Raw genomic sequence first — 112461 nt, 5'->3', positions numbered from 1 at the left:
GAACCAGTGGATTTGTGGCCTTGGGAGATCAGTCGCGCACGCCCTGCGGCTGTCGCGAGCGCACTCCCCGCTGATCAAGAGACCGCCGGTAGATTGCCGGAGGTGATCGAAAAGGTGCAGCCGTCATGATCGGTCAGTGGGTTCAAATCGGCTGTTTTGACGAACAACGCGACCAACACTCCGCATAGCTGGACCTGAACGCTCAATCCGAGCGTTCGAACCCCGATTCCAAGGCACCATCGCAGGCTTCTGTTAGGGGGCGTCCTGCGCGAGAAGCAATGGTGCTGGCGATTTCGACTCGCGTCCCCGCCCTGCGCACAAATTCGGCGCATAACCGCGGACCGAGTGCGCCGTTTGCCTGTTGCAAAAAAATATGTCTGCTCATTGCAGCCATTCGCTTGGCGAGCGAAGCCATCGCGACGATTGTCGGCTGAACTATGAAGGGACGAAGTTGGAGCCAGCGCTCCTTCGGCGCCGTCCGCCCGATAACAGCGCGATGCTCGCGACACGAACGGCATCGTCGCTGACAGATGGCATAGCCGCATAAGCAGCAGCAGCGCTCCCGGAGAGAAGCAACCAACGCGCATTTGAACCTGCTTGTCCACTGGCAGGCCAACTTTTTTCGTCCGAAGCTGGATTATTTAATCTCGCAGTTATTTGGTTGATAATTGGATAAAATTGAATACATTTGAATAGAGATATTAATCGCGCGGTTCTGGCCATGGCCTCGCTGCGGCTGGATCCGAGCCTCAGTGGTGTTCGCAAAGGGGATCGGCAGATGTATCGAGTCTCCGGCTCCGTGTTGGTTCTAGCGGTCGCCATGATGACCGGAGGTACTCCATGGGCGGGCGCAGGACGCCTGGCGATGCCCATGACTTCTCAAGCAGCACTAGGGCGCATCGAACTCGGACGGCCCACGCTCCCGCCTTTGACGTACACGATGTTCTGCCTGCGCTATGAGGCCGAATGCCGCTCGCGGCGTGGCTTCCGGGGCGGCCCGGTCCGGCTGACCGAGGAGCGGTGGGCGGATCTCTTGGAGGTCAACCGTGCGGTCAATCTGGCCATTATGCCGGTCCCCAACGACCTCGGCTTGGCCGGCGAGGCGTGGAGCGTCAATCCCGATCGCGGGGACTGCAACGACTACGCTGTAAGCAAACGTCACGAACTCCTTCGGCGTGGCTGGCCGGCGCGGGCCCTGCTACTGAGCGAGGTCATCGTCAGTTCCGGAGAACATCATTTGGTGCTGCTCGTCCGCACCCGGAGCGGCGATCTCGTCCTCGACAATCTCGCCCCAGAGATCAAGCTCTGGTCGCGAGTCCCCTATCGTTGGCTTCGCGTACAAATGCCGAGCAGTCACCAGCTGTGGGCGACGATCGAAGGGAAAGGGGCGTAATCGTTACCGGGCGAGCGCGATGCGGATCGCCATTTCCTTTCCCTTGGCGCCGCGCTCCCGTGGATCGGGCTTACTGCTCATCGGTGGACCGGCAGCGGCGAGATCCGAAAGCTGCCCACCATGGCCGTCGTTGCCGGCCCCGTGCAGTTCGGCATTGCGGTCAATGGGCTGCGCCTCCTGGTGGCAAGGACGGCCCGAACCGCGGAGTAAGCCGCCCGCGGCAAAGGGCATCGTCTCGGCGCGCGGCGTCGAGACACGGCCGTGGCGCTCAGCCGGTCCGGCGGCGGCTTTGTCCGGATGGGCGGTTGATCAGTAGATCGGTCAGCTTCTTGCCGGCTCGAAGCTGCGCTTTCAGCCATCGAGGCTGCTTACCGCGACCGGACCAGGTTTCGGATGGGTCCTTCGGGTTCCGGTACTTCGGCAGCACTGGGGGGTAGGGACGGCGCGCACGCTCCGCGTTCGGGGCCCCGGCAGTTCCCTCAATCCTGCGAAGCCGTTCTTCGAGCTTGGCTTTTTCCGCGATCATTCTCCGACTGAGAACAGTCGTCACCTCATCGTAAAGCCGCCACAGCTCGGCTGTGGTCGCGGATGCCCAGTCGTCCTTCTCCATGGAAGCCGTCCCCACTACTTCCGATTTGAAATAGGAGGGGGACTTATCAGGTCGAACCCGGGTCGGGCAAGCACGATCGGCTCACGCGCAGCCCAGTGTGCAACGCGGTCCTTCTTGATGCTACCGGCCGGGTCCGTGCCTCCGACCGACCGGCCGCCTCTCGGCCGCTCTCCGCCGACGGCCCCTTCGCATTGGACCAAGCAAGCGCTGCTCGGCCATCAACACGCGACTACGTAAATTCTGCAATTCGGTGAATTGAACGATCAGTGCCTCATGCGTTTGACGCAAGATAGCCGAAGAATACATGTGACCACCTACTCATGACCAGCGATGAGCCCGTGACTGCAGATTAGAGGTTGCGGGTTGACGAAAAGCCGCCCCAACTTTGCTGACAAGGTTTTCATCGGTGCTACTACTGAAGCAGTACAGTTATCGTTCGAGATCCCTGATCAATGGTTGGAAATAAATTCGTGCCCCTCATTTGAGCCTCGCGGCTGGCACACGACTGAGATCGGAATGATTCCAGCCGTTGTCGCGCTTGATGACCAGTCCTCGCATTATCTTAATGAATAGTATTACTTTTTTGTGCCTCCTCTTTCTGGGCTCCCTGAGGAGCCGAGTCTTTTCAGATTGCCTCGCTCCGGTGAAACTTTGTTGAATGTTAGATTTGAATCCTGAATGTCCCTATATATCGTTCGTAATAAGTGGCCGGTGACGAGTTAGATGATGTTAACCAACACTGACGAAGCGGCCAAATTACTGCATCAATACATTCTGTGGGAGGATTTTCATGTAATTACAACCCATAATTGCAGTAGAAATCGCGGTTTAGTCGATGAATATGCGGTTTCGGGTTTCCTTGAGGAGACCCGCATTCTTACGGTACTGCACGCATTCTCTAAGCGAGTTACGTTGATGCGGCCATCAAGCGTTGCCGATACGTGGCGTGGCGAAGTTGGCACTGCGACGTTTTGGCAGAACGGATTGGTTATGCCTCCTGCGCGTCTCTATAGAGGGAATGGTGGATTAAACGGCTGCATGCGAAGTTGTTAGCGATAGGCAAGGGAAGCATGCGCCGCATCAGAGTCGTCATCGCGGATCGGCACCCGATCGTTTTGCAGGGCATCAGCAGCGTCCTTGCGACGCAGCACGATTTTGCGATCGTGGCCTCCTGCGACGATGCTGCGAGCTGCATCGAGGCGATCCGACTCCTCGTGCCGGACATTGTGCTGGTCGATAACGCAATGCCCGACGTCAGCCGACCGGATCTTCTTGCTCTGGCAAACACCGCTGGACGAGGAGCCCGGGTCATTTTCTTCGCCGGTAAGGCCGGCGATCGCGAGTTGCAAAGGCTGGCCGCGGACGGCGCGTGCGTCGTTCTCACGAAGTATGCCAAGCCGGAGATGCTGGTCGCGACTCTGCGGAAAGTTGCACAGAACCAAGGACTTGCGTCGGGGTCGACGGGCCCTGGGGGGGAGATCAGTGAGGCGCCTCGCGCAGGTGAGGAGAAGTCCCTGACACAACTGACCGACCGGGAGCGGCAGATCATGAGGCTCGTATCGGAGGGGTTGTCGAACAAGGAGATTGGGCGCCGCCTGAACATTGCCGACGGTACGATCAAGGTCCACCTTCACCACATCTTCCAGAAGCTGGATATCAGCAATCGTACAGTTCTCGCGGCATTGGCGATTTCGCAAAACGAGCAGCATGCAGCTCCGCGTGAGTTCGCCCCCTCCGCTGCTCCAGCCGGATCCGGTGGTTCGAGATGACGAGGACGCCAAGTGCAACGGTGTCCTTCCGGAACGTTCGCGTTAGCTGCAAATCGCACTTGATTGGATATTGTTGCCGTTAACCTCGCTGCACCATCGGTGTAGGCCTTTGCTGTCGCGGGGGTGCAACGGGGCCGGTGCACGCAAGCAGGACAGGACGATTTTACCCGCGGCCTGCCGGCCCCAGCAGCACTAAAGAGGGAGTTTGATGCCGAAGCCGGCGGCTGCCTCAGAGACCTGCGAACAATCGTCGATTGTTTTCGGGCATCCTGTCCGAGATGCGTCGTTCATTACGTTAAGTGGGGGAGGTCGGTTGTCGCAGCCAAGATGCTCAGCCATGTTGCGGCAGGCCCCCTCGGCCTCGGCCAGCGTTCGGAAGGGTGAGCCGCTGATCTTGATCGCGCCATTGTTCTGGTAGAGCGGTCGCCAACTCGCCAGGTAGCCGGAACGTCCGTGAAAGCCCGGACCCGTGGGGCTTTCGAAGCTGATCACGAACGAGAAGCCATCGCAGCTCGCGCTCCATATCTCCATGCGCTCAAGGGATCGATGAAACTGCAGTGGCATGGCAAATCCTGCGGTGTCTTGGTGGTCGCTCGATTAATACAAATTAGAAATAAATACATTAAATCCTCAATTTGCAAGCCCGAAATTCGACGGCCGCCGCCGCGGAGAGCCGCAAGTTCAAGAGGCTGCGGAAAATGGCGAGAGCTGCCGGCTCGACACACGCTTAACAGTTGCCCATTTTCAAACAAAAGTCTTGGTTGAATGCATATTTAATATATAATAGGAGGAAATAAATATTTAACTCGAGGAGAGCGCATTGTGTCCCGTGACTGCACTGAAGACGATGATCGGCGGGCATTCCTCAAAACCTGCGGAAGATTCGCTGCCGTAACACCCCCCGTCATGACGCTGCTTCTGTCGACCTCCCTGACCTCGACCGCGATCGCACGTTCGGGCGGAAAGACCGGTGTAACCCGAGATGACGACGGGGGCCGGTCATTCTTCGACGACGATCGTCCGTCCGGAGCAGGGTCGAGAGCCTCTGGTAGCGGGTCACCTGGAGGTGGTGGAGGTGGAGCATCAGGCGGTGGCGGTGGTGGTGGGGCACCCGGAGGTGGCGGAGCATCTGGCGGTCGCCGTGGTGCGTCATCAAGTGCCGGAGGGACCTCCGGCGGTGGCGGATCCGGTGGAGGGGGATCCGCTGGTAAAGGGCCGTTCGCGACCGGTGGGAGTTCCGAAAGCCCGATCGCAGCTGGCGGCGTCGATTGTGCAGATGAAGATGACGAGGCGCGGAGACGCAATCCCGATTGCGAGCGACCCGCCACTCGAGTTTCGACTGCAACGGGACCTGAGCATTAGTGCATGCAGCTTGGTCTATCGAGCAGGAGACCTGCCATGCCTATCCGCGCTCAAGCGGACGACCCTGCTGCCGTTCTTCGCCAGCGTCTCGAAGCGCTTGCCTCCGAACTCGCAGAACTTGAGAGTCTCAGAGGCCGGGTAGATCGGGCAGAGCGCCGTCAGCGCAACCTGCGCAACCGGGCTGACCTGGGAAAGCGAGCGAGCTCAGAAGGCAAGCAGGCGGTCGTTGCAACCTGGCAGATTTAAATTTCATCCCTGCGCCGCCTGATCGCAATCCGTCGAATTCTTGCAACGAGTGTCCGAAAGCGAACGGATGGTTCGACCTTAATCGATCATAGTTGGCCTCGGTGGGGGAGCGGTTCATCCGCAGCCGCATCCCCACCACGCCGAGAACAGGGCACTGGTCTTCCGGCGCAGCACGTGCCGGGAGCCGTTGGGGGTCTTCAATCCATCACCTAGTTTCGCTTGAAAGGATGAATGCTCGTGAATGATGCCAATGTGAAAGTCGAAACGCATGCCGATCCGGTGACTGAGAACGCGAACGGAGCCAAGCTAAGGTTCGAGTTGCCGCTTTTAAATTTCCAGGAACTCTTCCGCGGCTTTGCCGAGCAGGGCGCCGCGCAGGCCAGGAAAAATATTGAGAGCATGAAATCCACTTCCGAGGAGATCAGCGACGTTCTCCGTGAAGCCTGTTCTATGAACGTCAAGGGAACCATCGACTACGGCGCCAGGGTGATCGAGATCTCCAAAAACAATACCAGTGCCACCCTGGAATTTTTTTCCCGGCTCGCTGAGACCAGATCGCTGCTGGATATCGTACATCTTTCGACCGCCCAAAGCCGCGAGGCTTTCGAAGCCGCTTCCGTACAGAACCGGGAGCTTTGGGCGCTCGCGCAGAAAGTCGCGATCGATACGACCGAGCCCATCAAGACTGGCTTCAACCGGGTATTGCAAAGGACCGTCGCATAAGACCGTCTGAATCGAGGCTACAGGCCGCGCGGATCGGCTGGACAAGCCTCTCCCCGACAAGGAGAGGCGCGATCCAGCCGATGGCGGGCGAGCGTGCTCAGAGCCGGCAATAGATTGCAGGAAATCAAGATGGGTATCGTAATGATTAAGTGCCCGGAAACGGGGAGCGCCATTTCGACGGGGATCGAGACCGATCGCGAAAGATTCCGGTGCAGCGCGGTATTCTTCTCGCGCACCTATTGCCGGATCTGCGCGGCCACACACGAGTGGTTCGCGAGGGAGGCCTGGGTCTACGAGCCTGCCTTGGATAGTCGGTTACCGGTCGGCTGGCAGGCTCGCGCCGGCGTGGCGTGAAGAACCTCGGCTGCGCCCTGCGAAACGATCCGATCGATCCTGCGGCTCATCACCTTGTAGCACTCGCAAGCCACGGCTTCGAGCCGCGGCCGATCAATCTCGAGCTGACCGCGCCGGTTCGATTTCAACGCTCTTGACGCGCGCAACGCGCTCACGACGTGCGTGACGGTGGTGCGGCGGACCCCCAGCAACTCCGACATGGTCTCTTGCGTCAAAGGGAGGAGATTGCCGCCATCCGCTCGGTCGTGAATGTGAAGCAGCCAGCGCGCCATCCGGGCCTCGACGGAGTGGAGGGCATTGCAAGCCGCGACGTGCTGGAATTGCGTCAACAGCGATCTCGTGAAAATCTGCACCATGGATGTGATCGCAGGGCTGCGACGCAGAGCCGGCATGAATTGCGCCGCCGGAATCTGCAGCACTGACCCTGGGACGCGGACGACCGCCGTCACGGGTGAGCGGGATGCGCCAAGCGCCGACGTCAGACCGACGGCACCCTCATGACCGATCACCCCCGTGGCGGCCGTCTGCCCGTTCGGCAAGTCCACGATAAAGGCGATCGCGCCACCGCAGGGGAAGTGAAGGTGTTCGATCCGATCGCCTGATCGGACCAGTACGGCGTCGCGCTCGAGCGCGACTTTCCGCAAATGAGGTGCAAGCAAAGCAAAATCCGCCGGCGGCAACGCTGCTAACAAACGATTACCAACTCTGGTCGCGTGGTCCATCACGGGATTCACCCCCGACGGATAACCGGCGCTGAGACTCGTGCCGGTCGTGCCAAGCTGCTCTGCAGAGTGACAGCTCAACAGCAAGCCAACCGGCCACCTCAGATATGGTTCCAGTGATGGATGGGCATGCATGCGCTGGCCGGACAGCCGCCCCCTGCGGCCGAGATCCTGTCGCGGCTCCAGTGGCGTCCGGCAGGGCCACCGCGGCATCACAATTGATCGCATCAACCTTGTGCTCACCAGGCCTACGCGGGAGCCGAAAGAGGGTTGTGCCAGCGACCACTCTCCGAACAAGCACGTCGGCCGCGATCAGTGACGCGCAAGGTGCGGACTGCAAGCGCGCTCTGAGATTATTCGGGGGCGAGCTAATTCCCGCAAGAATGTTCTGACCCGGACCAGCACTGGTGCAATGACGAGAGCGCCGAATTGAATCTTACGATCTACTCAGGGCGAGGGAGAGGGAGGTCAACGATCCGCTTCATCAAATCGCGCAGATCGGCGGCTTCCTGTTCGCCCATGGCCTCTTCAAAGGCTGTCTGCGCGCGCCGCCATGCAGCCAGGGCTCGCCCATGCGTCTTATGACCCTGCCTTGTGATCGTAACGATACGCTCCCGCCGGTCATTCTTGCCGACTGAAATCTCGACGAAGCCGTCACGCACGAGCGGCCTCAGGTTATGCCCCGTGGTCGCACGGTCCATGGACATCAGCTTGGCGAGCTGGGCCATGGTCATCGGCCCTGACGTTACGAGATAACCCAACAAACTGTATTGCGTCGATTTGAGCCCGCTCGAGGCTAGCGCGAGGTCATAGTACCGGGAGAGACGTCTGGCTGCGCGGCGGACTTGATTGCAGTTACAGCGCGCCGGGTCATCGACCAGATTGGATGCTTTTGCTGCTGCTCTCGGCATCAATACCCCTCTCAGCGTCCAACATATCACATGGCTCCTATTTGTTGTCGATAGTTCCAGAACCGCAGCGCGCGAGAGAGCGTTGCGCGCTGACGCTTCATGCTGTATATCCAAATATAATTTGATATGCCCCTATTTTGGATCGGACTCTCAGCGCGTTCGCTCGGCGCGCCGGGCGCGGCCGGAGGAGCAAGACACGGAATCTCCAGTCTTGATCACGGGTGGCGCAGGAACCGTTGGTCATTTACGACGTCGTCTTGCGATAGGTCGATGTGTACACGGCTAGAAACCAGGGCTACCCGCCATGAAGCGCATCGTGTGGTCACTGGCCCTCATCATGCTGGCAACGTCTGCGCCGGCGCGTGACGATGGCCGCTACGCCAATTCACCGCTGAAGGAATGGTTCGAGAGCTTGTCCAGCGATCTCGGACCATGTTGCTCGGACGCTGATGGATATTTTGTCGCCGATATCGATTGGGAATCCGACCACGGCCACTACCGTGTGCGCATCGATGGCGAATGGGTGATGGTGCCGGACGGCGCCGTGGTCACACGGCCAAACAAGACTGGGCGGACCATGGTCTGGAAATACTATATCGACGGTCATCCGCAGGTCCGCTGCTTCATGCGGGGCACGATGATCTGACATGGGAGAGCTGGCTTCAGGGCTTGTCCGACTTGAGGGCCCGATAGAGCCGCGTAGCCAGATCGCAGGCGCACCCAAATAAGTACAATAAAAGAACTTATAATCTCGACGACGGGGCGCTCCGCTTCCCCGCGCGGCATTCCGATTGAAGGCGCTTCGCCTACGCGGGGGGTTTTGCGCGGAGATTGGCACACCTCACCGAACGCAGCATGCGCGCTCCACCCCAAAGCGATGATCATCAAAACCGCTTGACGAGTTCAAAAAAAGAACTGTAGATTTTGTGGCAAGACGGCCGAGCTGAACGGCCGCAGGGCCTGCCGCGCTGGCCAACCACGCTTGGACGGCGCGGCGCGCAATTCGCTTGCCACGGTGCCGGCGGGGCGGTCGGGTGATGCCGCAAAACACAATGACGTGCCCGGATGGGTGCGCATCAGGGAGGACGGGTCATGTTGGCGCAATGGAAGAGTCTTGCGGCTCTGGCTTTGCTTTTGAGCAGCCCAGCGTTCGCAGCCGATGAGCCGGGAGTTACCGCGACCGAGATCAAGATTGGCGGGGTGTTTCCGTTCAGCGGACCTGCATCATCGATCGGTCTCGTGGGCAAGGGCCTCATCGCCTACATTCAATCGGTGAATGACCGCGGCGGCATCAATGGCCGCAAGATCAACTACATCGCTTATGACGACGCCTACAGTCCTCCGAAAGCGGTGGAGCACGTCCGCAAGCTCGTCGAGAGCGATGAAGTGGCGTTCATGTTCAGCCAGCTCGGCACGCCCGGCCTTTCGGCCACAGCAAAATACCTGAGGGCGAAAGCGGTGCCCAGCATCGCAATCATCAGCGGCTCGTCGAAATTCACGGACGTTGGCAGTCATCCGCTGACGACGACAGGCCTTGTCAGCTACGACACCGAAGGAAAAATCTACGCCAAATATCTGACCCGGACACTGCCGAACGCCAAATACGCGATCCTCTATCAGAACGACGATCTCGGCAAAGATTACGTTAATGCCTTCAAGAGCTTTCTCGGCAAGGACTACGACCGAAAGGTCGTCAGCGCGTCCTATGAGGTCACGGAGCCAACCGTCGATTCGCAGATCACAACCCTGAAAAGCTCCGGTGCCGATGCCTTGATGATCGCGGGAACGCCGAAATTCGCAGCGCAGGCGATCCGGCAAGCTTCTGTGATCGGCTGGAAAGCGACCGTGATTATCAACTTTCCGTCCGGTTCGGTCGGAGGCACGCTCGCGCCGGCTGGCCTCGACAAATCAGTCGGTGTGATCGTTGGGACGATCAACAAGGACGTCGTGGATCCGACATGGAAAGACGATCCCGCCATGCGGGCCTATCGGGTGTTTCTCGACAAGTACTTGGCCGGCGTCGATATCACCAACGGCAGCTACCTGACCGGCTATCAGCAAGGCATCCTGCTCGAGCAAATCCTGAAGCAATGCGGCAATGACCTGTCCCGCAAGAACATTCTGGCGCAGGCCAAGAACCTCAGGGATTTCGTCGTCCCGACCGCGCTGCCCGGAATCAAGGTGAACACGAGCGAATCCGAGAACATGATCTGGACGCAGATGCGTTTGCAACGATGGACCGGATCGACCTGGGAAGCCTTCGGCGAGGTGTTGGACGCCAGGTCCGAATGATTTCGCACCAGCCAGCGTGACGGACGCGGCATTAGTTGCGTCCGAGCTTGCTCTGCGCCGGCCAAGGCCGCCGCTGGGCATGACAGGACTGCAACGCCTGCGGTCGCCTTTCAGCAATTCGGGAGATCATTTTCGATGTCGACGACCGCACTGACGTTTGCACCACGAGAGGTTTCCATCGAGCGTCGAACCGACGGCACGCTTATCTTGAGCTCGCCACTTGAATGGACGCCGTGCGACTGGCGCATCACCGATTGTCTGCCGCGCTGGGCCAATGCCGTTCCGGATCGGGTTTTCCTTGCGCAACGCAATGCGAAGGGAGGGTGGGACGAGATCACCTATGGTGAGGCATGGTCGCAGGTTCAGGCGGTCGGCCAAAGCTTGATCGATATGGGCGCTGAGCCTGCCGACAAGCTTGCGGTCCTTTCCGGAAACTCCATCGAGAACGCGGTGATCTCGTTTGCGGCGATGTCGATCGGGGTCGTTCTGGCGCCGATATCGCCAAACTACACGCTGATGCCGGGGGGCCTCGCACGTCTCAAGGACATCGCGGAAGTGCTGCGCCCGAGCTTCGTGTTCGTTCAAAGCGGACGCGACTTTTCCGCCGGCCGCGTCATTCCCGAATTGGCGGCCGCGACCTGGATCAGCGTCGATGGCGCGCCGGATACGGTGCCTTTTCAGGCTCTGGCGGCTCGAACCGGGAGCGAGGGATTCGAGCGCGCATCGCGTGAGGTGCCTTGCGACGCCGTCGCAAAGATTCTCTTCACGTCCGGTTCGACCGGCTTCCCCAAAGGGGTGCTCAACACCCATCGCATGATGGCAAGCTCCCTGCAAATGGGCAGCCTGCTCGTGTCACCTCCGGCCGTGCCGGTGCAGGTCGAATGGCTGCCCTGGCACCATACGATGGGCAGCAATGTCATCCTTCATGGCATCCTGAAGAATGGCGGGACGCTCTATATCGATGATGGCCGGCCGCTGCCGCAGCTCTTTCACAAGACGGTCGCAAATCTCAGGGAGATTTCACCAACCGCCATGTTCAACGTGCCTGCCGGCTATAACCTCTTATGTGATGCGATCGAGAACGACCTCGACCTTGGCGCCAGCGTGTTCAAGCGGATGGACCGATTGAGTTATGCCGGCGCCGCAATTTCACGGGGCACTCTGGAAAAACTCTATCGATTGACATTCGCGGCCACCGGCCGACGAATTCCTGTCATGTCGGGCTATGGCACGACCGAAACGGCGCCGACAATCAGCTCGACGCATTGGGCAACGGATCAGCCCGGGGAGATCGGTCTTCCCGCGCCGGGGCTGCAGCTCAAGCTCATCCCGGTCTCCGATACCTACGAGGCCAGGGTCAAGGGCCCTAACGTCACGCCCGGCTATCTCGAAAGGCCGGATTTGACGGAAAGGGCCTTCGATGAGGAAGGATTCTACCGCATCGGCGACACTGTCTCGTTTCTGGATCCACAGAAGCCGGAGCTTGGGCTGCGCTTTACGGGAAGAATTTCCGAGAACTTCAAGCTTGCGAATGGCACCTGGGTCTCGATCGGAAACATGCGCGCGGCAATCCTGGCCGCGACGCGCGGCGTCTTGCTCGACATCGTCGTTGCGGGCGAAAATCGCGAGGCGTGCGCGCTGCTGTGCTGGTTGAACCCGACCGAGGCAGCGCGAGTTTCAAAGAGCCCAGCCGCAGATCTGACCTGCGATCCCTTCGTGATTCAATTTCTTAGAGATCGTTTTCAGGAATATAACGAGACCGTCGGAAGCAGCGAAAGAGTTTGTTCCTTCTCTCTGCTGAAGGATCCGCCATCAATGGCTGCCGGAGAGATCACGGACAAGGCCTACGTCAACCAACGCGCAGTGCTGAAAGTTCGCTCCGAACAGGTTGAGCGTCTCTACACCAACGAACCGGGCCGCGATGTGGTCCGAGTGTAAGGGCGAGTTGAGCGACATCGCGTGTCGGCCTGACGGCGCCCGCATGCGCTTCCTCGTGTTGCTATCCGATCCGCGGTCCCTCGAGCAGCATTCCGTGGGCGGCCATCTCAAGCGGCGCGCGAGCGCGTCTTTGTCTTCCGGACCTCCGGCGCCGCCGTCGCGGGGGTGCCGCGGGCACCTGGTCCAGGGTGAGTATGAACCTCCTTGGCTGACAGCGGCTCGCCGCATTCAGAGCACACCATGACCGGATCGAAGTCCTTTCCGCACTTGCGGTGCTGGTGCAGCAGCGGTCGGCCGCGCTCGTCGACCATGTGGGTATCGCCCCAATGCACGATCGCCATCATGATCGGATAGAGGTCGAGCCCCTTCTGGGTCAGGATATATTCGTGGCGCTTCGGGGATTCCTGGTAGGGAATGCGGCGCAGGATGCCCTGCCGAACCAGCTTTTTCAGCCGTTCGGCGAGCAAGTGTCGTGTGATTCCGAGCGCCGACTGAAATCCCTCGAAGCGGCGCGTGCGCAGGAAGCATTCACGCAGGATCAGAAGAGTCCAGCGATCGCCGATCACGCCGATGGTTCGGGCCATCGAACATGGCTCTTCCTCGAGTTCTTTCCACTTCATTCACCCACTCCAATCGTCCAGCATGGGCTGTCTCCAATCGTCACGGAGGCTGGCACGAATTCTTGCATTCTAGATAGGTACTTGATTCCAAACAATACCCCTCCTGGTAGGCCAAATCAGCGGATTGTAGGTGCATTTGACAGTTCTATTTTAGAACTGTATGGTTGCCGAAAGTCGCGCTGGCGATCGGAGCGCCAGTGACCGCCATTCGCTCTCCGGGAGAAGCCGAGATGACCCTGAAGGTTGAATTCCAGTTCGATTTCGGTAGCCCGAACGCCTACCTGGCGGAAGTGGCCATCCCCGGCATTGAGCAGCGGACCGGCGTGAAATTCGCGTACATCCCGGTTCTGCTTGGCGGCATCTACAAGGCGACCGGCAACATGTCGCCGTTCGACTCGCTGCGCGGCATCAAGAACAAGCCGGAATATCAGGCGCTGGAGACCCAGCGGTTTATCCGACGTCACAACATCACGAAATTTCGCCAAAATCCCTTCTTTCCGGTCAACACGCTGATGCTGATGCGCGGTGCTGTCGCCGCCCAGTTCGAGGGCATGTTCGAGCCCTATTTCCGCGCCGCCTATCATCATATGTGGGAAGAGCCGAAGAAAATGGACGACCTCGAAATCTTCCGTCGCGCGTTTGTCTCCTCGGGTATCGATGTCGATCGGCTGTTGGCGCGTGCGCAGCAGGATGACGTCAAGAAGAGGCTGATTGATCTGACCAACGACGCCGTCAACCGGGGAGCATTCGGCTCTCCGACCTTTTTCGTCGGAAAGGAAATGTTCTTCGGCAAGGATCAGATCCGTGACGTCGAGGAATCGATCGTCGAGCAGACCAGGCAACCTGTTCCCAAGACGGCCTGACGGCGCCGACTGTCCGGGCTGAGTGGCGAAGCCGCTCTCGGACCCACAGCAAACGTAAATTCAGGGAGAATGCCCATGCCCGGCCCACTTCACGGCGTTCGAGTGCTCGATTTGACCGGCGTGGTGTCGGGCCCGTTCGCGACCATGTTTCTGGCGGATCAGGGCGCCGACGTGCTGAAGATCGAGCCGATCGGCGGCGACATTACCCGCCGCAGCCGCGCCACTATCGACAAGGAGGGCGAGTTCTCCGCGCTATTCATCTCTTCAAACCGCGGCAAGCGCTCGCTGTCGATCGACGTCAAGAGTGTGTCGGGGCGCGAGGTGCTCACCCGGCTGGTCGCGCAGGCCGATGTCCTGGTGCAGAATTTTCGGCCAGGCACCATGGAACGTCTCGGCCTCGGCGTCGGCGAATTGCGCCAGCGCCATCCGCGCCTGATCTACGTCTCCATCAGCGGGGTCGGCGATACCGGCCCCTATGTAAAGAAGCGCGTCTATGATCCGATCGTTCAGGGATTGTCGGGCTTCGCCGATATCCAGTCGCAGCCGGTCACGAACCGGCCGCAGATGATCCGCACCATCGTATGTGACAAGACCACCGCAGTGTTCACCGCTCAGGCGGTGGCGGCGGCGCTCTATGCGCGTGAGAAGACGGGGCAGGGCGACCACATCCAGGTGGCGATGCTGGATGCGATGATCTCCTACCTCTGGCCTGAAGGCATGATGCAGTACACGGTGGTCGGCGCCGAGGCGGCCACTGTCGATCCGAATGATCGGCCGGACCTGGTGTTCAAGACCAGCGACGGCTTCATCACCGCGGGCACCATCTCCGACTCCGAATGGCAGGGCTTTTGCCGCGCTTCCGGCGATCCGGAGCTTGCCAAGGATCCTCGGTTCGCGACCCCGGCGGCGCGCTCGGTCAATGCCACCGCGCGGATCAACAGGATGGCGGAATACATCAGTCAGCATACGACAGCCGAGTGGCTGGAGCGTCTCGACGCCGCGGACGTGCCCTGCGCACCAATCCTGCGCCGGAGTGAGATCATTCACAATGAACAGGTGGTGGCGCGCGGCATCATCGCCGAATTCGATCAGCCGAAGGTCGGTCGTGTCCGGCAGCCGAAGCCGGCAGCCCGTTTCGAGATCAACCAGACCGCGATCGGCGGGCCGGCCCCCCGGGTCGGCGAGCACTCGCGCGAGGTGCTGCGCGATCTCGGATACGACGACGGCGCCATCGACAAAATGATCGCCGAGCGCGCCCTGCGCGTGGCCGTGTAGGCAGAAGCGTTAGCGCTGCCAGCGATCGCTTAGAGCTTTGCCGGACCTACCGCGACGGGGGCCGCAGGAGCATTAGCCGCGACCGCTCGCTGATAGGCCGCCCGTCGCTGGATACGTTCGAGGTAGGGCAGCGCATTCTCGCAAATGCCGACGCCGTAAGCGATGGCCCAGTCGAGGCATGTCGTAAGAAGGATATCTGCGCTGCTGAAGCGCTCGCCCATGAGAAACGGCCGGCCGTCAGCCAAGGCGACTTCAACGTGGCGCAACTGGCTGCGAAAGTACTCCGCGGCTTGAGCGACGACTTCAGGTGCGACGCCATAGATGTGTCCCAGCGCATCCGCCCGGTGGCGGCGCATGACGTAAAGGCTGGTGGAATCGAGCTCGGCCACGACAAAGAAGCACCATTCGAGCCACGCGGCATGGTCGCGGATGGCCTCCGGAATCAGCGAGCGTTCCGGCGTGGAATACATGCGCGACAAATAGGCAACGATCGCGGCGCTCTCGCCGATGCAGAAGTCGCCATCCTGCAACAGCGGGATCTTCTGGCGGGGATTGAGCCGGGTATATTCAGCGGTTTTGGTTTCGCCCGTCCGTGGTCCGATCGGCTTGACCTTATAGGATAGGCCAAGTTCATGCATTGCCCAGTGTGCACGAATGGTACGGCTTGTGCCGGCGCCCCACAGCGTGAGATCGGGTGTCGCGTTCATCACCACTTCTCCACCGACGGACGAAGATCGAGTTCATGGGTCCAGCCGTCGCGGCTCTGCTGGTGCGTGAACCAATAGGCTTCTGCGATAGAGGAGGTCTTCGTCAGGCTGTCCGGCGGGATCGCGCTTGCCTCGATCCCCTTTGCCGCTTTCATGCGCTGGTGGATGGCTTCGCTATCGACGCCGGCATCGATGATGAGATGAACGACATGGATATTCTTCGGCCCAAGCTCGCGCGCCATCGCCTGGGCCACCGCGCGAAGGCCGAACTTCGCCGATGAAAACGCCGCAAAGCCCTGACCACCGCGAAGGCTGGCGGTCGCCCCGGTAAAGAAGATGGTGCCGTGCCCGCGCGGCAGCATGACGCGCGCGGCTTCACGGCCGACGAGGAATCCGGCGTAGCAGGCCAGCTCCCAGGCCTTGAAGAAGAGCTTCTCCGTGGTGTCCGCGAGCGGCTTGTTGACGTTCGATCCGGCATTGAAAAGGCAGACCTCGATCGGTCCGATGTTGCTTTCGACGTCGGAAAAGAGCTTCTGCACCTCGGCTTCCTGCCGCGCATCGACACTGAAGGCGTGGATACGACAGCCGGCAGCCGTCAGCTCGTCCACGAGCCCTTGGGATTTGGTTGCGTCGCGCCGGCAGATACAAACTGTGTATCCGCCTTTGGCAAAGCGCCGGGCGACGGCGGCCCCGATCGCATCGCCCGCGCCCACCAGGATTGCCACGCCCGGATCTTCCATCATGATCGCTCCTCCAGTAAGTTCTTATTTGATACTTATAGCTAGCTGTTCGCCGCAGCGTTGTAAACGACGTTCTGCAAAGGCCATGCAAAGCGACAGCTACTCTGCCACTCTGCCGATAAGTTGCCAGACGGCGATTTAGCGATTGACGAGTTCTAAAAAAGAACGTTAACTCCAATTCGAATAGGCCGGCCAAGCCGGGCTCGTCGTTTCGGGAGGTTGGCAGTGGCGGGATTTTTCAGGCGCGGCCGATATCGCGGGCGACCGGGTGATCACGGTGCGCGAACAGCGCATTGGGCTGGACGCTCCGGCACGGCAGAACAGCTTCAACAGGTCTAATTTAACCGGGAGACGACCCTTGCAAAAGAGAAACGCAACCGTGGCCGTGATCGGTGCCGGCGACTATATCGGCGCCGAGATCGCAAAGAAGTTTGCCTCGGAGGGCTTCACGGTGTTTGCCGGGCGCCGGAACGGCGCCAAGCTCGAGCCGCTCGTCAAGGAGATCGAGGCGGCCGGCGGCGAGATTCACGCGCGCACGCTCGATGCGCGCAAGGAGGAGGAGATCATCTCCTTCCTGGGAGACGCCGACAAGCACGCACCGCTCGAGGTCTGCATTTTCAACATCGGCGCCAACGTCAATTTCCCGATTCTGGAAACGACCGAGCGCGTCTTCCGCAAGGTCTGGGAGATGGCCTGCTATTCCGGCTTTCTCGCTGGCCGCGAAGCCGCGCGGCTGATGCTGCCTCGCGGCAAGGGCAACATCTTCTTCACCGGCGCAACGGCGAGCCTGCGCGGCGGAATTGGCTATGCAGCCTTCGCCAGTGCCAAGTTCGGTCTGCGGGCCGTTGCCCAGGCCGCGGCGCGCGAGCTGGGGCCGAAGAACATTCACGTGGCGCATCTCATCATCGACTCTGGGGTCGACACCGAATGGGTGCGCCAACGACGGATCGAGGCGCTCGGTCCGAACGCCCTCGATAATCCTGATCTGTTGATGCCGCCGGCGTCCGTCGCGGAATCCTATTGGCTGCTGTATCAGCAGCCGCGCAGCGCCTGGACCTTCGAGCTCGAGATCCGCCCCTTCGGTGAGAAGTGGTAGCGGAGACTGTTGCGATGGAGCTCAATCTTTCCAGCGAGGATGCTGCCTTTCGTGATGAGGTTCGCACATTCATTGCGGAAAACTATCCGCAGGAAATGCGCGTTCCAAATCCCGAGACCGATTTGACCAAGGAGCAGTCGCTGCTCTGGCATCGAATTCTCTACAAGAAGGGCTGGATCGCGCCGCTCTGGCCCGAGGAGTACGGCGGTCCGGGCTGGTCGATCACGCAACGCTTCATTTTTGAGCAGGAAACCTCTCGGGCCGGAACGCTGCCGCCGCTCGCGTTCAGCGTGACCATGGTCGGGCCGGTGATCTACACGTTCGGCAGCGAGGCGCAGAAGAAGAAGTTTCTGCCGCGAATCCTGTCGGGCGAAGATTGGTGGTGCCAGGGCTATTCGGAGCCGGGCTCCGGCTCGGACCTCGCGACCGTCAGAACCAAGGCGGTGCGCGAGGGTGACCATTACATCGTCAACGGGCACAAGACCTGGACCACGCTGGCGCAGCACGCCGACTGGATTTTTTGCCTGGTGCGGACGGATCCGAGCGCGAAGCCGCAATCCGGCATCTCCTTCCTGCTGATCGACATGAGGTCGCCCGGGGTGACGGTGCGGCCGATCATCACGATCGACGGCAGCCATGAAGTCAACGACGTCTTCCTCGAGAACGTCCGCGTGCCGGTGGAGAACCTTGTCGGCGAGGAGAATAAGGGCTGGACTTACGCCAAGTTCCTGCTCGGCAACGAGCGGACCAGCATGGCGGGCATCGGCCGGTCGACCCGTTACATCGGGAAGCTGAAGCAGATCGTGAAGGCCGAGATACCGGCGGACGATCCGGCACATCTCGAGTTTCTGCGGAACATTGCCCGTATTGAGCTCGATGTGCTGGCTCTGGAGGCGACCGAACTGCGCGTCGTCGCCCAGATGGCGCGCGGCATCGACCCGGGGCCGGCGGCGTCGCTGTTCAAGATCCGCGGCACCGAGATCTTCCAGAACATCACCGAACTTACTCACCGCGCGATGGGCAATTACGGCCTTGCGATCCGCGAGCATCCGGCCAGCGCCAACCATTTCATGCCGGGCCCCGACTACGGACATACCGCGTCGGAGAAATACCTGAACGCGCGCAAGCTCAGCATCTACGGCGGATCGAACGAGATCCAGCGCAACATCATCGCCAAAGCAGTGCTCGGCCTTTAGGCGCGGCGCATCGGGAGGATCGGATGGACATCCAGTTCACGGAAGAGCAGGACATGCTGCGATCCAGCGTCCAGCGTCTGCTGCGCGATCAATACGATTTCGACACGCGCCGAAAGATCGTGGCGAGCGAGCAGGGCTTCAGCCGGAAGCAGTGGGAGGCCTTCGCGGAGCTCGGCCTGCTCGCTGCGCCGTTCTCCGAGGACGCTGGCGGTCTCGGCGGCGGCGCGCTGTCGACCATGATCATCATGCAGGAGTTCGGCCGGCACCTCGTCGTCGAGCCTTTCGTCGAGACGGTCGTGCTGGCCGGGGGCCTGATCGAGCAGGCGGGCACGTCCGAGCAGAAGCAGAGCTTCATTCCCGGCATCATCGACGGCAGCAAGATCTGGGCGCTGGCCTGGACGGAGAAGGCATCCCGGTTCGATTTCGCTAACGTCGCGACCAGGGCGCGGCGTGAGGGGAGCGACTACGTTCTGAGCGGTCAGAAGACCATGGTGATCGCCGCGCCCTGGGCGGATCATCTGATCGTCTCGGCACGGACCTCTGGCGACGATCGCGACGGCGGCGTCAGCCTGTTCGTGGTCGATCGCCGCGCCGTCGGCGTCGATCTTCGGAGCTTCAAGACGATCGACGGGCGCCGGGCCGCCGAGGTCGACCTGCGTGAGGTCCACGCGCAATTGCTGGGCAGGGAAGGCGAGGGCGTCGCCGCGCTGGAGGCTTGCCGCGAGCGTGCCATCGGCGCCCTCTGCGCGGAGGCCGTCGGCGCCATCGGCGAGCTGAATTCCGCCACACTGGAATATTCCAAGACCCGCAAGCAGTTCGGCGCCACCATTGGCTCCTTCCAGGTGCTGCAACATCGGATGGTCGAAATGTTCATCGCGCATCAGGAGGCGCTCTCCCTGATGCAGCATCTCAACCTCAGCCTCTCGACGGGCGGTGCGGGACTTCCGCGGCTCGCCTCGGGCGCCAAGTCGAAGATTGGTTATGCCGGCAAGTTCGTCGCCGACCAGGCGGTGCAGCTTCATGGCGGCATGGGAATGACCGACGAGCTCAACGTCGGACACTATTTCAAGCGAATCTCCTCCATCAACATCCAGTTCGGAGATCCCGCGTTCCACCTGCTGCGCTACGCGCAGCTGGACGCGGCCGCGTAAAGAGAAGAGGCCAGCATGACGACTGAAGCAGTCATCGTTTCCACCGCAAGGACGGCCGTCGGCAAGGCCTATCGCGGCGCGCTCAACAACTCGGACGGCCCGACCATGGCCGGGCACGTGATGGGCGAAGCCGTGAAGCGCGCAGGCATCGAGCCGGGCGAGGTGGAAGACGTGGTGATGGGCTGCGCGATGCAGCAAGGCACTATGGTGATGAACGTCGCGCGCAAGGGCGCGATCCGCGCTGGCCTGCCGGTCACCGTGGCTGGCACCACCATCGACCGCCAATGTGCCTCCGGCCTGCAGGCCATCGCCGTTGCCGCGCGCTCGGTGATATCGGATGGGGTCGAGGTCGCGATCGGCGGGGGCATCGAGTCGATCAGCCTCGTGCAGAACGACCACATGAACCGGTTTCATGCCGTCGACGATGAATTGATGGCGATGAAGCCTGAAATGTACATGTCGATGCTCGAGACCGCCGAGGTCGTCGCCGAACGCTACAAGATCGGTCGCGACAAGCAGGACGAATACAGTCTCGAATGCCAACGCCGCGTCGGCGCTGCCATGCAGGCCGGCCGCTTCAACGACGAGATCGTGCCATTCACGACCAGAATGGCGCTCGTCAACAAGGACACGAAGGAGGTCACCTACGAGCAGGTGACGCTGGCAAAGGACGAAGGCCCGCGCCCGGAAACGACCGCCGAGGGCCTGGCCAGGATCAAGCCGGTGTTCGAGGGCAAGACGATCAGCGCGGGCAACGCCAGCCAGCTTTCCGACGGTGCTTCGGCCTGTGTGATCATGAGCGATAAGATTGCAGCCAGGAAGGGCCTCAAGCCGCTCGGCATCTTCCGCGGCTTCGTCGCTGTCGGCGTCGAACCCGACGAGATGGGCGTTGGTCCGGTCGCCGCGATCCCGCGGCTGCTCAAGCGCCATGGCCTGAAGATCGACGACGTCGATCTCTGGGAGCTGAACGAGGCCTACGCGGTCCAGGTGATCTATTGCCGCGACAAGCTCGGCATTGACCCTGACAAGCTCAACGTCAATGGCGGCTCGATTGCGATCGGCCATCCCTACGGCATGACAGGGGCGCGGCTCACCGGTCACCTCCTGATCGAGGGGCGGCGGCGCAAGGCGAAATACGGTGTGGTGACCATGTGCATCGGTGGTGGCATGGGCGCGGCGGGACTGTTTGAAATCATCCACTGAGCGGAAACGCGGGAGATCATTCGTGAAGACAGCGATCACTGAACTGTTCGGCATCGAGCATCCGATCATCCAGGGTGGCATGCACTATGTGGGGTTCGCCGAACTTGCCGCCGCGGTATCGAATGCCGGCGGCCTGGGGATCATCACGGGCCTGACGCAACGGACGCCGGAACTGCTGGCCAAGGAGATCGCGCGCTGCCGCGACATGACGGATAAGCCAATCGGGGTGAACCTGACCTTTCTGCCCACCTTCAGCGCGCCGCCCTATCCGGAGTACATTGCAGCGATCAGAGAGGGTGGCGTCAAGATCGTCGAAACAGCCGGGCGCAGCCCCGAACAATACATGCCGGCCCTGAAGGCAGGCGGCATCAAGGTGATCCACAAATGCACCTCCGTCCGTCATTCGCTGAAGGCCGAGCAGATCGGCTGCGATGCAGTCAGCGTCGACGGTTTTGAATGCGGCGGCCATCCGGGCGAGGATGACATGCCAAACATGATCCTGTTGCCGCGTGCGGCCGAGGAACTGAAGATCCCGTTTGTTGCTTCCGGCGGCATGGCAGATGCGCGCAGCCTGGTTGCAGCGCTGGCGATGGGGGCCGCCGGCATGAACATGGGCACCCGCTTCATCGCCACCAAGGAGGCTCCGGTGCATGAGAACGTCAAGAATGCGCTGGTCCAGGCCTCGGAGCTCGATACCCGGCTCGTCATGCGCGCGCTCCGCAACACCGAGCGGGTCCTCAACAACAAGGGCGTCGAAGATTTGCTCGAGATCGAGCGAGAGAAAGGTAAAAGCCTCAAGATCGACGACATCCATGACCAGGTGGCGGGCGTCTATCCGAAGGTGATGATCGACGGCGATATGGACGCGGGCGCTTGGAGCTGCGGCATGGTCGTGGGACTCATCCGCGACATTCCGACCGTGAAGGAACTGGTCGACCGCATCATGGCGGATGCCGAGCGACTGATCAGGGGCAGGCTTACGGGATTCCTGGACGCCGACAGCACGGCAGCCCTGAAGGTCGCATGAAGCGACGGCGAGCGGATTGGCACCTCGTAGGGCTTGCCAAGCGCGAAATGCATCCCTCCAAAGCGGTTGCAAGACCCAGGAGAACGCCGCTTCATCTGATTGCTAAAGCGCCGGCTGCGACGGCGCGTTCACGTCAGCTGGTGGAGCTTCTTCAGCGGATTGAGTTCGCTCGGCTGGCCCTGTTCCTCGCGGCCGCGCTCCGCCTCGGCCTTGCCGTCCTCGTGGAGTTCCTGATCCCCGACGATCTCGCCGACGGCCTGTTTCGCCTTGCCGGCGATCCGCCGCTTAAGACCTTTCACCTTGCCCATGGCAGCCTCCAAGCTCACGCCGCTGCCCCGGTGCCAAACGGGGAATAAGCGCCGGGGCCTGCGGTTTCGTCCAAAGTGCGTCCGACAGCAGGGGGCAGTTGCCGGAGGCGTGGGTCAGACTCCTTGGCGCGCCGATGGTTCCTCCGATCATCGCCGCGCGAGCTCGATGATCACGCCTTCGTTGCCCCGAAGCAGGATCGATGCGTCCGGCAATGGCTCGCGCGGCCGGTCCAGATGTGTTGACATCAGCAGGCGGCCACGGCCGTGCCAGTGCCATCTCCGCGGCTCGGCGGCGATGTTGAGGGCGACCAGCACTTCGCCCGTGCCTGTCACGCGCTTGAAGGCGAGGACGTCGTTTTGCGATCGCAGCGGCGCGTGGCTGCCTTCGCGAAGACAGGCATGCTCGCGCCGCAGCGCGATCAGCGCGCGAAACAATGCCAGGATGGAATGTTCGTCCCGTCTCTGCTGCGCCACGTTGGGCGCATCGCCCGGCCCCAGCGGTAGCCATGGGCTGCCTGTGGTGAATCCACCGCTCTCGCTGTCATCCCAGCGCATCGGCGCGCGCTCGGGATCGCGGCAAAGTTCATATCCCGGCACGAGCTTCTCGAAGGGATCGCGTATGCGATCGGCTGGAATGGGGACCCGTTTACGGCCGATCTCGTCGCCCATGAAGAAAAACGGCGTTCCCCGCAGCGTCATCAACAGCATCGCGAGCACGCGCATCTGCGCCGCACCGATCTTGCTCGCGATCCGCTGCTTGTCGTGCCCGCCGATCACCCATACCGGCCAAGCGTCCTTGGGAATGGCGTTGAGATAGGCATCGATGGTCGCCTGTAGCGACAGCGCGTCCCATTGCGAGTCCAGCAGCGCGAAATTCAGCGGCAGGTGCAGGCGCGGTCGATCGTTGCCGTAGAAGTGCCCGATCCGGTCGGTCTTGCCCTGAACTTCGCCGCACAATAGCCGGTCCGGATAGCCATCGATCACCTCACGGATGAATTCGATGCACGACATCGTCTCCGGACGGTCGTCGGTAAACACGGACGTATGGCGTTGCGGCGGCGGCTTGTCCTTGGCTTGCGGGTTTGGTGGATTGTCGCGCAACAGATCGTCCTTGATCAGCACGGCGCTGGCATCGACACGAAAGCCGTCGACTCCGCGGTCGAGCCAGAAATGCATGACATCGGCGATCGCAGCCCTTACGTCCGGATTGCGCCAGTTCAGGTCAGGCTGCTCGACCAGAAAGGAGTGGTAGTAATATTGCCGCCGCGCGTCACACCACTCCCAGGCGCTACCGCCGAAACGACTCAGCCAGTTGTTCGGCGGTCCGCCATTCTCGGCCGGATCGGCCCAGATGTACCAATCGGACTTTGCGCTGTGGCGCGAACTGCTGCTCTCGACGAACCAGGCGTGGTCGTCGGCAGTGTGATTGGGGACGAGGTCGAGAATGAGCCGGATCCCTTCCGCGTGCAGGGCGCTGACGAGGCGATCGAATTCGTCGAGCGTGCCGAAGCCCGGGTCGATTGAACAATAATCGGAGATATCATAGCCGAGATCGCGAAAGGGACTGCGGTAGATCGGCGTGAGCCACACCGCATCGATGCCGAGCCATCTCAAATAGTCTAGCCGCGACATTAAGCCGGCGAGGTCGCCTTTGCCGTCGCCATTGGAATCCTGGAACGAGATCGGCGCGATTTCATAGATGACCGCGGATTGCCACCACGCGCGTTCGTCACGGGATTTGGTCATTGCCTCGATTTCACCTCGTTGCAGGTGGCCTCTCGATAAAGCTCTGGAAACGGACAGCGATGGCGCAGCTCGTGAGCTTGATGATGGCGTCGCGCGGGTCCTGGATTTCCGGGTCGGTGACGGTGTCGCACCGGATGTCCGCCTTGCCATGCCAAACGAGCGCCTTGATCTCGGTCCTCCGCCATCAATCATGTGGCATCTAAGTTCAGGCATGAACGATGGTTGCTATGCGGCGCGAAATTCTTCGCACTGCACGGGCCCCGTGCGGGAATAGGAACAGCTGGCCGGTCGAGCGATTGGGCATCATCATCCCAACCCGCGAGGATACGCCCTATGGCCGCCAATCAATTCGCCGTCGTCACCGGCGCCTCAACCGGTATCGGCCTGGAACTTGCTAGGTGCTGCGCCCAAGCAGGTTTCAATCTTGTCATCGCCGCGGACGAGGCCGCGATCGAGGGGGTGGCCGTCGACCTCCGTAGGTTCGGCGGCAGCGTGGAGCCGGTCGAGACCGATCTCGCCACCATTGAGGGCGTCGACAAGCTCTGCGCCGCGGTCGCCGACCGTCCGATCGACGCGCTGCTGGCCAATGCCGGCATAGGCCTTGGCAGGGCCTTCCTCGACCAAGACTTCCAGCGCATCAGGCACGTCATCGATACCAACATCACCGGCACGCTCTATCTGATCCATCGCGCCGGCAATGCGATGCTGCGACGCAACTCCGGGCGCATTCTCATCACGGGCTCGATCGCCGGCTTCATGCCCGGCAGCTTCGAGGCGGTGTACAACGCCTCCAAAGCTTTTCTCGACTCGTTCTCCTTCGCTCTGCGCGAAGAGCTGCGCGATAGCGGCGTCACCGTCACTTGCCTGATGCCTGGCGCCACTGACACCGAATTCTTCCGCCGCGCCGACATGATGGACACGAAGGTTGGCACCGAGCAGAAGGATGGCGCCTACGAGGTCGCCAAGGCCGGCTTCGATGCAATGCTGCGAGGTGAGGCCGACGTCGTCACCGGGCTGAAGAACAAGATCCAAGCGACGGTCGCCTCCATCACGCCGAACGAGATGCTGGCCAAGCAGCATCGGAAGTTGGCCGAGCCCGGCACGGCGAAATCGTAGCGCGAGAGTGCACCAACTCTCGCGGCACGCCGTAGACGGTGTCTGCTGTGATGGCGCTGACCTTCTGTGCGTAACGACGGGCCCGCCGACCGCAGAGGAGGACTGGCCTTGGTAAACATGGCCGCTGCATCATCATCGAAGACCACGGTCTATGCCGCACTTGCCGGCAATGTGCTCGTCGCGGTCACCAAGATCGGCGCCGCCATCTGGACGGGAAGCTCGGCGATGATGAGCGAGGCCGTGCACTCTGCGGTCGACACCTCCAACGAGGTGCTGCTGCTCTATGGCTACCGTCGTGCCAGCCGCCCAGCGGACGAATCCCATCCACTCGGCTACGGGCGCGAGCTGTATTTCTGGAGCTTCATCGTCGCCCTGGTGATCTTTGCGCTCGGTTCGGGCGTCTCGCTCTATCAGGGGGTCGTGCATGTTGCCGCGCCTGAGCGGATCGAGGATCCCATCGTCAGCTTCATCGTGCTCGGGCTGTCGTTCCTGTTCGAGGGCGCATCGTGGCTGGTCGCCCTGCGACGTTTCCGCTTCGACGCGGCGCGGTTCGGCTACTATCGGGCCTTTGTCCGCAGCAAGGACCCGCCTGCATTCATGGTGCTGCTCGAGGATAGTGCGGCGCTGGTCGGCATCGTCATTGCGGCAGCGGCCACGGCGGCGGCGGTGTGGCTGGAGCAACCGGTGTGGGACGGCGTCGGCTCGATCCTGATAGGGATTCTGCTGGGGATCACGTCCGTCGGGCTCGCCCGCGAGAGCAAGAGTCTGCTGATCGGTGAGCCGGCGCACCCTGAGCTTGCGCGGTCGATCCTCGAGATCGCCCGGCGCTCGCCGGGGGTGCTGCAGGCCAATGGGCTCCTGACGGTCCAACTATCCCCGGACGAGATTGTCGCCGCCCTCAGCGTCGAGTTCACCGACGAGAAGCGCGCCGACGATATTGAGCAATGCGTGATCTCGCTCGAAAGAGAAATCCGCAAGCATCATCCGAGCGTCGCAGCCCTGTTCATCAAGCCGCAGACGAACGCGCGCTTTCACGCCGTTCGGGCGAAACGCAGGGGTGGAAGAGCCCAGAGCCATCAATGACCCGAGAGGCGCTCGCCCCGGTGCGCTCCCTCTGCGGAGCGGACCGTTCAAGCCTTCCGTATCAACTCCCCTGGCCGGCCTTGGCCGAATAGAGCTCTGCAAAGCGCTCCCGCAATAGGTTTTTCTGTACCTTGCCCATGGTGTTGCGCGGAAGCGTCTCGACGAAGATGATGCCCTTAGGCTGCTTGAATTTCGCCAGCCGTCCGGACAGCGCTGCGAGAATGGTGCGTTCGTCCACGGACGAGCCCGGCGACCGGACGACGGCAGCCGTGACGCCCTCGCCGAAATCGGCATGCGGCACGCCGACGACGGCACTTTCGGAGACCCCCGGGACGGCGTCGATCTCCGTCTCGATCTCCTTCGGATAGACGTTGAAGCCGCCGGTGATGATGAGATCCTTGCCGCGGCCGACGATGTGCAGATAGCCATTTGCATCGAGCTTGCCGAGGTCGCCGGTGATGAAGAAGCCGTCGCTGCGGAATTCGGCCGCGGTCTTGTCCGGCATGTTCCAGTAGCCCGCAAACACGTTCGGCCCCTTCACTTCGATCATGCCGACCTCGTTCGTGGGCAGCGCCGCACCGCTCTCGGGATCGGCGATCCGAACTTCGACCGCGGGCAGGGGGCGACCCACGGAGCCCGGAATGCGCTGGCCGTCATAGGGATTGGAGGCGATCATTCCGGTCTCCGTCATGCCGTAGCGCTCCAGGATCGCGTGTCCGGTCCTCGCCTGCCAGGCGCGGTGAGTCTCGGCAAGGAGCGGCGCCGAGCCGGCGACGAACAGCCTCATGTTGGCGGTCGTGCGCTCGTTCAGGTTCGTGCTCTCGAGCAGGCGTACATAGAAGGTCGGCACGCCCATCAGCACGGTGCTGCGCGCCATCGTCGCCAGAATGCGCTCTGCGTCGAACTTCTGCATGAACAGGATGCGCCCGCGCGCGGCAAACGTGACGTTGCAGGCCACGAAGAGCCCGTGAACGTGGTAGATCGGCAGCGCGTGGATCAGCACGTCCTTGCTGGAATAGCGCCACTCTTCAACCAGCGTCAGGGCGTTCGAGGCCAGATTGCCGTGCGTCAGCATGGCGCCCTTCGAGCGGCCGGTCGTGCCGGAGGTGTAGAGAATGGCGGCGAGGTCGTCATTCCCCCTGGCCACGGTGTCGAATGCAATCGGGAAGTCCGCCGCGGCATCGGCGAGCGAGCCCTTGCCGTGGTGATCGAGCGTCTCGACCCGGCCGCCTGCCTTGGCAGCAATGGCGCGCAGGTCGGCTTCTTCCTTTGGATCGCACACGATCAATGTCGGCTGCGCGTCGCGGACAAAGTACTCGGTTTCGGCCGGTGTATAGGCGGTGTTCAGCGGCAGATAGACGGCACCGGAGCGGAGCGTTGCGAGATAGAGGGCGATGGCCTCGACGGATTTCTCGACCTTGGCAGCGACACGGTGGTCCGGACCGATGCCAATCCTGGCGAGGAAGTTCGCAAACTTGCCGCTGAGGGCGGCGAGTTCGGCGTAGTTCAACGTCGCGCCGTCCTCCTTCTCAATGCAGATGGACTGATCGGACTCCGCAGAGCCAAGCAGGCGGTCGTACAGGTTCCAGGTCATGACGAGATCTTCCGTTGAGAGTTGGATTGGGGACTCGGAACGAGGTCGCGCGATGACAATTTCGCGCGGAGCGCCTTCTTCACCTTGTCGGACGCCACCACGGTGCCGGCTTCCGCAAAAGCTTCGTGGTTCGCCTCGATGTGCTCGAGCGCGTAAAGATAGTTCACCATCAGCCCGTAGGACTGCTTCATGCCCTTGGCCGAAGCATCCCCCAGGAAATTCAGCCGCTCCAGGCGCGCGCCGTTGCCGAGATGGAAGCGGGCGACCGGATCGACCGGCTTGCCTGACGGCAGCTTCGCCTTCAGGAAGTAGTAGGCCGCAAGCGCGGTGATGGCCTCTTTCGCCTGCGCGATGTCGCCGCCGTCATCGAGCGCGGCCAAAGCGCGTCTCGTCTCCTCATCGATCGCGCCGGAGGCCTCTGTCTTGAGCTCGCGTCGCACCCAGCCGGCAAAGCCGGGAGCGGGCGACAGCGTGACGAAGGTCTTCAGGTTCGGCAGCTCGCGGGCGAGGTCCTGCACCACCTGCTTGATCAGGAAATTGCCGAACGAGACGCCTGCTAGGCCCTTCTGCGTATTCGAGATCGAGTAGAACACGGCAGTTGTCGCCTCACGCGCGGCAATCGCCTGGCGCGATTTGTCGAGCAATGGGCCGATCGCGCCGGGAATCTCCTTGGTGAGCGCGACCTCGACGAAGATCAGCGGCTCGTCGACGAGCTGCGGATGAAAGAACGCGTAGCAGCGGCGATCCGGCGGCTCGAGCCGGTTGCGTAAGTCCTCCCAGTCCTGGATGGCATGGACGGCCTCATACTTGATGATCTTCTCGAGGATGTTGGCGGACGTCGTCCAATCGATCGGCCGCAGCACGAGGAAGCCCCTGTTGAACCAGGACGAGAACAGATGGACGAAATCGTCGTCGACCGGCTGGAGCTCGGGATGCTCGCGCAGCAGCGAGAGCAGCACCTCCCGCATGCGAACCAGCGACGAAGTCCCGCCGGGCGCCAGATTGAGGCGCCGGATCAACTCCTGCCGGCGCGGCTCGGCGGCGGCATGGAGCGCCTCGAGCTTGCTTCCGTCGCCGCCCTCCTTGCGTTGGTAGGCCGCGATCGCGAGCTCGATCGCGCGACGGTCGGGCCCGAACCGGTCGGCGAGCGAGGCGAGGAATTTCAGCCGCTGCGGCTCGCCGGCCTGCTCGAAAGCCGCAAGCAGCGATTGCGCGATCGCAACGCCGGAGGCTTCGCCGCGCCTGGAGAGCAGCGCTTCACCCAGAAGGGCGAGATCGCGATCCTCGCCTGGCTCACGATCCGGTTTGATGCCCAGAACCGCGCGGCCACGTTGCGTCAAGGTATCGATGAGCCCTTGCAGGAATTCGGGCGCCGTGATGCGTCCGGATCTCGTGTCGTTCAGCATCGTTCATGCCTCCTCGGTTAACGCGACGGGGCGCCCATCACCAGGTTCGGCAGCCAGGTGGAGATCGAGGGCGCCAGGCAAAGCAGGACGACCGCGAACGCCATCAGGAGCACGAAGGGCAGCGTCCCCCAGATCACGTCCCGCAACGGGATGTCCGGCGCGATGTTCCTGATGACGAAGATGTTGAGTCCGACCGGTGGATGAATGAGGCCCATCTCCATCACGATCGTCATCACTACGCCGAACCAGATCAGGTCGAAGCCGGCGTCCTTGAGCGGCGGCAGGATGATCGGCGCAGTCATCAGAATGATCGAGACCGGAGGCAGGAAGAAGCCGAGCACGACCACCAGCACCAGGATTGCGGCCAGTAGCACCCAGCGCGAGAGCTGCATCGCGACGATCGCCTGCGCCGCCGCCTGGCTGATGTGGAGATAGCTCATCACGTAGGAGTAGAGCAGCGACATGCCGATGATCAGCATCAGCATGGTCGATTCCTTCAGCGTCGATTCCAGGATCGGGCCGAGATCCCGCGGGCGCCACACGCCATAGATCGAGGCGATCAGGACCAGCGCCAGGATGCCGCCGAGGCCTGCGGTTTCCGACGGCGTGGCATAGCCGCCATAGAGTGCGATCATGACGCCGCTGAGCAGCACGACGAAGGGGAGCACCCGCGGCAGCGCACCGAACCGCATCGCCATGGTGAAGCGCTCATTCGAAAGGATCGGATGCTGCGCAGGGTCCGCGGCATAAGCGCGCTCTGCCGCGGCGTATTCGGACTTGAATCTCAACACCGCATACGTCGCAAACAGCAGCACCAGGAGAAGGCCCGGGCCGATGCCGGCGAGGAAGAGACGCCCGAGCGACTGCTCCGCTGCGACCGCGTACAGGATCATGGTGATCGAGGGCGGCAGCAGGATGCCCAGCGTGCCGCCGGCTGCGATGACGCCCGCAGCAAAGCCGCCGGAGTAGCCGCGCTTGCGCATTTCGGGAATGCCGGCCGAACCGATGGCCGAGCACGTCGCCGGAGATGATCCGGCCATCGCAGCGAACAGCGCGCACGCGAACACATTGGCGATGCCGAGCCCACCCGGGATGCGGCCCATCCAGACGTGCAACGCGCTGTAGAGGTCCTGTCCCGCCTTCGACTTGCCGATCGCGGCGCCCTTCAGGATGAAGAGCGGGATCGCCAGCAGCGTGATCGAAGCCATCTCCTCGTACACGTTCTGCGTCACCGTATCGAGCGATGCAGCGGGCATGAAGAAATACATGAAGATAACGGCGACGGCACCGAGCGCCAGCGCGATCGGCATGCCCGAGGCCATGACGGCGAGCGTGGCCCCGCCATACATCAGTCCGACGGCAAACGTGCTCACTTGCTCCTCCATCCGTCGACGCGCGAGGCGAGCTGAAGCGCGATCTGCACCGTCATCAGCGTCATCCCGAGTGACATCATGCTGTAGGGAATCCACAGCGGCGGGGCCCAGGTCGATCCGGACACCTGTCCGTCGACCCATGCCTCGTGGAATAGCGTCCAGGATTTCCAGGCGAAGAAGCAGCAGAACAGCAGGCTCACGGTGTCGACCACGAGCATGCGGATCGCATTGCCGCGCTTCGACAGATAGCCGGTGAGAGCCTCGATGCCGATGTGGCCGCGTCCGGCTTGTACGAACGCGGTCGACAGGAACGTGGCGCCGACCAGCAGGAACACCGCGGCCTCGTCCTGCCAATAGGTCGCCGCGTTGAAGAAATAGCGCGCGGCCACGCTGTAGCTCAGGATCGTGCTCGCGACGATGAGTGCGATCGAGCAGAGGACGACGATCGTCCTGTTGAGCAGGGTCATCGCGCGATTCATCCGTCCCACCGTGGAGCCGGGTCGCGCTGCCGTCATGACGACGGAGTGGCCGAGATCGACGCCGTGCGCGCTCATGATCCGGCCTCCATGGCGAGCTTGATCAGGCGGGCGCAGTTCTCGTTCTTTTTGGCGTAATCCTTCCAGGCCGTGTCGCGCGCAAGCTCCCGCCACGCCTGAACCGTCTTGTCGTCGAGATCATGCACGGTCGCGCCGGCGGCCTGGTAGACCTTGGCCACGCGGACGTCGTCTTCCATCGCCGCGGTGCGGCCGAACGCTTCCAGCTCGGCGCCGACCGAGACGATGATGTCGCGCTCCTCGCTCGAAAGCCGATCGAACACCGCCTTCGACATCACGAGCGGCTCGAGCATGAACCAGTAGCTCTTGGCGCGGCCGGTCGTCAGATGCTTGGCGAGCTCTTCCAGTCGGAACGAGGTCAGGCTGGTGGAGGAGGTGAGGGCGGCATCGCAGGCGCCGGTCTGCATTGCCGCATAGAGTTCATTGGAAGGGAGCGACAGCACCGAGGCGCCGGCGGCCTGGAGCACGAGATCCATCTCGCGCGAGCCGCCGCGGATTTTCATGCCCTTGGCATCCGCGACCTCGACCAGCGGTCGCGCACGGCTGGCGACGCCGCCGGCCTGCCAGATCCAGGTGATGATGACGAGGCCCTTGGCGGCGAGAAACTTGCTGAACTCCTGGCCGATCGGCTTGTTCTTCCAGCCGAGGCCTTCGTCGTAACCGGTGACGAGGCTCGGCATCAGGCCGATGTTCAGTTCGGGAAGATCGCCGCCGGCGTAGGAGATCGGAATGAGGCTCATGTCGAGCGCGCCTTTGCGCATCGCCGAGACCTGCGCGTTGGTCTTCATCAGCGACGAGCCCGGATAGGTCTCGGCGGTCATCGCGCCCTTGCTGCGCTCCTGGATCAGGGCCGCGAAACGCCGGCAGAGCCGGTCGCGAAAATCGCCCTCGGTCGCCGTGCCACCCGGAAATTGGTGCGAGATCTTCAGGGTCGTGGCCGCGCGCGCTTCTCCGAACCGGAGCAGCGCCGGGGCTGCGATTCCCAAGGCCAGGGCTCGGCGTCTTGAAATCCTCATTCCATACCTCCCGGAGTTGAATTGCATTTTTTATTTCTAATATTGCATACAATCAACACATGAACTGCATGCTGTTCGTCTTGTCAAGTATATGGTATGGAATTGTGGGATCAGGTGTATGCAATGAGCCAGGCCTTCAGACTTAAGCAGTCGATCGAAGACGCTGTGATTGCAGGAGAATTCCTGCCGGGTGATCGCCTGGACGAGGCCTCGCTGGCGGAGCGATTCGGGGTGTCGCGCACCCCTATCCGGGAGGCGCTGCTCCAGCTCGGCGCCGAGGGCTTCATCGATGTTCGCCCGCGCCGCGGCGCGATCGTCAGCGTCCCGTCACCGACCAGGCTGTTCGAGATGTTCGAAACGATGGCGGAGATCGAAAGCGCCTGCGGACGCCTGGCGGCGCGTCGGCTGACCCCGGAGAACGATGCGGCAATGGAGACTGCTCATCGCGCGTGCGAGATAGCCGCGCGCGAAGGCGACAGCGAGCAGTACTACGCCGACAACCGCAATTTTCATGAAGCGATCTACCGCGCGAGCCGCAACAGTTTTCTCGCTGATCAAGCCTTTGCTCTGCACAAGCGGCTGAGCGCCTATCGCCGTATCCAGCTACGTGCGCGCAACCGCCTGCTGCAATCGCTCCAGGAGCACGCGGGGATTCTCGAAGCGATCCGCGCCGGCGATGAGCAACTCGCGGCAACGCGACTTCACGATCATGTTCTGGTCCAGGGTGAGCGGTTCTCGGACATGGTGCTTGGCCTTGCCGCGGATCGACGATCCGACGCGACCGGAAGCAAGAGCGGAACGTCGAGGTAGAGGCTGCGTCAGCGCCGGCTAGAGCATGATCCGGAAAAGTGTGCAGCGGTTTTCCGAAAAGATCATGCTAAAACAATAGCCTAAAGCGCGATGACGATTCATCCCAATCTCATCGCGCTTTAGCGTTGCCTCTCGCCGCAGCCATTCGTCACTCTATTCAGGGTGTCCGCGCCGTGCTGCCGGTCGTGCCGCCAGCGAAGAATGCCAGGAGATGTTGAGAGACATAGGTCGGATTCTCATCCGGCAACCAATGCCCGGTGCGTGGTGCAACATCTCCGCGCACATTCGTGGCGAGCTCCTTCGCCATCTCCGTTTCGGCCCAGCCGTTGCTCTTCTCGCCGGCCAAGGCGAGGACGGGCATCGGGAGCTTCTTCTGCATGAATTGCTTGAAGCGCCGTTCATCCTCGGGAAAAGCCCGATAGAGCTCAAACCCCGCGCGAAGGCCTCCGGGGGCCGCATAGGCACGCGCATAGATCGCGATGTCTTCGTCCGCAACAGGCGCTGCGAGTCTCTTCTTGTAGAAATCCGAGATGTAGGCTTGCTCGTGACCGCTCACGAGGAGCTCAGCGATATCGCGCTGCTGATGCAGGCCGAAATGCCAGAGCTCGGGGTCCGGCTTGTGCTTGGCTTCATCCCAGATCCGCGTGGCCGGCACGGGAACGTCTAGCATCGCCAGCTTGACGACCTCATCCGGCCATTGCGCGGCATAGGCATAGGCGACCATCACGCCGATGTCGCGTCCGACGAGGTTAACATGGCTTCCGCCCAGTTCGCGGACCAGTGCGCGAATGTCGGCAGCCATCGTCGCCTTGTCGTAGCCGCCCTGCGGCTTCTCCGACTCGCCAGCGCCGCGATAGTCCACCGCAACGACACGGTACCCCGCGCCCGCGAGCGCAGGCATGACATTCCGCCACGTGTACCAGGTCTGCGGCCAGCCGTGCAGCAGAACGATCAGGTCGCCATTGGCCGGACCGCCGATGACATAGTGCAGTCGAACTCCATTGGCTTCGGCAAAGCCGTGCGTGAAGATTCGTTCGAAGTTGGCCGGCAGGCCAGTGCGCGAGGCAAGAGGGGATGGAGTCTCCTGTGCCAGTGCGCCGGTGACCATCAGAATGAATGTTGCTTCCAGCACAGGCAGGAATCTGAGCAAGCGTCTCATTGAGCGGGTCCATCTTGTTGAGAGACGAGGATATCCCTGAGCACCGCGACTTGTTGTTGTTGCGGAGGGCCCCAACCCAATCTGCCCCCAACTGAGCTCGGCTTCGATGGTTCCGAGGAAACTGCTTCGCCGGAACTCTCCGCTTCAGATCCTTATCAGCGAATGTCGGCGGCACGCCGCTCGCCAGTCGCTCTTCGCATGTAGGCGTGCGGACTGGATCCCATTTCCGTCCGGAATGCGTAGACGAACGCGGATGCGGATCCGTAGCCCAGTTGCAGCGCGGTCTCCGTGACTCCCGTGCCGCTGCTCAACAGCTCGATGGCGCGCAGCAGCCGCACCCGTCGCCGCCATGATCGCAGGCTCGAACCCATTTCCGCTTCGAACTGGCGCGTCAGCGTGCGCGACGACATGCCGAGCGCCTTGGCCCAATCATCCGAAGTTCGGGAATCGGCCGGATCGACGTAGAGCGCTTCGCAAAGGCGCAGCAGGCGTTCGCCGCGCGGCCACGGCAATCCCACCGTCAGCGCGCGGGCCCTGCCGAGCTGATCGAGAATGAGTGTCGCGACACGATCGGGGTAGCCGTCGGTATCCTGGCTTCCTTCGATGGCTGCGGCCTCCACGATCAACTCCTTCAGCAGGGGAGATACGGCGAGCACTGTCGGAGCCGATGGCAGATTGCTCCCGGCGTCGACGGCAATCCACAGGCTGCGAAACTCGGCGCCGAGAAGGGAGCCCACCCGATGGCGAACGCCGCGCGGCAGCCAGACGGCCTGTTCGGGCGAGATGACGAAGGAACGATTCTCCGCGGTCACCATGAGCACGCCGTCGATGGCGTAGACCACTTGGTGCCAGTCGTGCGCGTGCTCCGGAAATTCGTGCCGCGCCGGGATCGACTGGGCGCGCATGGTGATGGGGCGCGGCGGCAAGGCATCCGGCGGAGCCGATAGTGGGGTCCAGGTCATGTCGTTTCCGATTGGCCGATATTCTATATAAATTGGCAAAACGTCGAAAGACAGCCGCTTTTCGCTCTGCTAGCGCTCCGGGTTCAAGGCCGGCCACACCGCGGACTTCGTTGGCCGGACCCGTCTCGTCCCTCGTATCAGGAGCGGAGCATGGCCGAGTGCGACAGCCGGGGCCTGCCGATTTCGACAGATTCACCGCAAGCGGCCGGTCAATATCGGATCGGCATCGATCTGCTTCTGTCAGCGTGGCCGGGCGCGGATGACACGCTGCGGCAGGCCGCGGAACTCGATCCACATTTCGCGCTGGCGCACGCCGCCCTCGCACGTCTGCACGCGATCAAGGCCGAGCCCGCGGAAGCGCGCGCAAGGATCGCGACTGCACAGGAAATCGTCGCGCGAAACGGCTCGCCGCGTGAGATCAGTCATGTGGCGGTCCTCGCGCTCGCGGTGACCGGCCAGTCCACCCAGGCGTTGGAGAGCGCGCTCGCGCATCTGGACGCGTGGCCGCGCGACGTCCTGATCCTCTCTCTGCCGCTCGGCGCGTTCGGCCTGTTCGCGTTCTCGGGGATGATCGGTCACGACCAGGCGCGCGTGGATCTCTGCGAACGCGTGGCGGGTCGCTACGACGCGGACGACTGGTGGTTCCTGACCTATCGCGGCTGGTCACATGCCGAGAACGGATCGGTCTCGAGAGGTCGCGACCTCGCGCAACGTGGTCTCGAACGGCGCCGCGCCAACGCGAACGCCGCGCATGCGGTCGCGCATGCGATGTTCGAGCAGGGCGCCAAGGACGAAGCCGAAACGCTGCTCGAAGGCTGGTTGCCTGAGTATGATCGGGCAGGGATGCTTCACGGTCATCTGGCCTGGCACGCGGCGCTCTCGGCGCTGGAGCGCGACGATCCGCAACACGCCCTGGCGATCTATTCCAAATACGTTCGGCCTTCGGCCTCGCTCGGTCTGCCGATCAATGTCTTGAGCGACACGGTCTCCTTGTTGTGGAGACTTCAGGCGTATGGCCACGAGGTGCCGTCCGGCATGTGGGAGGAGGTCGAGAGCTACGCCGGATCCCGCTATCCGACTCCCGGTCTCGCATTCGTCGAACTGCACACGGCCTTGTTGGCCGCCGCGACCGGAAAACACGCCGCTGCCGTCGACCACATCAAGGCGAATGCGCAACGTGTCGCGGACGGCGTGCTGCCGGCTGGTCCCGTCGTGCCAGCCATCGGCCGGGCCGCGCTCGCGTTCGCGAACACCGACTACGCCGAATGCATGCGGATTCTCGAGCCGGTGGCCGCAGACGTCGCGCGGGTCGGCGGCAGCGGCGCCCAGAGGGAAATCATCGAAGACATGTTGTTGCTCGCTTTCATGCGAAGCGGCGATTCCGCCAAGGCACGCGATCTGCTCGATCGCCGCCTTCACCGCCGTCCGTCGCAGCGCGATGCGCGCTGGCGCGGCCAAATCGAGGTCTGAATGTCAGAAGTTGCCGTGCAAGGGCGGGTGGAGGCTCCGCCCGCGTTCCGTTTTGAGCGCAGCAATGTCGCAAGGCTCGCCGTCGCGCAGGCATTGGCCGGCGCGAATTCGACGATCGTCTACGCCACCGGCGCAGTGATCGGTGACATGCTGGCGCCCACCAAGGCGCTGGCAACTCTCCCGATCTCGATCTTCGTGGTCGGGATGGCCGCCTGCACCTTGCCCGCCGGAGCGGTCGCGCAACGTTACGGGCGACGCGCGACCTTCATGATCGGCACCGGCTGCGGTGTCCTCTCCGGCCTGATCGCATCGCTCGCGATTCTACACGCCTCGTTCGGCCTGTTCTGTGCGGCGACGTTTCTCGGCGGTGTCTACGCCGCGGTGGTGCTGTCCTTTCGCTTCGCGGCCGCCGATTGCGCGGCGCCAGAGCGGCGGCCGCGCGCGCTGTCGGCGGTGATGGCAGGCGGTGTCTTTGCCGGCGTGATCGGGCCGCAACTCGTCACGTATACGATGGGTCTGTGGCCGCCCCATCTCTTCGCGGCCACCTATCTGGCACAAGGCGCGGTCGCTGCGATCTCCTTATCGGTTCTCGCCGGGGTCCGTCTGCCGATGTCGATCGCGGCCGACAGGGGCAGAGGCCGTCCTCTTTCCGTGATCGCGCGCCAGCCGCGTTTCATTGCGGCGGTGGTCTGCGGAGTCGTCTCTTATCTGCTGATGAACTTCCTGATGACGGCGGCGCCGCTCGCGATGAAGTTCTGCAATCTGCCGCAGGAGGCTGCCAATCTTGGTCTGCAATGGCATGTGATCGCCATGTATGGACCGAGCTTCTGGACCGGCAGGTTGATCACCCGGTTCGGCGCATCGAGAGTGGTGGCGACCGGGCTGCTGCTCACAGCCGCCTCTTCGGCCATCGGTCTGTTCGGTATTCAGGTCGGGCACTTCTGGGCGACGCTGATCCTGCTCGGCGTCGGCTGGAATTTTGGCTTCGTCGGAGCTTCCGCGATGGTCCTGGAGTGTCATCGCCCGGAGGAGAAGGCGCGCGTCCAGTCGCTGAACGACTTCATCGTGTTCGGCACGATGACCTTCGGCTCGTTCCTGTCGGGTGGGCTGCTCTCCGCCTACGGTTGGAATACGGTCCTGTGGGTCTCGTTTCCGCCTCTGTTCCTGGCCGTCGCCGCGCTGGCGCTGGCATCACCACGAGCGCGCCGCGGCGATGCGGCGTCGTGATATGCTGGAGCGCGCCGCGGAGGCCGTCGCACGGATGCGGTCCGGCCAGGCTAATTTCAGAATGGTGTTGACCATGAGGGAGAAGAGCCATGCGCATCAATGACAACCTGACAGTTCCGGTGATCGTTCAGGCCGGGCAGCTGCCGTGGATCCAAAGCCCGGCGGCAGGTGTCGACCGGCGCATGCTGTTCCGCATCGGCGACGAGGTCGCGCGCGCCACCTCGATCGTGCGATACGCGCCGCACAGCGCGTTTCCGCGCCATACGCATGGCGGCGGCGAAGAGATCGTCGTTCTCGATGGCGTCTTTCAGGACGAGCATGGCGATTACCCCGCGGGCAGCTACTTCCGCAATCCGCCCGGGACCTCGCACGTTCCCGCATCGGAGGCTGGCTGCACGATCTTCGTGCGCCTTTGGCAGTTCCGGGATGGCGATCGCGACCAGATCGTACGACGGCCCGCGGAAGGTCGTCAGCGCGAGCCGCGATCGGGGGCGGCGAGCGCGCTCGAACTGTTCGACGATGGATTTGAGAACGTGCGTTTCGAGAGCTGGATGCCTGGCAGTTCCGTCACGGTCGAGAATGCACGCGGGCTCGAAATGCTCGTTCTCGCCGGGAGCCTGTCGATTGGTGATCAGACGCTGCTCCCGCAAGGCTGGGTCCGCTTGCCCGCCGGACAGCCTCTGCGCGCCGTCTGCGGTGCGGACGGCGCGAGCGTCTGGCTGAAGGACGCTCCCTTGCTGCATCCGGACGTCTGCCAAATGCCGTGAAATGCGGGGCGACCCGCACGTCGTTGAGGGCTCATCGACAGACGCCGGGCCTCGATGACGACGCGGGATTGATTTTGCAAGACGATCGGTCTAATAAATCGCCATGAGAGCGATTTTGCCGTCAGCCGAACCGCGTCGCCGTGGCCGTCCGCCCAAGGACCAGACACGGCCAGACGCGCCGCGCGCACGGCTGCTGCGCACCGGCGTTGCGATCCTGACCGAGAAGGGCTTCAGTGCCGTGGGCGTCGAGGAGATCCTGGACGCCGCGGAGGTACCAAAAGGTTCATTTTACCATTACTTCGACAGCAAGGAGGCCTTCGGTCTCGCACTGATCGACGCCTATGCCAACTATTTCGCGCGGAAGCTGGACCGATGGTTCGACGACACCGAGCGTGCTCCGCTCGACCGTCTGCGTGATTTCATCGCGGATGCTCGCTCGGGCATGGCGAGACATCGCTACCGGCGCGGCTGCCTCGTCGGCAATCTCGGACAGGAGATGGGTGTTCTGCCCGAGCCGTTCCGGAAGCGCCTCGCTGCTGTGTTCCGGGATTGGGAAGCGCGGACGTCCCGTTGCCTGCGGTCGGCGCAAGAGGCGGGCGAGATGTCCAGCGAGCTCGACTGCGAGGATCTCGCGCAGTTCTTCTGGATGGGCTGGGAGGGCGCGGTGTTGCGCGCCAAGCTCGAACGGCGCCCGGATGCGCTCGACGTCTTCGCCGAACGCTTTCTTGCGATGATCCGGGCGAAAGGTGAGGGGCGATGACCGTCATGCCAATCTTCAACGAGGAGCCAAGCTCATGACCGAAACACGCGCCGTCAGTCGCTTCCCTGTTCCCGATCTCGCCGATATGCCGGACGATATCCGTAGCCGCATCCTGGCCGTGCAGGAGAAGTCTGGCTTCATTCCGAATGTCTTTCTCGTGCTCGCGCACCGGCCGGAGGAGTTTCGCGCATTCTTTGCCTATCACGACGCGCTGATGGACAAGCCCGGCAATCTGACCAAGGCCGAGCGCGAGATGATCGTCGTTGCGACCAGCAACCTCAATCAGTGCCAGTATTGCGTAGTGGCGCATGGCGCGATCTTGCGGATTCGCGCCAAGGACCCGCTGATTGCCGATCAGGTCGCCGTCAACTACCGCAAGGCCGACATCACCGATCGTCAGAAGGCGATGCTGGATTTCGCCGTTCGGGTCTCGACCGAGGCGCACAAGACGTCTGAAAGCGACTTCGCCACGCTGACGGCGCACGGATTCACCGAAGAGGACATCTGGGACATCGCGGCGATCTCGGCCTTTTTCGGCCTGTCGAACCGGCTCGCGAACGTGACGAGCATGCGTCCGAATGCCGAATTCTATACCATGGGCCGCTGAGAGAAGGAGCGACGCCATGGAGCTGTCATCCCGGCAATTGGCTTTGAAGGAAAGAGCCGCCGCCTTCTCGAATGGGCTGCTGCGCAAGCGCGGCGCCGAGATCGATCAATCGCGCGAATATCCCTTCGACGTTGTCGAGGCGCTGAAAGCCGAGCGCTTCATGGGCATGACCATCCCAAAGGGATATGGCGGGCAGGGCCAGAGCTTCCTCGACACGGTGCTGGTGATCGAGGAGATGGCGCGCGCGTGCACGGTCTCGGCGCGTATCGTCGTCGAGGCCAATATGGGCGCGATCTCCACCGTCATGGCCTACGGCACCGATGCACAGCGCAGGCGCGCTGCCGATCTCGTCCTGGCGGGCGATAAGCCGGCCATCTGCATTACCGAGCCCGAGGCGGGTAGCGACGCGAGCGGCATGAAGACCCGGGCCGACAAGCGCGGCAATCGCTTCGTGCTCAACGGCAGGAAGCATTGGATCACCGGTGCCGGCGTGTCGCGCCTGCACCTGATCTTCGCTCGGGTCTTCGATGAGAGCGGTGAGGAGCTTGGCGTCGGCGGCTTCCTGGCCGTGCGCGGCGAGGCCGAAGGGCTGCGTATCGGCAAGCGCGAAACGACGATGGGACTGTGCGGCATGCCCGAGGGTGAGCTCGTGTTCGAGGATCTGGAGATCACGCCGGACATGGTGCTGCTGCCTCCGTCGGGTTTCAAGCGCGGCTTTGCCGACCTCATCAATGCCTACAACAGTCAGCGTGTCGGCGCAGGCACTGTCGCGATGGGAATCGCTGCGGGTGCGCTGGAGCACGCCATCGAATGGGTCAAGACGCGCGAGCAGTTCGGGCGCCCGATCGGCGAATTCCAGGGGCTGCAATGGATGCTCGCCGACATGCAGACGCAGCTCACCGCATCGCGCTTGATGCTGCATGCGGCCGCCGCGTCGCGAGGCCCGGGCGGCAGCGCATTTCCCGATCCGACCCTCGCGGCGCAGGCGAAGATCTTCGCGTCCGAGGCGGCGATCAAGATCGTCAACGATGCACTTCAGATGTTCGGGGCCCGCGGCTATTCGCGCGACTTCCCGCTCGAGCGCATGGCGCGCGACGTCCGCATGTTCACGATCGGCGGCGGCACGGCGCAGGTGCTGCGCACGCTCGTCGCGAGCAAGGTTCTGGGCTGGAAGCTGCCGCAGACCCGTCATTGAGCGGGGGTCATCCAGACTGCTTCAGCCAGTTCTGGGCTCGGCTCGCGGTCGGCTTGCGGCTGCGATCACTAGCTCGCGTCATCATGGCCGCTTCAGCGGCCCTGACGCGCCGACGCAGCTCTAACAGTTCGCAATATGCGGCACGAAGCGGATCGTCAGAATCGAGCGTCGGCGATTGCTTTGAAGAATTCGTCGTGCCGTAGGATGAGTATCTGATCATCTTGAACACGCTGCGTTTGATATGCGCAGAGCGTATCAGGGCATTCTCTTCGCGCAACGAAAGTCGCTCGTTAACATTGATGTCGGCGCAAAAAGTTAAGACCGGTACAAGGATGCCGTGGCACGACTAGTGTCGCGCAGCGATGGCGGTCATCTCAAGCTTGACGCCCGGACCGAGATCGGCGCCGCCGATTGCGGCGCGCGCCGGCAGATGAGCTTCCGCAAAGCGTGCCTTCCAGGCCGTGTTGAACTCGGCCTTCTCCTTCAGGTCGGTCATGTAGATGGTCACCTGCAAGACGTTGGCCAAATCGGATCCGAGGGTCTTCAGCAACTGCGCCAGCTGCCGGAGGACATCGTTTGCCTGGCCCGACATGTCGAGGCTCGTGTCTTCAGGGACAATTCCGCCGATGTAAAGCACGCCATTATGCTCGACCACTTCGTGGAGCAGACCTTCGTAAGGCAAGATGCGCTTGATCATGATGAGACCGATGTTGCTGGTGAGGAAGGGGAGGCGTATCGCACATCTGCACCACCAATACGAGACCCTGTGGCGTACCGAGTGGCACCGTCGACATCGGCGTGAGTCTTGACCTCGCTATTCGGCGGCGTCGGCTGCAACAGAGTGCACGGGAGCCCAGCGTAGACGTCAGCTCTGATCTCGATGACATCACAGTGTGGATCGGTATACTGCCACCACGTACTGGAACAAGGATCAGGCGATGGACGATACGATTGGCTTTCCCGACCCCGGCCTCGACCTGTCCGACGGCTTCAAGCCGCACACGTCGCATTGGGGCGTGTTCTCGGCGCGCCAAGGCGCGGCCGCACTCGAGGTCAGGGCCTATGCGGGGGATCCCGATCCGAACGGCATCATCGACAATTTCCCCGGCGCGCTGCGCCACCGGGCGCGCATCGCCCAGCCGGCGATCCGCCGCGGCTGGCTCGAGCGCGGTCCCGGCCCGGACGATCGCCGCGGCCGCGACGAATTCGTCTCCGTGAGCTGGGAGAAGGCGCTCGATCTGCTCGGGGACGAACTGGCGCGCATCCGCGACACGCGCGGCCCCGGCGCTGTGTTCGGCGGTTCCTATGGCTGGTCGAGCGCGGGCCGCTTTCATCACGCCCAGAGCCAGGTGCATCGCTTCCTCAACATCGCGATGGGCGGCTATGTGCGTTCGGTCAACACCTACTCCTCCGGCGCGTCCTCGGTGTTGCTGCCCCAGATCCTCTGCGGATACGAGGACATCACCAAGCGCAACGTCACCTGGGAGCAGATCGCGGCGGATACCGAGATCGTGCTGGCGTTCGGCGGCATGGCGCTGAAGAACTCCATGGTCGCCGGTGGCTCTATCAGCAAGCATGTCGAGCGCGGTGCCTTGGCGGCGGCGCGCCGGCGCGGCTGCGAGTTCGTCCTGGTCAGCCCGCTGCGCGACGATCTGCCGGTCGAAGCTGGCGCCGAATGGATGAGCTGCGTGCCCGGCACCGACACCGCGCTGATGCTCGGCATCGTCCACACGCTGGTGAGCGAAGGTCTACACGACCAGGCCTTCCTCGATCGCTACACGGAAGGCTGGCCCGTCTTCCTGCGTTATCTCACCGGCGAGAGCGATGGGCAAGCAAAGCATGCTGGATGGGCCGCCGCGATCTCAGGCGTCGACGCGGACACCATCCGCGCGCTGGCGCGCCGGCTCGCCGGGAAAAGGGCGCTGATCACCGTCTCGCATTCGCTCCAGCGCGCCGAGCATGGTGAGCAGCCGGTGTGGATGGGCCTGGTATTGGCGGCAGCGCTCGGCCAGGTCGGTCTTTCCGGTGGAGGCTATGCTTATTCGCTGGGGGCGATCGGCTATTACGGCCGCCGCGTCAACGACGTGCCGGGCCCGACGCTGGGGCAGGGCCGCAACGGCGTTGCCGATTTCATTCCGGTGGCGCGCATCGCCGACATGCTGCTCAACCCTGGAAGCACCTATCGCTACAATGGCGAGACGCGCACCTATCCGGACATTCGCCTCGTCTACTGGGCCGGCGGCAATCCCTTCCATCATCACCAGGACATCAACCGCCTGCGCAAGGCGTTCGCGAAAGTCGACACGCTGGTCGTGCACGAGCTCGGCTGGACCGCGACGGCCCGGCACGCCGACATCGTGCTGCCCGCAACGATGACGCTGGAGCGCGAGGACATCGGCTATTCCACCAACGACCCCTTGATGGTCGCGATGCACCGGATCGCCGAGCCGTTTGGGCTCGCGCGCGACGACTATGATATCTTCGCCGATCTCGCCGAACGTGTCGGCGCGCGCGAACCCTTCACGGAAGGCCGCACCTCTCGGGAGTGGCTCGAACATCTGTATGAGCCCACCCGCGCCTCGCTCGCCAAGCGTGGCGTGGAGGCGCCCAGCTTCGACGAATTCTGGCAGCGTGGCAGCCTGGTCGTGCCGCAGCAGCCCGATGACGGCGGCCGGCTGCGCCGCTTCCGTGAGGATCCCGCAGGTCACGCCCTGCCGACGCCGAGCGGCCGCATCGAGATCTTCTCGGCGAAGATCGCGGGCCATGGCGATGCGGATTGTCCGGGCCATCCGGTCTGGCTCGACAAGTCCGATATGCCGAGGCCTGGAGCACCGTGCTTCCTCGTCGCCAACCAGCCGGTGACGCGCCTGCACAGTCAGCTCGATTTCGGTGGCCATTCGCTTGCCGCAAAACATCGCGGCCGCGAGGTCGCGCGCATGAACCCGCGCGATGCGGCCGCACGCAGCATCAAGGATGGCGACATCATCCGCCTGTTCAACGACCGCGGCGCCTGCCTTGCCGCCGTCCACGTCACCGACGGCATCGCGCCCGGCGTCGTGCAGCTTCCGACCGGAGCCTGGTATGACCCGATGGATCCCGAGGACGACGCGCCGCTCTGCGTTCACGGCAACCCGAACGTGCTCACCCGCGACGTCGGCACCTCATCCCTGGCGCAGGGCTGCACGGGGCAGTTGACGACGGTCGAGGTGGAGAAGTTCACGGGCAATCTGCCCCCGATCCGGGCGTTCGATCCGGTGTAGGGCTTTTATCGTAGCCCGGATGGAGCGTAGCGCAATCCGGGACCGCTCTCTTCATCGGCACCTTCCCGGATTACGCTTTCGCTCCATCCGGGCCACGGCATCTCGCAATGATGAAGTAGAGACCGCGTGCGCGTCGCTACGCGGCCACGCTGGCGATCCAGTCCCTCTCCCGAGCAGCACGCCGCTGCGGAGGCGCTTCTGCCTCAGCTCGCTCACCCTTGCTGGCGAGGCGCCAGCGTGCCGGAGACTGGCCGCTGATGCGCTTGAAGACGGTGGAAAAATGCGCCTGCGTGCTGAAGCCGACGGCAAGCGCGATCTCCGCCAAGGGCCGCTCGGTGGTCGTGAGCAGCGCCTTCGCACGTTCGATCCGGTGATTGAGAAGATATTCGCGGGGGCGGTAACCGGTCGCGGCGCGGAATTGGGCCGCAAAGTGCATTCTGGACAAGCCGGCGACATGGGCGAGCTCGGCCAGGCTGATGCAGCGGTCGAAATGATCGGCGATGTATTGTTCGACCCGCCGCAGCCGCCATTTCGGCAAGGCATTGACCCTGACGCGCGGCGGCTCCAACCGGGCGAGATGCATCGCAAGAGTCTGGCCGAGGCAGCGCATGAACTGGTGGTCCGCGGCGTGACCCCGTTCGATCAGCGCCTTGGCAAGCTCCGCAGCGAGCGGGTCGCGCAACAGGACGAGGTCATTCAGTCCTTGGGTCGCGGGGAATTGCGCTGGAAAATGATCCGTGGAGATATGAAAGTGCAGGAAAGCGCATGGCGACTGGAATTGCGCGCGGAGAGGCTTCGACGGTGCTGTGACATAGAGCGTGCCTGCGGGCATGGTACCGTCGAAAACGATTTGACGGTCCCGGGTCAGCCTTGCGCGCGTGGTCTTCAGGGCGATGCCAACGAAATAGCGATCCTCGGGGGTCGTCGCTTCGTGCGACGAAGCGCCACGGGAATCTTCCCATCGCGAGATCGTGATGTCCTCGCTTGACGTCTCCGCGCTGCGGTCGATTTGACGCCATCGGCTTTCCCGGGCGAATGCCTGCGTCGCTCGAATGGCTTCGCGATTCCGGTTGACGGCTCGAAGATCGGCCCAGGCGTGTGCCTGCATGTCGGTGAACATCGTTCGTTCTCTCTCGTCTCATCGGCGGCTTGCGGTGCGCAAGTTCGCTATGGTCCGAGAGTACGCGTGTGCGCGCCAGGGCGCCCGTTAGTGGTGATTAGGAGTTGTTAGTTGTTGTGTGAGTGCGAGCGCTGTGACAGCTCGCCGCAGGAGGCTGTATGAACGTCCCAATTCGTCGCATCGGTTGACGTCGTCGGCGCAGGTTCGAGCACGTGACGTCGTTTGCGCGCGCATGCGCCGCTACTCGAAGACGGCGTCGAAGATCTCGACGTCCATCAGCACAGGCTTGGCGATCACGGCTCCATCGGACTGCAGCGTCTGCGCCCGTCGAAGCGTCGGCACCACGATGCCGCCGAAGCTGTCATGGGCCCAGGAGGAATGTGCGACCTTCATCCCGAAGAGATCGTGATCCGTCCGCCGTTGCAGAGCGCTCTCGTCGAAATAGAAGATCTGCTCGGAAGCGAGCGTGACCAGGCGCGGGGGGAATTGCGCCCGCAGCCGCCGCCAGGTCTGGGTGCTCTCGCGCCACGGCGTCAGCTCTTCCACCACGACATCGGGGTCGGCGAGCAGGAATGGAGTCGTCAGATAATTCCAGATCGCGACGCCGCAGAAGAAGACGAGGTGCAGTTCGTCCGCGAGCGCAGGAGAGCCAGCCTCGGCAGACGCGAAGCTCGGGTTGCGCCAGGTCCGCAGGACCTCACCATCCAGGCTCTCGATCGTGATCGCGTCCGGTTGAAACGACCCGGAATGTTCGCCTCCCGTGATGCCGGTGAAGCGGATGGATTGGGTCCGGGTCGAGCCTTCTGCGGTCACGTCCTTGAATTCCCGGGCGTGTCCAGCGCTGGAGAACAGCGTCCCGCCGACGGAGAGGTGGAGCGTGAACCCCTTCAAGCTGTTCCAACGGGCCATACCGCCATTGGCATCGATTACGTCGTCAAGAAGCGCCATGTCCCGCCATATCCACCGTGAAGTGCCTCCACCATGGCGGGGCGTGTGCGGCTTGGCGTGTTAGAAGTTGTTAGGACTTGCGAGCGCGCGGGATGGCGGTATCTCGTTGAAGATGCTCTCAATTCAGGGCGGCAAGGAGGCCTCTTGCGGCAACCAGATCGCGGGTCTGGAGGCCCTCCTGATACTGCGCGACGAGTGGGGTGAGCAGGTCGCGCGCGTCGGCGGCCTTGCCGGTGCGCTCCCAGATGCGGCCAAGGCTGATCGCGCCGCGGAGTTCCCAGCCGACCGCGCATTGGCGCCGCGACAGATCGAGCGATCTGCGCAAGACGCTCTCGGCCTCCGCAATGTTGCCAGACCGTACGAGGATGTCGCCCTTGACCCTGAGCATCTCCGGCATGTCGAAGGACTCGCCATGATCGGGGATTTCCGCGATGGCCTCATCGATGGTCCGCAGGGCCTCGTCGGGCTGGTTCTGGGTCAGCAGCCCCTCCGCGAGCGCGGTCGCAAACACCGTCGTCATGATCCGGTGCCGCGTGGCGTACAGCGTGGCCTGGCTGCGCCGAAGATGCTCCATGCCGGCGGCGACGTCGCCGCGGCGCAGCAGCAGCTCGCCTTTCTGGCCGATGCCGACCGCATGATAGGGGCCGAGGAAGTGACGCGCGGAATGTTCGATCAGCCGCTCGATCAGGATTTCGGCATTGGCCCAATCTCCGACCCAGAGGAACACGTAGATCGTCCAGATCAAGGAAATACCGAGGGTCAGCGGCTGCTCCAGCAGCTCGGCCTCGCGAACGGTGTACCTGGCCGCCTCAATTGCACGATCGGGCCGGCCGGTGAGCCAAAGCCCGCGCGCCAGTGCCACCAGCGCCACGATGCGGTCGTCATAACCGAGATGCCCGATGTTCAGCCGCTGCGAGCCGGGATTATGCATCATCGCGCTCTGGCAAAACTGCACGGCCTTGTCCTGATTGCCGATCAGATGATGCGCAACGCCCAGCATCCATTCCACGTTCAGCGCGGCGGCGGGATCGTTCAGCCTGCGCGCAACGCTTTCGCCCTGTTCGCCCGTGCCGAGCGCGCCGTGAAAATCTCCAACCCTGGTGAGATAGATGTGCAATCCGCGCAGCAGCCAGAGCTGCCAGTGCAAATCCTCCAGTTCCCCTGCAAGCTGGAGACTGCGCGTGAACGCCGCCCGGACCGCTTCCGTATTGCCCTGCGTGAACATCACGGAGACGCCGAGCGCGGCCTGCAACGTCATCTCCTGGCGGCTGTCGATCGAATCCGTGAGCGAGGCCAGCGCCTGCCGGGTCCAACGGTAGCATTCCGTCAGCAATGTCAGCTCGAGGAAGAACTGGGCTGCCGAGGCCGCCAGATCCACGCCGATTGTCCGGTCGCCGCCATCCGAAAAGCTCCAGGTCAGCGCGGCCCTGACATTGGGCAGGTAGTCGGCATAAGGAAGGAAGCCGCCGGCGCTCTGCATGCCCGCTGATTTGACAGCAATGTCGCGCAGGACATCGCGGAAATATTCGGCATGGGCGCGCGCAGCGCGGGCCGCTTCTCCGTTCTCGACGAGCTTGTCCGCGACGAAGGCGCGTGTCGTGTCGAGCAGGCGATAGCGCAGCCGCCGCTCCGCGGGCGACGTTGCAATCAGCGATTTGGAGAGCAGGTTCGAGATCGTCTCGACAGCTTCGGACTCGCTGATGCCCTGGCTGGACGCGACAGCAATTGCGGCTTCCAGCGTGAACGGGCCGACGAACACCGACAATCCGCGCAGTGTCGCGCTTTCGGCCGGCGGCAGCAGATCGTAACTCCAGGCGAGTGCCGCGCTCAGGGTCTGGTGTCGCGGAATCGCAGTGCGTCGTCCTCGCCACAACAGCGAGAAGCGGCTGTCCAGCAGCGAGGCGGTCCCGGCAATGCCATAGGCGTTCACACGCCCGGCGGCGAGCTCGATCGCAAGCGCAATGCCGTCGAGACGCCGGCAGATCTCGGCGACGAGCGGGGCATCCTCCTCGCTGAGCTCGAACTCGCTCAGGCTCTCGGCAATGCGTTCCACGAAGAGTTGGCTTGCGGGATAGGCAAGGATGTCGGCGATGCTGAGGCCGTCGCGCTGCGGCGGGCAATCCAGTGGAAACAGCCGGTGGACGCGCTCGCCTTCGGTGCGAAAGGATTCGCGGCTGGTGGCGAGAATGTGCAGCTCTGGCGCCTCCTGGACGATGCGTTCGGCCAGAGGGGCGAGCTCGTCGAGGAGATGCTCGCAACTGTCGAACACCAGCAGCATCCGCTGGCTGCGCAGGAACGTCAGCAGGCCCGGCATGGGATCGTCGGAGTTGACGGTCAGGCCGAGAGCGGCCGCGATCGTTCCGGGCACGAGGCGGGCATCCGTCAGCGCACCGAAATCGACGAAGCTCACCCGACCGTCGAAGGCCCCGAGCTCGCAGTGCGCGACGGCGAGCGCAACCGAGGTCTTGCCGATCCCGCCGGGGCCGACGATGGTGACGAAGCGGTGCTGAGCCAGCTCTGCGGAGATCTTCTCGACCGCATCGTCGCGCCCGATCATCCTCGCAAGCGGCGAGGGAAGCGCGTGGGGCGAAGCGGCAGGCAGGCTGGTGCGGTCCTCGAATGGTGCTGTCCGGAGCAGCGGGGCCGCGAAGCAATAGCCACGTCCGGGGACGTTGACGACGTAGCGGGAGCCTTCGCCGGCATCGCCCAAGGCTTTGCGCAGATTCGTGATGTGGAAGCGCAGGCTGCCTTCGTCGACATTCACGTCGGCCCAGACGCGCCGCATCAGCTCCCGTTTGTCCACGACCTCGCCGGCGCGCTCGGCGAGAAAGATGAGGATGTCGAGCGCGCGGCCACCGAGGTGAAGCGGCGCGCCGTCCTTCTCAATCAGCCGCGACTTGGGAAACAGCCGGAACGGCCCGAAAGCAATGGCCGAATCCTGGTCGTTAGTGTCCGGCACGAGCAACGGTCCGCTGAAAAAGGCTGATGTCTGCACGTTGATCTATCAGAACGAGATGTCCAGTAAACTGACCGAAAATGGCGAAATCGCGTGGCGATCACCGAATGCACGGGCAATAGCCGTCACAAATTTTGCTTAAAGGCGAGCGATTTACGACGATGACTGCGACAATTCGTCAGCATGCTTGACCGTCGAGGTCGCAGTGTCCGCCGCCAGATTGCGATGCCGCCGATCATAACAGAATCTTGCAACGTCTAACGGGCAAAACCCGAGCGATGCATTCAGTATGGCCTTCGGGTTAAATCCGACTCCAACGGGGAGGTTATCATGGCCACTATCGAAATCGACCGTGACGTCGCGACCAAGCCTTCGACATCGCGTAGCCTTGATCTGAAGCTCGAAGTCGTCGTCATCCCCGTCTCCGATGTCGACCGCGCCAAGGCGTTCTACACGCGCCTCGGCTGGCGACTGGACGCCGACTTCGCGTCGAGCAGCGAGTGGCGCGTGATCCAGTTCACGCCGCCGGGCTCGGCCTGTTCGGTGATTTTCGGCAAGAACGTCACAGCCGCAGCGCCCGGTTCGGTGCGTGGCCTGTATCTGATCGTCTCCGATCTGGAGGCTGCACGACAAGATCTGCTCGACCGCGGCATCGCGGTCAGCGAACCCTTCCACGGTGCCGGCGATGTTCACGCCGGTCCGGACGAGCCGTATCTGTTTGGCAGCGTCCGGGTCAGCGGTGCTGACCCGGAGCGCGGCAGCTACAGCTCGTTTGCCTCATTCAGTGATCCCGACGGCAATGGCTGGCTGTTTCAGGAAGTCACGACACGATTGCCCGGTCGCATCACGGCAGACGGCACGACGTTCGCCTCGCAGCGCGATCTGGCGGCGGCGTTGCGCCGTGCATCGGTCGCGCATGGTGAGCACGAGACGCGGATCGGCGGACACGACGAGAATTGGGCGGATTGGTACGCCGATTACATCGTGCGCGAGCAAGCCGGTCTACCGCTGCCGTCCTGAGTTGAAGGCAGTCTTCCATCTTGCGCCAATCATCGGACAAATCGAACGGAACCTCGGCGCCGCGTGACCGGTTGGAGAGGCGGCAGGCGCGAGGCCGCCGCCGTCTTCCACCGGCGCGGGGCGCCGGGACCGGGCTGAACGATCCACAAACAAACAAGGAGAACCAGGATGATCCGCAAGGCAAAAGCAGTATGGAAGGGCACTGGTCGTGATGGCACGGGCCATCTCTCAAGCGAATCCGGTGTGCTCGCTGAGACGCCCTATTCGTTCAAGACCCGCTTCGAGAACGAGAAGGGGACCAATCCCGAGGAGTTGATCGCGGCGGCCCATGCCGGCTGTTTTACGATGGCGTTGGCCTTCGGCCTTCAAATGGCAGGCTTCACGCCGGAGGAGCTCTCGACCGAGGCAGCCGTCACGCTCGAGCCCGAAGGCAAAGGCTTCAAGATCAGCAAGTCAGCGCTCACCTTGCGCGCGAAGGTGCCGAACCTCGATGAAGCAGGTTTCGCGCGCCTCGCCGGCGAGGCCGAGAAGAACTGTCCGGTGTCCAAGGTGCTCAACGCCGCGATCACGCTCGACGCCAAGCTGGGCTAGCGGCGAGCTTTCAACTCGTGTCCATCCGGTTCTGGTCGGGAAACTGAAGCGGTCGAAGCTTTGGGCCCACGAGAGCGCCGGGTGGACACATACAGGCAATGCTTGTCTTTCGGCCGGGCCGCCGAAAGCATATGATACGACAGGCGCAGAACGGACAGAGCGATCAATTGGGAGCGGACAGATGACGACAGAGCGCGCAGTTTTGGCCGGAGGCTGCTTCTGGGGCATGCAGGATCTGATCCGCAAGCAGCCCGGCGTGGTCTCCACACGCGTCGGCTACACCGGCGGTCAGGTGAAGAATGCCACTTACCGCAATCACGAGGGCCACGCCGAAGCGATCGAGATCATGTTCGATCCCGCAAAGACCAGCTTCCGGACCATGCTGGAGTTCTTCTTCCAGATCCACGATCCCACCACGCTCAATCGCCAAGGCAATGATCGGGGCACGAGCTATCGCTCCGCGATCTTCTATACCAGCGAGGCGCAGAAGCGGATTGCCGAGGACACGATCGCGGACGTCGAGGCGTCGGGCCTATGGCCCGGCAAGGTGGTGACCGAGATCGCGCCGGCCGGCGAGTTCTGGGAAGCCGAGCCCGAGCATCAGGATTATCTCGAACGCTATCCGGACGGCTACACTTGCCACTTCATCCGGCCGGGCTGGAAGCTGCCGCAGCGCGCGGCTGCTGCCGGAGGCTAGAGCATTTTCGAGCGAAGTGGATACCGGTTCGCGTGAAGAAAACGCGTCAAAACAAGAATCTAGAGCTTCGGTTCTGATTCAATCAGAACCGATCATGCTCTAGGTCGTCGCGGGCTCCGCTCGCGGTCAGGCGCGCAATTGCGCGATCAGGTCGCGGGCAGTGCGCATATCGGCGATGTCTGCGCCCTCGGCGAACCTCCCGCAGACAGGGGCGAGAACCGCCAGTGCTTCTGCGCTTCGGCCAGCCCTGAACATGAATCGCGCGAGACTGATCGCGCAGCGCAGCGCCCAGAAGCGAGCGCCTTGCGCAACGGCCATATCCATGGCCCCGCACAAGCGTGCTTCGGCATCCGCCGAGTGACGCGCGCTCCTGAGCATCAATTCTGCCTTGATGCGGGTCAGTTCTGGCAGATACCAGAGCTCCTGCCGGTCGTTGCAGCGGGTCAGGACGTCGTCGATCACGTCGAGGCCGCGGTCGATCTGGTCGGTCTCCAGGAAGGCCGCCGCGAGTTCGCCGAGCAAGGGAAGAAATCGCGGCAGGAAGCGCGCATCGCCGGCGCGATTGAGCTCTTCGCGCAGCAGCGGCAGGCCCGTCGCGACGTCGCCTCGCTTGGCAATGACCGCTGCGTTGAAGGCCTTTGCCCACAAGCCCCACAGCCGGATCGCATGGCGCTCGGTGTGCTCGAGCAACTCGGTGCCGTGGCGCTCGGCGGCGTCAAAATCGCCGGCCCAGAATGCGATCGGGCAGGCGGCCTGTCCCAGCACGCTGCAGAAGGTCAGGGCGTGACCGTTGGCGCGGCCTTCCTCGATGTTCCTGGCGGCGAGTGCCTGGGCCTGATCGGCCAGGCCTTGCAGCCACAGGATGCGGGCGCGGAAATATTGCGTCGATATCCTGAGGTCGAGCGGGAAGATTTTCGGCTTCTCCGCCAGCACATGCAGCGACACGTTGACCCGGTCGATGCGCACGCGCGCCTCGTCCTGGTCGCCGAGATAGTGCAGCGCGACGGCCATCAGCCGGTCGCCCAGCATGACATCGGTCTTGTCGGGTGAGTTCGCTGCCGCGTCGGCAAAGCGCTCGGCAAGCGCGCGGGCCTTGCCGAACTGCCCGTTGTTGAACTGGTCGATGCACAAACCCCAGAGCGCGCGCAGCCGGAAATCCTTGTCATCGAGCCTGTCCGACAGCTCGAGGGTCGTCTCCAGGATCGGGCGCGCCTCGCGCGCGCGGCCTTCGCCATACATCAGCGACCAGCCGAGCGCCGACAGCAGCTGCATGCGGACACGGTCGTTGTCGCCGGCGTCGCCGAGCGCGGCGAGGGCCGTTCTGGTGCGCTCGCGGCATTCGGCGAACAACGAAAGGCGCACCCACAGTGTGACCGCAGCTGCGGTCAGGGCTATTCCCAGTGCAGCGTCGCCGTCGGGCGCGAAGGCCCAGTCCAGCGCCGCGCGCACATTGTCCAGCTCTGCGCCGTAGATGTTCAGCCATTCGGGCAGCGGCGTTGTCGTGTCGGCCTCGGCGCGCTCGAAGAAATCGCGAAAATGCTCCGCATGGCGCCGCGCGAACTGCCTGTTTTCGCCGAGCTCGTGCAGCTTCGCGAGCGCATAGGTGCGCGTGGTGTCGAGCAGGCGATAGCGCAGCGTTCGCGAACCGGACGGCGAGATCAGCGATTTGGTGACCAGGCTGTCGATCGCCTCCAGCGTCTCCGCTTCGCTGAGGCCGTCGCCGGCCGCGACCGCGGCAGCCGCCTCCGGTGCAAACGGCCCGGCGAAGATGGACAGCCGTCGCAAGGTGGCGCTCTCCGCCGCGGGCAGCAGATCGTAGCTCCAGTCGAGCGCGGCGGCGAGGGTCTGGTGTCGCGGCACGGCGGTGCGGCGTCCCCGCCATTGCAGCGAGAAGCGGCTGTCGAGCAGGGATGCGGTGCCGGCGATGCCATAGGCATTGACGCGGCCTGCCGCGAGCTCGATCGCCAGCGCAATGCCGTCGAGGCGCCGGCAGATGCTAGCGACGAGCGGGGCCTCTTCGGCGCTGAGCTGGAACGGACCCGAGCTCTGCGCGATGCGCTCGACGAAGAGTTGAGCGGCAGGGTAGGCAAGGACATCGGCGACATCAAGGTCCTCGCGCTCCGGCGGACAATCCAGCGGGAAGAGCCTGAATATCCGCTCGCCTTCGCTGCGGAACGACTCGCGGCTGGTCGCGAGAACGCGAAGCTGCGGTGCTTCGCGAACGATGTGCTCGACCAGCGGCGCGAGCGCATCCAGCACATGCTCGCAGCTGTCGAAGATCAGCAGGGCCGGGCCGGTCTTCAGAAATGTCAGCAGGGCCGGCGTCGGATCCTCCGAGCTGATGGTCAGGCCGAGCGCCGAAGCAATGGTGGTCGCGATGTGGCTGGCGTCCCGCAACGGACTGAAGTCGACAAAGAAGACGCGCCCACCGAAATCCTGGGATCGGCGATGCCCGACGGTGACGGCGACGGCGGTCTTGCCGATGCCGCCCGGGCCGACCACGGTCATGAAGCGATGGAGCGAAAGTCCATTGGAGATCTTCTCGATGACTTCCTCTCGTCCGATCATCTTCGCAAGCTGAGCGGGCAGGGAGCGAGGAAGCGCGGTTTCGACGGAGGGTGGGGCGACCTGCGGCGGCGCTTGCGCGAACGAGGCGACGAAGCAATAGCCGCGGCCGGGTACATTGACGACATAGCGGGCCGACTTGCCGGTATCGCCGAGCACCTTGCGCAGTGCTGCGACATGAAAGCGCAGACTGCCTTCGTCGACATTAACATCGGCCCAGATGCGCTTGACCAGCTCGCGCTTGTCGATGACTTCACCGGGACGCTCGGCCAGGAAGATCAGAATGTCGAGCGCGCGGCCGCCGACGTGAAGCGGCGCGCCCTCCTTCTCCAAGAGCCGGGACTTGGGAAACAGCCGAAATGGCCCAAATGAAATGGCTGAGTCTTGGTTACTATGTGCTGGCACGCGCCATTGCCCCCTCGCGGGAGTCAAAAGGTATCTCGTTCTGGTCTAGCAGAACGAGGCGCCGAGTAAACTGGCCGAAAGCCGCATGGCTGGCAGACCTGCGCAGATGGCTTGGGTCGGCCTCGGCTGATTGAAATAATTCTTGAAAAGGAATGGGTTAGACCAGCATGCCACGGCGGTGATGCTGCCGCTCGATCGGACCGCAGCATTGACGGCGGTCGCGGATTGCTGCGATGGGATGACGGGGAGCCGGTCCCGCCTCGACAGTAACTACCGCTTCCGGGATTCGAACATGCCTTCCTTCTCGCGGCGACGGTTCGTCTCTGCGCTATCAGGCGCAGCGGCGCTGGCGACCATCCCACGCAGCGGACAAGCCGCCGACTATCCGTCCCGTCCCATTCGACTGGTGATCCCCTACGGGGCTGGCGGATCGGGTGACCAGATCGGGCGCCCATGGGTCGACAAGATGTCAACGCTGCTCGGGCCGACCTTCGTCGACTATATCGGCGGCGCAGGCGGCGCGATCGGGACTGCCGCGGTCGCGCGCGAGGAGCCCGATGGCTATTCGCTGCTGCTCGGAAACGGCAGCACGCAGGTCATCATTCCCTTGACCTCGGCAAATCCCGGCTATTCCGTCGGCGATTTCCGCGCCATCTACCGCCTGATCAACAGCGCGCTGGTTTTCGCGGTCCATCCTTCATTGCCCGCGGCCAATCTGCGCGAGTTGATCGCCTATGCGAAGGACAATCCGGGAAAGCTGTCCTACGGGACGCCGGGCGTCGCGACGGGAAATCATTTGGTCGGCGAATCCTTCAAGCACCACGCCGGCGCGCTCGACATCGTCCACGTGCCCTATCGGGGCATCGCGCAGGCGACCAATGATCTCGTCAGCGGCCAGATCTCGCTCGTCATTGCCGTCATGTCGGTCCAGTTGCAGCAGCTGAGCCAGGCCGGCAAGATCCGGCTGCTTGCGGTCACCACCGAAAGGCGGCTGAGCGGCGCGCCTGATATCCCGACGGCGGTCGAATCCGGCATGCCGGATCTCAGATATGGGGGCTGGTTCGGGCTGTTCGCGCCCAAGCGTACCGATGATGCGATCATCGATCGGATCGCCCAGGCTACGCGGTTGGCCATGGCCGATGCGACGCTGCTCGCGAATTATCGCGCGCAAGGCATGGAGCCGGACGCCGCTTCAAGCCCCGAAAAATTCCAGCGCATCGTCGAGGCGACAACGGCAAGCCTGGCGCCCGTGATCAAATCGATCGGGCTCAATCAGTTGTGAGGCCGCTCACGCGCTGACGCGCGATGTCCGGCGTTGCTCCTTCGTGACGACGCCTGCCGATAGCGTGACGAGACCCATCAGCGCGGCCAGCAGCCAGAACGCCGTTGGCAGCCCACTGACGCGAGCAACGAAGCCGACGCCGGCGGGACCGATGAGGATGCCGGCATAGCCGGCGGTCGTGATCGCCGCGACGGCGAGGCCCGTGGGCATGGCGGTCTGCTTGGCCGCCCGGCGGAACAGCACCGGCACCAGGTTCGATGCGCCGAGGCCGATGAGCAGGAAGCCGGCTATGGCCACCGCCGCAACGGGTGCCGTGAGCAGGACCACGAAGCCCGCGATGGCGATCAGGCTTCCCCACAACAGCGTCGTGCGGTCGCCGATGCGCGCGACGACAGCGTCGCCGCCGAGCCGCCCCACCGTCATCGCGATCGAGAATACGATATAGCCGGTGCCGCCTTGCGCCTCCGAGACGAGGCCCGCGCCGATGACGAGCAGCGCTCCCCAATCGAGCATCGCACCTTCGACGAGGAAGGTGATGGCGCCGAGCAGCGCGAGCAGGAGCACGGAGCCGTGCGGCAGCACGAACAGCGGACCCTCCTGCACCTGGGCCGAGCGGAGCAGGCGCGGCCAGGTGACCAACATCGCGATCAGCATCAGGATAGAGCAGATCAGCGTGCAAGTGAGCGCGCCGAGTTGCAGCGAGAGCAGTGCCGTCATCAGCGCGGACCCGGCGAAGCCGCCGATGCTGAACAAGGCGTGGAAGCCGGACATCAGCGGGCGTTTTGCGGCGCGCTCCACCTCCACCGCGTGGATGTTCATGGCGACGTCGATCGAGCCGAGCGCCGCGCCGAACGCAAAGAGCGCCAACGCCAGCGCTGCGGGCGAGCTCGCGATCGCGAGCAGCGGCAGGACCAGGGCAAGACCGAGCCCGCCCGCAATGATGATCGGCCTGCTGCCGTAGCGCGCACTCAGGACGCCGGTCAGAAGCATGGCGAGGACCGAGCCGATGCCGAGGCTAAGCAGGAGCAATCCGAGGATGCCGTCGTCGACGCCGAGGCGCGTCTTCGCGAACGGCACCAGCGGCGCCCAGCACGCGATGCCGAAGCCCGCGACGAGGAAGGCGAGCCGAGTCGCAAGGCGCGTCGCCGGCCGGTCGGCAGAATGCATGGGAACTCCGGGGAAGCAGGCAAGGGTGGGATGCTCCAGAAGCCCCAGAATTGCCGCGCCTTTATGTCCGAGGCTTGCCCGAATTGTCGCAGGCAGCGCCCGAAAGCTGCAAGCGGACGCCATCGTTCCGTGGAAGAGGTTCTGATGGCTCGCGGACGGGCCGGGCGAAGCGAGACCAGGCCGCGGCTGGCGCTCGGCAGGCGGAATGTTGCTGGATATGAACAGATGTTGCCCGACATCTCGGCGCCGGGCGAGACTGCCCGTCGGGCAAAACACCGGGCTATTCCGACACGCATCGGTGTCAAGCCGCGCTTGCAAAAATATTCCACTTTACCGAAATTCGGAATTGGCGTATGTGTTGGCCCAACCCGGCTTACCCTTGAGGGGCGATCATGTGTCGTGATGATCGCAGAGCCGGGCTTGCGGTGGACGCGGCAGCGTCGGGCGCGAGATGTGCGGGCAGGGCGGATTGCTCTCCGTGAGCCCGAGGCTTCGTGCGGACGAACGGCGCTGTCAGGTTCGTCTCGCCAGCAAGTTTCCGGCTCCGTCGACAGGGTTGGAAAAACTGCGGCGAATAGCGAACCGAGCGTACGGCAAAACCGTGTGGTCCTGGCCGTCGTTGCTACGGTCAAGCCCTGGCGGATGCGGCATTCGTGTCAACCGGCGCGATGCCGGCGACTTTCGCCGGGGTGAGGGAGGCCAAAAGGAACTCGGCTCCCGGGAGAGCGCGGCATAAGCCGTCCGACCACTGCGCAGGGAAGGCCGTGTGTTCGGCTTCACCTGTATGCCGCTGTGCAGTTTTTCTGCGTGTGCCTTCGCACAGCGGACCGTGGGTGCCAGCCGGCACCCGGCCTTCCCTGCGCCCTCTTGGCTTAGAGGGTGGAGAGATCGAGCAAAGCTCGGGCGAAACGCGCCGCGAGAATGAGAAGGCGCGTCTGGCGCTGTCATCGCCCGCGAAGGCGGGCGATCCAGTATTCCAGAGACGGTCGTGATTGAACCGAGAGGCCGCGGCGTACTGGATTCCCGGCTTTCGCGGGGAATGACAGTGGCAGTTGGAGGACGACGGCGGCGCCCCTTGCTCCGTCATTGCGAGGAGCCCTTGCGACGAAGCAATCCAGAGTCTTTCCGCGGAGAGATTCTGGATTGCTTCCGCCTACGCCAAGGCCGGTGGCGGCGGCATGTGCGGTGAAGGTCGAAGCGAGGACGGCGACCAGCACCGCTCTGGTCATGGCAATCGCGTTCATCGGCAAACACCCCTGCAAGTTCCTGATGTCGCCGCCTCTCGCACCGGCTTAAGGGCCTGTAAAGAATCCGGGCGTTGCGCGATGTTGCTGAACGTGAGCAAGGGCAAGCCGCCTGCGCGGCAGCTTCGACGCCGGTCGGTTGCCATTGACAGCCCGCGCGCTTGTCGTGGCCTCCACATTCACGCCACCGATCAACCAATCAAATTCAACGACCGGAAACACTACAGCAATCTCAAAGCCACACCGCGGCCACAGCCGTCTCGTTTCAGAGCAGGCGAGGTACTGTTGAGGTGTGGAATGTCGTTTTTGCGGGCTTGGCTGGTCGTTGCGGCGGTGAGTGGCGTGTCGATTGCAAGCTCACTGCCGCTTGCGCTGTTGCCGCGGCCGGCGGCCGCGCAAGTGGTGGAGACGATCGTCGTCGAAGGCAACCGTCGCGTAGAGGCCGAGACGGTCCGCTCCTATTTCAGGCCGGGGCCCGGCGGGCGTTTCGATCAGTCGGCGGTCGACGATGGCCTCAAGGCGCTGATCGGCACCGGGCTGTTTCAGGACGTGAAGATCAGCCGGGCCGGGGGCCGCATCGTGGTGTCGGTGGTCGAAAACGCCGTGATCGGTCGTGTCGCCTTCGAGGGCAACAAGAAGATCAAGGACGAGCAACTCTCGGCCGAGATCCAGTCCAAGCCGCGCGGCACCTTCTCGCGGTCGCTGGTGCAATCCGACACGCTGCGAATCGCCGAGATATATCGCCGGTCTGGCCGTTACGACGTGCGCGTCACGCCTGAAATCATCGAGCAGCCGAACAATCGCGTCGACTTGATCTTCACGGTCGAGGAGGGCGTCAAGACTTCGGTCAAATCGGTCGAGTTCATCGGCAATAGCACCTTCTCGGCCTCACGCCTGCGCGATGTCATCAAGACGCATGAGAGCAATCTGCTCAGCTTCCTCGGCAGCAACGACGTCTACGACCCCGATCGCGTCGAAGCCGACCGCGACCTGATCCGTCGCTTCTATCTCAAGAATGGTTTCGCCGACGTCCAGGTCGTGGCCGCGCTCACCGAATACGATCCGGAGAAGAAGGGCTTTCTCGTCACCTTCAAGATCGAGGAAGGACAGCAATATCGGGTCGGAGCGGTGAATTTCCGCTCCAGCATTCCCAATTTCGATGCGGGCTCGCTGCGCACCTATTCGCGCGTCAATGTCGGCTCGCTCTATAACGTCGAATCGGTCGAGAAGTCGACCGAGGAGATGCAGATCGAGGCCTCTCGCCGCGGTTATGCCTTCGCCGTGGTCCGTCCCGGCGGCGACCGCAATTTCGAGGCGCATACGGTCTCGGTCGTGTTCAACGTCGACGAGGGACCGCGCACCTATATCGAGCGCATCAATTTGCGCGGCAATACTCGCACGCGCGACTACGTAATCCGCCGCGAATTCGACCTCTCCGAGGGAGACGCCTACAACCGCGCGTTGGTCGACCGCGCCGAGCGGCGACTGAAGAACCTGGGTTACTTCAAGAGCGTCAAGATCGTCACCGAGCCCGGCTCCTCCAGCGACCGTGTGATCCTGATCGTCGACATGGAAGAGAAATCGACCGGCGATTTCTCGATCTCGGGCGGTTACTCCACGACGGATGGCGCACTGGCCGAGGTCTCGGTCTCCGAGCGTAACCTGCTCGGCAAGGGACTCTACGCCAAGGCGTCCGTCAGCTATGGCCAGTATTCGCGTGGCATATCTCTATCCTTTGTCGAGCCCTACCTGCTCGACTATAGGCTGGCGCTCGGATTCGACACCTATTGGCGCCAACAATTGTCGAACAGCTATACGAGCTATGGCGTGACGACGCTGGGCTTCTCTCCGCGCCTGGGCTTTGCGCTGCGCGAGGACCTCTCACTCCAGCTCCGCTACTCGCTCTATCAGCAGAGCATTACGCTCTCCAGCGCGTACAATAATTGTAACAACGACTCATCGAACACGTCACTGGCCTTCAACCCGACGCCGGCCTACATCAAAAACGTTCTGGGCGGCGTCGACCCGACCAATTCCACGGACTCCGGCGTTTACGGATACGGCTGCTACGGCGACGGCGAATCGAGCTTGCCGGTCCGGAAAGAACTGGCGAACGGCGCGACCTGGACGTCGGCGCTCGGCTACACCTTGAATTACAATACGCTCGACAACACCAAGAACCCCACCGACGGCTTGCTCGTCGACTTCCGGCAGGATTTCGCCGGGGTGGGCGGCGATGTGACTTACCTGAAGACTGCGATTGACACGAAGTATTACACGCCACTCGTGTCCGAGATCGTCGGCGTGATCCACCTTCAGGGCGGCATCCTCAACAAGATCGGCGACCAGGATCTGCGCATGCTTGACCATTTCCAGATGGGACCGAACCTGGTGCGCGGATTCGCTTCGAACGGCATCGGTCCGCGCGACATCACTTACTGGAGCCTGGGCGCGAGCGGCGATGCGCTCGGCGGCACGAAATACTGGGGCGCGTCGATGGAGTTGCAGATGCCGTTCTGGTTCCTGCCCAAGGAGGTCGGCCTGAAGGGCGCGATCTACGCCGATGCCGGCTCGCTCTGGGGCTATCAGGGGCCGACGTCATGGACGGCCACCGGCGAAGTCAACACGGCGGCCTGTCCGACATGCGGGCTGCAATATGATGACGGCAATGTGGTGCGATCGTCGGTTGGCGTCGGCCTGATATGGGCCTCGCCGTTCGGGCCGCTGCGCTTCGACTACGCCGTGCCGATCACCAAGGGCAAATACGACGTCGTCCAGGAGTTCAGGCTTGGCGGCGGCACGTCGTTCTAGCGATGCGGCGCCGCCACCGCGATTCTCGTGTCGCGTGACGCACGTTCGCCATTTGATCGTGCGTTTGTGAAAACGTGTGAAGCTCGCCTCGTGCGCGCACGTGGACAGTCGCCTGCGGATGTTGGATAATATGAGCCTGAAATTGCAGGACACTGTGGCCTGCACTCGGCTTCCACAGAAAGGCAAATCCGATGACGCAGGCAGGCGCCTATGGACAGAGGCTCGGGCAGTTCCTGCGTCTGAAGGAGGCGCCGCCCGCCCTGGTCACGCGCTCGCTGCGCAGCGCCGAGCTCGCGGTCACCGAAACCCGGAATGATCACCCGGTGCCCGGCCTGTCCGGTTCGCTGACCGCCGAAGATGCCTTTCTCGTCAGCCTGAAGCTTCACGATTACCCGGATTGCGAGCTCTGGGAGCGCGGCAAGTGTATCATGAAGGCGGACGTCCACGCCGGTACGACCTATCTCTACGATCTCAAGCGCGATCCGCGCTATGTGATCGACAAGCCGTTCCACTCGCTGTTTTTCTACATTCCGCGATCGGCACTCGACGGCATCTCCGAACAGTGCAATGCGTCGCGGATCGACGAACTCGACTGTCAGATCGGCGTTGGCCATGACGACGGTATCATCCGCCACATCGGCGCGTCGCTGCAGCAAGGCCTGCGCAGGCCGGACGAGGCCAACCAGCTTTTCATCGACCACATGATGCTCGGGCTGACTGCCCATGTCGCCCAGACTTATGGCGGGCTCCAGCGCACGGCCGGACCCACCCGCGGCGGGCTCGCTCCGTGGCAGGCGAAACGTGCCTGCGAGAGACTGGAATCCGACCTCGGCGGCAAGCTCTCGCTGCAGAAGATCGCGACCGAGCTTGACCTCTCGGTCAGCCATTTCTCCCGCGCATTTCGAATTTCCGTCGGCATGCCGCCGCACCAATGGCTGCTTCATCAGCGGGTGAAGGCCGCCAAGCAGTTGATGACCGTTCGCGACCTGCCGCTGACGGAGATCGCGATCTCGGCCGGGTTCGCCAACCAGAGTCACTTCACGCGCGTGTTTTCATCGATTGTCGGCGTCAGCCCGGCCGTGTGGCGCCGCGAGGCGCTCGGCGCCTTGCGCGCGGGCACGTGAACCCCGGTATGTGGGGCGCCAGTGCCCTCAACGGCGTTTCGCCAGTGAAATGGCGTAGGCGGTGCGCCGCGCCGCAAAGATCTCATCCGGCGGATGACCGATGCCATCGGCGAGGTTGGCTGGATTGAAAATGGACGCGTCGCAAGCCTGGTTCGGCTCGAATCCCGTGATCACGATCGTGCCCAGGCGCACTTCTTCGCGGCAGTCCTCGTCCGGCCAGCGTATGGTCACGTCCATGACGGGGTCGCCGGGACGGTCGAGCAGCGCCATCAGGTTGAAGCGGACATCGCCGGTAGCGATCCGTGTGTTCAGGTCGTCGTGCAGGAAGTCGGCCGGCTTCGTCCCGGCTTCCTGCTCGGTCAGCGTGATGTCGTCGCCAACCGGGGCGACCTTGAACTTGATGAAGCGCGTCTCGCCTCGCGCGCTGGTCGCAGGAAAGGCGTGCACGCCCCAATAGGTCGTGCCGGCAAAACTCCCGGGCAGCCGGCGCGCGGCGACATAGTTCGTCTGATTGAGCGTTTCAGGGTTGGCCGTCGAGAAAGCTGCGACCTTCGCCTCATCCGGCCTGCCGTCCGGCCCGGGGATGCGCGCCTCGAGGAAGGCCAGCATCTGGTCGGGCGTCCTTGCAAAATGCATGGGAGCGCTTTCCGTGAGGATGTCGGATCGATGATCCCTGTCGCCGAGTCTGAAGCTGAAGCCGCGCAGCACGCGGTTGTTGGTATCAGCCACGTCAGGATTGCCGCCGCCCACCGAGAAGCGTGCCAGCACGCGCGATGGCCTCGTGAAGCTCTGCGATCTCGTGACGTCCCCCGCCCGGTCCGACGGGGTGTAGGTGCCGCGAACACACCGGCCCTTCGCGAAGCTCGCACGCACTTTCGGCGGATTGCCGGCGACGGCTTTCAGGGCGTCGACGATGGAGGCGGGCGTTGCGACGCCGTTCGGGCTCTCTGACAAGGCGGACCTCTCGCATGCGAGCCCCGCTTCTAGGCACGCTTCGGGTCATGAGTCTTTCCCAAAGCGGGCGCGATTTGCCCGATCCCGCCACGATCGATGCCCGATGGATCAGGCAATGACGGCCCGCGTGCTCAGCCGCCGAGAATGCGGCGGCAGGCGTCGACGAATACCTGCGCGCCGGTGACGATGTCGGCATCGGCGGTGTTCTCGGTCCAATGATGGCTGATGCCGCCGATCGACGGCACGAACAGCATCGCCGCGGGCATGATCGTTGCCAGCATCTGCGCATCGTGGCCGGCGCCGCTGGGCATGCGGACGGATCGACCGCCAGCCAGGGCCTTGCTCGCCGCTTCGATGGCATCCTGGAAGCCGGCGTTCATCATGGCCGGCGCGCCGGTGCGCAGTTTCTCCACCGTGACGGTACAGGGGCCCTTCGCGTTGACCTCGTCGGCCATGGTCCGCAGCAATTGCTCGAGCCGCGCGATGACCGCCGGGTCGTCGTCGCGGATCTGGAACAGCATTTCTGCTCCACCCGGAATGATGCTTGGAGCGCCGGGATCGAGCGTGATGCGACCGGTGGTCCACACCGTGCGCGGGCCGCAGGCATCGGGGAAACGTTCATCGATCGCGACACAGAATTTGGCCAGCGCCAGGCCGGCATCCTTTCGCACGGCCATGCGGGTGGTGCCGGCGTGGTTCTGCTCGCCGACGAAATTGATCCGGTATTGCCAGATGCCAACGATGGAGGTCACGACGCCGATCGCGAGGCGGCCGCTTTCAAGCGTGTCGCCCTGTTCGATATGCGCCTCCAGATACCCGACGTGCCGGCTTGGCGGGGCGGTGATGCGCGGGCGCCCCGAGAGCCCCATCTCGGCGAGTGCATCGCGCATGGTGCGGCCGCTGGTGCGGTCGCGGGCAGCATCGACGTCGGCCTCGGTCACTTGGTCGACATAGGAGCGCGAGCCGAGAAAGTGCCCGAAATGTCCTTCCTCGTCGCACCAGGCGGCGACCTCGACCGCGCCCTTGAACGAGGGATCAGCATTGAGCACGCGCGCGGCTTCGAGCGCATAGACGACGCCGAGCGGACCGTCGAGCCAGCCGGCGTAATTCTGGCTTTCCAGGTGCGATCCCGCCAGCAGCTTCGGTCCCGGCTTTGCGCTGGTACCGAAGACATTGCCAATGCCGTCGATCGTGGCGGAGAGGTCGGCGTCGGGCAGCTTCCGCACCAACCAGTCCAGCGATTGCTTGTGCGGCTCGGAGAAGGTCGGCTTGTGCACGCCGGTCTTGTAGGCGCCGATGGCGCGCAGCGCGTTGAGGTCGGCGAGGACGCGCTTCCCGTCGGCGCGGGGCGGGGTGTCAGGCATGTTCGGCAACTTTCAGCGCCTCGGTGCGGATCTCCTCGACCAGCCGCTCCTTGAGCTGGACGAATTCCGGCGTGGTCTTGATCTTGTAGGAACGCGGATGCGGCAGGTCCACATGGATCTCGGCCTTGATGCGGCCGGGGCGCGCGCTCATGACGATGACGCGGCTGCCGAGGAAGATCGCCTCCTCGATGTCGTGGGTCACGAACAGCACGGTCTTCTGGTCGCGCTCCCAGATCCCGAGCAGCATCTCCTGCATCAAGGCGCGGGTCTGGTTGTCCAGCGCGCCGAAGGGCTCGTCGAGCAGCAGGATTTTCGGATCGTTGGCGAGCGCGCGGGCGATCGCCGTGCGCTGCTGCATGCCGCCGGAGAGCTGCTTGGGCCAGTGGTTCTCGAAGCCGGACAGTCCGACCTGGCGGATGAAAGCATCGGCGATCCTGTTCCGCTCGTCTTGCGACACGCCGCGCTCGCGCAGGCCGAAGGCGATGTTCTCGCGTACGGTCAGCCAGGGAAACAGGGTGTAGGACTGGAACACCATGCCGCGATCGGCGCCCGGGCCGGTCACTTCGCGCCCATCGAGCGTGACACGTCCGCTGGTGGGGCGATCGAGGCCGGCGACGATACGGAGCAGCGTGGACTTGCCGCAGCCGGACGGGCCGAGGATGGTGACGAAGTCGTTGTTGCCGATGACGAGATCGGTCGGCTCCAGCGCCCTGGTCGGCGCATTGCCATGGCGCGCGGGAAAGGTGCGCGAGACCTGCTCGATCTTGAGGATCGTCATGCGAGCCTCCACGGAAACAGCCAGGCGTTGAACGCCTTGAACATGAAGTCCGACAGGAGGCCGATCAGTCCGATCACGATGATGCCGAAGATGATCTGGCCGGTGTTGAGCAGCGCCTGGCTGTCGGTGATCATGTGGCCGATGCCCGAGGACGAGCCGATCAGCTCGGCGACGATGACATAGGTCCAGGCCCAGCCGAGCACCAGCCGCAAAATTTCTGCGATCTCCGGCGCGGAGGAGGGCAGCAGCACGCGGCGGATGATGCCGCGGTCGCTGGCCCCGAGCGTATAGGCCGCTTCGACCAGATCACGCCGGGTCGCGCCGACGTTCACGGCAACCATCAGGATGACCTGGAACACCGATCCGATGAAGATGACGAGCAGTTTCTGCAATTCGCCGATGCCGGCCCAGAGGATCAGGAGCGGAATAAAGGCGGACGCAGGCAGATAGCGCGCGAAGGAGACGAACGGTTCGAGGAAAGCTTCGACCGGCTTGTATGCACCCATCAGCACGCCGAGCGGCACAGCGATGATTGCCGCGAGGGCAAAGCCGCCGACGACGCGCCAGATCGTCATGCCGATGTCGTAGACGAAGCCCTGCTTCGTCAGCAGGTCGTAACCTTCCTGCAGCATAGTCAGCGGGTTTGCGAGGAATGTCTTCGACACATGGCCGCCGAGCGTCGCCCAGGACCAGAGGGCAACGAACAGCACGAAGAATGCAAGGCCGTACGCCATGCGTTGCTTCGATGTCACGGGATCCAGGGGACGCATCAAACTGTCTATCCGAATAGTCGATCATGTGCCGGCTCCGCCTCTTGGCGGAACCGGCCACTTGCAGAAGTTACTTGATGTAGCTCGCGTCGAAGAGGTCTTCGACCTTTGGCGCGGTCTTGATGATGCCGATCTCGAGTAGGAGCTCGGCGGCCTCCTTGTTGAAGGTCAGGAAATCGCCGGCGAAGAACTTCTGGTTCGCCGCCTTGTCCTGCCAACGCAGATATTTCGCCGAGTTGCCGAACTGCTCGCCGGACTGCTTCACGTCGGCGCCCATGATCTCGTAGGCCTTTGCCTGATCCTTGGCGATCATGTCGAGCGCCTCGAAATAGCTGTCGGCAAGCGCCTTGGCGGCCTTCGGGTTCTCGGTGAGGAACTTCGGCGTGCAGCCGAACGTGTCCATGACCATCGGGTAGTCGAGCGTGGTTGCGATGATCTTGCCCTTGTCGGGCGCGGCGCGAACAGTCGAAAGATACGGTTCATACGTCATCGCGGCATCGTTCTGGCCGGAGACGAAGGCCTGCGCAGCCGCAGCCGGCTCGAGGTTGACGACGGTGACGTCCTTCACCGACAGACCGTTCTTCTTGAGCATCCAGGCCAGCGCGAAATAGGGCGAGGTGCCGGGCGCGGAGGCCGCGACGGTCTTGCCCTTCAGATCCTTGATCGAAGCCAGGTCGTTGCGCACGGCCATGCCGTCGGCGCCGTAGCTCTTGTCGAGCTGGAAGATCTGCTTGGTCGCAACGCCGTTGGCGTTCCATGAGATCCATGTCTCGACGGTCGTTGCCGCGCACTGGACGTCGCCGGAGGCGATCGCGAGGTGACGGTCCTTCTGCGGGATCTTCTTGATGGTGACGTCGAGGCCGTTCTTCTTGAAGATGCCGGCCTCCTTCGCCAGCGTCAGCGGCGCGAAGCCGGTCCATCCGGAGATGCCGATGCCGACCTTGACGTCGTCGGCGAGCACCGGAGTGGCGGTCGCGAGGGCAATGATTGTCACAAATACTTTCGAACTACGCATGATTGTCGTCCTCTTGCCGATCGATGGATTGACGTCCTGTTGATCCTTGTCGGTCCATTTGGACCGTTGCCCGAAGCATTGCACGAATTGTGCCGACATTATTCTCTCAGCCTCCCTTGAATCGGGCGACAAGGCGGTGAGAGTCACCGGGATAAAGCAGGCGCACCGCGGTGATCGTGCGCGCGCTGCGCCAGGTATAGCGGTCGATCACGAGGCAGGGCGCGCCGATTGCGATGTCGAGCGCCTTCGCCGCGCGATCATCCGCAACGATGGCGCTGATGGTATGCTCGGCCTCCGTCCATGGCACATGATGGAGCAGCCACGAGCCGGGCGGCTCGCGCGAAAAATCCGCGGTCGCAGCATTCGGCACGGACGACAGATCGATCAGCCTGTCCTCGACGGCGAAGGGCACGTTGTCGGCGCTGTGCCGGCAGGCGATCGCGACCACCTTGCCGGCCTTCTTGACGCCCAGGCGGTCGCGGTCGGCGGCGGTCGCCGTGCGCAGCTTGCGGCCGATCAGCTCGTAGCCGTAAGCGCGGCCGAGCGCGATGATTTCGGCGCGGATGTCGGCGATCTTGAGCACGGCGGACTGGTGCTGCGGCCGGCGCACGAAGGAGCCGGCGCGCCGCCGCCGCTCGATCAGGTCGGCTTGCGCCAGCTCCGACAGCGCCTTGTTCACCGTCATGCGCGAGCAGCCGTAACGCGCGACCAGCTCGTGCTCGAAGGGGATGCGATGTCCGGGCGGCCATTCGCCGGTCAAAATGCGCTTTTCGATATCGGCGCGGATTCGCTTGTAGAGCGTCGGCTTGTCGGTCGCACCGGTCGCGAGGCTCATGCGACGAGTCTCCGGATGGAGGCGTTGAAGCGCTCGCGTGCGGCTTGGCGCAGCTTGTGCCGGCCATTCTCGACGACCTTGGCGCCGCCGGCCCAAACGCAATCGATCGCGCCGCCGCCGACCGCGAAGATCCAGCCGTCGATGATGGCGTCGCGTGCGCGCCCCGCCAGCGACGAATGTGCCGTGTCGAGCGTGACGATGTCAGCGTGCGCACCCGGCGCGAGGCCGACTGTCGGCTGCGCCAGCGCTTGCGAGCCGCCTGCAAGCGCATGATCGAACAGCGTGCGTCCGGTTGAGCGCCCCGCGCCGCTGGAGAGCACGTTACGCTGGCGATGCTTCAGACGCTGACCGTATTCGAGCTGGCGCAACTCGTCGGCGACACCGATCAGCACGTTGGAATCGGTGCCCACGCCGAACGCGCCGCCGGCCGCGAGAAATTCGCGCGCCGGAAAGATGCCGTCGCCGAGGCTCGCTTCCGTGATGGGGCAGAGACCCGCGACCGCGCCGGTCTTGGCGAATGCGGTGACTTCCTCATCCGTCGTATGGGTGGCGTGGATGAGGCACCAGCGTTGATCGACGGGCGCGTGCTCCAGCAGCCATTGCACCGGCCGCCGGCTCGACCATGCCAGGCAATCCTCGACTTCCTTCACCTGTTCGGCGGCATGAATGTGTACCGGCCCGCCATCGGCCAGCGGAATGATCGCGGCGAGTTCGTCCGACGTCACCGCGCGCAAACTGTGCGGCGCGATGCCGATATTGGCGCCCGGCAATGTTGCGATGGCCTTGCGTGATGCGGCCATCAGAGCGGCGAACTGATCGACCGAGCAGATGAAGCGGCGCTGGCCGGCATGCGGCGCTGCGCCGCCGAAGGAACCATGCGCATAAAAACTTGGCAGCAGTGTCAGGCCAATGCCTGATGCCTCGGCAGCCTGTGCGATGCGCGCGGCCATCTCGCCGAGATCAGCGTAGGGCGAGCCGTCTCGATCATGATGAAGATAGTGGAATTCGCCGACGCGGGTGAAACCCTGCTCCAACATCTCGACATAGAGCAGCGTCGCGACGGCGGTAACGTCATCCGGCGTCATCGCCAGCGCGAAGCGATACATCGTCTCGCGCCAGGTCCAGAAGGTATCGGTGCTGTCGCCGCGCAACTCGGCGAGGCCCGCCATGCCGCGCTGGAACGCGTGGCTGTGCAGGCTCGCCAATCCCGGAAGCGCGATTGCGTGGCGCTCGTCGCCGGCTGCCGGCGCCACATTCGGCGTCACCGCCACGATCGCGCCCGCGGTGATGACCACCTGCACGTCATTGGCCCAGCCCGAGGGCAGGAGCGCGGAGGCGAAATGCAGTCGGGTCATGATTACACGCCGGCTGGACAGAACCGCCCCACGATTATATGTCTAGACATATAAGTCAAGCATCCCACGAAGGGGCCGTTGCATGGCAGAGCGCTTCGACCGGATCTGGCACAATGCCCGGCTCGCCACGATGCGGGCTGACCGTCCTGACCTTGGCGAGATCGAGCGGGCCGTAATCGCCGCGCGCGGCGGCCGTATCGTCTATGCGGATGCGCAGACCGATTTTCCGTCGGATGCTGATGCGCCCGAGAGGATCGATTGCGAGGGACGCTGGATCACGCCCGGCCTCGTCGATTGCCATACCCATCTGGTCTATGGGGGCAACCGCGCGCACGAGTTCGAGCTGCGCCTGAAGGGGGCGAGCTACGAGGAGATCGCGCGCGCCGGCGGCGGCATCGTCTCGACGGTGGCTGCGACGCGGAAGGCGAGCGAGGCCGAGCTCGTCGCAGGCGCGCTGCCGCGGCTCGATGCGTTGATCGCCGAGGGCGCAACCACGGTCGAGATCAAGTCCGGCTACGGCCTCGATGCCGAAACCGAGATGCGTCAGCTTGCCGCCGCGCGCAGCCTCAGTGGCCAGCGGCCGGTTGCGATCCGCACCTCCTTCCTCGGCGCGCATGCATTGCCGCCGGAGGCGGAGGGCAACAAGGATCGTTACATCGATCTCGTGTGCAAGGAGATGCTGCCCGCGGTCGCTAAGGCAGGCCTTGCCGACGCCGTCGATGCCTTCATGGAGGGAATCGCGTTCTCCGCCGAGCAGACCGCGCGGGTGTTCGAGACGGCGAGGGGGCTTGGACTTCCAGTCAAGCTCCATGCCGACCAGCTCTCGAATCTCGGCGGTGCCGCGCTTGCCGCGAAATTCTCGGCGCTCTCGGCCGATCATCTCGAGCACACCGACGAAGCCGCCGCCGTCGCGATGGCGAAGGCCGGAACGGTGGCGGTGCTGCTGCCCGGCGCCTTCTACTTCATCCGAGAGACGCAAAAGCCGCCGGTCGAGACGTTTCGCAGGCTTGGCGTGCACATGGCGCTGGCGACCGACTGCAATCCCGGCAGCTCGCCGCTGACCTCGCTGCTGCTCACGATGAACATGGGGGCGACCCTGTTCCGAATGACGGTGGCCGAATGCCTTGCTGGCGTGACGCGCGAGGGGGCGCGGGCGCTTGATCTGCTGGATGAGACCGGCACGTTAGAGGCCGGCAAATGGTGCGACCTCGCGATCTGGGACATCGAGCGGCCGGCCGAGTTGGTCTACCGCATCGGCTTCAATCCGCTGCACGAGCGGATATGGAGGGGGCAGTGACGGAGCAGGACACAGCGATCGTCGTCAGACCGGGGACGGTCAGTCTCGATGATCTCGCCTGCGTGCTCGATGGTGCGCCCGTCGTGCTCGATCCCTCATTCTGGCCGCGCGTCGAAGCCGCGGCGGAGATCGTCGCAAGAGCCGCGCGCGCGGATGTCCCAGTCTATGGCATCAACACCGGCTTCGGGAAGCTTGCGTCGAAGCGCATTCCGCCGGACCAGACTGCGCTGCTCCAGCGCAACCTGATTGTCTCGCACTGCTGCGGCGTCGGCCCGGCGACACCGGAACCGATCGTGCGGCTGATGATGGCGCTGAAGATCGTCTCGCTCGGGCGCGGCGCCTCTGGCGTGCGCTGCGAGGTAATCGAGCAACTGCAGGCAATGCTGGCGCGGGGTGTCTATCCGCTGGTGCCGCAGCAGGGCTCCGTGGGCGCCTCCGGCGATCTTGCACCGCTCGCGCATATGACGGCAGTGATGATCGGCGAGGGGCAGGCCATCATTGACGGGAAAACTGTATCTGGCGCCAAGGCACTAAAGGCCGCCGGTCTCGCGCCGCTGACGCTTGGCCCCAAAGAGGGCCTCGCGCTGATCAACGGCACGCAATTGTCGACGGCCTACGCGATCTCCGGCGTGCTGCGTGCGTTTCGCCTGGCCCGCGCAGCGCTCGTGACCGGCGCATTGTCGGTGGATGCCGCGATGGCCTCGACAGCGCCGTTCCGCCCTGAAATCCAGGCGCTACGCGGTCATGCCGGGCAGATCGCCGCGGCGGCGACATTGACGGCGCTGCTCGACGGCAGCGACATCCGCCTGTCGCATCTCGAAGGCGACGAGCGCGTGCAGGACCCCTATTGCCTGCGTTGCCAGCCGCAGGTCGCGGGCGCGGCGCTCGACCTGATCACGCAGGCGGCGCGCACGCTCATCATCGAGGCCAACGCCGTCACCGACAATCCGCTGGTGCTGGTCGAGACGGGCGAGATCGTCTCCGGCGGCAATTTCCACGCCGAGCCGGTGGCCTTTGCCGCCGACGCTATTGCGCTGGCGCTATCGGAGATCGGCGCGATCAGCGAGCGGCGCATCGCGACGCTGGTCGACCCCGCGCTCAATTTCGGCTTGCCGCCGTTCCTGACGCCCGACCCCGGCCTCAATTCCGGCTTCATGATCGCCGAGGTCACGGCGGCCGCGCTCTATGCCGAGAACAAGCAGCGCGCGCTCGCCTGCTCGATCGATTCGACCCCGACCAGTGCGAACCAGGAAGATCACGTCTCGATGGCCGCGCATGCCGCGCGACGCCTGTCCGACATGGCCGACAATCTCGCTGCCATACTCGGCATCGAGCTTCTGGTCGCCGCCCAAGGCATCACACTGCGCGCGCCGCATGCGACCAGCGCGCCGCTCGTTGCCGTCATTGCCGCGCTTCGTGAGCAAGTGCCAGCACTCGGTGCCGACCGCTACATGGCCGGCGATCTCGCCAAGGCAGCTGAACTGATCGAGGCCGACGCGCTGCCGGCGATCGCGATCACCGCACTTCCATCCGATCCGTTTCCGAGACTTGACTAAGAGGTCCGCATGAACCGCCGACTGGACAATGACCGTACCATCCGCGCGCCCCGCGGCAGCGAGATCAGCGCCAAGAGCTGGCTGACGGAAGCGCCCTTGCGCATGCTGATGAACAATCTCGATCCCGATGTGGCGGAGCGGCCGAGCGAGCTCGTCGTCTATGGCGGCATCGGCCGCGCCGCGCGCGACTGGGAGAGCTTCGACCGGATCACGGCGGCCTTACGCAAGCTCGAAAACGACCAGACCTTGCTGATCCAATCCGGAAAACCGGTCGATGTCTTCCGCACCCATGCCGACGCGCCGCGTGTCTTGATCGCGAACTCCAACATCGTGCCGCACTGGGCGACCCTCGATCATTTCAACGAGCTCGATCGGAAGGGCCTGATGATGTACGGCCAGATGACTGCAGGCTCCTGGATCTATATCGGCAGCCAGGGCATCGTGCAGGGCACCTACGAAACCTTCGTCGAGGTCGGTCGTCGCCATTATGGCGGCAGCCTCGCCGGCAAATGGATTCTCACCGCCGGCCTCGGCGGCATGGGCGGCGCGCAGCCGCTGGCTGCGACCATGGCCGGTGCTTCGATGCTCGCGGTCGAATGCCAGCCGAGCCGCATCGAGATGCGCTTACGCACCGGCTATCTCGATCGGCAGGCCGCAACCCTCGACGAAGCGCTCGCCATCATGGAAGAGGCCGCGAAGACGAAGAAGGCGGTCTCGGTCGGCCTGCTCGGCAATGCCGCCGAGATCTTCCCGGAGCTGGTGCGCCGCGGCGTGAAGCCCGACGTCGTCACCGACCAGACCAGCGCGCACGATCCGATCAACGGTTATCTGCCCAAGGGCTGGACGCTGGCCGAATGGGAAGCCAAGCGCGCATCCGACCCGAAGTCGGTCGAGCGTGCCTCGAAGACGTCGATGGTCGAGCACGTGAAGGCCATGCTGGATTTCCACGCGCAGGGCATTCCGACGCTCGACTACGGCAACAACATCCGCCAGATGGCGCAGGATATGGGCCTGAAGAACGCCTTCGATTTCCCGGGCTTCGTTCCGGCCTATATTCGTCCGCTGTTCTGCCGCGGCGTCGGGCCGTTCCGCTGGGCCGCGCTCTCGGGCGATCCCGAGGACATCTTCAAGACCGACGCCAAGGTCAAGGAGCTGATGCCTGACGACAAGCATCTGCACAATTGGCTCGACATGGCCAAGGCGCGCATCAAGTTCCAGGGCCTGCCGGCGCGGATCTGCTGGGTCGGCCTTGGTGATCGCCATCGCCTGGGCCTTGCCTTCAACGAGATGGTGGCGCGCGGCGAATTGAAAGCGCCGATCGTCATCGGCCGCGATCATCTCGACAGCGGCTCGGTGGCAAGCCCCAACCGCGAGACCGAGGCGATGAAGGACGGATCGGACGCGGTATCCGACTGGCCCTTGCTCAACGCGCTGCTCAATTGCGCCAGCGGTGCGACCTGGGTCTCGCTACACCATGGCGGTGGCGTCGGCATCGGCTATTCGCAGCACGCCGGCATGGTGATCGTCGCCGATGGCACGCCGGAAGCCGCAAAACGCATCGAACGCGTGCTCTGGAACGATCCCGCCAGCGGCGTGATGCGCCATGCCGACGCGGGTTATGACATTGCGATCGACTGCGCCCGTGACAAGGGTCTCGATCTGCCGAGCTTGGCGAAGTAGCCGCGCCTCAGGCCACGACCTTGGCGTCGGCGCCGTCGAGGCGCAGCTGTTCCTTGGCGAGATAGTCGCCGATCGCGTCGGCCGGCATGGGCTTTGCGAAATAATAGCCCTGGATGAAGTCACACCCCAGGCGGCGCAGGGTGTCGAGCTGAGCACGAGTCTCGACGCCCTCGGCAACACAGGCGATCTCCATGTCGTCGCACAGGCCCGTGAGCGACTTGATGATCTTGTAGCTCACGGGATTGTCGTTGATGTCGGCGACGAAGCTGCGGTCGACCTTGATCTTGTCGAGCGGCAGCCGGTGCACGTGGCTCAGTGAGGAATAGCCGGTGCCGAAATCATCCAGCGAAATGCCGCAGCCCATCGCCTTCAGCGTCGCGATCGACTGCTGCGCGCGCACGAAGTCGAAGGTGACGGCGGTCTCGGTGATCTCGAAATCGATCTGGTGCGGCGGCAGCCCGCTCCTCTCGATGATGGCGATCAGCGGCAGAATGCCTTCGGCCGCGCAGACATCGTGCGCGGAGAGGTTGAACGACAGGCGGATGTGATCAGGCCAGGTCCTGGCGGTCGCGAGCGCGCGAACCAACAGCGCCTGCGTCAGCGGCCGGATCAGGCCGATGCGCTCGGCAGCCGGAATGAAATCGGCCGGCGAGACCAGGCCGAGGCGGGAGCTGTGCCAACGCGCCAGGACCTCGAAGCCGGCGGTGTGCTCGCTCATGGCGTCCACGATCGGCTGGAACACCAGGTCCATCTCGGTGCTGAAATCGGCACTGCGGAGCAAATTCTCGATGACGCCGCGGCTGCGGATCTCGGCCTCGAGCTCGCTCGAGAAGATCACCGTGCGGCCGCGCAGATGGCGCTTGGCATGATACAGCGAGTAGTCGGCGCATTCATAGAGCGCTTCCGACGTCGTCGCCGAGGTCGGGAACAGCGCAAAACCAATCGAGCAGCACAGCCCGGTATGGGCGGTATCGAGCTGGTAGGGAAGCTTGACATGGTTACCGATGCGCTCGCCGAGCCGCATTAGATCGGCATCATCGGGATCGCCGCACACGACGAGGCCAAACTCGTCGCCGCCGAGTCTTGCGAATTCCACGCGCTGCGGGCCAAAGCCTTCGCAGACTTCACGGATGCGGCGGCCCGCCTCGATCAGGACGCGGTCGCCGACACTATGGCCGTAATTGTCGTTGATCGGCTTGAAACCGTCGAGGTCGATGATTCCGACCGCGACGCGAACGCTCCGGCGCTCGGCGTCGGTATAGGCGCTCGACAGCTCGGCGAAGAAACGGCGGCGGTTCGGCAGCTCGGTGAGGGAATCGAGATTGGCAAGGCGGAAGTTCTCGTCCGAGAGCGCCTGGGTCGCCGCCTGCTGCGCGAGCAGCGACTTGCGGCTCGCGACGAGATCGGCGAAGTCGCGGTAGTAGATGAACAGCACCGTCACCATCGCGCCCGAGACCAGCAAATTGTTGACGGCGATCGCCTTCAGCGTCGGCTCGCCCGTAGCGAAGAAGAACAGCACATAGGGCACGTCGACGATCAGCGTCACGATCAGCGCCGCCGAGCGTAGATGCATCAGCGAGAAGATGCAGCCGATCACGGTGACCGCCATGTAGAAGGCGACCTGGCTCTTGGCGAACGGATCGCCGTAGGGGTAGAGCGCGAAGGACCAGACGGTGAAGCCGGCGCCGATCGGCAGTGTCAGCCAGTTGGTGGCGCGCAGATTGCGCAGGATATCGGCATCGCTGCGCACGAGGTGGCGCTGACGCAGCCACCAGAACGTACGGAGCGCCGCGAGCACCGTCAGCACAGAAGGCACGATCATCGTGAGCCAGTCCGGCGCAACGTTCACATAGGTGTAGGCGACAGCGATCGAGTTGCTCATAAGCAGGAAGTAGAGGAGCGGGACCTGCTTGGAGAAGGCGTCGAACTGCGCGCGTGTCAGATCCGGGTTGTCGGCCGGCACGCGAAACAGCCGCATCGCGGCGGCGAGATGAGACTTCAAATCGGCAACAGGCATTGCAATACGCGCCCCGGGTCCTTCAAAATCGGGCGATCTTGCATGGCGCGGGTAAAGGTCGCGTTAGGTGGGTTCCACGGGAAAAGCCAGCGCAGGTTGCTCGTGATTGCGACATTTTACGTCGGCGTGCATTGGTGAGGGTCTGTTAAGGATGTTGCGGCGGCAGAGCCGGGCGCTTCGCCGCCGGTCAAGCCGTGCGTCTACGTTCTGCTAACCATGTGCGGCGGCATAACGTATGCCGCACCACGCCTCCATTCGGGCGACGGTGTGGTGCGGCGTCTGATAGCCGCTATTTTTGCTCCAGCGCGGCCGTCTGCTTGGCGAGTTGCTTGTCGAAATCCTCCGACAGGCCGGTGACGTAGGTTGCAAGCTCCCCCGGCGTGACGAACGGGTTCGGCGCGCCGTCCTTCATCTGGGCGCGCTTGGCCTGCATGCCATAGACCTCCGGATGCGGCCCGAGCAGCACGTCGATCTTCATCGCCTTGGCCTTGGCGAATGTCGCGCGATAGTCGTCTACGATGCCGGGATAGGTCGGCTGACCGACCAGCCTGTTCAGCGCAACCGTGCCGCTACAGAAGAACAACACCGCGCGGTTTTGATCGCCGTCCTTGACGCTCATCTCCCAGCTCGTGCAGCCCGGCGAGTGGCCGGGCGTTGCATGCGCCGTCAGCGTGACGTCGCCGAGCGTGACCTTGTCGCCTTCCTTCACCGTACGGTCGACCTTCACCGCGGGGAAGGCGAGGTCCTCGTTCTTCTCGTCGCCGGGATAATAGCCGCCTTCGAGCAGCGGCTTGTCGCGCTCGCCGGCCACGAGCTGCGCGCCGGTCTCCTTCTTGATCTCGGCAAAACCGCCGGTGTGGTCGAGATGCGCATGCGTGTTGAGAATGATCTTGATGTCGGCGACCTTGAAGCCGAGTTTCGCGATATTGTCCTTGATCATGCCGGTCGACTGGGGCATCGCGGTATCCATCAGGATCAGGCCCTGCGATGTCTTGATGACGTAGACGGCGATGCCGCCGGTTCCGACATAGTAGATGTTGCCGATGAGCTGGAACGGCTCGAACGGCGCTGTCCACTTCTGCATGGCGGCCGCCAGGAAATCCTTGATGGTCTGCGCCTGCGCGCCCGTTGCGAACAATGCCAGCGCGCACAGCGCGGCCGCGAGCTTCGTCATAGTTTGCCTCCCACAGTGTTCTTGTCGTTTTGATCGGGCGCGGACGTCGTGTGGCGCGACCCGTTGTGCAAGTTATGTCGTGGCCGGCGTTGCGGGCAACTGCTTCGTGCCTGGAAATATCGATGTGCCGCGTGGGAACAACGCGGGTCGGCCGAAAGCGGTGCGAGACGCCTAGCGCCCGATCGTCACGCCGGCGGTCGAGCGCATGGCGTCCCGAAGGCTCGTCGCGTTCATGTCGTGGAGGACCTGCCGCGTCAACACGGTGGTCTGGCCGGGCGTGTTGAGGATTGTCTCGCCGCGTGAGGAAGAGAGCCGATCGGCCTTGTAAGGCGCGGCCGGATCGGTGGCAGGAGCAGCCGCATGACGTGGCCGTTTGTCCGCGGCCAGAGCGGGCTGCGAGATGCAGAAGGCGGCGATCAGGATCAGAGACAATGACCTTGCGCGCATATGCGATCTCCCATGTCGGGACATCAACCTAGCACATCGCACCGGTGGCCGCAGAAGAAAGGATCAGGCGAGGGCGGCCTGGCGCTCCCGCACCGGCTCGCGGGCGCGGTCGTGTTTCCCAGGCTCGGCGAGCCGGGTGAAACTGCGCTGGCTCGCATGCGCAGGCGCCTCGACGATGACGCCCTCGCAGACGATCTGCCCGCCGAGCATCCTGAATTCCAGCTTGTCGTAGCGCGGCATCGTCTCGCCGGGCGCCGGCGGCAGCAGTCCGACACTGCCCTGGATGTTGAGCGTGGCGTCGCCGGTGCCGTGCAGGCGCGGATTCCACATCCTGATCCCGGTCTCGGCCCAGCGCTGCCGGATCAGGGCTGCGCGGTCGGTAGGCTCTGCGACCTTTGGCCGAGGCTTCCGCGTGCTGGGTGTCTTCGCAGCGGGAGACTCGAGGATCGGCTCCGGCGCGACATCCGTGACGACGCTCGGTGTGTTGGAGGAAGCGTCCGCTGCGATGATCGTTGCGACAAGCGCGGAATCGCCAGCGAAGCCGGGCTCGATTTCTACGGCGACACTGGGAGACGGAGCCCTGTCGATGCTGCTGTTGGCAATATCCTCCGCCGAGACTTCGCTATCAGCAAGCGCGACACGCGAGTCGTCTGCGACGGCCAGCTCAACGTCCCCTGGGAGGTCGGTGGAAGTGTCATCGTGGACGATGAGAACGGGTGCGTCAGCCGCGGCAATCGCGACCTCGGCGGCCGCGACCGGCGCCTCCTCCGCGATGGGGCCGACGTTGGCCTGGAGTTCGCAAGTTGGATTGCTGCTGATGAGGGGCTCAGGAATATCAACCGGCTCGACCTCGACGGCGACGGTTGCGACCGCTGCCTCTTTCACGACGGCGGGTTCAGGGTTCGCCGAGAGTTCTGCGGGCGGATCGTTGCTGATGACTTCAGGAACATCAACCGGCTCGCTCTCGGCCGACGAGAGCGCAACCTCTTCGACGACGACCGGTTCGACGTCTACCGGCATCTCCAGGGTTGGATGGTCGCTGACGTCGACATCGATTGGCGCTGCCGACGAGCTTTCCGCGATGACGGTATCATTCCCTGCGACCGGAGTCGCGACCGCGATCTCGGCATCGCTGCAGCGCGGAGCGGTGCTGAGACCGGTGTCGAGAGACGGAGCTGCTTCTGCAATGTCGGAGGTGACGGCGGGTGAGTCGCTTGCGGCACTCGGTGCGACGTCGACACTGCCGCTGTGCGGCAGGGGCCGAAGCCGGGTGAACGCCCATTTCACCGCAGGGATGCGGCGCAGCAACGATATCAGTCTCGAAAGCACTGGGAGTTGTCCAAGAGGTACTCGGCGTGAGGCAATCGCTGATTCGTCAGCAATGTGAAAAACTGCCCCGGCCGTCACACCGATGTCAATCTAGGTGGGACCAATTGCAGAACATCCGCCACCATCGTGCGCGTTGGCGCGATCGTCTGGTGACGGCCCAGCTAACAAGAGCAAATTCCGAAGCGGACGCCAAACGTGCGAATAGCGGTGGTTAGCGATCGACATGAGCGGGGGCTCGCGCTTGGCAGCGAGCCCCCAGAAATCTTCAAGCTGCGCGCAGCTGCAACGTCATCTCTCGCGCTATTTCCCGCCGGAGCCGGCACCGCCGCCAGAACCCGCGCCGCCGCCGGCCTGGTTGCCCATGTTATTCGTATTGGTGCCACCTGCGGATGGCGACTGTGCGCCCTTGCTGTCGCTGGCCTCGTTCTGCATGTTCGATGCGCGGCCCGTCGTCATGCCTTTGGTCGCGGGCCCCCGCGATGAGGGACCAACCTCGCCCTGACTGGATGCGCCAGGAGCGGGTTGTGTCTGCGCGAAGGCGCTACCGGTCGCCAGGGCCATGATGCACGCGGATGCCAGAATGATCTTCTTCATTGGATTCTCCTTGACTTAACATCCCGGACAATCCGCCTCCACCAACGACGTTCCTGCCGATCTATCACCACCGCTTCAACTCTTTGCGGCCGAAGTCGGGGTTCCCGTTTTCATCGCCAGCGGCTATTCAGGCCCCTCATCATTCGTTTAGGGAGGACGTATGAGAAGGATTGCTGCCATCGGAGCGCTTCTGCTCTGGTCCACCATCGCGTTCGCGCAGGATCGCACGATCACCGTGGCCTCGACGACGTCGACGGAACAGTCGGGGCTGTTCGGTTATCTGCTGCCGCTGTTCTCGAAGGCCGAGGAAATCGAGGTGAAGGTCGTTGCCGTCGGCACCGGCCAGGCGCTTGACATCGGGCGGCGCGGCGATGCCGACGTGGTGTTCGTTCATGATAGGGCTGCCGAGGACAAGTTCATGGCCGAAGGCCAGGGCGTGAAGCGCTTCGACGTCATGTACAACGACTTCGTCATTATCGGTCCCAAGAGCGATCCCGCGAAAATCGCCGGCGGCAAGGAGGTCACTGATGCGCTGCGCAAGATTGCGGCTGCGAAAGCGCCGTTCATCTCGCGCGGCGACAAATCCGGCACCCACGCGGCCGAGCTGCGATTGTGGAAGGAAGCGGGTGTCGATATCGCAGCGGGCAAGGACGGCTGGTATCGGGAGATCGGCCAGGGCATGGGACCGGCGCTGAATATGGCCTCGTCGTCGAATGCCTATCTTCTGTCGGACCGCGGCACCTGGCTCTCGTTCAAGAACAGGGGCGAACTTGCCATCCTGACCGAGGGCGACAAGCGGCTGTTCAACCAATATGGCGTCATGCTGGTGAATCCGGCAAAGCATCCGAACGTCAAGGCGAAGGACGGGCAGGCTTTCATCGACTGGCTCATCTCATCGAAGGGGCAGGATGCGATCGCAGGCTACAAGGTGGGCGGCGAGCAGCTATTTTTCCCCAACGCGTCCCACTAGCAGGAACGCAATGGTCGACACCGCGACGCTGAGCGCGAGCAGGATCAGCCCGAGCCCCAGCGCCAGCGGCAGGTCGCCCTTGCTGGTCTCCAGCGCGATCGCGGTTGTCATCGTGCGCGTAAAGCCGCGGATGTTGCCGCCGACGATGATGATGGCGCCGACTTCCGCGATGGCGCGGCCGAAAGCCGCGAGAAAGGCCGTCAACAGCGAGGTCCGTCCCAGCGCGAACAGCAGTGCCATGCTGCGCAGGGTGGACAGTCCGTCGATCCGCGCCAGATCGCCATACTCCGCCCACAGCAGGCTGGCCGGACGGTGCACCAGCGCCACCACGATCGGTGTCGCGAGCAGCGTCTGCGCGATCACCATGGCCGTCGGTGTGAACAATAGTCCTCCCGCCCCGAGCGGGCCGGACCGCGACAGAAGAAGATAAAGCGCGAGCCCGACCACGACCGGCGGCAGGCCCAGCAAGGCATTGGTCAGGATGATGATGACCTGACGTCCGCGGAAGCGTGTGATCGCAAGCAGGGCCCCGAATGGTGCACCGATCAGCAGCGCGATGATGCTCGCGGTCAGGCTGACCCGCACCGACAAGGCGACGATGCCGAGCAGTTCGGCGTCGGCTTCGCCGATCAGCGTGAAGGCGGCACCGGTGGATCGTGCGAAATCGTTCATCCGGCCGGGCGCTTCCGCGTCGGGCAGGATGCCTCGGGATCGTCGATGTCGCGCAATCGCATCACGGGTCGGTCTCTGCGAGTCTTTTTGACATCGACAGAATACTCGGGCGAGACGATTTGGACAGGCGATTTAGCGGAAAATAACCGTCAAGTGCCGCGTTATGCAGGCTTTCCCGACGCGATCTGGGCGGCGTTCGCCTTTACAGAGGCTCGGCTCCAAAGCCAGCGCGCCAGCACAACGGCAAGAACTGCCCCGACGAATTGAGCGGCGATGAAGCCTGGCACGTCCCGCGGGGCGATACCCGCGAACGTATCAGACAGCGCGCGGGCGATGGTGACCGCAGGATTGGCGAACGACGTGGATGACGTGAACCAGTAAGCCGAAGTAATATAGAGGCCGACGGCGTAAGGAACCGCGGCGGGTGTCCGATACCGGACGCCAAGGATCGTCGACAGCAGGCCAAAGGTCGCCACGGCCTCAGCCAGCCATTGTCCGGCGCCGGCGCGTTCCGTGAGCGAACGCTGGAGGATTGGAAGCTCGAACATCAGATGTGCGATCTCAACCCCGGCGATGCCACCGGCTAACTGAGCGACAAGATAGATCGCGGCGTCCGTCCATGACGTTTCGCCGCGCAAAGCCAGGGCCAGCGTCACCGCTGGATTGAAATGCGCTCCCGAGATCGGAGCGAGCATCAGGATCAGCACGACGAGGATTGCGCCCGTGGCAATCGTATTGCACAGCAGTGCCAGCGCGACGTTTCCGCCGGCGAGCTTTTGCGCCATGATCCCCGAGCCGACGACGGCGGCGAGCAGGAACGCCGTCCCAAGCGATTCGGCGAAGGCACGCTGTCCCAGGCCCGGCATCAGGCGCCGCTATCGAGCCTGACGCGCTCGCCGTCTTCCTTGACGAATTCGCCCTGTTGCGCCGGCAGCAGATCGAGCACCCGTTCGGGGGGACGGCAGAGCCTGACGCCGTTTGGCGTCACCACGATCGGCCTGTTGATCAGGATTGGATGCGCCATCATGGCGTCGAGCAGCTGATCGTCGGTCAGTGTCGCGTTGTCGAGCCCGAGCTCCGCATAGGGCGCCGCCTTCTCGCGAACGGCGTCGCGCACCGAAATTCCCATGCGCGCGATGAGCTGCTGCAACAGCGCCCGCGATGGCGGCGTCTTTAGATATTCGATCACGTGCGGCTCGATGCCGGCGTTCCGGATCATCGCCAGCGTGTTGCGCGAGGTGCCGCAATCGGGATTGTGATAGATGATCGCATCCATGGTGGAGTCCTCGTGCTCAGCAGCACGCCTGCGACGGCGTGGGTGCTGCCTGCGGCGTGCAGCAGGCCGATTGCTGCTCCTGCTTTGCGTGAGCGACCCGCGCCCGGTTCTCGCCGCTGCCGTCGCCGTAATCGGTGCTCTCGCCCGTGGTGTAGAAGGTTTCCCAGGCGATGCCGGCCGGATCGTCTATCCAGGATTTTTCCGACTTGGCATAGCAGCAGGTGGTCTGCCCTTGCTCGACCACGTTGCCGCCGGCCTGGCGCAGTCGCGCGTAGACTTCCTGGAGTTCCTCGCCGGTCTCGACCTGGATGCCGAGATGGTCAAGGCCGGCCGCGCGGCCACGGGTCGAGATCGCAAAATTCACGCGAGGGTCTTCCAGCATCCATTTGGCATAGTCGGATTTCACGACCGAGGGCTCGCTGGCGAACAAGGCCGAGTAGAACCCGATCGAGTGGGAGAGATCCTCGACGGACACGTGAACGTGCAGGCGCTTCATGGTCGGTCCTTTCAGGCTGGCACTTTGCTGCGCTTTCGCGCGGGTTTCGAAGGCGTGGCCGGAGCGCACGACACGCCGCCGCAGCAGTTCTCGGTCAGGAAACCGACGAGCGCGTTCATGGTCTCGAACCGCGCCGCATAGATCATCGAGCGTCCCTCGCGCCGGACGGTCACGAGTCCGGCCGTCCGCAGCCGGTCGAAATGGAAGGTCAGCGTGTTGGGGGCGAGATCCAGCGTTTCGGCGACCGCGCCGGCAGTCATGCCGTTCGGGCCGGCCTGCACCAGCAGGCGGAAGACCTCGAGACGGTTGTCCTGTGCAAGCGCTGCGAGCGCCGCGACGGCATCTTTCGTTTCCATATTTCAACGATTATGGAAATAATGAGTGGCTGTCAATCGGGATTGTGCTGGGTCTACCCCAAGCTCGATTTGACGGTCGGTCGCCGCCGTTTAGCGCTTGGCGCTTTATTCCCGCCTCGGATGCTTTATGGAAGGGGCACGATCAGGTCGCACCCGCCCGGTGGGGGTGCTAGACCCTGGCGCAGGAACAACGGGCTGGGCCGTCCTGGCCCCCAAGAATGAAGGATGTGACGCAATGATCCAAACCGTTGGCATCATCGGGGCAGGGACCATGGGGAACGGCATCGCGCAGGTCTGCGCGGCGGCGGGGCTTTCGGTCGTGATGGTCGATATTTCCGATGCTGCAGTGAACCGCGGACTTTCGACCGTCGGCGGCAGCCTCGAGCGGCTGGTCAAGAAGGACAAGATGTCGGCTGCCGATCGTGAGGCGACGCTCAAGCGCATCACCGGCACAACCGACCGGGCGAAGCTGTCGGATTGCGACCTCGTCATCGAGGCGGCGACCGAGAACGAGGAGCTCAAGGTCAAGATCCTGAAGGATCTTTGCGCGACGCTGTCGCCGCGCACGCTGGTCGCGACCAACACCTCCTCGATCTCGATCACCAAGCTCGCCGCGGCGACCGATCGTCCCGACCGGTTCATCGGCATGCACTTCTTCAACCCCGTGCCGGTGATGGCGCTGCTCGAGCTCATCCGCGGCCTGCAGACCTCCAACGACACCCACGCCAAGGCGCTGGATTTCGCCAAGCGCGTCGGCAAGGTGGCGATCACGGCCAAGAACAGCCCGGGCTTCGCCGTCAACCGCATCCTCTGTCCGATGATCAACGAAGCGATCTTCGCGCTCCAGGAAGGCATTGCGACAGCGGAAGAGATCGACGCAGGCATGAAGCTCGGCTGCAACCATCCGATCGGGCCCCTGGCGCTGGCCGATCTCGTCGGCCTCGACACCATGCTTTCGGTGATGGAGGTCTTTTACAAAGGCTTCAACGACCCCAAATACCGCCCGGCCCCCTTGCTCAAGGAAATGGTCGATGCCGGCCATCTCGGCCGCAAGACCGGGCAGGGCTTCTACATCTATAGCGCCTGATGAAGGTATCGGCGGCGGCACTCAGCGTCCGCCGCCAGATCCCGCAATTTGCGCTGCGACAAAGAAGCCGCGCGCAATTGGCCCGACAATGTCGAATGGGGCGGCTCGCGGGAACATCGGAACGGATAACGAAGGACATGTCGGATCGACTGAAAGCCGAGCGCGAGGCGGCGGCGGCGCGGCGGAACCTGCTGACCCAGGATGCGATCGAGCGCACCGGGATCACCGAGGAAATGATCGGGGAACTCGTCACCCGCTTCTACGGACGCGTGCGCGAGGACGCACGGCTCGGTCCGGTCTTTGCGATCGTCCAGAACTGGGATGAGCATCTCGCCAAGCTCAAGGATTTTTGGTCGTCGGTCGTCCTGATGAGTGGCCGCTATCATGGCTCGCCGATGCGGGCGCATCTGCCGCTGAGCCTGGTTGGTGATCATTTCGATCGCTGGCTCGACCTGTTCGAGCAGACTGCGCGCGAGGTCTGCCCGCCGGCGGCGGCCGCGCTCTTCATCGACAAGGCACGGCGCATCGCCGACAGTTTCGAAATGGCGTCGGCGACAGTCGCGGGCCGTATCGCGTCTCCGCGTCATGTGCTCCGGTCCTGACGACGAGCGGCCTGCCTGCAAAATACGCAGCTCCTTTGCTTCGCTCGTTGCGACTGAGATCGCGGTGCACCAATTCCAACAGCATCGGCCTGATCTGCAAAATCATCATGCCAATCGCGCGGCATGACGTTGAAATTGCGAAAACGCGCTTGAATGCGTTCACTCTCGCTCAATCAAAGCGAGCAAAGCCATATTGATGCACTGCGGCGCCAACTCTTCGCCTTGTTTTCGGCAGAGTTCCAGCGCCTGCTAGCGTGCATGTCACGCTCATCGTTCACTACCAATTCTGCATCCCCCGAGAATTCCACGGAACCCGAAGTCGACGCGGGCATCGAGCAGACGCGGCGAACGCTGCTGCTCGGCGCGCTTGCGAGCACCGCTTGCCTCGGCTGTTCGCCGCCGGCGCGCGCGGGTGAAGATCCGCCCGGCTCCGACGAACGGCCACAAAAGGGTGACGTGCTGGTCTTCTCCGAAGGCGACAAGGAGGGGAAACTCATCACTGCGGCCGATGTGCAGGCCGGCGGACCGCCGGTCCATGCCTGGCCGAAGGATCCCAACACGTCTGTGGTGCGCAGCGCCTCGCGTCTCAACGAGATCCTGATCATCAAGCTCGATCCCGCCGAGCTCGACGAGAAGACCCGCGCGCGCGCCGTCGACGGCATCATCGCCTATTCGGCGATCTGCTCGCACGCGGGCTGTCCCGTCACCGCCTGGGTGAAGAGCGATGTCGGCGACAAGGAGGTGTTCAAGTGCATGTGCCACAATTCCGAATACGATCCCCGCGCGGGCGCGCAGGTCGTGTTCGGGCCGGCGCCGCGACGGCTTGCGGCGCTGCCGCTGGCACTCGCTGACGGTTCGCTCAGCGTCGCCGGCAATTTCATCGGAAAGGTAGGTGGCGCGCAGCCAGGATGACGGACGGTGCGGGCCGTGCCCGCGTCACGAGAGGCCGCATCCGCCGATGGGCGGACGGGACGAACGACAAGAATTCACAACAAGAATTCAAACGGATGAAAAGGGGAACGTCCATGTCCAGGAAGCAATGGTTAATGTCCGGCTTCGTCGCCTTCACGTGTCTTGCCTCGACCGCCGCCATATCAGGCCCGATCGAGAATTATTCTCCGGTCACCACGCAACGGCTGGAAAATCCGGAACCCGGCAACTGGATGCTCTACCGGCGCACGTATGACGGGCAAGGCTACAGTCCGCTCGACCAGATCAACGCCTCGAACGTGAAAAACCTCACGCCGGCTTGGACCTTCGCTACGGGCGTCGTCGAAGGCCACGAGGCGCCGCCGATCGTCAACAACGGCGTAATGTTCGTGGCGACCCCGATGGGGCAGGTGATCGCGCTGAACGCGAAGACCGGCGACGAATACTGGCGCTACAAGCGGCAGCTCCCCGACGATCTGTTCCAGCTGCATCCGACCAGCCGCGGCGTCGGCCTGTGGGAGGACAAGCTCTATCTCGCCACCACCGACGACCACGTCGTCGCGCTCGACGCCAAGACCGGCAAGGTGGTGTGGGACACCAAGGTGCAGGACTACAAGAAGGGCCAGTACATGACCCTGATGCCGCTGATCGTCGACGGCAAGGTCATTGTCGGCGGCTCCGGCGGCGAATTCGGCGTGCGCGGCTACGTCGCCGCCTACGATGCCAAGGACGGCAAGGAGCTGTGGCGGACCTTCACCATCCCCGGCGAAGGCGAGCCCGGTCACGACACCTGGCAGGGCGAGGACTGGAAGAATGGCGGCGGCTCGGCCTGGATGACCGGCAACTACGACAAGGAGACCAAGACGATCTACTGGGGTGTCGGCAATGCCGCGCCATGGCCTGGCGAAACCCATCCCGGCGACAATCTCTACACCTCCTCGGTGCTCGCGCTCGATCCCAACACCGGCAAGATCAAGACCCATCATCAGTACCACCAGAACGATTCCTGGGACTGGGATGAGGTCGATGCGCCGATGCTGATCGACCTGCAGCGTGACGGCCGCAATATCAAGAGTCTCGTCCATCCGGGACGCGACGCCATCTTCTGGGTGCTCGAGCGCACGCCGACCAAGATCAACTATGTCGCCGGCTGGCCGTTCGTCTCCACGGACGTCTGGAAAGGCATCGAACCGGAGAGCGGCAAGCCGATCGTCGATCCCGCGCATAAGCCGGTGATCGGCAAGCGCGTGGAGTTCTGTCCCTCGCTCTGGGGCGGCAAGGATTGGCCGTCGGCGGCCTACAGCCAGAGGACCGGCCTCGTCTACGTGCCCGCCAACGAGAATTTCTGCGGTGGGTTCACCGGCGAGAAAGTCGCGCTGAAGCCCGGCGAACTCTGGCTCGGCACCAAGCCGGAGGATATCGGCCTCAAGGCGAAGCCCGGCGCGGATCATTTCGGCGAGCTGCAGGCCTGGGATCCCGCGACGGGCAAGAAGGTGTGGCAGCACAACTTCCCGAAGTCGCAGCTGTTCGGATCGGTGACGGCGACCGCAGGCGATCTCGTCTTCGTCGGCGGCACCAACGACCGCAACTTCCGCGCCTTCAACGCCAAGACCGGCGAATTGTTGTGGGAGCAGAAGACCAACTCCGGCATCATGGGCATGCCGGTGTCCTATGAGATCGACGGCACGCAGTACATCGCGATCCAGTCGGGATGGGGTGTGGACGCACAGCGCATCCAGGATGCACTTGCGACCAACAACATTGGCATCGAAGCCAACGTCCCGCAGGGCGGCGTCATCTGGGTGTTCGCGTTGAAGAAATAGCTCCGCGGGCGGATCGAAGAAGCGGAGCAGCCGGGGGGTGGCGAATGCGGCGGACGGCAACGTCCGCCGCATTTTTGACGCCCTTGCTGCGTGATCTCGTCATGCCCGGGCTTGTCCCGGGCATCCACGTTCTTCGTGTTGAGACAAAGGTCGTGGATGGCCGGGACCAGCCCGGCCATGACGGCGTGGCAACATCAGTGCACCAAACTCGGAGCGCTACTTGCCCTGGCGCTCGACCTTGTCCTTTTCCTTCTGGTTCATATCCTATCCCGAACCTTCGGATCAGGGTTGCGTTGCCCGGTGGTCTGGCTGGTCGAAGCGGGCGGTGCGTTTGCGTTGGGCAGGGAGTTCTGGTCCGGCGCGGTGGGGCGCGTCGCTGTGGTTGGCGGGGCGGTGTTGCTCTGGGCGAACGCACCAGCGGTCGTCAAAAGAAAGGCGCCCGACAGCGAGACTGCGAGCGCCTTTGAGATGTTGGTCATCGATCCGCTCCTGTCAGATCGATGCAAACGGCCCGAGGCCGCTTGTGTTCCGGCTCACGCTTCCAATTGCTTGCCGATCGGAAGCGAGCGGATGCGTTTTCCCGTCGCCGCGAAGATCGCATTGATCAGCGCCGGCGCGAACGGCGGAACGCCGGGCTCGCCGACGCCGCTCGGCGGCGTGTCAGGTCCGGGCGGCACGATGTAGACGTTGGTCACCACAGGAGATTCATCGATCCTGACGACCTGGAAGTCGTCAAAATTCTTCTGCTGCACCTTGCCGTCCTTGAAGGTGATCTCGCCATATTTGGCGATGCTGAGCCCCATGATCGCCGCGCCCTCGATCTGCGAGGCAATGCGCTCGGGGTTGACAAAGGTGCCGCAGTCGATCGCCGTGTCGACCCTTGGCACGGTCAGCTTGCCCTTGTCGTCGACCGCGACCTCGACGATGGTTGCGATGTAGCTGACGAAGCTGCGGTGCACGGCGATGCCGAGGCCGTGGCCCTTCGGGACCTGACGGCCCCATTCGCCCTTTTCGGCGACCAGCTCGACCACCTTGCGCAGGCGCGCGGTGTCGATCGGATAGCTGTCCTGGGGCTCGCCGTAGTTCCAGAGGTCCTTCACCGCGGGCTTGACGATCCGCGGGCTGCCGATCAGCGCGAGCAGGGTCTCCTTCTGGTCACGGCCGGTCGCCTGCGCGATCTCGCCGACCATCGACTGTACCGCGAAGGCGCGCGGGATGTTCGAGACCGAGCGGAACCAGCCGATGCGGGTATGTGCGGCCGCCTCCGGATTTTCGCAGGAGATGTTGGCGATCTCGAACGGCATGTCGACGAGTCCCATGCCGATCTCGAACGGCGCCTGGTGCACGGTGCCGGCGGCAAACGTCGAGGCGATGCTGGGCGCCACGCTGCGGTGGCGCCAGGCGATCACCTTGCCGCTCTTGTCGAGGCCCGCCTCGATCCGTTCGACCGAGACGGTGTGCAGGAAGCCGTTATGGATGTCGTCCTCGCGCGTCCACTGCACCTTGACCGGCGCGCCGAGCTCCTTTGAGAGCAGCGCCGCTTCGAGCGCGAAGTCGCATTTCGATTTGCGTCCGAACCCGCCGCCGAGCAGTGTGACGTTGACGGTGACATTGCCTTCGGGAATGCCGAGCGTCTTGGCGACGTCCTCGCGGGTGCCGCCGGGGCTCTGCACCGGCGCCCAGATCTCCGCCTTGTCGCCCTTGACGTCGGCGACCGCCACCGGCGGCTCCATGCTGACATGGGCGAGGTGGGGGATGTAGTACTCGCCGACAATGACCTTGTCGGCGCTCTTCAAGGCGGCGTCCGCATCGCCCTCCTGACGCAGGACGAGGCCGGGCTTGCGCGAGGCCTCCTCGAGCTCCTTGCGGTAGGCGACGGAGTCGTATTTGCCGTTGGGGCCGTCGTCCCACACGAGCTTGAGCGCGTCGCGGCCCTTGATCGCCGCACCGGTGTTGCGCGCGATGACGGCGACGCCGCCGAGCGGCTGGAATTTCGACGGCCATGGCCAGCCGCGCACCTGCATCACCTTCTCGACGCCGGGAATCTTCAGTGCGTCGTCCGGTTCGAACTTGACCAGCTTGCCGCCGGTCACCGGCGGACGGGCGATCACGGCATATTTCATGCCGGGCAGTCGCACGTCGGCGCCGTAGCGCGCCTTGCCGGTGGTGATGTCGTGGAGATCGACGATGCCGATCTGGCCCTTGGTCAGATAGCGGAAGTCCTTGGGGTTCTTCAGCTTGAGGCCTTCGATAGCAGGCACCGATTCCTTGGCGGCATCGGCGGCGAGCTCGCCGAAGCCGAGCTTGCGTCCGCTGGCGCTGTGGACGATCTCGTGATTGACGGCCTTGACCTCGGTCGCCGGCACGCCCCAGCGCTTGGCCGCGGCCTGCTCGAGCATGGTGCGGGCGGAGGCGCCGATCTGGCGCATCGGCATCAGATAGTGCCGCGTGCTGCGCGAGCCGTCGGTGTCCTGGTTGCCGAACTTGACCTCGTCGCCATGGGCCTGCTGCACCTTGACTCTGGACCAGTCGGCCTCCATCTCCTCGGCCACGATCAGCGGCAGGCTGGTGCGCACGCCGGTGCCCATTTCCGAACGGTGCCCGACGATGGTGACGATGCCATCCGGCGCGACCGAAACGAACACGCGCGGATCGACCACGACGCCGTGCGGCATCTTTCCCGCGCCTGTTTCATAGGCGAATGCCTGGCGCGACATCACGGGTGCTGCAAGCACGAAGCCGCCTGTGACGCCGAGCCCCTTCAGGATGCTCCGGCGCGAGACTTTCTCGACCCTGATGTGCTTTTCGAAGCCGCGAAGCTTGCGGGGATTGTCGATGAAATTCATGTCACACTCCAGTCGATGCGAGATGGACGGCGTTCTCGATGCGCTGGTAGCAGCCGCAGCGGCAGATGTTGCCGGACATCGCCTCGCGGATCTGGTCGTGCGAGGGCTTTGGGTTGTCCATCAAGAGTGCTGCGCCCTGCATGATCTGGCCGGCTTGGCAGAAGCCGCATTGAGGCACGTTGAGCTCGCGCCAGGCCTTCTGCACCGGGTGATCGCCGGTGGGGTGCAGTCCCTCGATCGTCGTGACCTCGCGTCCGGCAACGTCGTTTACGGACGTGATGCAAGCGCGGACGGCCTGCTTGTCGACGATGACGGTGCAGGCGCCGCACAGGGCCTGGCCGCAGCCGAATTTGGTGCCGGTCAGTCCGGCCTCGTCACGCAGGAACCAGAGTAGCGGGAGATCCGGGTCGCCGTCCCAGCTCTGTTCCTGGCCGTTGATCTTCACCTTGATCATGATCGTCCCTCGCTCTTCATAAGCCTGTTCAATTCAAAACTAACGACGCCGACCGGGCGTATGCCGGTTGCGTCGTGTCGCCGCATTCCGGCCGCATTATCCCGCGCGGGCAGATCCCGGCGGGCGGCAGGAATACAAATCGCAATGTCCGGATGTGCTCGATACCTCCCGTTTTGTTCTAAATTGTTTGCATTTCGCGCGGCATCGTGACGGCGCGACCGTAGCAGAGATCGCGCCGGACCGGCGTTCACAGCCGAGTGTTCTCACCCGGAGAGATTGCATCGATGGTTTGTCAAAAGCAGGGCGCGGCTTGATGCCGCGCTGCTTATGAGACGGGCGCAACCAAAAAAGCTTCGTCCGCCAGGAAGACTGCACGGACGAAGCAGGATGCCTCAGTCGAGGGAGGGAGAACGCAAGCACCGCGAACCTCAAGCCGGAAGCCGACGGCCCTGCGCAGTCATTCAGAGACCAGGACTGAGGAGCTGATGGCCCTCACATACGCGTGGTGCAGAAGCGCGGCATCGCCGCGATGGTCCCGGACGGGGACCGATCCGGTTCGCTGGCGGTGGTCGGCACCAGCGAACCGATAGGGCTTGAGAGGGCTCGGCGGCCCTCGCTCGGGCAGCCTTCTTAGGCGGCCTTGGATTTCGCCACGTGGGTCGCGATCGCGTCCATCAGCGCCGGCGACAGGCAGTCATAGGGCTCCAGCCCGATCTCCTTCAGTCGCGCACGGATGCCCGCCATTTGCTCCGGCTTCACGCCCGATTCGATCACAGAGGAGACGAAGGCGGCGAATTGCGGCGCCTGCGAGCCCTGCTCCTGGAACAGCTCGGGATGGATGAAGTCGAGTCCATAGAACGGATGGCCCTTGTTCTCGATGCGGCCGTACATGTGCGTGCCGCAGGCCTTGCAGGCATAGCGCTGGATCACCGCGGCGGGATCGACGATCTGGAGCTTGTCGCCGTTCTCGAGCACGGTGACGTTCTGGCGCGGCACCACGGCGACGACCGAGAAGGTCGCGCCCGGCGGCTTCCAGCACTTGGTGCAGCCGCAGGCGTGGTTGTGCGCGACGTCGCCCTTGATGCCGACCTTCACCGGATGGTCCTTGCATTTGCAGACCAGCGTGCCGCCGGCGAAGTTGCCGCTGCCTTGTTTGATGCCATTGTCGATCGATGGATGGAGTGCAACAGTCATGGGTCGATCCTCCTGGGTGTGATGGCTGTGACCTAGAACACGACGACGGAACGGATGGATTTGCCCTCGTGCATGAGGTCAAAACCTTTGTTGATCTCTTCGAGCTTGAGCGTGTGGGTGATCATCGGATCGATCTGGATCTTTCCGTTCATGTACCAGTCGACGATCTTCGGCACGTCGGTGCGGCCGCGCGCGCCGCCGAATGCCGTGCCGCGCCAATTGCGTCCCGTAACGAGCTGGAACGGACGGGTGGCGATCTCCTTGCCGGCTTCGGCGACGCCGATGATGATCGAGGTGCCCCAACCGCGATGGCAGGCTTCCAGTGCCTGGCGCATCACCGTGGTGTTGCCGGTGCAGTCGAAGGTGTAGTCGGCGCCACCATCGGTAAGGCCAACGAGGTGCTGGACGACGTCGCCGGTGACCTTCTTCGGGTTGACGAAGTGGGTCATGCCGAAGCGGCGGCCCCAATCTTCCTTGGAATCGTTGATGTCGACACCGACGATCTTGTCGGCACCGGCCATCTTGGCGCCCTGGATCACGTTGAGGCCGATACCACCGAGGCCGAACACGACGACGTTGGAGCCCGGCTCGACCTTCGCAGTGTTGACGACGGCGCCGACGCCGGTGGTCACGCCGCAGCCGATGTAACAGCTCTTGTCGAACGGCGCGTCCTCGCGGATCTTGGCGACAGCGATCTCCGGCAGCACGGTGAAGTTCGAGAAGGTCGAGCAGCCCATGTAGTGGTAGATCGGCTTGCCCTTGTAGGAGAAGCGGCTGGTGCCGTCGGGCATCACGCCCTTGCCCTGCGTCGCGCGGATCGCGGTGCAGAGGTTGGTCTTCTGGCTGAGGCAGCTTTTGCACTGCCGGCATTCCGGCGTGTAGAGCGGAATGACGTGGTCGCCCGGTTTCACCGAGGTCACGCCGGGACCGATCTCGCGGATGATGCCGGCGCCCTCATGGCCCAGGATCGACGGGAAGATTCCTTCGCTGTCGAAACCGTCGAGCGTATAGGCGTCGGTATGGCAGATGCCCGTGGCCTTGATCTCGACCAGGACTTCGCCGGCCTTCGGTCCTTCCAGGTCGACCTCGACGATCTCGAGCGGCTTCTTGGCTTCGAAAGCAACGGCTGCACGTGTCTTCATCGTAAACTCCTCAAATCTTCGTAGGACGCCAAGACGTCGTCGCGGCGATCCTGGCAACGTTCATTTCTTGCCCATGCAGGCGTCTTCCGCCTTGGTGTAGGCTTCTGTCTTCTCCTCCTTCTTGGAGGGACGCTGCCGGCCCCACGCGTCGGTGGAGCGGGCGCGCAGATAGACATAGAGATCGTCCATGTAGCAGGCGACGTTCGGGTTGTCGCCGAAGGCCGGCATGACGTTCTCCTGCGCGGTCGAGATGTTCTTGCGACCGGAGGCGATCACGCCGATAAAGTCGCCATAGCTCATCGATTTGACGGAATCCTTCAGCGCCGGTGCGTAGGTCGATCCCATGCCGTCGGGGCCATGGCACACATGGCAGTCTGAGTGATAGCGGCGGTATCCGGAATAGGTGAACCAGTCCACGGTGCCGTCGGCCGAAATCTTGTAGGTCGGGTTTCCTTCCTTATCGAGCCACTTCCCGTCGTCTTCCTTCTTCACCGCGGTCGGGTCTCCCGGACCGTCCGCGACCGCAACCCCTCCGGACGCAACGAAGATTATCACAGCAATGGCAGAGCAGATTTTACGCAAGAGATTTTCCTCGAAGGCGTTCGGTGGAGACGAGCCGGCGCGTGGAGTTGATCCACGCGCCGGAGCGATGCTGAGCGGGGCCTAGTTCGGCAGCGAGAACACGGTCAGCGTACCGCCGAGCGCCGTGTAGTTGCTGAGGGCCGCGTAGCCACCGACGGCGCCGAGACCGGCGGTCGGATCGGTCAGACCTGCTGCCAGACCGATGCCGGCCCAGCCACCCACGCCGGAGAGCACGGCAACGTACTGCTTGCCATTGTTCTCATAGGTGGTGACGTTGCCGATGATGCCGGAGGGAGTCTTGAACTTGTAGAGCTCCTTGCCAGACTTGGCATCGACTGCCTTTAGGTATCCTTCGAGCGTGCCGTAGAACACCACGCCGCCGGCGGTTGCGAGCGCACCCGACCAGACCGAGAACTGCTCCTTGTTCGACCAGACGATCTTGCCGGTCTTGCCGTCCCAGGCGATGAAGTTGCCCATGTGGCTTTCACCCTGCGGCGGATACATCGAGAGCGTCGCACCCACATAGGGCTGGCCCGCGGTGTAGCTCACCTTGAACGGTTCGTAGTCCATGCAGACGTGGTTGGTCGGAACGTAGAACAGCTGCGTGTCCGGCGAGTAGGCTGCCGGCTGCTCGTCCTTGGTGCCGAGCGCGGCCGGGCAGATGCCCTTCACGTTGACGTCCTCGCCCGCCTTGTCGGTCGAAGCTGCGTCGAGCACCTTCGGACGGCCGTAGGTCGGCGAGCTCTTGTTCATGTCGACGCCGGAGGTCCAGTTCACCTTCGGATCGTACTTTTCGGCGACCAGCAGTTCGCCGTTCTCACGGTCCAGGGTGTAGGCGAGACCGTTGCGGTCGAAATGGGTCAGGAGCTTGCGAGGCTGCCCATTGATCTGCTGATCCGTGAGGATCATCTCGTTGACGCCGTCATAGTCCCACTCGTCATGGGGCGTCATCTGGTAGACCCACTTGGCCATGCCGGTGTCCGCGTCGCGCGCGAAAATGGTCATCGACCATTTGTTGTCACCGGGACGCTGCTTCGGATTCCAGGTCGAGGGGTTGCCCGACCCGTAATAGACCATGTTCAGAGCGGGATCGTAGGAGATCCAGCCCCAAGTGCAGCCGCCGCCGATCTTCCACTGGTCGCCCTGCCAGGTCTTCAAGCTGGAGTCAGGTCCGACCGGCTTGCCGAGCGACGTCGTCTTGGCCGGATCGAGCTTGATCTGATCATCCGGACCTTCGGAATAGGCGCGCCAGACCTGCTTGCCGCTCTTGAGATCGTAAGCGGTGACGTGGCACTGCACGCCGAATTCACCGCCGGAGATGCCGACCAGGACCTTGTCCTTGACGACCAGCGCGGCCGACGTACCGGTCTCGCCCTTCGCAGGATTGCCGTTGGTCGCCGACCAGGCCACCTGGCCGGTCTTGGCGTCGAGCGCGACGAGGTTGGTGTCGGCCTGATGCAGGATGATCTTGCCGTCGCCGTAAGACAGGCCGCGGTTGACCGTGTCGCAGCACATCACCGGGATGACGTTCGGATCCTGCTTCGGCTCGTACTTCCAGATGATCTTGTTCTCGTTGGAAAGGTCAAGAGCGTAGACCTTGTTCGGGAACGGCGTGTGGACGTACATCACGTTGCCGATGATGAGCGGGCCGCCTTCGTGACCACGCAGCACGCCGGTCGAGAAGGTCCAGGCGACCTGGAGCTTGCCGACGTTCTGTGCATTGATCTGGTTCAGCTTGGAATAGCGGGTATTGGCGTAATCGCCCGCCGGCATCACCCAGTCTTTCGGGTTCTGCGACATCTTGATCAGCTCGTCATTGGCTGAGGCGCTGCCGACGGCGAGAGCCGCCGCGGAGCCAAGATAGGTCGCCAGTAGCACCTTGCGCATAGTTAATTCCTCCGTTGGTCGTTTATTGTTTCCGAAGCATTGCTTAATCACCGGGCTTCTCGTCCGGCGTCTGCTCGTGCAGGGCGGTCACGATCGAGACCAGAAACGATGCTGTGCTGTTTCCTCCTCCTGATGAGAGCCACGGGTCCGTGTGCAGGAGCGGCCCGTTCTTGTTGTTCCTGCCGCAATCCCTAACGACTTCGTCAACGGGAAACTTGCCCAAGAGAGAAGCCGGTTTGCTCGACAGCGCACGGGCGCGAAGATTTTGATTTTGCAGTAGCGAATTCAGCGGTTTCCGCGCCGGCTTGCGCGGCGGTCCGCGCCTATGTTCCCCTTGACGGCGCTGCAACTAAGGCGGAGGATTAAGTTTCAAAGGTGGCAGTGGAACGGAGGCGCAAGTTCCAAAAGATCGCCTAAGTTTGAGGTAAACGTCACGCAATCACGGCTGAGGGCTCCAGCAGCGCTGGTCGCGATTCGCGTCGAATCTCCGGATCAAACCAGTGGCTGGATCAATGTCCGACACAATTCACACGCTCTCGACGACCGGGCTGACGCCGAAGCGGCAGATCCAGAGCTGGATCGATGGGCTGACGAGCCTGTGCGGCTATTTCGACGTCGATCCGCTGGAGGCCTCCTCGCTCGAAGGTCGCATCGACTATACCACCGTTTCGCGCCTGAAGCTCTGCCAGATCGAGGTCAGCCAGCACCGCATCGCGCACACGATGGCGCGCGCCAAGGCCAACGAACATCCATACATCAAGATTCACTTCCAGACCTACGGCGTGTCCTATTTCGAACAAGAGGGCCGCCACATCGAACTCAACCCTGGCGACATCATCGCCTATGACGTCTCCTGCCCGCATTCGATCATCAGCCCCGCCTTCACCCGCCACGACGTGGTGATCGTGCCGAAGGCGCTGCTGCGCGACCGCGGCTTCCCCTCGCAGCGGATGCCGGCGTGCAAATTGTCGGCGAAGACCGGGACGGGGCGGATCGCCCATGATTTCGTCCACGCCACCTTCGACGAGGCGGCGAAGCTGTCGGCGAACAGCGCGGTCGGTGTGGCCGATTCGCTGATCGACCTCTTGCTGCTGCCGCTGCGCGAGGCCGACACGATGTTCGACCGTGTCGGACCGGAAGCGATGTATGTGCGCGCGCAGTTCTTCATCCGCGAGCATCTGCGCGATCCGGATCTGTGCATCGATCAGATCTCGACCGAGCTCGGCTGCTCCAAACGCTATCTGCACATGCTGTTCTCGGAGCGCGGCACGACGGTGAGCGACTACATCTGGCAGGCGCGCCTGCAGAACTGCCGCCAGGAGCTCGAGGCCCACGCCGGCAAGACCATCACCGACGTCGCGTTCTCCTGGGGCTTCTCCAGCTCATCGCATTTCAGCCGCGTGTTCCGGAAATATTTCGGCGTGGTGCCGTCCTCGATCCACAAGGCGCAGCAGGGCACCGCGAGCTCGAACGAGCATTAGAGCATGATCCGGAAAAGTGTGCAGCGGTTTTCCGAAAAGATCATGCTCAAACAATAACCTCAAGTGCGACGACGACTCGTCCTAATCCCATTTCGCTTTAGGCTCGTCGCGCTGCGGCCGGTCGCCGACAATGTTGTGCGAGCGTACTGGATTCCGCGCCGGAGCCTGTCATCGGGCTCGCCGAAGGCGAGACCCGGTGGCGGGGAATGACGGCGGAGTTGATGGATACGCCCGGTGCCATCGCTCTTCGCGACGAACTCTCACCGCTGAATGATCCTCATCCAGACATCGCCGAGGATCGCAGGCTCGCGCGGCGGCAGATAGGTGAGGCCGGCCTGCTTGCCGAATTCGGCGATCTTGCCTTCGGCGGCAAGCTGGCCAACCGCCGTGTTGACGGCCTCGATCAGCGCGGGATCGCTGGCAAGCCCGACATAGCCGCGATTGGCGCCGATCGGATAATAGTAGCCGGACGCGGTGATCGCCGTATCGGGGTGCGCGGCGCGATGGGCATCGAAGCGCGCAAGATCGATCAGCGTCGCGTCATGGTCGCCGCGTTGGAGCGCGCCGAGGAGGTCGTCGCGGCCGGGCACGACATGGGTGATGTTGTCGATCAGGCGGCCCTTGTCGAAGGTCATCAGGATGGCATCGCCGAGCGAGCCGCTTTCGATGACGAGGCGAAGGCCGGCGAGATCGCCGATGTCGCCGATCTTGCGGCCCTTCGCCTTCGGCCCGAGCACCACCGTCATCGGCGAATAGACGTAAGGCTGGCTGGGCGCGAGCAGGCCGAGCGCGACGCGGCGGCGCCGGTCCTCGCGCGTGGCGCCGGCGAAATCCGGCAGGCGCGCCGTTTTCATGCCGGGCTTGACGAGCGAATCCAGCGTCAGCGCGTAGCCGCCGACCAGCGCGCAGCGTCCGTCCGAGAGCAGCGCATTGGCCTCGAGCTGTGGGCTGGAATCCTCATCGAGCTTGCTCTCGAACCACTGGATCGTCAGCGGCCGTCGCAGGCGCTGGGCGACCGCCTGCGCCAGCAGCACGTCGAAGCCCGCATCCGGCTTGCCCTTTTGATGCACCGAGAGCGGCGGCCGGCCTTCATCAAGACAGATCCTCAGCGGGTCATCCGCCGCGTGCGCAACCGTAGGCGCCGCCGCGAGGATCGCCGCAACGCTCCACGCGGCGAGCCAACGCCTCAAGGCTTCCTCCGGCTGGAGATGAAGGCCCAGAGGTCCCCGATCTGGTCGTCGTTGAGGATGTCGCCCCAGGGCGGCATCTTGTTGTTCTTGCCGTTCTTCACCGTGGTGACGAAGCGCGTCTTGTCGTCAGGGATCGCGCGCAGGTCCGGCGTGATGGTGCCGGAGTTCATCAGGTTGGGGCCGTGGCAGTGCGAGCACTTTTCGGCATAGGTCGATTTGCCGTGGTCGATCTGTGCCTGCAGAGGATTGCCGGTTGCGTCGTCCGCGGCACGAACGGTCGCCACAAACGCGACCGTCAGCACCGCGACGGCGGCGAAGATCGCCGCCGTCTTGTGAGATATCTCCTTCAGCATCGTGCCTGTGGTCACTGCTTGACTGCAAAGACCCACAGCGAGCCGCCGGGCGGCACCTTGGCCAGCCGCTCGTCGCCGGAGAACAGCGAGTAGACGCCGCCATAGCCGCTCGTCACGGCGACATATTGCACGCCGTCCTGCTGCCAGGTGACCGGCTGTCCCTCGATGCCGGAGCCGGTCTGGAACTGCCAGAGCTTCTTGCCACTGTCGGCATCGAAGGCCTCGAACTCGCCGGTCAGCGCGCCCGTGAACACGACGCCACCTGCGGTCGACAGCACGCCGGAGAAGCGCGGAATGTCGACGGGGGCCTCCCACTTCGCCTTGCCGGTCAGGGGATCGATCGCCTTGAGATGGCCGCGCGGGCCGTCTCCGTACTCCCAGAGGTCGGTCAGATCCATGCCGAGATACCATTCACCCTGCTTGAAGGTCACGGGCTCGGTCTTGTACCTGCCGCCGAAGGCGAGCGTATTGGCATAGGCCAGGCCGGTCTGCGGATTGAACGACATCGGCTCCCAGTTCTTGCCGCCGAGGATCGACGGATAGACGGTCACCTTCTTGCCTTCGCGCGCGTCCTTCGAAACGTCGGTCTCGATCGGACGTCCGGTCTTCATGTCGATGCCGGTCGCCCAGTTGACCTTCACGTAAGGGTTGGCCGCGAGCAGCTTGCCGTTGGTGCGGTCGAGCACGTAGAAGAAGCCGTTGCGGTTGGCGTCCATCAGTACCTTGGTCGGCTTGCCCTCGACGTTCATGTCGGCGAGCACCATCTCGGCCACGCTGTCGTAGTCGAACGGATTGTTCGGCGAGAACTGGTAGTGCCACTTGATCTTGCCGGTCTTGGGATCCATCGCCAGCACGGAGCAGGTGTAGAGATTGTCGCCGGGGCGCACCGCTGAGTTGAACGGACCAGGATTGCCGATGCCCCAGTAGACCGTGTTCAGCTCGGGATCGTAGGACCCGGTGATCCAGGTCGAGCCGCCGCCGAGCTTCCAGGTATCGCCCTTCCAGGTGTCGCCGCCGGGCTCGTCCGGTGAGGGGATCGAGTGGGTGCGCCAGAGGTGCTTGCCCGTCGCCGGATCCCAGCCGTCGATGAAGCCCCGGGTGCCGAATTCGGCGCCGGAGATTCCGGTGATGACGACGCCGTCGGCGACCAGCGGGGCCACCGTCATCGAATAGCCTTCCTTGATGTCGGCGGCCTTCTGCCGCCACAGCTCCTTGCCGGTCTTGGCGTCCAGCGCGATCACGTTGGCGTCCAGCGTGGTGCGGTATACCTTGCCGTCGTAGAGCGCCGCGCCGCGATTGATGATGCCGCAGCAGACGATGCGCGGCGTCTCGGCGGGATACTCAACCTTGGTTTTCCAGATCTGCTTGCCGGTCTTGGCGTCCACCGCCATGGTCGCATTGTGCGAGGTCACGTAGATCACGCCCTGGTACACCAGCGGCTGCGATTCCTCGCTGCGATCGTCATTGAAAGAGTAGTTCCAGACCGGGACGAGGTTCTTGACGGTGTCCTTGTTGATCTGGTTCAGCGTCGAGAAACGCTGGAGATTGTAGCCCATCCCGTAATTGAGAACGTTCGATGTATCGGTCGCGCCCTTGACCAGTTGCTCGGTGGTCTGTGCGCTTGCACAAGTCGATGCAAGCATGACGAGGCTCGCGGCCATCGCAAAGCGTTTCATCCGTTCCTCCCAATATGCGCGTCTTTTGACGCTGCAGGAACAACACTCCGCCCGAATGCAAAACGCGTCAATACGAAAGTCGTGAGTGCGACGCCAACCTGTTGAACGCCAGAGGCCAGTCACCTGACGGAAACCTGACAACCCGTTCTCACTTGTGCGCAGACGCTGGAGAAATTCCGTGACGCGAAGCGGCCGGGGACGGAAGCGGCCAGCTTGGCGCGGCGGAGTTCCGCGAGTTGTAGCGCGTGCAGGTTGCAGTTTCCGATTTGAAGCAGGGCACATTCATGGGATTTATGTCGGATCCGCTCGAATCGAGTTCTCAGGAGGTTTCGATGAGGTCACGTCGCTCAATTGCGTTTGCGCTCACGATTGCATTGCTGTCCGGTCCGGCTCTCGCGGCATCCGGCAACGCGATCAAGATGTTCGATACAGATAATGACGGCACGCTCGATCTCGCCGAGGTGAAGAAGGCGGCCAGCGCATTGTTCGCCAAGCTCGACCCCGATCACGACGGCACGCTCGATGCACGCGAGTTGCGCGGGCGGTTGTCGGCGAAAGAGCTCGCCGCCGCCGATCCCGATCATGACGGGACGCTTACGCTCGACGAATACCTGTCGGTGGTGGAGCAGCGCTTCAATGCGGCCAATCCGGACAAGGATGGCACGCTCGATGCAAAAGAGCTGAGCGCGCGGGCCGGCCGCGCGCTGCTGCGGCTGCTGCGCTGAGCGCGTATGCCTGGAACGGACGTGGCGGCGGCAGTGCGATTAATTCCGCTCCGACGCTCGGAACATCGGGCTGCCGGGCCTGTTCTCCCCGAAATGGCCTGCCTGGCACGTTGGGGCTGCGCGGCGGGAGGAGAGGAGATCATGCAGATGAACACCAAACGATCCGTTCTTGCTGCCTGCGCGATCCTGACGTTGAGCGCCGGTGTCGCCGTCGCGGGCCCCTGCAAAACCGGCAGTGCAGCCACTGACAAGGATGCCGGGTCTGGCCCGGTCACCGTGGGCTCGGCGCAATCCCATCCATCGAGTTCGGCGAGCGACACCAGTCAGCATCCGCCGACCAGCACGATGAATCGTGCGAGCGGCGAAACGCCGGCTTCATCCGAGGATGCGCAGCGGCAGATGCAGAGTGAACCGACAGCGGCTCAGCAGGCCGAAGGTGCCAAGCCGAATCCGGCAATGGCCGACAAGGACTGCTGACGACGCGGCGCTGGTCGTGTCGATTCGAGGCGCGGTGTGTCGCGCAAGGTGATATCCTCCAGGTCTGTGCTTGACCAAGAGGGAACTGGCTTTGCCCGAGAGAGAAATGCGGCCGCGAAGAATCGACACAGACGCGTTCGGCATTCGAATCGGCGCTTGAACTATAGGGGACCGAGCCCTAGGTTTTGCCCCGCGCGATGTCGCGCTCAATACCTTGGGAGACCCCGAATGGCTTGGAAAGCTCCGAAGATCGTGGAAGTGCCGGTCGGCATGGAAATCAACATGTACGCCTGCGCTTCGCGCAAGTAAGACTGACGACCTGCCGCGGCTTCGATGGCAAACGCCGTCGAAGCCGTGGCAGTGTCGGATCCTCGTCAGCCGTTGTGTGTCACGCGTTGTTGTTGACGCGCTTTGCCATTGATGCAAAGCCACACCCGGGCAGCGCTTTACTGCTCTCGCCTTCAAAATCTCGACCATGCTCCGGGTCTGTGTGTTACGATGATGCCGGGTCAGCGCTGCTGCCGCATCAAAGCGGGGGCGCGCGTCTTCAGGGCACGGGATGCGCGGCGGAGCTCGCAAATTTTGGCTGATGATTGCGTGCGCGGGCGTGCTGGCACCGGCGTATGCGTACGCCGAGGAGGGCTTCGATACCGAGCACATCTTCGGTTTCATGATCGGCACCGATGTCGGCACTGTCGGCGAGCGCGAATTCCAGAGCGAGACGACGGGGCGATTCGGTAAGGGCGGGGGGACCTATCGCGCGCTCGCGCAGGAGGTCGAGATCGAGGTGGTGCCGCTGCCGAACTTCCGCATCGAGGTCGGCGGCACCGCCAGCCTGCACGACATCACCGGCGTCCCCGACATCGACGATCGCCGCCAGTTCAACTTCCAGGGCGCCTCGCTCGACCTGCGCTATCGCCTGCTCGACCGCGAGCACGCGCCGTTCGGCCTGACTGTCGCCGCCGAGCTCCATGGCAGCCGCATCGACGAGACCAGCGGCGCGAAGGGACGGATGTACGGCACTGATTTCACGCTCGCCTTCGACCGCGAGCTCGTGCCAAACTTCGCCATCGCTGCGCTCAATCTGATCTATCAGCCGGAATGGGCGCGCTTCGAGGTAGCTGGACTCTCCGAGAAGAGCTCGACGATCGGGGCGGCGTTCGCCGGCATGGTGCGCGTGCGGCCCAATGTGCTGCTCGGCGGGGAGATGCGCTATTTCCGGCAATACGAAGGCATTGGCCTCGGCGAGTTTTCGGGCCAAGCCCTATTCGTCGGCCCCACCGCTTACTTCCAGCTCTCCGAGCGCTCGCGCCTGACCTTGAGCTGGAGCATGCAGGCCTGGGGACGTCCGGCCGGGTCATCCGCCAATCTCGACCTCGTCAATTTCGAGCGCCACCAGGCGAGGGTTGTGTTCGGGGTCAACTTTTAGGGCGCAAGTGCGCAAGGTAAGGAAAACACTCCAATTTCAGCCCCGGATTGAAACTTCCCGCTCCTTGGAACGTATCCTTTCGTGCTAATCTCCATCGCCTCTTGCGACAGGATCCCGGCATGAACCCGATTGACCTGGTGGTGACTGTGTGTGCGGTGCTCTCGCCTGCGACCTGCGAGGAGCAGCATCTGGTGTTCAACTATTCCGGGTCGCCGCGGCAATGCGCGATGGCCGCGCCGCCCTATATCGCGCAATGGGTCGGCGAACATCCGAAGTGGCATGCGGTGCGGTGGCGCTGCGAATATCCGCACACGCATGACAAGGCGTGAGCGGCGGCGCTACCTGGTGCAATCCTTCAAATCCTTATCGGCGATTGAGAACACCGCGTCGGCCCTGATCTCGATGCCGCGGACGATGCACTGCCGGCCATTGGGATAGCTCACCCTGGCGTCGTAATGGCCTGGCTCGACGCCGGTGATGCGCAGCCGCTCGTCGTGGTCGACCTCCTTGTCCTTGTCGTTCAAGCATTGGTTCGGACCCCAGTCGGTCCTGCCGGCGGGAGCGAGCTGGAAGCCGGAGATCGTCTCGGTCGTCAGATTCCAGAGCCGGATGCCCTTGCCCTTGGCCTGCGCGGCGGCTTCGCCGGCAAGCGTCAACAACGCGATCAAAGCTAGAACCCAACGCATCAGCCAGTCCTCCCAAAGGCGGGCCGTCATTCCCTGATCAGGCGCTCGCGGTTCTTTGCCTTGTCGAAATTTTTGGCGCGGTCAAGGCCGTTCGGTGCGATCAGCTTCGCCGAGACGAGATCGGCGCCGTCGAAATCGGCGTCGATGACGATGGCGCCGGTCAGATCGGCTCCGCCGAGTTCGGCGTTTTTCAGTGATGCGCCGCTCAGGTCGGCGCCCCTGAGGGCCGCGAATTGAAGGTCGACGCGCGACAAATCGGCGTTGCGCGCGTCCAGCCGTTCCAGGTTGGCGGATCTGAGCATCGCGCGCATCAGCCCCATCGACTGGTTGCGCATGTCGGCGCCAAGCTTCGCGTCCGCGATTGAGGCGCCGACCATGCTTGCGCCGGTCAGATCGGCAGCGATGCGCGCTCCCGACAGGTTCGCGCCGTCGAGACGCGCGCGGGCCATTTGCGAGGCGAACAGATTGGCGCCCTTCAGGCTTGCGCCGGTAAGATCCGCATCCAGCAGCCATGCCTGATCGAGGATAGCACGGTCGAGCTTGGCGTCTCGGAGTATTGTCTTGTTGAGCCGCGCGGCGCGGAGAACCGCGTTGGACAGGTCCAGCCCCGAGAGATCGAGGCCCGACAGGCGTTTGCCGGTGAAATCGGCAGGCTGCGCGGCGCTCGCTTTGGCCAGCACGGCCTCGACCTCTGGCCTGGTCATTTCGGCCGAGACCATCGCGGGGGAGGTGAGGTCGACGTCACGCATCATGTCCTGCGCGCCCGCCGTCATCGTGACGAGTGCAAGACCAAGCGTTGCAAGCGTTGAGAGGGCGACCGTCCGCGTCATCATCAACTCCGCTGCCAGCCTATCTAGCACATCCGCCAAGCGACCGGCTATGAGATATCTCGCTCGGCGCGGTCGCCTTGAGTTCGTTGGGCGAGGCCGGCCTTGATGGCCGCAATCTCGGCTTCGCCGCGAGTGTCGCGCGGGATGTCGATAGGTACCTCTGCCACGATCCGCGTTGGCCGGGGCGACAGGAAGAACAGCCGATCGCCTAGGTGCACTGCATCGTCCAGGCTGTGTGTCACCAAAAGCGTCATCACTGGGCGGCTCGCGACGAGCGTCGCAATCTCATCCCGCAGGCGTCCAGCGAGAGCGTCATCGAGCGATGCCAGCGGTTCGTCAAGCACCAAAATATCCGGCTCGACGGCAAAGGCGCGGGCCAGCGCGACGCGCCGGGCAAGCCCCAGCGACAATTCGCCGGGGAAATGGCTGCGATGTGCCTCCAGCTCCAGGATTTTGAACAGCTCCGACAGCCTGGCATCGGTGACATCGGGTGCAGCGAGCCGCACATTCTGCTCGACCGAACGCCACGGCAGCAGCCGCGGCTCCTGGAATACCATGCCGATCCGCGCCTGCGGCGGCCGTTCGATCCGCCCCTGAAACTCATGATCGAGCCCCAGGATGATGCGCAGCATCGTGCTCTTGCCGCAGCCGGAGGGGCCGATCAGCACACCGACCTCGCCGGATTCAAGCGTGAACTTGACCGGCGCCAGCACCTCGTGCGTTCCGCCGGCGGCACTTTTGAACGTCTTGCCTATGATCTCGACCTCAAGCCGCACGGGGGCGCCACCGTGTTGCGCGGGCTTCGAACGGCTGCACCAGCAAGGTTTCGATGACGAGCACGACTGCGGCGAAGGTCAGCGAATAGGCGAGCAGCCGCGGCGTGTCGAACAGCTGGAAGGCGACGCCGATCTCGAAGCCGACGCCGTTCGGACGGCCCAACAGCTCGGCGACCAGCACGATCTTCCATACCAGCGACAATCCGGAGCGCGCAGAGGCTGCGATATAGGGCGCAAGCTGCGGCAGCACGACGTGGCGGAAGGCACGCCAGCGTGGCATCGCGAATACGCTCGCCATCTCGTCGAGCGAGCGGTCGAGCGCGCGCGCGCCCTCGCGCAAGGTGACGATGGCGGTCGGCAGCTTGTTGATGGCGATTGCCGCGATCGCGGCGGCCTCGGTGAGGCCAGCCCAGATATAGGCCAGCACGATCACGACCAAGGCGGGTAAATTGAGCAGCAGGATCAGCCAGGGATCGCCGAGCCGGTCGGCAAGCTTCACCCGTCCCATCAGATAGCCGATGGCGCTGCCGAGCGACATCGCCAGCACGAAGGCGAGGGTGACGCGCGCCAGCGTGGCGCCGAGATGCAGGAACAACGCGCCGCTCGCGGCCTCCGCGATCATGACCTGGAGCACGGCGGGCGGGGAGGGCAGCTTTGCGCCGCCGGCGAACAGCGCGGCGATCCACCAGATTGCGAGAAACAGGACAAACGACAGAAGACGCAGCACCTCAGTCTCCGGGGACCGCGTGATAGAAGGTGCCGGGATCGAGCTCGGCCGCCGGCCCGACGAGGTCGCGGCCACCGATCTCGGCGAGCACGCGGTAGAGCACGCGCGCATCCGCCTCCTCGTCGCCGATGCTCCGGCGCGGGATACCGTCGCGATAGCGGTCGCGATAGGTCTTGAGCATGGCCGGATCGGTGGTGCCGGTAAGCGGTGCGATCTTGTCCCAGGCCGCGTCCGAGGTCACCAGCAGCTCTTTGGCCTTCCGCGTCATCGCGATGAATCGCGCCACGGCGTCACGATGGCTTGCCGCCCAGTTCTCGTCGAAGACATAACCGACCGCGGCGACCGCGCCCTTGGCACCGAGTTTTGGTAGGATGTCCTCGATGCCGGCGAGGCGGCGAAAGCCCTTGGCCTCGAGCTGCGCGCAGAAATTCCAGAAGTTGAGGCTCGCATCCATCTCACCGTCGAGCGCCTTGGCGGCGATCAGGGGCGGGGCGCCATAGACGATGGTCGCCGCAGACTTCAGGTCGATGCCGTCCTGCTTCATGCGGGCCTGGAGCATCAGCCAGCTCTTATCGATCGCTCCGCCCGCGACGGCGAGCTTGCGTCCCCTGAGGTCCGCGAGCGTCTTGATTGGCGAAGCCGCCGGCACCATTACCGCGCCGAGCGCGCTGGAATAGGGATAGAAGGTGAGCTTGGCGCCGAGCGCGCGCTCGCGCGATACCCACAGCCAGTCCGACAGGATGATGTCGGCGCTGCCTGCGCGCATCGCGATCTTGCCCGCTTCCGTGCTCGCGAGCTCACTGACCTCCAGCGACAAATCGGCCTGCTTGTCCAGACCGTTCGCGCGGATCGCCGCCAGCTCCCAGGAGAATGTTCCGGTTTTCTGCACCGCAAGGCGGATGGTCTCCGCGGCGCGGCCGGGTGCGGCTAGCGTCAACGCCAGCGCCACCGCGAGCGCCAATGTTCGACCAAGTACCTTTGTCGCACCAAGTGCTCTCATCACCTTGTGAGCCGTTTCCTCTGACGGAGTGCTTTTCAGGACAATACGCATAGCATAGCTTTGGTCGCAACCATCGGGAGGATGTGCATGAAACTGGCGGGACGGCTACGACCGATTGTCGCCGCAATGGCGGTATTGGCGGCGACCACATGCGCGGCGCAGGCCGAGGATGCCAATGATTATCCGACGTCGGCGCGCGCCGAGTACGTCTATGGCTGCATGAAGGCCAATGGCGAGGCGCGGTCTACGATCGAGCAATGTTCCTGCTCGATCGACGTGGTCGCCTCGATCGTGCCCTATGCGCGCTACGTCACCGCGGAGACCGCGCTCAGCATGTCCCAGGTGCGCGGTAATCTCGGCGTCCAGTTCCGCACCTCGGAGCAGGCGAACTCGGCGGTGAATGATTTGAGGCGCGCGCAGGCGGAAGCCGAGGTGAGGTGTTTTTAGCTATCGCGGCACAGACGGTGTCATCCCTCTCCCCTTGTGGGAGAAGGTGGCGCCAAGCGCCGGATGAGGGGTATCTCTCCTCCTGCTCAGACGTTGAGAGTTGCGCTCGCGGAGAGAGACCCCTCACCCGCCTCGCTTCGCGAGGCACCCTCTCCCACAGGGGGAGAGGGTAAGAAATCTTCACGTCCCCGGCTTCTCCACGTCCCACTCGTTGCGGAACACGTGCCCATCGGTGTCCTTTGCCTCGGCGCGAAAGCGCTTGGCGCCGTTGGAGACATAGGTGAAGCGCAGATTGGGATCTTCCGAGATCGAGATACCGCCCTCCATCGACAGCACGGGGCTGTCGTCCTGCGTCAGCTTGAGCTGGTTGATGAAGAAGGCCGGGATATAGAGCTGCGTGACCTGATCCATCTGCAGGCCGGAATTGTTGGGATGGCCGATCATGATCTGCGCCTCGCGCACGCGACTCGCCGGCGCCTCCTCGCGTGCGAATTGCCGGTAGCGCATCTGGCCGAGCCGGTTCCTGGCTTCCTCGATGTTCTTGCCCGCCGGCGCCGAGCAGCCGCCGGAGGCCTTTACATAGACCTTCGAGACATAGAGCTGGCCGTCGCTGAGCTCGGCCACCGCATGCACGTCGGTGTAGTTGTTGACGCGCACGCGCGTCGAGATCTCCGTGACATTGGCATCCGGCCCGAGTTCGAACTTCGCGGCCATCGGCGCCGGGTTGCGGTCGATCACCAGCGTGATCGAACGGATGCGTCGCGCATCGCCGGGTGACAGCTTGCTGCGCAATGTCACCGGCACGATGGCCGCGTCCTCGGCGCGATAGGGCATCTCGATGCCGATGACGGTGCTGCCGTCGTTCATCGGACGGCTATTGAAGATGTCCTGCACCAGGCCCGGCCAGGGATCATAGGCCTCTTCCGCCGGCGCCGGCACGACGAAGGCGATGCCGAGCAGTACGGCGGTCAAGGTCAGGCGGCGAGTGCATGCCATCATGGTTACGGTCCTGCGGGCGTTTTGCCTATCGTAGCGTGCCCACTACTCCCATTCAATTTCCGAGAATGCTGCGGTTGCGTTGCGGGCATTGTACTCCTCGAACAACTCCCAGCGCGGCCTTTCCGACGCGGCGGCCTTGTCGGCGGCGGTTCGGATCGGCTCGCCCTTCTTGTTCAGAGCGCGGACGTCGGACAGCAGCGTCGACAGGTAACGTCGCTCATCGGTCAGTGCGGCAGGCCAGTCGCTCACGGGGCCGTGACCGGGAACGACGCGCAGCGCCGGAACGGCCTCCAATCCCTTCAACGTGGCGAGCCAGCCGCGGATGCTGCCGTCCATGACCGGAATGTGGCGGAGAAAGACGAGATCGCCCGCGAACAGGGTTTTGCTCGTCTCATCGAACACGGTCAAATCTGCGTCGCTGTGCCCGGCCGGCCAGGCGCGCAAGATCAGTCGGCGCGACCCGAGATCGAGGGTCGTCGTGTCCGAAACGAGCAGGGTAGGAGCAATGATCTTCACGGGATCAATCAGCTCACTGCCCATGATGCGGCGGAAATTGTCGAGATAGAAAGGCCCACGCGCCGCGAGCGCCTGCGGAAGCTTGCTATGGCCGACGAAGGTGGTGGTTCCGGCGGCGAACGCGGCATTGCCGAAAACATGATCGGGATGACCGTGGGTGTTGATGACGTAGCGGATCGGCTTGGGCGTCTTCGCCCGCACGGCGGCCAGCAGCGCCTCGCCTTCGCGGTAGCTGCCGCCGGTATCGATCACAGCCACCGCATCATCGCCCACGATGAAGCCGACATTGGCGATGTCGCCCTCGTTCGCGCGGGTCATCAGGGCGATGGTCCCGGAGTGTACGAAGATTCCCGGCGCGACTTCGCTCACAGGCAATTCGGATGCCTCGGCGCGTGCTAGCGTGACGATCCCCAGCAGGGACAAGGCTGCGATCATTGAAGCGACGTAAGACACTTTTCCGCCTCAGTTCAGAGGGTTTGCTGCATTGCGCTGCAGCAAAGCAAGCCAACACCAAGCTGGCAAAACTTGGCGCGTCATGCGTTGCATGGATAACATTCAAACAAAACGAGGAGGAAGCGCGATGACGGAGGCCGGACGACATCGTCGCTGGTTGTTTTCACTGTGGATCCTGATGGCATCCTGCGCGTTCGGCGATGCTGCGATCGCGCAGACCAACGACACCGGCGACCTCTCCTTCGAATTAGTGGACCCGAAGGTGCTGCGTGTCTGCGCCGATCCGCGCAATTTGCCGTTCTCCAACGAGAAGGGCGAGGGGTTCGAGAACAAGCTCGCCGAGTTCTTGGCTGACAAGCTCCAGAAGAAGCTCGACTACGTGTTCTTCCCGCAGGCCACCGGCTTCGTGCGCATGACGCTGGGTGCGCATCGCTGCGACGTCATCATGGGCTTCCCGCAAGGCGACGACCTCGTGCAGGGCACCAATCCCTATTACCGCACGACCTATGCGCTGGTCGTCAAAGCCGGCAGCGGGCTTGAGGACGTCGATACGCTGGAGGACGCGCGCCTGAAAGGCAAGCATGTCGGCATCGTCGCTGGCACGCCGCCGGCGACCAACATGGCGATCGCCGGTCTGATGGGTGATGCAAAACCCTATCCACTGATGATCGACACCCGCTTCGACAATTCGGCGCAGGCGATGATCGACGATCTCGCCGCCGGCAAGATCGACGCCGGCGTGCTGTGGGGCCCGATGGCCGGCTACTATGCGAAGAAGATAGGCTCTTCGCTCCACGTTACGCCACTGGTGAAAGAAACCACCGGGCCGAAGCTGGTCTATCGCATCGGCATGGGCGTGCGCCCGGCCGACCAGAACTGGAAGCGGCAGCTGAACAAGCTGATCCAGGAGAACCAGGGCGAGATCAACAAGATCCTGCTCGACTTCGGCGTCCCGCTGCTCGACGAGAGCGATCGGCCGCTCGGCGCGGAGACGGTCAAGAAGACGCCATGAAGCGGCATCTTGCCGTTGCGCTGCTCGTCGCTGTTCTGGCAGGGCCGGCAGGGGCGCAGCAGCAGGAGCCGTTCGAGCCCGAGGGATATCGCACCGACAATTACCGCGCGCCGGTGCCGGCAACGCTCGCCGGCGCGCGCGTGCTGACGACGGCGGAGGCCGAGGCGATCTGGCGCGCGAGGAGCGGCGCCTTCGTCGACGTGATGCCGCGGCCGCCAAAACCGAAGAACCTTCCCGCCGGCACCGTCTGGCGCGATGCGCCGCGCAAGAATATTCCGGGCAGCCTGTGGCTGCCGGACACCGGCTACGGCGCGTTGCCGCCCGCCATGGACGATTATCTCCAGCGCGGCCTTGCGCTTGCATCGCACGGCGACAAGGCCGCGCTGCTCGTGATCTATTGCATGGCCGATTGCTGGATGTCCTGGAACGCCGCCAAGCGCGCGATGGCGTACGGCTATTCCAACATCGCCTGGTATCCGGACGGCACCGACGGCTGGGAGAACGCAAAACTCCCGACCGAGGAAGCGCAGCCCGAGCCGCGCCCGGAGCAGTAACGATTGGCCGAGGTGCGCTCTCTCGCCCCGCTTGCGGGGAGAGGGTCGGGTTGGGGTGAGGGGAGCCTCCGCGATCGCGCTGTCAGCAATAGACACAGCGCTCCCCCTTCGTCATTGCGATCCAACGGGTCCGCGCGAAGCGCGGCCCGATGACAGGCTCCGCGAAGCAATCCAGAATCATTCCGCGGAGGAACTCTGGATTGCTTCGCTTCGCTCGCAATGACGATCTGGACCAGTGCTACGGCTTCTGCTTCTCCAACTTCGTCAGCGTGCCGGTCCCGTTCGTCTCGGTGGCTGCATAACTCACCCTGTCGCCGGCATGGACGGCGTCCAGCATTGCGGCGTCCTTCGCCTTGTACTCCTGGAGCGCGCCGGCGTTGCCTGAGCTGGCGCCGACCGTGCCTTTCTGCGTCTGCTGGATCGAGATCGTGCCATTGAGCCGATCGATCCGCGTGACCATTCCGGTCATGTCGTCGGCAAAGGCGCTGGATGCGAGCATGGTGATGACCGCAGCGCCCGCGAAGATGAATCTTGTTGTTCCCATCGAGGCCTCCCGATGTGCTGGATTGGATGTCTTTGGATTGACTTCGACAAGACATCCTGGAGTGATTTGGTTCCGCCAGACAGCGCGGCGAAAAGGTTAACGATCGCGCTGATATCACGGGAACTTTGGTGAGCCGTCAGCGAGGCTGACGCTATTCCATTTCCTGCTGGATCACGCGCCCGAGCGCGAACAGGCGCTGGTCGATCGTGGTCGGAACCTCGCAGACGAATCGCACCACTTTGTGACGATCCTCGAAAATGCGGGTCTTCCAGATCAGTTCGTTGCTGAGCGCCTCGACCTTGGCATCGTCGCGCGGCGTTGCGCCCTGGAGCGCCTGGAGCGCCAGCGTCTCCTCACGGATCTTGTCGGCGGCCTCGCGCTGCTTGCGGCTGACGCGTTCGAGCCCGTTCATCACCTGGGAGCGCTGGGCGTTGAGCGTGTCGAACAGGCCGGCAAACAGCAATTTGGCATTCGCGGTCTTGTCGGACGCGGAGGCGGCCAGAAACTCCTTCACCGACTTCTCGGCCTCGTCGAGCGGCGTCTTGCGCGCCGACAGCTTTGCG

At 63.5% G+C, this 112461-nt stretch carries 108 protein-coding genes and 2 pseudogenes (2 of these 110 only partly in view); 50 read left to right on the top strand and 60 right to left on the bottom strand.

What is annotated here, in order from left to right; all coding sequences use genetic code 11:
- Both LRP30_RS29105 and LRP30_RS29100 read left to right on the top strand, forming a co-directional pair.
- Positions 1-129 carry the 3' end of a hypothetical protein gene (locus LRP30_RS29105; protein ID WP_128945258.1) on the top strand. It extends 243 nt beyond the left edge of the window, so the window shows 129 of its 372 coding nt (coding positions 244-372); its start codon lies beyond the left edge, outside the window; the stop codon is at positions 127-129.
- A gap of 742 nt (positions 130-871) precedes the next feature.
- A complete protein-coding gene (locus tag LRP30_RS29100) occupies positions 872-1393 on the top strand; it encodes a transglutaminase-like cysteine peptidase (RefSeq protein ID WP_245508608.1) in 522 nt (173 codons plus the stop codon).
- Positions 1394-1396: 3 nt separating this feature from the next.
- Here LRP30_RS29100 and LRP30_RS29095 read toward each other — a convergent pair whose 3' ends face one another.
- Complete coding sequence (locus LRP30_RS29095; RefSeq protein ID WP_249756952.1) at positions 1397-1624, bottom strand: hypothetical protein; 228 nt, start codon at positions 1622-1624, stop codon at positions 1397-1399.
- 37 nt (positions 1625-1661) lie between these two features.
- Complete coding sequence (locus LRP30_RS29090) at positions 1662-2003, bottom strand: H-NS histone family protein (protein ID WP_091878262.1); 342 nt, start codon at positions 2001-2003, stop codon at positions 1662-1664.
- Positions 2004-3073: 1070 nt separating this feature from the next.
- Here LRP30_RS29090 and LRP30_RS29085 point away from each other — a divergent pair.
- Complete coding sequence (locus tag LRP30_RS29085; RefSeq protein WP_249756951.1) at positions 3074-3772, top strand: response regulator transcription factor; 699 nt, start codon at positions 3074-3076, stop codon at positions 3770-3772.
- A 324-nt stretch (positions 3773-4096) separates the two neighbouring features.
- On the opposite strand, the pseudogene LRP30_RS29080 reads toward LRP30_RS29085, so the two are convergent.
- Positions 4097-4336: pseudogene (locus LRP30_RS29080) on the bottom strand (hypothetical protein); the annotation flags it as partial.
- Positions 4337-4591: 255 nt separating this feature from the next.
- On the opposite strand from LRP30_RS29080, the pseudogene LRP30_RS29075 reads away from it, so the two are divergent.
- The 4 genes and pseudogenes from LRP30_RS29075 to LRP30_RS29060 form a co-directional block, all read left to right on the top strand.
- Positions 4592-4909 (top strand): annotated as a pseudogene (locus LRP30_RS29075) (hypothetical protein); the annotation flags it as partial.
- 261 nt (positions 4910-5170) lie between these two features.
- Positions 5171-5380: a hypothetical protein gene (locus tag LRP30_RS29070; protein ID WP_249756950.1), complete on the top strand. Its 210-nt coding sequence runs from the start codon at positions 5171-5173 to the stop codon at positions 5378-5380.
- A gap of 231 nt (positions 5381-5611) precedes the next feature.
- A complete protein-coding gene (locus LRP30_RS29065) occupies positions 5612-6103 on the top strand; it encodes a phasin family protein (protein ID WP_245508609.1) in 492 nt (163 codons plus the stop codon).
- Between the two features lie 129 nt (positions 6104-6232).
- Positions 6233-6457 (top strand): hypothetical protein, encoded by a 225-nt coding sequence (locus LRP30_RS29060; RefSeq protein ID WP_128937278.1) that lies wholly within the window; start codon positions 6233-6235, stop codon positions 6455-6457.
- Here LRP30_RS29060 and LRP30_RS29055 read toward each other — a convergent pair.
- Positions 6394-7179 (bottom strand): Crp/Fnr family transcriptional regulator, encoded by a 786-nt coding sequence (locus LRP30_RS29055; protein ID WP_164934593.1) that lies wholly within the window; start codon positions 7177-7179, stop codon positions 6394-6396. The genes LRP30_RS29060 and LRP30_RS29055 overlap by 64 nt on opposite strands.
- Before the next feature lie 443 nt (positions 7180-7622).
- A complete protein-coding gene (locus LRP30_RS29050; RefSeq protein ID WP_249756949.1) occupies positions 7623-8090 on the bottom strand; it encodes a MarR family winged helix-turn-helix transcriptional regulator in 468 nt (155 codons plus the stop codon).
- Between the two features lie 304 nt (positions 8091-8394).
- Between LRP30_RS29050 and LRP30_RS29045 the strand changes: the two genes are divergently transcribed.
- The 3 genes from LRP30_RS29045 to LRP30_RS29035 all read left to right on the top strand — a co-directional run bounded on the left by LRP30_RS29045 (position 8395) and on the right by LRP30_RS29035 (position 12320).
- A complete protein-coding gene (locus tag LRP30_RS29045; RefSeq protein ID WP_249756948.1) occupies positions 8395-8736 on the top strand; it encodes a hypothetical protein in 342 nt (113 codons plus the stop codon).
- Between the two features lie 446 nt (positions 8737-9182).
- Entirely contained in the window at positions 9183-10382 is a 1200-nt protein-coding gene (locus LRP30_RS29040; protein WP_249756947.1) for an ABC transporter substrate-binding protein, read from the top strand.
- A gap of 135 nt (positions 10383-10517) precedes the next feature.
- The gene (locus tag LRP30_RS29035; RefSeq protein WP_249756946.1) at positions 10518-12320 is read left to right on the top strand and encodes an AMP-binding protein; all 1803 of its coding nucleotides are present in this window, start codon (positions 10518-10520) and stop codon (positions 12318-12320) included.
- A 107-nt stretch (positions 12321-12427) separates the two neighbouring features.
- Here the strand turns inward: LRP30_RS29035 and LRP30_RS29030 are convergent, their stop codons facing one another.
- On the bottom strand, positions 12428-12940 hold the full coding sequence (locus LRP30_RS29030) for a helix-turn-helix domain-containing protein (protein WP_091878246.1): 513 nt from the start codon (positions 12938-12940) through the stop codon (positions 12428-12430).
- 230 nt (positions 12941-13170) lie between these two features.
- Between LRP30_RS29030 and LRP30_RS29025 the strand changes: the two genes are divergently transcribed.
- Positions 13171-13803 carry a 2-hydroxychromene-2-carboxylate isomerase gene (locus LRP30_RS29025; RefSeq protein ID WP_249756945.1) on the top strand — a complete coding sequence of 211 codons (633 nt, stop codon included), beginning with the start codon at positions 13171-13173 and terminating at the stop codon, positions 13801-13803.
- A gap of 75 nt (positions 13804-13878) precedes the next feature.
- Positions 13879-15078 (top strand): CoA transferase, encoded by a 1200-nt coding sequence (locus LRP30_RS29020; RefSeq protein WP_249756944.1) that lies wholly within the window; start codon positions 13879-13881, stop codon positions 15076-15078.
- Positions 15079-15107: 29 nt separating this feature from the next.
- On the opposite strand, the gene LRP30_RS29015 is transcribed toward LRP30_RS29020, so the two are convergent.
- Positions 15108-15785: a glutathione S-transferase family protein gene (locus LRP30_RS29015; RefSeq protein ID WP_249761851.1), complete on the bottom strand. Its 678-nt coding sequence runs from the start codon at positions 15783-15785 to the stop codon at positions 15108-15110.
- The gene (locus tag LRP30_RS29010) at positions 15785-16528 is read right to left on the bottom strand and encodes an SDR family NAD(P)-dependent oxidoreductase (RefSeq protein WP_249756943.1); all 744 of its coding nucleotides are present in this window, start codon (positions 16526-16528) and stop codon (positions 15785-15787) included. The genes LRP30_RS29015 and LRP30_RS29010 overlap by 1 nt, the downstream gene beginning before the upstream one ends.
- A gap of 355 nt (positions 16529-16883) precedes the next feature.
- On the opposite strand from LRP30_RS29010, the gene LRP30_RS29005 reads away from it, so the two are divergent.
- The 5 genes from LRP30_RS29005 to LRP30_RS28985 are packed head-to-tail and all read left to right on the top strand — an operon-like array spanning position 16884 to position 22198.
- Positions 16884-17621, top strand: a complete 738-nt coding sequence (locus LRP30_RS29005; RefSeq protein WP_249756942.1) for an SDR family oxidoreductase — start codon at positions 16884-16886, stop codon at positions 17619-17621.
- 14 nt (positions 17622-17635) lie between these two features.
- The gene (locus LRP30_RS29000; RefSeq protein WP_249756941.1) at positions 17636-18817 is read left to right on the top strand and encodes an acyl-CoA dehydrogenase family protein; all 1182 of its coding nucleotides are present in this window, start codon (positions 17636-17638) and stop codon (positions 18815-18817) included.
- Between the two features lie 23 nt (positions 18818-18840).
- Entirely contained in the window at positions 18841-19968 is a 1128-nt protein-coding gene (locus LRP30_RS28995; protein ID WP_249756940.1) for an acyl-CoA dehydrogenase family protein, read from the top strand.
- 15 nt (positions 19969-19983) lie between these two features.
- The gene (locus LRP30_RS28990; protein ID WP_249756939.1) at positions 19984-21171 is read left to right on the top strand and encodes an acetyl-CoA C-acyltransferase; all 1188 of its coding nucleotides are present in this window, start codon (positions 19984-19986) and stop codon (positions 21169-21171) included.
- Positions 21172-21193: 22 nt separating this feature from the next.
- The gene (locus tag LRP30_RS28985) at positions 21194-22198 is read left to right on the top strand and encodes a nitronate monooxygenase family protein (RefSeq protein ID WP_128932400.1); all 1005 of its coding nucleotides are present in this window, start codon (positions 21194-21196) and stop codon (positions 22196-22198) included.
- A 128-nt stretch (positions 22199-22326) separates the two neighbouring features.
- Here the strand turns inward: LRP30_RS28985 and LRP30_RS28980 are convergent, their stop codons facing one another.
- Both LRP30_RS28980 and LRP30_RS28975 read right to left on the bottom strand, forming a co-directional pair.
- Positions 22327-22506, bottom strand: a complete 180-nt coding sequence (locus tag LRP30_RS28980; protein WP_128932401.1) for a CsbD family protein — start codon at positions 22504-22506, stop codon at positions 22327-22329.
- Positions 22507-22653: 147 nt separating this feature from the next.
- A complete protein-coding gene (locus LRP30_RS28975) occupies positions 22654-24252 on the bottom strand; it encodes an alpha-amylase family glycosyl hydrolase (RefSeq protein WP_249756938.1) in 1599 nt (532 codons plus the stop codon).
- Positions 24253-24585: 333 nt separating this feature from the next.
- On the opposite strand from LRP30_RS28975, the gene LRP30_RS28965 reads away from it, so the two are divergent.
- Both LRP30_RS28965 and LRP30_RS28960 read left to right on the top strand, forming a co-directional pair.
- On the top strand, positions 24586-25368 hold the full coding sequence (locus tag LRP30_RS28965; protein ID WP_249756937.1) for an SDR family NAD(P)-dependent oxidoreductase: 783 nt from the start codon (positions 24586-24588) through the stop codon (positions 25366-25368).
- 117 nt (positions 25369-25485) lie between these two features.
- Positions 25486-26451: a cation diffusion facilitator family transporter gene (locus LRP30_RS28960; RefSeq protein ID WP_249761850.1), complete on the top strand. Its 966-nt coding sequence runs from the start codon at positions 25486-25488 to the stop codon at positions 26449-26451.
- Positions 26452-26512: 61 nt separating this feature from the next.
- Here the strand turns inward: LRP30_RS28960 and LRP30_RS28955 are convergent, their stop codons facing one another.
- The 5 genes from LRP30_RS28955 to dctP are packed head-to-tail and all read right to left on the bottom strand — an operon-like array spanning position 26513 to position 32394.
- Positions 26513-28045, bottom strand: coding sequence for a malonyl-CoA synthase (locus LRP30_RS28955; RefSeq protein ID WP_249756936.1), 1533 nt, complete (start codon positions 28043-28045; stop codon positions 26513-26515).
- Positions 28042-29451 carry a malonyl-CoA decarboxylase gene (locus LRP30_RS28950; RefSeq protein WP_249756935.1) on the bottom strand — a complete coding sequence of 470 codons (1410 nt, stop codon included), beginning with the start codon at positions 29449-29451 and terminating at the stop codon, positions 28042-28044. The genes LRP30_RS28955 and LRP30_RS28950 overlap by 4 nt, the downstream gene beginning before the upstream one ends.
- Positions 29452-29468: 17 nt before the next feature.
- Complete coding sequence (locus LRP30_RS28945; RefSeq protein ID WP_249756934.1) at positions 29469-30824, bottom strand: TRAP transporter large permease; 1356 nt, start codon at positions 30822-30824, stop codon at positions 29469-29471.
- Positions 30821-31339: a TRAP transporter small permease gene (locus LRP30_RS28940; RefSeq protein ID WP_249761849.1), complete on the bottom strand. Its 519-nt coding sequence runs from the start codon at positions 31337-31339 to the stop codon at positions 30821-30823. The genes LRP30_RS28945 and LRP30_RS28940 overlap by 4 nt, the downstream gene beginning before the upstream one ends.
- Before the next feature lie 35 nt (positions 31340-31374).
- Positions 31375-32394: a TRAP transporter substrate-binding protein DctP gene (gene dctP, locus LRP30_RS28935; RefSeq protein ID WP_249756933.1), complete on the bottom strand. Its 1020-nt coding sequence runs from the start codon at positions 32392-32394 to the stop codon at positions 31375-31377.
- 123 nt (positions 32395-32517) lie between these two features.
- Between dctP and LRP30_RS28930 the strand changes: the two genes are divergently transcribed.
- Positions 32518-33204, top strand: a complete 687-nt coding sequence (locus LRP30_RS28930) for a GntR family transcriptional regulator (protein ID WP_128932409.1) — start codon at positions 32518-32520, stop codon at positions 33202-33204.
- A 157-nt stretch (positions 33205-33361) separates the two neighbouring features.
- On the opposite strand, the gene LRP30_RS28925 is transcribed toward LRP30_RS28930, so the two are convergent.
- The gene (locus tag LRP30_RS28925) at positions 33362-34363 is read right to left on the bottom strand and encodes an alpha/beta hydrolase (RefSeq protein ID WP_249756932.1); all 1002 of its coding nucleotides are present in this window, start codon (positions 34361-34363) and stop codon (positions 33362-33364) included.
- A gap of 155 nt (positions 34364-34518) precedes the next feature.
- Positions 34519-35268, bottom strand: a complete 750-nt coding sequence (locus tag LRP30_RS28920; protein WP_346016179.1) for a helix-turn-helix transcriptional regulator — start codon at positions 35266-35268, stop codon at positions 34519-34521.
- Positions 35269-35475: 207 nt separating this feature from the next.
- Here LRP30_RS28920 and LRP30_RS28915 point away from each other — a divergent pair, with 207 nt between their 5' ends.
- The 6 genes from LRP30_RS28915 (at position 35476) to acdA (ending at position 41351) form a co-directional block, all read left to right on the top strand.
- Entirely contained in the window at positions 35476-36795 is a 1320-nt protein-coding gene (locus LRP30_RS28915; protein WP_249756930.1) for a tetratricopeptide repeat protein, read from the top strand.
- Positions 36796-38022: an MFS transporter gene (locus LRP30_RS28910; protein ID WP_128932412.1), complete on the top strand. Its 1227-nt coding sequence runs from the start codon at positions 36796-36798 to the stop codon at positions 38020-38022.
- Between the two features lie 89 nt (positions 38023-38111).
- Positions 38112-38789 carry a cupin domain-containing protein gene (locus LRP30_RS28905; protein ID WP_249756929.1) on the top strand — a complete coding sequence of 226 codons (678 nt, stop codon included), beginning with the start codon at positions 38112-38114 and terminating at the stop codon, positions 38787-38789.
- A gap of 115 nt (positions 38790-38904) precedes the next feature.
- Positions 38905-39549, top strand: coding sequence for a TetR/AcrR family transcriptional regulator (locus LRP30_RS28900; RefSeq protein WP_245473491.1), 645 nt, complete (start codon positions 38905-38907; stop codon positions 39547-39549).
- A 34-nt stretch (positions 39550-39583) separates the two neighbouring features.
- Positions 39584-40156, top strand: a complete 573-nt coding sequence (locus LRP30_RS28895) for a peroxidase-related enzyme (RefSeq protein ID WP_128939329.1) — start codon at positions 39584-39586, stop codon at positions 40154-40156.
- A gap of 16 nt (positions 40157-40172) precedes the next feature.
- The gene (acdA, locus tag LRP30_RS28890; RefSeq protein ID WP_249756928.1) at positions 40173-41351 is read left to right on the top strand and encodes a 3-sulfinopropanoyl-CoA desulfinase; all 1179 of its coding nucleotides are present in this window, start codon (positions 40173-40175) and stop codon (positions 41349-41351) included.
- 7 nt (positions 41352-41358) lie between these two features.
- On the opposite strand, the gene LRP30_RS28885 is transcribed toward acdA, so the two are convergent.
- On the bottom strand, positions 41359-41628 hold the full coding sequence (locus LRP30_RS28885) for a hypothetical protein (protein ID WP_128945285.1): 270 nt from the start codon (positions 41626-41628) through the stop codon (positions 41359-41361).
- Between the two features lie 69 nt (positions 41629-41697).
- On the bottom strand, positions 41698-42048 hold the full coding sequence (locus LRP30_RS28880) for a RidA family protein (protein WP_249756927.1): 351 nt from the start codon (positions 42046-42048) through the stop codon (positions 41698-41700).
- A 241-nt stretch (positions 42049-42289) separates the two neighbouring features.
- Between LRP30_RS28880 and LRP30_RS28875 the strand changes: the two genes are divergently transcribed.
- The gene (locus tag LRP30_RS28875) at positions 42290-44611 is read left to right on the top strand and encodes a molybdopterin guanine dinucleotide-containing S/N-oxide reductase (RefSeq protein WP_249756926.1); all 2322 of its coding nucleotides are present in this window, start codon (positions 42290-42292) and stop codon (positions 44609-44611) included.
- Positions 44612-44747: 136 nt separating this feature from the next.
- Here LRP30_RS28875 and LRP30_RS28870 read toward each other — a convergent pair whose 3' ends face one another.
- The 3 genes from LRP30_RS28870 to LRP30_RS28860 all read right to left on the bottom strand — a co-directional run bounded on the left by LRP30_RS28870 (position 44748) and on the right by LRP30_RS28860 (position 49638).
- Positions 44748-45731, bottom strand: a complete 984-nt coding sequence (locus LRP30_RS28870) for an AraC family transcriptional regulator (RefSeq protein ID WP_249756925.1) — start codon at positions 45729-45731, stop codon at positions 44748-44750.
- 240 nt (positions 45732-45971) lie between these two features.
- Positions 45972-46679, bottom strand: a complete 708-nt coding sequence (locus LRP30_RS28865) for a hypothetical protein (protein WP_249756924.1) — start codon at positions 46677-46679, stop codon at positions 45972-45974.
- A 118-nt stretch (positions 46680-46797) separates the two neighbouring features.
- Positions 46798-49638: a winged helix-turn-helix domain-containing protein gene (locus LRP30_RS28860; RefSeq protein ID WP_249756923.1), complete on the bottom strand. Its 2841-nt coding sequence runs from the start codon at positions 49636-49638 to the stop codon at positions 46798-46800.
- A gap of 327 nt (positions 49639-49965) precedes the next feature.
- Between LRP30_RS28860 and LRP30_RS28855 the strand changes: the two genes are divergently transcribed.
- The 3 genes from LRP30_RS28855 (at position 49966) to msrA (ending at position 51943) form a co-directional block, all read left to right on the top strand.
- On the top strand, positions 49966-50655 hold the full coding sequence (locus LRP30_RS28855) for a VOC family protein (protein WP_249756922.1): 690 nt from the start codon (positions 49966-49968) through the stop codon (positions 50653-50655).
- Positions 50656-50823: 168 nt separating this feature from the next.
- Positions 50824-51246: an OsmC family protein gene (locus LRP30_RS28850; RefSeq protein WP_128932423.1), complete on the top strand. Its 423-nt coding sequence runs from the start codon at positions 50824-50826 to the stop codon at positions 51244-51246.
- Between the two features lie 181 nt (positions 51247-51427).
- Positions 51428-51943 carry a peptide-methionine (S)-S-oxide reductase MsrA gene (msrA, locus tag LRP30_RS28845; RefSeq protein WP_091878174.1) on the top strand — a complete coding sequence of 172 codons (516 nt, stop codon included), beginning with the start codon at positions 51428-51430 and terminating at the stop codon, positions 51941-51943.
- 126 nt (positions 51944-52069) lie between these two features.
- Here the strand turns inward: msrA and LRP30_RS28840 are convergent, their stop codons facing one another.
- A complete protein-coding gene (locus LRP30_RS28840; protein ID WP_249756921.1) occupies positions 52070-54913 on the bottom strand; it encodes a winged helix-turn-helix domain-containing protein in 2844 nt (947 codons plus the stop codon).
- A gap of 292 nt (positions 54914-55205) precedes the next feature.
- Between LRP30_RS28840 and LRP30_RS28835 the strand changes: the two genes are divergently transcribed.
- Positions 55206-56195, top strand: coding sequence for a tripartite tricarboxylate transporter substrate binding protein (locus LRP30_RS28835; protein WP_249756920.1), 990 nt, complete (start codon positions 55206-55208; stop codon positions 56193-56195).
- Between the two features lie 6 nt (positions 56196-56201).
- On the opposite strand, the gene LRP30_RS28830 is transcribed toward LRP30_RS28835, so the two are convergent.
- Complete coding sequence (locus tag LRP30_RS28830) at positions 56202-57362, bottom strand: MFS transporter (RefSeq protein WP_249756919.1); 1161 nt, start codon at positions 57360-57362, stop codon at positions 56202-56204.
- A 1541-nt stretch (positions 57363-58903) separates the two neighbouring features.
- On the opposite strand from LRP30_RS28830, the gene bamA reads away from it, so the two are divergent.
- Complete coding sequence (bamA, locus tag LRP30_RS28825) at positions 58904-61417, top strand: outer membrane protein assembly factor BamA (RefSeq protein ID WP_249756918.1); 2514 nt, start codon at positions 58904-58906, stop codon at positions 61415-61417.
- 191 nt (positions 61418-61608) lie between these two features.
- A complete protein-coding gene (locus LRP30_RS28820; protein ID WP_128932429.1) occupies positions 61609-62541 on the top strand; it encodes an AraC family transcriptional regulator in 933 nt (310 codons plus the stop codon).
- Positions 62542-62568: 27 nt separating this feature from the next.
- On the opposite strand, the gene LRP30_RS28815 is transcribed toward LRP30_RS28820, so the two are convergent.
- The 7 genes from LRP30_RS28815 to LRP30_RS28785 all read right to left on the bottom strand — a co-directional run bounded on the left by LRP30_RS28815 (position 62569) and on the right by LRP30_RS28785 (position 69612).
- The gene (locus LRP30_RS28815) at positions 62569-63495 is read right to left on the bottom strand and encodes a catalase family peroxidase (RefSeq protein ID WP_249756917.1); all 927 of its coding nucleotides are present in this window, start codon (positions 63493-63495) and stop codon (positions 62569-62571) included.
- A gap of 131 nt (positions 63496-63626) precedes the next feature.
- Positions 63627-64859: a Zn-dependent hydrolase gene (locus LRP30_RS28810; RefSeq protein ID WP_249756916.1), complete on the bottom strand. Its 1233-nt coding sequence runs from the start codon at positions 64857-64859 to the stop codon at positions 63627-63629.
- Complete coding sequence (locus LRP30_RS28805; RefSeq protein WP_164939435.1) at positions 64852-65637, bottom strand: ABC transporter ATP-binding protein; 786 nt, start codon at positions 65635-65637, stop codon at positions 64852-64854. Before LRP30_RS28805 ends, LRP30_RS28810 begins: the two co-directional genes overlap by 8 nt.
- Complete coding sequence (locus LRP30_RS28800; protein ID WP_128945360.1) at positions 65634-66407, bottom strand: ABC transporter permease; 774 nt, start codon at positions 66405-66407, stop codon at positions 65634-65636. The genes LRP30_RS28805 and LRP30_RS28800 overlap by 4 nt, the downstream gene beginning before the upstream one ends.
- Positions 66408-66477: 70 nt before the next feature.
- Positions 66478-67422 carry an ABC transporter substrate-binding protein gene (locus LRP30_RS28795; RefSeq protein ID WP_128932433.1) on the bottom strand — a complete coding sequence of 315 codons (945 nt, stop codon included), beginning with the start codon at positions 67420-67422 and terminating at the stop codon, positions 66478-66480.
- A gap of 106 nt (positions 67423-67528) precedes the next feature.
- Positions 67529-68257 (bottom strand): histidine utilization repressor, encoded by a 729-nt coding sequence (gene hutC / locus LRP30_RS28790; protein WP_128932434.1) that lies wholly within the window; start codon positions 68255-68257, stop codon positions 67529-67531.
- Positions 68254-69612 (bottom strand): formimidoylglutamate deiminase, encoded by a 1359-nt coding sequence (locus LRP30_RS28785; protein ID WP_249756915.1) that lies wholly within the window; start codon positions 69610-69612, stop codon positions 68254-68256. Before LRP30_RS28785 ends, hutC begins: the two co-directional genes overlap by 4 nt.
- Before the next feature lie 82 nt (positions 69613-69694).
- Between LRP30_RS28785 and hutI the strand changes: the two genes are divergently transcribed.
- Genes hutI through hutU form a run of 3 tightly spaced genes read left to right on the top strand, consistent with a single transcriptional unit; the run spans position 69695 to position 74145 of the window.
- Entirely contained in the window at positions 69695-70909 is a 1215-nt protein-coding gene (gene hutI / locus LRP30_RS28780; protein ID WP_249756914.1) for an imidazolonepropionase, read from the top strand.
- Positions 70906-72465 carry a histidine ammonia-lyase gene (hutH, locus tag LRP30_RS28775; RefSeq protein ID WP_249756913.1) on the top strand — a complete coding sequence of 520 codons (1560 nt, stop codon included), beginning with the start codon at positions 70906-70908 and terminating at the stop codon, positions 72463-72465. The genes hutI and hutH overlap by 4 nt, the downstream gene beginning before the upstream one ends.
- A 9-nt stretch (positions 72466-72474) precedes the next feature.
- Positions 72475-74145: a urocanate hydratase gene (gene hutU, locus LRP30_RS28770; protein ID WP_249756912.1), complete on the top strand. Its 1671-nt coding sequence runs from the start codon at positions 72475-72477 to the stop codon at positions 74143-74145.
- 7 nt (positions 74146-74152) lie between these two features.
- Here the strand turns inward: hutU and LRP30_RS28765 are convergent, their stop codons facing one another.
- The 5 genes from LRP30_RS28765 to LRP30_RS28745 form a co-directional block, all read right to left on the bottom strand.
- On the bottom strand, positions 74153-76162 hold the full coding sequence (locus tag LRP30_RS28765; protein WP_249756911.1) for an EAL domain-containing protein: 2010 nt from the start codon (positions 76160-76162) through the stop codon (positions 74153-74155).
- 289 nt (positions 76163-76451) lie between these two features.
- Positions 76452-77336, bottom strand: coding sequence for a BJP family subclass B3 metallo-beta-lactamase (gene blaBJP / locus LRP30_RS28760; RefSeq protein ID WP_249756910.1), 885 nt, complete (start codon positions 77334-77336; stop codon positions 76452-76454).
- Positions 77337-77507: 171 nt separating this feature from the next.
- Positions 77508-77783 (bottom strand): TonB-dependent receptor plug domain-containing protein, encoded by a 276-nt coding sequence (locus tag LRP30_RS28755; protein ID WP_249756909.1) that lies wholly within the window; start codon positions 77781-77783, stop codon positions 77508-77510.
- A 63-nt stretch (positions 77784-77846) separates the two neighbouring features.
- A complete protein-coding gene (locus LRP30_RS28750) occupies positions 77847-79091 on the bottom strand; it encodes a hypothetical protein (RefSeq protein ID WP_249756908.1) in 1245 nt (414 codons plus the stop codon).
- 321 nt (positions 79092-79412) lie between these two features.
- Positions 79413-79706, bottom strand: coding sequence for a hypothetical protein (locus LRP30_RS28745; RefSeq protein ID WP_128932441.1), 294 nt, complete (start codon positions 79704-79706; stop codon positions 79413-79415).
- A 160-nt stretch (positions 79707-79866) separates the two neighbouring features.
- Between LRP30_RS28745 and LRP30_RS28740 the strand changes: the two genes are divergently transcribed.
- Positions 79867-80676 carry a substrate-binding domain-containing protein gene (locus LRP30_RS28740; RefSeq protein WP_249756907.1) on the top strand — a complete coding sequence of 270 codons (810 nt, stop codon included), beginning with the start codon at positions 79867-79869 and terminating at the stop codon, positions 80674-80676.
- Here LRP30_RS28740 and LRP30_RS28735 read toward each other — a convergent pair.
- The 5 genes from LRP30_RS28735 to LRP30_RS28715 form a co-directional block, all read right to left on the bottom strand.
- Positions 80650-81348: an ABC transporter permease gene (locus LRP30_RS28735; RefSeq protein ID WP_249756906.1), complete on the bottom strand. Its 699-nt coding sequence runs from the start codon at positions 81346-81348 to the stop codon at positions 80650-80652. The two genes, LRP30_RS28740 and LRP30_RS28735, sit on opposite strands and share 27 nt — an antisense overlap.
- Before the next feature lie 161 nt (positions 81349-81509).
- Positions 81510-82214, bottom strand: coding sequence for an MIP/aquaporin family protein (locus tag LRP30_RS28730; RefSeq protein WP_128932444.1), 705 nt, complete (start codon positions 82212-82214; stop codon positions 81510-81512).
- Positions 82214-82624, bottom strand: a complete 411-nt coding sequence (gene arsC / locus LRP30_RS28725) for an arsenate reductase (glutaredoxin) (protein WP_249756905.1) — start codon at positions 82622-82624, stop codon at positions 82214-82216. The genes LRP30_RS28730 and arsC overlap by 1 nt, the downstream gene beginning before the upstream one ends.
- A gap of 16 nt (positions 82625-82640) precedes the next feature.
- Positions 82641-83120, bottom strand: coding sequence for an ArsI/CadI family heavy metal resistance metalloenzyme (locus tag LRP30_RS28720; protein ID WP_249756904.1), 480 nt, complete (start codon positions 83118-83120; stop codon positions 82641-82643).
- Positions 83121-83131: 11 nt separating this feature from the next.
- Positions 83132-83476, bottom strand: coding sequence for a helix-turn-helix transcriptional regulator (locus LRP30_RS28715; protein ID WP_128932447.1), 345 nt, complete (start codon positions 83474-83476; stop codon positions 83132-83134).
- A gap of 235 nt (positions 83477-83711) precedes the next feature.
- On the opposite strand from LRP30_RS28715, the gene LRP30_RS28710 reads away from it, so the two are divergent.
- From LRP30_RS28710 to LRP30_RS28695, 4 genes are all read left to right on the top strand, one after another.
- Positions 83712-84563, top strand: a complete 852-nt coding sequence (locus LRP30_RS28710) for a 3-hydroxybutyryl-CoA dehydrogenase (RefSeq protein ID WP_249756903.1) — start codon at positions 83712-83714, stop codon at positions 84561-84563.
- A 137-nt stretch (positions 84564-84700) separates the two neighbouring features.
- The gene (locus LRP30_RS28705) at positions 84701-85165 is read left to right on the top strand and encodes a group III truncated hemoglobin (RefSeq protein ID WP_249756902.1); all 465 of its coding nucleotides are present in this window, start codon (positions 84701-84703) and stop codon (positions 85163-85165) included.
- Between the two features lie 258 nt (positions 85166-85423).
- Complete coding sequence (locus LRP30_RS28700) at positions 85424-86077, top strand: Rieske 2Fe-2S domain-containing protein (RefSeq protein WP_249756901.1); 654 nt, start codon at positions 85424-85426, stop codon at positions 86075-86077.
- Positions 86078-86190: 113 nt separating this feature from the next.
- On the top strand, positions 86191-87918 hold the full coding sequence (locus LRP30_RS28695; protein ID WP_249756900.1) for a methanol/ethanol family PQQ-dependent dehydrogenase: 1728 nt from the start codon (positions 86191-86193) through the stop codon (positions 87916-87918).
- 257 nt (positions 87919-88175) lie between these two features.
- Here the strand turns inward: LRP30_RS28695 and LRP30_RS28690 are convergent, their stop codons facing one another.
- The 7 genes from LRP30_RS28690 to xoxF5 form a co-directional block, all read right to left on the bottom strand.
- Positions 88176-88397, bottom strand: coding sequence for a hypothetical protein (locus tag LRP30_RS28690; RefSeq protein ID WP_249756899.1), 222 nt, complete (start codon positions 88395-88397; stop codon positions 88176-88178).
- Positions 88398-88451: 54 nt separating this feature from the next.
- On the bottom strand, positions 88452-90764 hold the full coding sequence (locus LRP30_RS28685) for a molybdopterin cofactor-binding domain-containing protein (protein WP_128939300.1): 2313 nt from the start codon (positions 90762-90764) through the stop codon (positions 88452-88454).
- 1 nt (position 90765) lies between these two features.
- Positions 90766-91218 carry a (2Fe-2S)-binding protein gene (locus tag LRP30_RS28680; RefSeq protein ID WP_091896387.1) on the bottom strand — a complete coding sequence of 151 codons (453 nt, stop codon included), beginning with the start codon at positions 91216-91218 and terminating at the stop codon, positions 90766-90768.
- 630 nt (positions 91219-91848) lie between these two features.
- Positions 91849-92412 carry an S-(hydroxymethyl)glutathione synthase gene (gene gfa, locus LRP30_RS28675; protein ID WP_128932455.1) on the bottom strand — a complete coding sequence of 188 codons (564 nt, stop codon included), beginning with the start codon at positions 92410-92412 and terminating at the stop codon, positions 91849-91851.
- 32 nt (positions 92413-92444) lie between these two features.
- Positions 92445-93554, bottom strand: coding sequence for an S-(hydroxymethyl)glutathione dehydrogenase/class III alcohol dehydrogenase (locus LRP30_RS28670; protein ID WP_128945313.1), 1110 nt, complete (start codon positions 93552-93554; stop codon positions 92445-92447).
- A gap of 60 nt (positions 93555-93614) precedes the next feature.
- Entirely contained in the window at positions 93615-94106 is a 492-nt protein-coding gene (locus LRP30_RS28665) for a c-type cytochrome, methanol metabolism-related (protein ID WP_091896454.1), read from the bottom strand.
- 111 nt (positions 94107-94217) lie between these two features.
- Positions 94218-96023, bottom strand: coding sequence for a lanthanide-dependent methanol dehydrogenase XoxF5 (gene xoxF5, locus LRP30_RS28660; protein WP_128932457.1), 1806 nt, complete (start codon positions 96021-96023; stop codon positions 94218-94220).
- Positions 96024-96535: 512 nt separating this feature from the next.
- Between xoxF5 and LRP30_RS28655 the strand changes: the two genes are divergently transcribed.
- Positions 96536-97504, top strand: coding sequence for a helix-turn-helix domain-containing protein (locus LRP30_RS28655; protein ID WP_091896399.1), 969 nt, complete (start codon positions 96536-96538; stop codon positions 97502-97504).
- A gap of 260 nt (positions 97505-97764) precedes the next feature.
- Here LRP30_RS28655 and LRP30_RS28650 read toward each other — a convergent pair whose 3' ends face one another.
- From LRP30_RS28650 to LRP30_RS28640, 3 genes are read right to left on the bottom strand one after another with little or no spacing between them, the layout of a single operon-like run.
- A complete protein-coding gene (locus LRP30_RS28650) occupies positions 97765-98694 on the bottom strand; it encodes a transporter substrate-binding domain-containing protein (protein WP_249756898.1) in 930 nt (309 codons plus the stop codon).
- Positions 98691-99047 (bottom strand): cytochrome c, encoded by a 357-nt coding sequence (locus tag LRP30_RS28645; RefSeq protein WP_249761848.1) that lies wholly within the window; start codon positions 99045-99047, stop codon positions 98691-98693. The genes LRP30_RS28650 and LRP30_RS28645 overlap by 4 nt, the downstream gene beginning before the upstream one ends.
- 11 nt (positions 99048-99058) lie before the next feature.
- Positions 99059-100723, bottom strand: a complete 1665-nt coding sequence (locus tag LRP30_RS28640; RefSeq protein WP_091896408.1) for a methanol/ethanol family PQQ-dependent dehydrogenase — start codon at positions 100721-100723, stop codon at positions 99059-99061.
- Positions 100724-101055: 332 nt separating this feature from the next.
- Between LRP30_RS28640 and LRP30_RS28635 the strand changes: the two genes are divergently transcribed.
- The 5 genes from LRP30_RS28635 (at position 101056) to LRP30_RS28615 (ending at position 103683) form a co-directional block, all read left to right on the top strand.
- A complete protein-coding gene (locus tag LRP30_RS28635; RefSeq protein WP_249756897.1) occupies positions 101056-101448 on the top strand; it encodes a calcium-binding protein in 393 nt (130 codons plus the stop codon).
- A gap of 141 nt (positions 101449-101589) precedes the next feature.
- The gene (locus tag LRP30_RS28630) at positions 101590-101925 is read left to right on the top strand and encodes a hypothetical protein (protein WP_091896457.1); all 336 of its coding nucleotides are present in this window, start codon (positions 101590-101592) and stop codon (positions 101923-101925) included.
- A gap of 228 nt (positions 101926-102153) precedes the next feature.
- Complete coding sequence (gene pqqA, locus LRP30_RS28625) at positions 102154-102234, top strand: pyrroloquinoline quinone precursor peptide PqqA (protein ID WP_008562446.1); 81 nt, start codon at positions 102154-102156, stop codon at positions 102232-102234.
- A gap of 280 nt (positions 102235-102514) precedes the next feature.
- Positions 102515-103354: a hypothetical protein gene (locus LRP30_RS28620; protein ID WP_249756896.1), complete on the top strand. Its 840-nt coding sequence runs from the start codon at positions 102515-102517 to the stop codon at positions 103352-103354.
- Between the two features lie 119 nt (positions 103355-103473).
- Complete coding sequence (locus LRP30_RS28615) at positions 103474-103683, top strand: hypothetical protein (RefSeq protein WP_128939293.1); 210 nt, start codon at positions 103474-103476, stop codon at positions 103681-103683.
- A gap of 9 nt (positions 103684-103692) precedes the next feature.
- Here the strand turns inward: LRP30_RS28615 and LRP30_RS28610 are convergent, their stop codons facing one another.
- From LRP30_RS28610 to LRP30_RS28590, 5 genes are read right to left on the bottom strand one after another with little or no spacing between them, the layout of a single operon-like run.
- Positions 103693-104040: a hypothetical protein gene (locus tag LRP30_RS28610; protein WP_091896460.1), complete on the bottom strand. Its 348-nt coding sequence runs from the start codon at positions 104038-104040 to the stop codon at positions 103693-103695.
- 26 nt (positions 104041-104066) lie between these two features.
- Positions 104067-104870, bottom strand: coding sequence for a pentapeptide repeat-containing protein (locus LRP30_RS28605; protein ID WP_164939442.1), 804 nt, complete (start codon positions 104868-104870; stop codon positions 104067-104069).
- Between the two features lie 47 nt (positions 104871-104917).
- On the bottom strand, positions 104918-105646 hold the full coding sequence (locus LRP30_RS28600; RefSeq protein ID WP_128945320.1) for an ATP-binding cassette domain-containing protein: 729 nt from the start codon (positions 105644-105646) through the stop codon (positions 104918-104920).
- Positions 105636-106373, bottom strand: coding sequence for an ABC transporter permease subunit (locus LRP30_RS28595; RefSeq protein ID WP_091896428.1), 738 nt, complete (start codon positions 106371-106373; stop codon positions 105636-105638). The genes LRP30_RS28600 and LRP30_RS28595 overlap by 11 nt, the downstream gene beginning before the upstream one ends.
- Before the next feature lies 1 nt (position 106374).
- Positions 106375-107373 (bottom strand): ABC transporter substrate-binding protein, encoded by a 999-nt coding sequence (locus tag LRP30_RS28590; protein ID WP_249761847.1) that lies wholly within the window; start codon positions 107371-107373, stop codon positions 106375-106377.
- 87 nt (positions 107374-107460) lie between these two features.
- Here LRP30_RS28590 and LRP30_RS28585 point away from each other — a divergent pair, with 87 nt between their 5' ends.
- Positions 107461-107820, top strand: coding sequence for a hypothetical protein (locus LRP30_RS28585; protein WP_128932465.1), 360 nt, complete (start codon positions 107461-107463; stop codon positions 107818-107820).
- A 180-nt stretch (positions 107821-108000) separates the two neighbouring features.
- On the opposite strand, the gene LRP30_RS28580 is transcribed toward LRP30_RS28585, so the two are convergent.
- The gene (locus tag LRP30_RS28580; protein WP_249756895.1) at positions 108001-108819 is read right to left on the bottom strand and encodes a quinoprotein dehydrogenase-associated SoxYZ-like carrier; all 819 of its coding nucleotides are present in this window, start codon (positions 108817-108819) and stop codon (positions 108001-108003) included.
- A 42-nt stretch (positions 108820-108861) separates the two neighbouring features.
- Positions 108862-109788, bottom strand: a complete 927-nt coding sequence (locus tag LRP30_RS28575; RefSeq protein ID WP_249756894.1) for a quinoprotein relay system zinc metallohydrolase 2 — start codon at positions 109786-109788, stop codon at positions 108862-108864.
- 127 nt (positions 109789-109915) lie between these two features.
- Between LRP30_RS28575 and LRP30_RS28570 the strand changes: the two genes are divergently transcribed.
- A complete protein-coding gene (locus LRP30_RS28570; RefSeq protein WP_128945322.1) occupies positions 109916-110800 on the top strand; it encodes a substrate-binding domain-containing protein in 885 nt (294 codons plus the stop codon).
- The gene (locus LRP30_RS28565) at positions 110797-111354 is read left to right on the top strand and encodes a PQQ-dependent catabolism-associated CXXCW motif protein (RefSeq protein WP_249756893.1); all 558 of its coding nucleotides are present in this window, start codon (positions 110797-110799) and stop codon (positions 111352-111354) included. The genes LRP30_RS28570 and LRP30_RS28565 overlap by 4 nt, the downstream gene beginning before the upstream one ends.
- 238 nt (positions 111355-111592) lie before the next feature.
- Here the strand turns inward: LRP30_RS28565 and LRP30_RS28560 are convergent, their stop codons facing one another.
- Together LRP30_RS28560 and LRP30_RS28555 are read right to left on the bottom strand one after the other, a co-directional pair.
- A complete protein-coding gene (locus LRP30_RS28560) occupies positions 111593-111898 on the bottom strand; it encodes a copper-binding protein (RefSeq protein WP_128939287.1) in 306 nt (101 codons plus the stop codon).
- Between the two features lie 151 nt (positions 111899-112049).
- Positions 112050-112461, bottom strand: the 3' portion of a protein-coding gene (locus LRP30_RS28555; RefSeq protein ID WP_128939286.1) for a hypothetical protein. Its footprint extends 197 nt past the window's final position; the window shows 412 of its 609 coding nt (coding positions 198-609); the start codon falls outside the window, past its right edge; its stop codon occupies positions 112050-112052.

Source organism: Bradyrhizobium sp. C-145 (assembly GCF_023375135.1).
GTDB lineage: Bacteria > Pseudomonadota > Alphaproteobacteria > Rhizobiales > Xanthobacteraceae > Bradyrhizobium > Bradyrhizobium zhanjiangense.
The sequence above is the reverse complement of the archived record's forward strand: the minus strand, read 5'-3'. Positions and strand labels throughout refer to the sequence as shown.

Bases quoted from the DNA above. Each gene is read 5' to 3' on its own strand.
- LRP30_RS29100 (WP_245508608.1), top strand. From the start codon at position 872: ATGACTTCTCAAGCAGCACTAGGGCGCATCGAACTCGGACGGCCCACG.
- LRP30_RS29095 (WP_249756952.1), bottom strand. From the start codon at position 1,624: ATGCCCTTTGCCGCGGGCGGCTTACTCCGCGGTTCGGGCCGTCCTTGC.
- LRP30_RS29090 (WP_091878262.1), bottom strand. From the start codon at position 2,003: ATGGAGAAGGACGACTGGGCATCCGCGACCACAGCCGAGCTGTGGCGG.
- LRP30_RS29085 (WP_249756951.1), top strand. From the start codon at position 3,074: ATGCGCCGCATCAGAGTCGTCATCGCGGATCGGCACCCGATCGTTTTG.
- LRP30_RS29070 (WP_249756950.1), top strand. From the start codon at position 5,171: ATGCCTATCCGCGCTCAAGCGGACGACCCTGCTGCCGTTCTTCGCCAG.
- LRP30_RS29065 (WP_245508609.1), top strand. From the start codon at position 5,612: ATGCTCGTGAATGATGCCAATGTGAAAGTCGAAACGCATGCCGATCCG.
- LRP30_RS29060 (WP_128937278.1), top strand. From the start codon at position 6,233: ATGGGTATCGTAATGATTAAGTGCCCGGAAACGGGGAGCGCCATTTCG.
- LRP30_RS29055 (WP_164934593.1), bottom strand. From the start codon at position 7,179: ATGGACCACGCGACCAGAGTTGGTAATCGTTTGTTAGCAGCGTTGCCG.
- LRP30_RS29050 (WP_249756949.1), bottom strand. From the start codon at position 8,090: ATGCCGAGAGCAGCAGCAAAAGCATCCAATCTGGTCGATGACCCGGCG.
- LRP30_RS29045 (WP_249756948.1), top strand. From the start codon at position 8,395: ATGAAGCGCATCGTGTGGTCACTGGCCCTCATCATGCTGGCAACGTCT.
- LRP30_RS29040 (WP_249756947.1), top strand. From the start codon at position 9,183: ATGTTGGCGCAATGGAAGAGTCTTGCGGCTCTGGCTTTGCTTTTGAGC.
- LRP30_RS29035 (WP_249756946.1), top strand. From the start codon at position 10,518: ATGTCGACGACCGCACTGACGTTTGCACCACGAGAGGTTTCCATCGAG.
- LRP30_RS29030 (WP_091878246.1), bottom strand. From the start codon at position 12,940: ATGAAGTGGAAAGAACTCGAGGAAGAGCCATGTTCGATGGCCCGAACC.
- LRP30_RS29025 (WP_249756945.1), top strand. From the start codon at position 13,171: ATGACCCTGAAGGTTGAATTCCAGTTCGATTTCGGTAGCCCGAACGCC.
- LRP30_RS29020 (WP_249756944.1), top strand. From the start codon at position 13,879: ATGCCCGGCCCACTTCACGGCGTTCGAGTGCTCGATTTGACCGGCGTG.
- LRP30_RS29015 (WP_249761851.1), bottom strand. From the start codon at position 15,785: ATGAACGCGACACCCGATCTCACGCTGTGGGGCGCCGGCACAAGCCGT.
- LRP30_RS29010 (WP_249756943.1), bottom strand. From the start codon at position 16,528: ATGATGGAAGATCCGGGCGTGGCAATCCTGGTGGGCGCGGGCGATGCG.
- LRP30_RS29000 (WP_249756941.1), top strand. From the start codon at position 17,636: ATGGAGCTCAATCTTTCCAGCGAGGATGCTGCCTTTCGTGATGAGGTT.
- LRP30_RS28995 (WP_249756940.1), top strand. From the start codon at position 18,841: ATGGACATCCAGTTCACGGAAGAGCAGGACATGCTGCGATCCAGCGTC.
- LRP30_RS28990 (WP_249756939.1), top strand. From the start codon at position 19,984: ATGACGACTGAAGCAGTCATCGTTTCCACCGCAAGGACGGCCGTCGGC.
- LRP30_RS28980 (WP_128932401.1), bottom strand. From the start codon at position 22,506: ATGGGCAAGGTGAAAGGTCTTAAGCGGCGGATCGCCGGCAAGGCGAAA.
- LRP30_RS28975 (WP_249756938.1), bottom strand. From the start codon at position 24,252: ATGACCAAATCCCGTGACGAACGCGCGTGGTGGCAATCCGCGGTCATC.
- LRP30_RS28965 (WP_249756937.1), top strand. From the start codon at position 24,586: ATGGCCGCCAATCAATTCGCCGTCGTCACCGGCGCCTCAACCGGTATC.
- LRP30_RS28960 (WP_249761850.1), top strand. From the start codon at position 25,486: ATGGCCGCTGCATCATCATCGAAGACCACGGTCTATGCCGCACTTGCC.
- LRP30_RS28955 (WP_249756936.1), bottom strand. From the start codon at position 28,045: ATGACCTGGAACCTGTACGACCGCCTGCTTGGCTCTGCGGAGTCCGAT.
- LRP30_RS28950 (WP_249756935.1), bottom strand. From the start codon at position 29,451: ATGCTGAACGACACGAGATCCGGACGCATCACGGCGCCCGAATTCCTG.
- LRP30_RS28940 (WP_249761849.1), bottom strand. From the start codon at position 31,339: ATGACGGCAGCGCGACCCGGCTCCACGGTGGGACGGATGAATCGCGCG.
- dctP (WP_249756933.1), bottom strand. From the start codon at position 32,394: ATGAGGATTTCAAGACGCCGAGCCCTGGCCTTGGGAATCGCAGCCCCG.
- LRP30_RS28930 (WP_128932409.1), top strand. From the start codon at position 32,518: ATGAGCCAGGCCTTCAGACTTAAGCAGTCGATCGAAGACGCTGTGATT.
- LRP30_RS28925 (WP_249756932.1), bottom strand. From the start codon at position 34,363: ATGAGACGCTTGCTCAGATTCCTGCCTGTGCTGGAAGCAACATTCATT.
- LRP30_RS28920 (WP_346016179.1), bottom strand. From the start codon at position 35,268: ATGCGCGCCCAGTCGATCCCGGCGCGGCACGAATTTCCGGAGCACGCG.
- LRP30_RS28915 (WP_249756930.1), top strand. From the start codon at position 35,476: ATGGCCGAGTGCGACAGCCGGGGCCTGCCGATTTCGACAGATTCACCG.
- LRP30_RS28910 (WP_128932412.1), top strand. From the start codon at position 36,796: ATGTCAGAAGTTGCCGTGCAAGGGCGGGTGGAGGCTCCGCCCGCGTTC.
- LRP30_RS28905 (WP_249756929.1), top strand. From the start codon at position 38,112: ATGCGCATCAATGACAACCTGACAGTTCCGGTGATCGTTCAGGCCGGG.
- LRP30_RS28895 (WP_128939329.1), top strand. From the start codon at position 39,584: ATGACCGAAACACGCGCCGTCAGTCGCTTCCCTGTTCCCGATCTCGCC.
- acdA (WP_249756928.1), top strand. From the start codon at position 40,173: ATGGAGCTGTCATCCCGGCAATTGGCTTTGAAGGAAAGAGCCGCCGCC.
- LRP30_RS28880 (WP_249756927.1), bottom strand. From the start codon at position 42,048: ATGATCAAGCGCATCTTGCCTTACGAAGGTCTGCTCCACGAAGTGGTC.
- LRP30_RS28875 (WP_249756926.1), top strand. From the start codon at position 42,290: ATGGACGATACGATTGGCTTTCCCGACCCCGGCCTCGACCTGTCCGAC.
- LRP30_RS28870 (WP_249756925.1), bottom strand. From the start codon at position 45,731: ATGTTCACCGACATGCAGGCACACGCCTGGGCCGATCTTCGAGCCGTC.
- LRP30_RS28865 (WP_249756924.1), bottom strand. From the start codon at position 46,679: ATGGCGCTTCTTGACGACGTAATCGATGCCAATGGCGGTATGGCCCGT.
- LRP30_RS28855 (WP_249756922.1), top strand. From the start codon at position 49,966: ATGGCCACTATCGAAATCGACCGTGACGTCGCGACCAAGCCTTCGACA.
- LRP30_RS28850 (WP_128932423.1), top strand. From the start codon at position 50,824: ATGATCCGCAAGGCAAAAGCAGTATGGAAGGGCACTGGTCGTGATGGC.
- msrA (WP_091878174.1), top strand. From the start codon at position 51,428: ATGACGACAGAGCGCGCAGTTTTGGCCGGAGGCTGCTTCTGGGGCATG.
- LRP30_RS28835 (WP_249756920.1), top strand. From the start codon at position 55,206: ATGCCTTCCTTCTCGCGGCGACGGTTCGTCTCTGCGCTATCAGGCGCA.
- LRP30_RS28830 (WP_249756919.1), bottom strand. From the start codon at position 57,362: ATGCATTCTGCCGACCGGCCGGCGACGCGCCTTGCGACTCGGCTCGCC.
- bamA (WP_249756918.1), top strand. From the start codon at position 58,904: ATGTCGTTTTTGCGGGCTTGGCTGGTCGTTGCGGCGGTGAGTGGCGTG.
- LRP30_RS28820 (WP_128932429.1), top strand. From the start codon at position 61,609: ATGACGCAGGCAGGCGCCTATGGACAGAGGCTCGGGCAGTTCCTGCGT.
- LRP30_RS28810 (WP_249756916.1), bottom strand. From the start codon at position 64,859: ATGCCTGACACCCCGCCCCGCGCCGACGGGAAGCGCGTCCTCGCCGAC.
- LRP30_RS28805 (WP_164939435.1), bottom strand. From the start codon at position 65,637: ATGACGATCCTCAAGATCGAGCAGGTCTCGCGCACCTTTCCCGCGCGC.
- LRP30_RS28800 (WP_128945360.1), bottom strand. From the start codon at position 66,407: ATGCGTCCCCTGGATCCCGTGACATCGAAGCAACGCATGGCGTACGGC.
- LRP30_RS28795 (WP_128932433.1), bottom strand. From the start codon at position 67,422: ATGCGTAGTTCGAAAGTATTTGTGACAATCATTGCCCTCGCGACCGCC.
- hutC (WP_128932434.1), bottom strand. From the start codon at position 68,257: ATGAGCCTCGCGACCGGTGCGACCGACAAGCCGACGCTCTACAAGCGA.
- LRP30_RS28785 (WP_249756915.1), bottom strand. From the start codon at position 69,612: ATGACCCGACTGCATTTCGCCTCCGCGCTCCTGCCCTCGGGCTGGGCC.
- hutI (WP_249756914.1), top strand. From the start codon at position 69,695: ATGGCAGAGCGCTTCGACCGGATCTGGCACAATGCCCGGCTCGCCACG.
- hutU (WP_249756912.1), top strand. From the start codon at position 72,475: ATGAACCGCCGACTGGACAATGACCGTACCATCCGCGCGCCCCGCGGC.
- LRP30_RS28765 (WP_249756911.1), bottom strand. From the start codon at position 76,162: ATGCCTGTTGCCGATTTGAAGTCTCATCTCGCCGCCGCGATGCGGCTG.
- blaBJP (WP_249756910.1), bottom strand. From the start codon at position 77,336: ATGACGAAGCTCGCGGCCGCGCTGTGCGCGCTGGCATTGTTCGCAACG.
- LRP30_RS28755 (WP_249756909.1), bottom strand. From the start codon at position 77,783: ATGCGCGCAAGGTCATTGTCTCTGATCCTGATCGCCGCCTTCTGCATC.
- LRP30_RS28745 (WP_128932441.1), bottom strand. From the start codon at position 79,706: ATGAAGAAGATCATTCTGGCATCCGCGTGCATCATGGCCCTGGCGACC.
- LRP30_RS28740 (WP_249756907.1), top strand. From the start codon at position 79,867: ATGAGAAGGATTGCTGCCATCGGAGCGCTTCTGCTCTGGTCCACCATC.
- LRP30_RS28735 (WP_249756906.1), bottom strand. From the start codon at position 81,348: ATGAACGATTTCGCACGATCCACCGGTGCCGCCTTCACGCTGATCGGC.
- LRP30_RS28730 (WP_128932444.1), bottom strand. From the start codon at position 82,214: ATGCCGGGCCTGGGACAGCGTGCCTTCGCCGAATCGCTTGGGACGGCG.
- arsC (WP_249756905.1), bottom strand. From the start codon at position 82,624: ATGGATGCGATCATCTATCACAATCCCGATTGCGGCACCTCGCGCAAC.
- LRP30_RS28720 (WP_249756904.1), bottom strand. From the start codon at position 83,120: ATGAAGCGCCTGCACGTTCACGTGTCCGTCGAGGATCTCTCCCACTCG.
- LRP30_RS28715 (WP_128932447.1), bottom strand. From the start codon at position 83,476: ATGGAAACGAAAGATGCCGTCGCGGCGCTCGCAGCGCTTGCACAGGAC.
- LRP30_RS28710 (WP_249756903.1), top strand. From the start codon at position 83,712: ATGATCCAAACCGTTGGCATCATCGGGGCAGGGACCATGGGGAACGGC.
- LRP30_RS28705 (WP_249756902.1), top strand. From the start codon at position 84,701: ATGTCGGATCGACTGAAAGCCGAGCGCGAGGCGGCGGCGGCGCGGCGG.
- LRP30_RS28700 (WP_249756901.1), top strand. From the start codon at position 85,424: ATGTCACGCTCATCGTTCACTACCAATTCTGCATCCCCCGAGAATTCC.
- LRP30_RS28695 (WP_249756900.1), top strand. From the start codon at position 86,191: ATGTCCAGGAAGCAATGGTTAATGTCCGGCTTCGTCGCCTTCACGTGT.
- LRP30_RS28690 (WP_249756899.1), bottom strand. From the start codon at position 88,397: ATGACCAACATCTCAAAGGCGCTCGCAGTCTCGCTGTCGGGCGCCTTT.
- LRP30_RS28685 (WP_128939300.1), bottom strand. From the start codon at position 90,764: ATGAATTTCATCGACAATCCCCGCAAGCTTCGCGGCTTCGAAAAGCAC.
- LRP30_RS28680 (WP_091896387.1), bottom strand. From the start codon at position 91,218: ATGATCAAGGTGAAGATCAACGGCCAGGAACAGAGCTGGGACGGCGAC.
- gfa (WP_128932455.1), bottom strand. From the start codon at position 92,412: ATGACTGTTGCACTCCATCCATCGATCGACAATGGCATCAAACAAGGC.
- LRP30_RS28670 (WP_128945313.1), bottom strand. From the start codon at position 93,554: ATGAAGACACGTGCAGCCGTTGCTTTCGAAGCCAAGAAGCCGCTCGAG.
- xoxF5 (WP_128932457.1), bottom strand. From the start codon at position 96,023: ATGCGCAAGGTGCTACTGGCGACCTATCTTGGCTCCGCGGCGGCTCTC.
- LRP30_RS28655 (WP_091896399.1), top strand. From the start codon at position 96,536: ATGTCCGACACAATTCACACGCTCTCGACGACCGGGCTGACGCCGAAG.
- LRP30_RS28645 (WP_249761848.1), bottom strand. From the start codon at position 99,047: ATGCTGAAGGAGATATCTCACAAGACGGCGGCGATCTTCGCCGCCGTC.
- LRP30_RS28640 (WP_091896408.1), bottom strand. From the start codon at position 100,723: ATGAAACGCTTTGCGATGGCCGCGAGCCTCGTCATGCTTGCATCGACT.
- LRP30_RS28635 (WP_249756897.1), top strand. From the start codon at position 101,056: ATGAGGTCACGTCGCTCAATTGCGTTTGCGCTCACGATTGCATTGCTG.
- LRP30_RS28630 (WP_091896457.1), top strand. From the start codon at position 101,590: ATGCAGATGAACACCAAACGATCCGTTCTTGCTGCCTGCGCGATCCTG.
- pqqA (WP_008562446.1), top strand. From the start codon at position 102,154: ATGGCTTGGAAAGCTCCGAAGATCGTGGAAGTGCCGGTCGGCATGGAA.
- LRP30_RS28620 (WP_249756896.1), top strand. From the start codon at position 102,515: ATGATTGCGTGCGCGGGCGTGCTGGCACCGGCGTATGCGTACGCCGAG.
- LRP30_RS28615 (WP_128939293.1), top strand. From the start codon at position 103,474: ATGAACCCGATTGACCTGGTGGTGACTGTGTGTGCGGTGCTCTCGCCT.
- LRP30_RS28610 (WP_091896460.1), bottom strand. From the start codon at position 104,040: ATGCGTTGGGTTCTAGCTTTGATCGCGTTGTTGACGCTTGCCGGCGAA.
- LRP30_RS28605 (WP_164939442.1), bottom strand. From the start codon at position 104,870: ATGACGCGGACGGTCGCCCTCTCAACGCTTGCAACGCTTGGTCTTGCA.
- LRP30_RS28590 (WP_249761847.1), bottom strand. From the start codon at position 107,373: ATGAGAGCACTTGGTGCGACAAAGGTACTTGGTCGAACATTGGCGCTC.
- LRP30_RS28585 (WP_128932465.1), top strand. From the start codon at position 107,461: ATGAAACTGGCGGGACGGCTACGACCGATTGTCGCCGCAATGGCGGTA.
- LRP30_RS28580 (WP_249756895.1), bottom strand. From the start codon at position 108,819: ATGATGGCATGCACTCGCCGCCTGACCTTGACCGCCGTACTGCTCGGC.
- LRP30_RS28570 (WP_128945322.1), top strand. From the start codon at position 109,916: ATGACGGAGGCCGGACGACATCGTCGCTGGTTGTTTTCACTGTGGATC.
- LRP30_RS28565 (WP_249756893.1), top strand. From the start codon at position 110,797: ATGAAGCGGCATCTTGCCGTTGCGCTGCTCGTCGCTGTTCTGGCAGGG.
- LRP30_RS28560 (WP_128939287.1), bottom strand. From the start codon at position 111,898: ATGGGAACAACAAGATTCATCTTCGCGGGCGCTGCGGTCATCACCATG.